General features: G+C 68.4%; 103 protein-coding genes, 3 tRNA genes and 1 pseudogene. 25 read left to right on the forward strand and 82 right to left on the reverse strand.

The window, feature by feature from the left end; all coding sequences use genetic code 11:
* Positions 1–51: 51 nt before the first annotated feature.
* The 3 genes from ASG72_RS16575 to ASG72_RS16585 form a co-directional block, all read right to left on the reverse strand.
* The gene (locus ASG72_RS16575; RefSeq protein WP_056714281.1) at positions 52–267 is read right to left on the reverse strand and encodes a hypothetical protein; all 216 of its coding nucleotides are present in this window, start codon (positions 265–267) and stop codon (positions 52–54) included.
* 87 nt (positions 268–354) lie between these two features.
* On the reverse strand, positions 355–1,386 hold the full coding sequence (ligD, locus tag ASG72_RS16580; RefSeq protein WP_056714283.1) for a non-homologous end-joining DNA ligase: 1,032 nt from the start codon (positions 1,384–1,386) through the stop codon (positions 355–357).
* A gap of 88 nt (positions 1,387–1,474) precedes the next feature.
* Positions 1,475–1,987, reverse strand: a complete 513-nt coding sequence (locus ASG72_RS16585; RefSeq protein ID WP_056714286.1) for a DUF1993 domain-containing protein — start codon at positions 1,985–1,987, stop codon at positions 1,475–1,477.
* Positions 1,988–2,108: 121 nt separating this feature from the next.
* On the opposite strand from ASG72_RS16585, the gene ASG72_RS16590 reads away from it, so the two are divergent.
* The 4 genes from ASG72_RS16590 (at position 2,109) to ASG72_RS16605 (ending at position 4,077) form a co-directional block, all read left to right on the forward strand.
* Positions 2,109–2,336, forward strand: a complete 228-nt coding sequence (locus ASG72_RS16590) for a hypothetical protein (protein ID WP_056714289.1) — start codon at positions 2,109–2,111, stop codon at positions 2,334–2,336.
* A 30-nt stretch (positions 2,337–2,366) separates the two neighbouring features.
* Positions 2,367–2,729: a hypothetical protein gene (locus tag ASG72_RS16595; protein ID WP_056714292.1), complete on the forward strand. Its 363-nt coding sequence runs from the start codon at positions 2,367–2,369 to the stop codon at positions 2,727–2,729.
* 23 nt (positions 2,730–2,752) lie between these two features.
* Complete coding sequence (locus ASG72_RS16600; protein ID WP_056714295.1) at positions 2,753–3,385, forward strand: hypothetical protein; 633 nt, start codon at positions 2,753–2,755, stop codon at positions 3,383–3,385.
* Positions 3,386–3,720: 335 nt separating this feature from the next.
* The gene (locus ASG72_RS16605; protein WP_056714297.1) at positions 3,721–4,077 is read left to right on the forward strand and encodes a response regulator; all 357 of its coding nucleotides are present in this window, start codon (positions 3,721–3,723) and stop codon (positions 4,075–4,077) included.
* On the opposite strand, the gene ASG72_RS16610 is transcribed toward ASG72_RS16605, so the two are convergent.
* The 6 genes from ASG72_RS16610 to ASG72_RS16630 all read right to left on the reverse strand — a co-directional run bounded on the left by ASG72_RS16610 (position 4,074) and on the right by ASG72_RS16630 (position 6,951).
* On the reverse strand, positions 4,074–5,069 hold the full coding sequence (locus ASG72_RS16610) for a sensor histidine kinase (RefSeq protein ID WP_056714300.1): 996 nt from the start codon (positions 5,067–5,069) through the stop codon (positions 4,074–4,076). The genes ASG72_RS16605 and ASG72_RS16610 overlap by 4 nt on opposite strands.
* A 239-nt stretch (positions 5,070–5,308) precedes the next feature.
* Entirely contained in the window at positions 5,309–5,572 is a 264-nt protein-coding gene (locus ASG72_RS20435) for a DksA/TraR family C4-type zinc finger protein (RefSeq protein WP_082540401.1), read from the reverse strand.
* A 261-nt stretch (positions 5,573–5,833) separates the two neighbouring features.
* A tRNA-Arg gene (locus ASG72_RS16615) sits at positions 5,834–5,910 on the reverse strand.
* 65 nt (positions 5,911–5,975) lie between these two features.
* Positions 5,976–6,281 carry an ETC complex I subunit gene (locus ASG72_RS16620; RefSeq protein ID WP_056714303.1) on the reverse strand — a complete coding sequence of 102 codons (306 nt, stop codon included), beginning with the start codon at positions 6,279–6,281 and terminating at the stop codon, positions 5,976–5,978.
* A gap of 59 nt (positions 6,282–6,340) precedes the next feature.
* Positions 6,341–6,417: transfer RNA gene (locus ASG72_RS16625), tRNA-Pro, on the reverse strand.
* 102 nt (positions 6,418–6,519) lie between these two features.
* Complete coding sequence (locus tag ASG72_RS16630; RefSeq protein WP_244488850.1) at positions 6,520–6,951, reverse strand: DUF192 domain-containing protein; 432 nt, start codon at positions 6,949–6,951, stop codon at positions 6,520–6,522.
* Positions 6,952–7,188: 237 nt separating this feature from the next.
* Here ASG72_RS16630 and ASG72_RS16635 point away from each other — a divergent pair, with 237 nt between their 5' ends.
* The 3 genes from ASG72_RS16635 (at position 7,189) to ASG72_RS16645 (ending at position 10,650) form a co-directional block, all read left to right on the forward strand.
* Positions 7,189–9,021, forward strand: a complete 1,833-nt coding sequence (locus ASG72_RS16635; protein ID WP_056714309.1) for a hypothetical protein — start codon at positions 7,189–7,191, stop codon at positions 9,019–9,021.
* Positions 9,011–9,742, forward strand: a complete 732-nt coding sequence (locus ASG72_RS16640; protein ID WP_082540402.1) for a CatB-related O-acetyltransferase — start codon at positions 9,011–9,013, stop codon at positions 9,740–9,742. Before ASG72_RS16635 ends, ASG72_RS16640 begins: the two co-directional genes overlap by 11 nt.
* A 77-nt stretch (positions 9,743–9,819) precedes the next feature.
* Entirely contained in the window at positions 9,820–10,650 is an 831-nt protein-coding gene (locus tag ASG72_RS16645) for a class I SAM-dependent methyltransferase (RefSeq protein WP_056714311.1), read from the forward strand.
* Between the two features lie 20 nt (positions 10,651–10,670).
* Here the strand turns inward: ASG72_RS16645 and ASG72_RS16650 are convergent, their stop codons facing one another.
* The 5 genes from ASG72_RS16650 to aspS form a co-directional block, all read right to left on the reverse strand.
* Positions 10,671–11,717: an acyltransferase gene (locus ASG72_RS16650; protein WP_244488851.1), complete on the reverse strand. Its 1,047-nt coding sequence runs from the start codon at positions 11,715–11,717 to the stop codon at positions 10,671–10,673.
* 5 nt (positions 11,718–11,722) lie between these two features.
* Positions 11,723–12,613 (reverse strand): glycosyltransferase family 2 protein, encoded by an 891-nt coding sequence (locus tag ASG72_RS16655; protein WP_056714316.1) that lies wholly within the window; start codon positions 12,611–12,613, stop codon positions 11,723–11,725.
* A gap of 76 nt (positions 12,614–12,689) precedes the next feature.
* On the reverse strand, positions 12,690–12,995 hold the full coding sequence (locus tag ASG72_RS16660; RefSeq protein ID WP_056714319.1) for a hypothetical protein: 306 nt from the start codon (positions 12,993–12,995) through the stop codon (positions 12,690–12,692).
* 13 nt (positions 12,996–13,008) lie between these two features.
* Positions 13,009–13,380, reverse strand: coding sequence for a hypothetical protein (locus tag ASG72_RS16665; protein WP_056714322.1), 372 nt, complete (start codon positions 13,378–13,380; stop codon positions 13,009–13,011).
* A gap of 4 nt (positions 13,381–13,384) precedes the next feature.
* Positions 13,385–15,160 (reverse strand): aspartate--tRNA ligase, encoded by a 1,776-nt coding sequence (gene aspS, locus ASG72_RS16670; protein ID WP_056714914.1) that lies wholly within the window; start codon positions 15,158–15,160, stop codon positions 13,385–13,387.
* Positions 15,161–15,351: 191 nt separating this feature from the next.
* On the opposite strand from aspS, the gene rnd reads away from it, so the two are divergent.
* Positions 15,352–16,491, forward strand: a complete 1,140-nt coding sequence (rnd, locus tag ASG72_RS16675) for a ribonuclease D (RefSeq protein ID WP_056714325.1) — start codon at positions 15,352–15,354, stop codon at positions 16,489–16,491.
* A gap of 70 nt (positions 16,492–16,561) precedes the next feature.
* On the opposite strand, the gene tatC is transcribed toward rnd, so the two are convergent.
* The 11 genes from tatC to ASG72_RS16730 all read right to left on the reverse strand — a co-directional run bounded on the left by tatC (position 16,562) and on the right by ASG72_RS16730 (position 28,513).
* Positions 16,562–17,374, reverse strand: a complete 813-nt coding sequence (tatC, locus tag ASG72_RS16680; RefSeq protein ID WP_056714328.1) for a twin-arginine translocase subunit TatC — start codon at positions 17,372–17,374, stop codon at positions 16,562–16,564.
* A complete protein-coding gene (gene tatB / locus ASG72_RS21150; RefSeq protein ID WP_056714330.1) occupies positions 17,371–17,898 on the reverse strand; it encodes a Sec-independent protein translocase protein TatB in 528 nt (175 codons plus the stop codon). Before tatB ends, tatC begins: the two co-directional genes overlap by 4 nt.
* A 46-nt stretch (positions 17,899–17,944) precedes the next feature.
* On the reverse strand, positions 17,945–18,184 hold the full coding sequence (locus ASG72_RS16690) for a twin-arginine translocase TatA/TatE family subunit (RefSeq protein ID WP_056714917.1): 240 nt from the start codon (positions 18,182–18,184) through the stop codon (positions 17,945–17,947).
* Positions 18,185–18,260: 76 nt separating this feature from the next.
* The gene (locus ASG72_RS16695; RefSeq protein ID WP_056714334.1) at positions 18,261–19,373 is read right to left on the reverse strand and encodes an ABC transporter ATP-binding protein; all 1,113 of its coding nucleotides are present in this window, start codon (positions 19,371–19,373) and stop codon (positions 18,261–18,263) included.
* A gap of 53 nt (positions 19,374–19,426) precedes the next feature.
* A complete protein-coding gene (gene scpB / locus ASG72_RS16700) occupies positions 19,427–20,137 on the reverse strand; it encodes an SMC-Scp complex subunit ScpB (protein ID WP_056714337.1) in 711 nt (236 codons plus the stop codon).
* Positions 20,137–20,949 (reverse strand): ScpA family protein, encoded by an 813-nt coding sequence (locus tag ASG72_RS16705; RefSeq protein ID WP_056714340.1) that lies wholly within the window; start codon positions 20,947–20,949, stop codon positions 20,137–20,139. Before ASG72_RS16705 ends, scpB begins: the two co-directional genes overlap by 1 nt.
* Before the next feature lie 121 nt (positions 20,950–21,070).
* Entirely contained in the window at positions 21,071–22,078 is a 1,008-nt protein-coding gene (nagZ, locus tag ASG72_RS16710; protein ID WP_056714343.1) for a beta-N-acetylhexosaminidase, read from the reverse strand.
* A gap of 93 nt (positions 22,079–22,171) precedes the next feature.
* The gene (locus ASG72_RS16715) at positions 22,172–23,281 is read right to left on the reverse strand and encodes a TRAP transporter substrate-binding protein (protein ID WP_056714346.1); all 1,110 of its coding nucleotides are present in this window, start codon (positions 23,279–23,281) and stop codon (positions 22,172–22,174) included.
* 230 nt (positions 23,282–23,511) lie between these two features.
* Positions 23,512–25,242 carry an SPOR domain-containing protein gene (locus ASG72_RS16720; RefSeq protein WP_156396008.1) on the reverse strand — a complete coding sequence of 577 codons (1,731 nt, stop codon included), beginning with the start codon at positions 25,240–25,242 and terminating at the stop codon, positions 23,512–23,514.
* A 98-nt stretch (positions 25,243–25,340) separates the two neighbouring features.
* Positions 25,341–27,104: an arginine--tRNA ligase gene (argS, locus tag ASG72_RS16725; protein WP_056714353.1), complete on the reverse strand. Its 1,764-nt coding sequence runs from the start codon at positions 27,102–27,104 to the stop codon at positions 25,341–25,343.
* 179 nt (positions 27,105–27,283) lie between these two features.
* A complete protein-coding gene (locus ASG72_RS16730) occupies positions 27,284–28,513 on the reverse strand; it encodes a deoxyguanosinetriphosphate triphosphohydrolase (protein WP_056714920.1) in 1,230 nt (409 codons plus the stop codon).
* 272 nt (positions 28,514–28,785) lie between these two features.
* On the opposite strand from ASG72_RS16730, the gene ASG72_RS16735 reads away from it, so the two are divergent.
* Entirely contained in the window at positions 28,786–29,136 is a 351-nt protein-coding gene (locus ASG72_RS16735) for an iron-sulfur cluster assembly accessory protein (RefSeq protein ID WP_056714356.1), read from the forward strand.
* A gap of 98 nt (positions 29,137–29,234) precedes the next feature.
* Here ASG72_RS16735 and ASG72_RS16740 read toward each other — a convergent pair whose 3' ends face one another.
* On the reverse strand, positions 29,235–29,783 hold the full coding sequence (locus ASG72_RS16740; RefSeq protein ID WP_056714923.1) for a cold-shock protein: 549 nt from the start codon (positions 29,781–29,783) through the stop codon (positions 29,235–29,237).
* A gap of 263 nt (positions 29,784–30,046) precedes the next feature.
* Here ASG72_RS16740 and ASG72_RS16745 point away from each other — a divergent pair, with 263 nt between their 5' ends.
* Together ASG72_RS16745 and ASG72_RS16750 are read left to right on the forward strand one after the other, a co-directional pair.
* Positions 30,047–30,679 (forward strand): LysE family translocator, encoded by a 633-nt coding sequence (locus ASG72_RS16745; RefSeq protein WP_056714360.1) that lies wholly within the window; start codon positions 30,047–30,049, stop codon positions 30,677–30,679.
* 4 nt (positions 30,680–30,683) lie between these two features.
* Positions 30,684–31,061 (forward strand): hypothetical protein, encoded by a 378-nt coding sequence (locus tag ASG72_RS16750; protein ID WP_056714362.1) that lies wholly within the window; start codon positions 30,684–30,686, stop codon positions 31,059–31,061.
* An 11-nt stretch (positions 31,062–31,072) separates the two neighbouring features.
* On the opposite strand, the gene ASG72_RS16755 is transcribed toward ASG72_RS16750, so the two are convergent.
* Positions 31,073–31,831 (reverse strand): Sir2 family NAD-dependent protein deacetylase, encoded by a 759-nt coding sequence (locus ASG72_RS16755; RefSeq protein WP_056714365.1) that lies wholly within the window; start codon positions 31,829–31,831, stop codon positions 31,073–31,075.
* A 113-nt stretch (positions 31,832–31,944) separates the two neighbouring features.
* On the opposite strand from ASG72_RS16755, the gene ASG72_RS16760 reads away from it, so the two are divergent.
* Entirely contained in the window at positions 31,945–33,102 is a 1,158-nt protein-coding gene (locus tag ASG72_RS16760; protein ID WP_348271596.1) for an aminotransferase, read from the forward strand.
* Positions 33,103–33,120: 18 nt separating this feature from the next.
* Here the strand turns inward: ASG72_RS16760 and ASG72_RS16765 are convergent, their stop codons facing one another.
* The 3 genes from ASG72_RS16765 to ASG72_RS16775 all read right to left on the reverse strand — a co-directional run bounded on the left by ASG72_RS16765 (position 33,121) and on the right by ASG72_RS16775 (position 35,754).
* Positions 33,121–33,513: a hypothetical protein gene (locus ASG72_RS16765; RefSeq protein ID WP_056714371.1), complete on the reverse strand. Its 393-nt coding sequence runs from the start codon at positions 33,511–33,513 to the stop codon at positions 33,121–33,123.
* 158 nt (positions 33,514–33,671) lie between these two features.
* Entirely contained in the window at positions 33,672–35,201 is a 1,530-nt protein-coding gene (locus tag ASG72_RS16770) for an altronate dehydratase family protein (protein WP_056714374.1), read from the reverse strand.
* 211 nt (positions 35,202–35,412) lie between these two features.
* Complete coding sequence (locus ASG72_RS16775) at positions 35,413–35,754, reverse strand: phasin family protein (protein ID WP_056714377.1); 342 nt, start codon at positions 35,752–35,754, stop codon at positions 35,413–35,415.
* Between the two features lie 293 nt (positions 35,755–36,047).
* Here ASG72_RS16775 and ASG72_RS16780 point away from each other — a divergent pair, with 293 nt between their 5' ends.
* A complete protein-coding gene (locus ASG72_RS16780) occupies positions 36,048–37,712 on the forward strand; it encodes an SPOR domain-containing protein (RefSeq protein ID WP_056714380.1) in 1,665 nt (554 codons plus the stop codon).
* A 64-nt stretch (positions 37,713–37,776) separates the two neighbouring features.
* Here ASG72_RS16780 and ASG72_RS16785 read toward each other — a convergent pair whose 3' ends face one another.
* Both ASG72_RS16785 and ASG72_RS16790 read right to left on the reverse strand, forming a co-directional pair.
* On the reverse strand, positions 37,777–38,487 hold the full coding sequence (locus ASG72_RS16785) for a hypothetical protein (protein ID WP_056714383.1): 711 nt from the start codon (positions 38,485–38,487) through the stop codon (positions 37,777–37,779).
* A complete protein-coding gene (locus tag ASG72_RS16790) occupies positions 38,484–39,233 on the reverse strand; it encodes a hypothetical protein (RefSeq protein WP_056714385.1) in 750 nt (249 codons plus the stop codon). Before ASG72_RS16790 ends, ASG72_RS16785 begins: the two co-directional genes overlap by 4 nt.
* An 85-nt stretch (positions 39,234–39,318) precedes the next feature.
* On the opposite strand from ASG72_RS16790, the gene panC reads away from it, so the two are divergent.
* On the forward strand, positions 39,319–40,167 hold the full coding sequence (gene panC, locus ASG72_RS16795; protein ID WP_056714389.1) for a pantoate--beta-alanine ligase: 849 nt from the start codon (positions 39,319–39,321) through the stop codon (positions 40,165–40,167).
* Positions 40,168–40,179: 12 nt separating this feature from the next.
* Here panC and ASG72_RS16800 read toward each other — a convergent pair whose 3' ends face one another.
* Positions 40,180–40,617: a DUF1489 family protein gene (locus ASG72_RS16800; protein WP_056714392.1), complete on the reverse strand. Its 438-nt coding sequence runs from the start codon at positions 40,615–40,617 to the stop codon at positions 40,180–40,182.
* A gap of 159 nt (positions 40,618–40,776) precedes the next feature.
* On the opposite strand from ASG72_RS16800, the gene ASG72_RS16805 reads away from it, so the two are divergent.
* Positions 40,777–41,559 (forward strand): SDR family oxidoreductase, encoded by a 783-nt coding sequence (locus tag ASG72_RS16805; protein ID WP_056714394.1) that lies wholly within the window; start codon positions 40,777–40,779, stop codon positions 41,557–41,559.
* 27 nt (positions 41,560–41,586) lie between these two features.
* Here the strand turns inward: ASG72_RS16805 and ASG72_RS16810 are convergent, their stop codons facing one another.
* The 6 genes from ASG72_RS16810 to lipB form a co-directional block, all read right to left on the reverse strand.
* Positions 41,587–43,572, reverse strand: coding sequence for an acetyl-CoA carboxylase biotin carboxylase subunit (locus tag ASG72_RS16810; protein ID WP_056714398.1), 1,986 nt, complete (start codon positions 43,570–43,572; stop codon positions 41,587–41,589).
* A 96-nt stretch (positions 43,573–43,668) separates the two neighbouring features.
* Positions 43,669–44,322: a cation transporter gene (locus tag ASG72_RS16815; protein WP_156396009.1), complete on the reverse strand. Its 654-nt coding sequence runs from the start codon at positions 44,320–44,322 to the stop codon at positions 43,669–43,671.
* Between the two features lie 89 nt (positions 44,323–44,411).
* Positions 44,412–45,173, reverse strand: a complete 762-nt coding sequence (locus tag ASG72_RS16820) for an SDR family oxidoreductase (RefSeq protein WP_056714408.1) — start codon at positions 45,171–45,173, stop codon at positions 44,412–44,414.
* A gap of 167 nt (positions 45,174–45,340) precedes the next feature.
* On the reverse strand, positions 45,341–45,778 hold the full coding sequence (locus ASG72_RS16825; RefSeq protein ID WP_056714411.1) for a pyridoxamine 5'-phosphate oxidase family protein: 438 nt from the start codon (positions 45,776–45,778) through the stop codon (positions 45,341–45,343).
* 90 nt (positions 45,779–45,868) lie between these two features.
* Entirely contained in the window at positions 45,869–47,476 is a 1,608-nt protein-coding gene (locus tag ASG72_RS16830; RefSeq protein ID WP_056714414.1) for a carboxyl transferase domain-containing protein, read from the reverse strand.
* A 69-nt stretch (positions 47,477–47,545) separates the two neighbouring features.
* Positions 47,546–48,220, reverse strand: a complete 675-nt coding sequence (gene lipB, locus ASG72_RS16835) for a lipoyl(octanoyl) transferase LipB (RefSeq protein ID WP_056714924.1) — start codon at positions 48,218–48,220, stop codon at positions 47,546–47,548.
* A gap of 140 nt (positions 48,221–48,360) precedes the next feature.
* Between lipB and ASG72_RS16840 the strand changes: the two genes are divergently transcribed.
* The 8 genes from ASG72_RS16840 to ASG72_RS16875 all read left to right on the forward strand — a co-directional run bounded on the left by ASG72_RS16840 (position 48,361) and on the right by ASG72_RS16875 (position 55,373).
* Complete coding sequence (locus ASG72_RS16840) at positions 48,361–48,669, forward strand: FliM/FliN family flagellar motor switch protein (protein WP_056714927.1); 309 nt, start codon at positions 48,361–48,363, stop codon at positions 48,667–48,669.
* Positions 48,670–48,801: 132 nt separating this feature from the next.
* Positions 48,802–48,886, forward strand: a tRNA-Leu gene (locus tag ASG72_RS16845).
* 154 nt (positions 48,887–49,040) lie between these two features.
* Entirely contained in the window at positions 49,041–50,447 is a 1,407-nt protein-coding gene (gene mgtE, locus ASG72_RS16850; RefSeq protein WP_056714416.1) for a magnesium transporter, read from the forward strand.
* Positions 50,448–50,522: 75 nt separating this feature from the next.
* A complete protein-coding gene (locus ASG72_RS16855; RefSeq protein WP_244488833.1) occupies positions 50,523–51,425 on the forward strand; it encodes a glycoside hydrolase family 25 protein in 903 nt (300 codons plus the stop codon).
* A 164-nt stretch (positions 51,426–51,589) separates the two neighbouring features.
* The gene (locus ASG72_RS16860) at positions 51,590–52,468 is read left to right on the forward strand and encodes a glycoside hydrolase family 25 protein (protein ID WP_244488854.1); all 879 of its coding nucleotides are present in this window, start codon (positions 51,590–51,592) and stop codon (positions 52,466–52,468) included.
* 120 nt (positions 52,469–52,588) lie between these two features.
* Positions 52,589–53,560, forward strand: coding sequence for a CorA family divalent cation transporter (locus ASG72_RS16865; protein WP_056714419.1), 972 nt, complete (start codon positions 52,589–52,591; stop codon positions 53,558–53,560).
* 122 nt (positions 53,561–53,682) lie between these two features.
* Positions 53,683–54,855, forward strand: coding sequence for an isovaleryl-CoA dehydrogenase (locus ASG72_RS16870; protein WP_056714422.1), 1,173 nt, complete (start codon positions 53,683–53,685; stop codon positions 54,853–54,855).
* Positions 54,855–55,373: a gamma-glutamylcyclotransferase family protein gene (locus ASG72_RS16875; RefSeq protein WP_082540407.1), complete on the forward strand. Its 519-nt coding sequence runs from the start codon at positions 54,855–54,857 to the stop codon at positions 55,371–55,373. Before ASG72_RS16870 ends, ASG72_RS16875 begins: the two co-directional genes overlap by 1 nt.
* A 10-nt stretch (positions 55,374–55,383) precedes the next feature.
* On the opposite strand, the gene ASG72_RS16880 is transcribed toward ASG72_RS16875, so the two are convergent.
* Both ASG72_RS16880 and ASG72_RS16885 read right to left on the reverse strand, forming a co-directional pair.
* Complete coding sequence (locus ASG72_RS16880) at positions 55,384–55,566, reverse strand: hypothetical protein (protein WP_056714424.1); 183 nt, start codon at positions 55,564–55,566, stop codon at positions 55,384–55,386.
* Entirely contained in the window at positions 55,563–55,991 is a 429-nt protein-coding gene (locus tag ASG72_RS16885; protein ID WP_056714427.1) for a rhodanese-like domain-containing protein, read from the reverse strand. Before ASG72_RS16885 ends, ASG72_RS16880 begins: the two co-directional genes overlap by 4 nt.
* 110 nt (positions 55,992–56,101) lie before the next feature.
* Between ASG72_RS16885 and ASG72_RS16890 the strand changes: the two genes are divergently transcribed.
* Together ASG72_RS16890 and ASG72_RS16895 are read left to right on the forward strand one after the other, a co-directional pair.
* Entirely contained in the window at positions 56,102–56,827 is a 726-nt protein-coding gene (locus tag ASG72_RS16890) for a DUF599 family protein (protein ID WP_056714430.1), read from the forward strand.
* A 59-nt stretch (positions 56,828–56,886) separates the two neighbouring features.
* Entirely contained in the window at positions 56,887–57,159 is a 273-nt protein-coding gene (locus ASG72_RS16895; protein WP_056714434.1) for a DUF3253 domain-containing protein, read from the forward strand.
* A 52-nt stretch (positions 57,160–57,211) separates the two neighbouring features.
* Here the strand turns inward: ASG72_RS16895 and ASG72_RS16900 are convergent, their stop codons facing one another.
* The 41 genes and pseudogenes from ASG72_RS16900 to ASG72_RS21480 all read right to left on the reverse strand — a co-directional run.
* Complete coding sequence (locus ASG72_RS16900) at positions 57,212–58,000, reverse strand: YdcF family protein (RefSeq protein WP_056714439.1); 789 nt, start codon at positions 57,998–58,000, stop codon at positions 57,212–57,214.
* Between the two features lie 85 nt (positions 58,001–58,085).
* The gene (locus ASG72_RS16905; protein ID WP_056714441.1) at positions 58,086–58,652 is read right to left on the reverse strand and encodes a lysozyme inhibitor LprI family protein; all 567 of its coding nucleotides are present in this window, start codon (positions 58,650–58,652) and stop codon (positions 58,086–58,088) included.
* 2 nt (positions 58,653–58,654) lie between these two features.
* Complete coding sequence (locus tag ASG72_RS16910) at positions 58,655–59,275, reverse strand: glutathione S-transferase family protein (RefSeq protein WP_056714443.1); 621 nt, start codon at positions 59,273–59,275, stop codon at positions 58,655–58,657.
* 154 nt (positions 59,276–59,429) lie between these two features.
* Complete coding sequence (locus tag ASG72_RS16915) at positions 59,430–61,430, reverse strand: acetyl/propionyl/methylcrotonyl-CoA carboxylase subunit alpha (RefSeq protein ID WP_056714446.1); 2,001 nt, start codon at positions 61,428–61,430, stop codon at positions 59,430–59,432.
* A gap of 185 nt (positions 61,431–61,615) precedes the next feature.
* A complete protein-coding gene (locus ASG72_RS16920; protein ID WP_056714447.1) occupies positions 61,616–62,053 on the reverse strand; it encodes a hypothetical protein in 438 nt (145 codons plus the stop codon).
* 308 nt (positions 62,054–62,361) lie between these two features.
* Complete coding sequence (locus ASG72_RS16925; RefSeq protein WP_056714451.1) at positions 62,362–63,036, reverse strand: HAD-IA family hydrolase; 675 nt, start codon at positions 63,034–63,036, stop codon at positions 62,362–62,364.
* Between the two features lie 96 nt (positions 63,037–63,132).
* The gene (locus tag ASG72_RS16930; protein ID WP_056714454.1) at positions 63,133–63,663 is read right to left on the reverse strand and encodes a hypothetical protein; all 531 of its coding nucleotides are present in this window, start codon (positions 63,661–63,663) and stop codon (positions 63,133–63,135) included.
* Between the two features lie 112 nt (positions 63,664–63,775).
* Entirely contained in the window at positions 63,776–65,128 is a 1,353-nt protein-coding gene (locus tag ASG72_RS16935) for an RluA family pseudouridine synthase (protein ID WP_056714457.1), read from the reverse strand.
* Positions 65,125–65,505 (reverse strand): fluoride efflux transporter CrcB, encoded by a 381-nt coding sequence (gene crcB / locus ASG72_RS16940; protein ID WP_056714930.1) that lies wholly within the window; start codon positions 65,503–65,505, stop codon positions 65,125–65,127. Before crcB ends, ASG72_RS16935 begins: the two co-directional genes overlap by 4 nt.
* Before the next feature lie 58 nt (positions 65,506–65,563).
* Positions 65,564–66,403, reverse strand: coding sequence for a hypothetical protein (locus tag ASG72_RS16945; RefSeq protein WP_056714460.1), 840 nt, complete (start codon positions 66,401–66,403; stop codon positions 65,564–65,566).
* Positions 66,403–67,710, reverse strand: a complete 1,308-nt coding sequence (locus ASG72_RS16950; RefSeq protein WP_056714463.1) for a replication-associated recombination protein A — start codon at positions 67,708–67,710, stop codon at positions 66,403–66,405. The genes ASG72_RS16945 and ASG72_RS16950 overlap by 1 nt, the downstream gene beginning before the upstream one ends.
* Positions 67,707–69,116, reverse strand: coding sequence for a Do family serine endopeptidase (locus ASG72_RS16955; protein ID WP_056714933.1), 1,410 nt, complete (start codon positions 69,114–69,116; stop codon positions 67,707–67,709). The genes ASG72_RS16950 and ASG72_RS16955 overlap by 4 nt, the downstream gene beginning before the upstream one ends.
* A gap of 113 nt (positions 69,117–69,229) precedes the next feature.
* Positions 69,230–70,201, reverse strand: a complete 972-nt coding sequence (locus ASG72_RS16960; RefSeq protein WP_056714935.1) for a tripartite tricarboxylate transporter substrate-binding protein — start codon at positions 70,199–70,201, stop codon at positions 69,230–69,232.
* A 157-nt stretch (positions 70,202–70,358) separates the two neighbouring features.
* Entirely contained in the window at positions 70,359–70,775 is a 417-nt protein-coding gene (gene rplQ / locus ASG72_RS16965; protein WP_056714466.1) for a 50S ribosomal protein L17, read from the reverse strand.
* Positions 70,776–70,898: 123 nt separating this feature from the next.
* Complete coding sequence (locus ASG72_RS16970) at positions 70,899–71,915, reverse strand: DNA-directed RNA polymerase subunit alpha (RefSeq protein ID WP_056714469.1); 1,017 nt, start codon at positions 71,913–71,915, stop codon at positions 70,899–70,901.
* A gap of 91 nt (positions 71,916–72,006) precedes the next feature.
* Entirely contained in the window at positions 72,007–72,396 is a 390-nt protein-coding gene (rpsK, locus tag ASG72_RS16975; protein WP_043237079.1) for a 30S ribosomal protein S11, read from the reverse strand.
* Positions 72,397–72,512: 116 nt separating this feature from the next.
* The gene (rpsM, locus tag ASG72_RS16980) at positions 72,513–72,881 is read right to left on the reverse strand and encodes a 30S ribosomal protein S13 (RefSeq protein WP_056714473.1); all 369 of its coding nucleotides are present in this window, start codon (positions 72,879–72,881) and stop codon (positions 72,513–72,515) included.
* A 414-nt stretch (positions 72,882–73,295) separates the two neighbouring features.
* Entirely contained in the window at positions 73,296–73,877 is a 582-nt protein-coding gene (locus ASG72_RS16985; RefSeq protein WP_056714475.1) for an adenylate kinase, read from the reverse strand.
* The gene (gene secY / locus ASG72_RS16990) at positions 73,877–75,214 is read right to left on the reverse strand and encodes a preprotein translocase subunit SecY (protein WP_056714478.1); all 1,338 of its coding nucleotides are present in this window, start codon (positions 75,212–75,214) and stop codon (positions 73,877–73,879) included. Before secY ends, ASG72_RS16985 begins: the two co-directional genes overlap by 1 nt.
* A 165-nt stretch (positions 75,215–75,379) precedes the next feature.
* Positions 75,380–75,856, reverse strand: coding sequence for a 50S ribosomal protein L15 (rplO, locus tag ASG72_RS16995; protein WP_056714481.1), 477 nt, complete (start codon positions 75,854–75,856; stop codon positions 75,380–75,382).
* A 13-nt stretch (positions 75,857–75,869) separates the two neighbouring features.
* Positions 75,870–76,064, reverse strand: a complete 195-nt coding sequence (rpmD, locus tag ASG72_RS17000) for a 50S ribosomal protein L30 (protein ID WP_056714939.1) — start codon at positions 76,062–76,064, stop codon at positions 75,870–75,872.
* A 10-nt stretch (positions 76,065–76,074) separates the two neighbouring features.
* Entirely contained in the window at positions 76,075–76,638 is a 564-nt protein-coding gene (gene rpsE, locus ASG72_RS17005; protein ID WP_056714485.1) for a 30S ribosomal protein S5, read from the reverse strand.
* A gap of 113 nt (positions 76,639–76,751) precedes the next feature.
* The gene (gene rplR, locus ASG72_RS17010; protein WP_056714489.1) at positions 76,752–77,114 is read right to left on the reverse strand and encodes a 50S ribosomal protein L18; all 363 of its coding nucleotides are present in this window, start codon (positions 77,112–77,114) and stop codon (positions 76,752–76,754) included.
* An 11-nt stretch (positions 77,115–77,125) separates the two neighbouring features.
* Positions 77,126–77,659, reverse strand: coding sequence for a 50S ribosomal protein L6 (rplF, locus tag ASG72_RS17015; RefSeq protein WP_056714492.1), 534 nt, complete (start codon positions 77,657–77,659; stop codon positions 77,126–77,128).
* A gap of 32 nt (positions 77,660–77,691) precedes the next feature.
* Positions 77,692–78,090, reverse strand: coding sequence for a 30S ribosomal protein S8 (gene rpsH, locus ASG72_RS17020; protein WP_056714496.1), 399 nt, complete (start codon positions 78,088–78,090; stop codon positions 77,692–77,694).
* Positions 78,091–78,102: 12 nt separating this feature from the next.
* A complete protein-coding gene (rpsN, locus tag ASG72_RS17025) occupies positions 78,103–78,408 on the reverse strand; it encodes a 30S ribosomal protein S14 (RefSeq protein ID WP_056714500.1) in 306 nt (101 codons plus the stop codon).
* A gap of 36 nt (positions 78,409–78,444) precedes the next feature.
* The gene (rplE, locus tag ASG72_RS17030; protein ID WP_056714504.1) at positions 78,445–79,011 is read right to left on the reverse strand and encodes a 50S ribosomal protein L5; all 567 of its coding nucleotides are present in this window, start codon (positions 79,009–79,011) and stop codon (positions 78,445–78,447) included.
* On the reverse strand, positions 79,004–79,321 hold the full coding sequence (gene rplX, locus ASG72_RS17035) for a 50S ribosomal protein L24 (protein ID WP_056714507.1): 318 nt from the start codon (positions 79,319–79,321) through the stop codon (positions 79,004–79,006). The genes rplE and rplX overlap by 8 nt, the downstream gene beginning before the upstream one ends.
* Positions 79,321–79,689, reverse strand: coding sequence for a 50S ribosomal protein L14 (rplN, locus tag ASG72_RS17040; protein WP_054144259.1), 369 nt, complete (start codon positions 79,687–79,689; stop codon positions 79,321–79,323). Before rplN ends, rplX begins: the two co-directional genes overlap by 1 nt.
* A gap of 104 nt (positions 79,690–79,793) precedes the next feature.
* A complete protein-coding gene (gene rpsQ / locus ASG72_RS17045; protein ID WP_056714512.1) occupies positions 79,794–80,036 on the reverse strand; it encodes a 30S ribosomal protein S17 in 243 nt (80 codons plus the stop codon).
* 12 nt (positions 80,037–80,048) lie between these two features.
* Positions 80,049–80,261, reverse strand: a complete 213-nt coding sequence (gene rpmC, locus ASG72_RS17050; RefSeq protein WP_056714515.1) for a 50S ribosomal protein L29 — start codon at positions 80,259–80,261, stop codon at positions 80,049–80,051.
* An 11-nt stretch (positions 80,262–80,272) separates the two neighbouring features.
* Entirely contained in the window at positions 80,273–80,686 is a 414-nt protein-coding gene (gene rplP, locus ASG72_RS17055; RefSeq protein ID WP_056714517.1) for a 50S ribosomal protein L16, read from the reverse strand.
* Positions 80,687–80,704: 18 nt separating this feature from the next.
* Positions 80,705–81,415 carry a 30S ribosomal protein S3 gene (rpsC, locus tag ASG72_RS17060; RefSeq protein WP_056714519.1) on the reverse strand — a complete coding sequence of 237 codons (711 nt, stop codon included), beginning with the start codon at positions 81,413–81,415 and terminating at the stop codon, positions 80,705–80,707.
* 10 nt (positions 81,416–81,425) lie between these two features.
* Positions 81,426–81,809, reverse strand: a complete 384-nt coding sequence (gene rplV / locus ASG72_RS17065; protein ID WP_056714524.1) for a 50S ribosomal protein L22 — start codon at positions 81,807–81,809, stop codon at positions 81,426–81,428.
* Between the two features lie 3 nt (positions 81,810–81,812).
* The gene (gene rpsS, locus ASG72_RS17070) at positions 81,813–82,091 is read right to left on the reverse strand and encodes a 30S ribosomal protein S19 (protein ID WP_056714527.1); all 279 of its coding nucleotides are present in this window, start codon (positions 82,089–82,091) and stop codon (positions 81,813–81,815) included.
* Between the two features lie 8 nt (positions 82,092–82,099).
* Complete coding sequence (gene rplB / locus ASG72_RS17075; RefSeq protein ID WP_056714528.1) at positions 82,100–82,942, reverse strand: 50S ribosomal protein L2; 843 nt, start codon at positions 82,940–82,942, stop codon at positions 82,100–82,102.
* Positions 82,943–82,957: 15 nt separating this feature from the next.
* A complete protein-coding gene (locus tag ASG72_RS17080) occupies positions 82,958–83,266 on the reverse strand; it encodes a 50S ribosomal protein L23 (protein ID WP_056714531.1) in 309 nt (102 codons plus the stop codon).
* A complete protein-coding gene (gene rplD / locus ASG72_RS17085; RefSeq protein ID WP_056714535.1) occupies positions 83,263–83,883 on the reverse strand; it encodes a 50S ribosomal protein L4 in 621 nt (206 codons plus the stop codon). Before rplD ends, ASG72_RS17080 begins: the two co-directional genes overlap by 4 nt.
* Positions 83,883–84,608 (reverse strand): 50S ribosomal protein L3, encoded by a 726-nt coding sequence (rplC, locus tag ASG72_RS17090; RefSeq protein WP_056714539.1) that lies wholly within the window; start codon positions 84,606–84,608, stop codon positions 83,883–83,885. Before rplC ends, rplD begins: the two co-directional genes overlap by 1 nt.
* Before the next feature lie 72 nt (positions 84,609–84,680).
* Complete coding sequence (gene rpsJ, locus ASG72_RS17095; protein WP_043237115.1) at positions 84,681–84,989, reverse strand: 30S ribosomal protein S10; 309 nt, start codon at positions 84,987–84,989, stop codon at positions 84,681–84,683.
* A 67-nt stretch (positions 84,990–85,056) separates the two neighbouring features.
* Positions 85,057–85,123, reverse strand: a pseudogene (locus tag ASG72_RS21480) (elongation factor Tu); the annotation flags it as partial.

Below are 85,123 nucleotides of genomic sequence, written 5' to 3' on the forward strand. Positions count from 1 at the left end.
GACGATCATCCCCACGCATTGAGTCAATTGCGTGAAGGTAGCCAGACACGTCTAGAGTGCGAAACCCGGCCGGGCCGCCTCGCCCGGACGCCGCGCGGCAGCCGCCGCATTCAGCCTGGGCGCGCTCTGGCCGCGATCATGACCGGTCACGCAGTCATATTGCAGCATCGCCTCGAGCAAAATGGCCCGGTCCGTCTCATTGGCGGTCTCGAGCAGTTTCAGGGCGCGATGATAATCGAGAGGCGAGCGGATCGTGATCGAGCCCATGATGCACCTGTGCGGCGGTGAGGTCCTCCCGCGCCAACGCATCGCGGGCGCTTTGGTTCCATGGAATTTTACGGGGGCCGTGCAGCCCTAGGGCAGGCGGAACAGCGCTGCTTCGTCGGCCGTCTCGCGGAGCCCCTTATAGGAGGCGTGGCGCAGCTTTCCGTCGCCCGTCCAGCCGCGGAAGGCGATCTCCGCCGCCAGCTTCGGCCGCACCCAGACCACGCCCTTGCGCGTCATCTTCGCAGCGGGCTTGTCGGCCCTGATCCGGTCGAGACGCTGCCGCAGCGCGGTGGCCGTGGCATGGGTGAAGCCCGTGCCGACGCTGCCGACATAGGCCAGCCCGTAATTGCCCTGCGCGGCGAGCAGCAGGCCGCCCATGCCGCCCAGCGCCGCCGGGGACGGCTCATAGCCGAGGATCAGGAAGGTCTCGGTCTGGATGCACTTGATCTTGAGCCAGTCGCCGCCCCGGCCCGGACGATAGGGCGCGTCGCGGCGCTTCGCGATGATGCCTTCCAGCCCCAGCCGGCAGGCCTGGGCGAGGAACGCCGCAGGGTCGCCCTCCACCTCCTCGCTCAGCCGGATGCCGGCGCCACCCGCTCCCGCATCGAGCTCGCCTTCTAGGATCCGCCGCCGGTCGTCCTGCGGCATGCGCTGCAGGTCGTGGCCGTTGAGGTAGAGCAGGTCGAAGGCGTAGAGCACCGCCGCCCCGGCCTCGCGCCTGCCGCCCCGGCCGCCGAGCGCCGCCTGCAGGGCGCCGAAATCGGAGGCGCCGCGCGCGTCCAGCACGACCGCCTCCCCGTCGAGGATGAAGCTCGCCGCCGGCATGGCGCGCGCCGCCGCCTCGATGGTCGGGAAGCGATGCGTCCAGTCATGGCCGCCGCGCGTGATGATCCGCACCGCGTCCAGCCGCTTATGCACAGCCAGGCGATAGCCGTCCCATTTCACCTCGAAGGCCCAGTCGGGTCCCGCGGGCGGCCTCGCGCTCAGCAGGGCAAGGCAGGGCTCGACCCGATCCGGCATCGGATCGGCGAAGAGATCGACCTCGCCGGCCGGCCGGGCTCGCCCGCTGCGGACGATCTCCACGGCCGGTCCGGCGCGCAACACGCGACGCGCACACATACGCAACTCCACAACGCAACGGAGTCGCGAACCGGCGGCTGAGCGAATCGTTCCGTCTGCGGCGCCGGAGGCCTCCGGGCCGCGGCGCTCAAGACGCGGCGGAAACCCGATGCCGGGCCATGTGCTGCAGGAAATCCATCTTGCCGAGATCCAGCCCGGCCCTGCGCAGCAAAGCGTAGGCCATGGTCACGTGGAAGAAGAAATTCGGCATGATCCAGTCGCGGATATCCTCTTCGGAGGACATCGCGAACCGCACGCCATTGGGCAAGGTGAGGTCGACGGGACGCTCGGCCGGAGCCCAATCCGTCGGGCCGGCCTGATCGAGATGGGACCGCACGGCGGCGATGCGCTCCCGGACCTCCGCGAGCGAACGATAGGTCGCCTCTTCGAGAGGCAGGGTCTTCCCGGCCACCTGGTTCAGCGCCAGGAGCACCTGGTTGAGAGCGACGCGCAGTTGCAGCTCCAGCGGGAACATGTCCTCGGCCAGCCTCTCGCCGAGCACGCCGTCGGCCATCCCGGCCCGCTGGGCCTTGCCGATGAGATGATCGAGCGTGCCGAGCATGTCGGCGAAGCTGGCATGCGCCGCGTGAGCATAGGACATGGCGCCTGTTCTGGCAGAACGCGGCCTCCGGCGCCACGAAAAGCCGCCCTCGCGAGGTCACAAAATGACCACGCCGAGCGGGTCCGCTCCGAAGGTGACTCGACAAGGGAAGGACCGTGCGATGGACAAAGAGCTGGCGAAGGTGATCGCGGACTCGAACAGCGAGGCCGTCGAGCGCGCCAGGCAGGCCGCAGCCGAACCCTCCACGCTCGACAGGATCGGCGACACCGCCACGCAGCTCGACACGCTGGACCAGATCGTCGAACTCGGCGGCGTCGTCATCAGCGGCCTGCGGGCCACCGGCGATTGTATCGCCGCCATCTGCGACGCGGTGCCGACCCTTGATTAGCGCAGGCCCCGCGCCCCGCGGAGTTTCGGCTTGAAGGCGCTTCTCGCCGGCCTCTGGGCGATGAAGGCGTCGCTGTTCGGCTTCTTCGCGGCCTTCGCAGCGAGTTTCCTGAGCTTCGGCTATGTCAGCCTCGTTCTCTACGCCCTGGTCTCGCCTGTGCTGACGCAGCTCTATCCGCCGCTGGAAAGCTGGCGTGGCCCCTGGGTCTGGCCGGTCCTGGTCGGCGTCGCGATCCTCTGGTCCTTCAGTTTTCCGATCGCCGGTGTCGTCGATTTGCGGCTCGCTGCGACCCAGGCGTCGAAGCGAACCCGATGGCTCAGCTACCTCGCCATTCTCTGGCTCGGCGCGCTCGCATCCTGGCTCGTGGTGCTCGGGCTCAACTGGCCGGGCTAGCCGGTCGCAACAGGAGTTTTCCGATGCAGATTCGACATCTCCGCGTCCTGATCGGCTCTCTGGCGCTCGTGCTCGCCTCGCCCGCGATCGCCGCACCGAAAATCGTCCTGGACTACCGCAAGCCGACCGACCAGCGACCGCCGGCCGTGACGGCCGAGATTCGCGCCATGCTCGCCGGCGCCCTGCCCGGCGAGGCGAAGGATGTCACGGTGCTGGACCATCTCCGCGGCAGTTTTTCGCAGCCGGGCTTCAGCGAGGACATCTATCTCGTCGCCGACAAGGCGCCCGTCGCCGCCCAACCCTTCGCGCAAGGGCCGGCCCAACGTCTGGTCACGATCAGGGAGGGCAGGACCACCGTCTGGAGGCTGCCCGAGGAGCTGCGCTACCAGCGCATCGCCGGCATGGTCGATGCCGACCGCGACGGCCGTAGCGAGCTTTTGCTGGAAGCCGGCTTCTACAATATGGGGCAATCGACCGTCTCGGTCGATCACCTCGCGCTCGCCGCGAATGGGAGCGTCGCCATCCGGCACAGTCTCAAGGACGTCGTCACCGATGGCTGCGACAACCCCGTCGGCAAGCGCGAGAAGCGCGCGAGCACGATCGCGCTGGGTGATGACGGACAACTCGTGGCGAAGCCGTACAGGCAGCGATGCTGATGGCTGCCCCCGGCCCCGCTCGTCGGCGTGACGCGCCGGCATCGGCGGCACCTAGATCCAGCCGGTGCGCCTGAAGCGGAGATAGAGCAGCGTGCAGACGATGGCGATCACGCCCAGCCCGATATGGTACTCATGAAGCCGGCAGGGCGTCGCCGCGAAAGCCGCTCGGGCTCTACGGCGACCGAACGGTATGGGCGGCCCGCAAAGTCGTTCCGATGCACGGCTGATCGCCGGCTTTCCATGTCGCGCCGAGGTGACGTCGACAATTCTTTCGGCCGAGCCGCAACAATCCACCATTGCGGCAGTTGTCTTATCGGCACAACCGGAAGTTAGTCATGGCAATTCTCGTCCTTGTCGTCGAAGACGAGCCCATCATCCGCATGAACGCCGTCGGCATCATCGAGGACGCCGGATATGACGTCGTCGAGGCGTCCAACGCCGACGAGGCCATAACTCTGCTTGAGACGCGCCCGGATATCGGCGCGGTCTTCTCGGATATCGAAATGCCCGCAGGCTCCATGGACGGGCTGAAGCTGATCCAGGCGATCCGCAGGCGCTGGCCGCCCGCGACTCTCATCCTCGCCTCCGGCCGCGTGTCGCCTTCGGTGGCGGACATGCCCCGCGACACCGTCTTCCTCAGGAAGCCCTATACCGAGGATGATCTGATCGCGGCTCTCCCCGCCGCCGCCTAATGGGCGAGCTTCGAGGCCCTGATCCGCAGCGTCACGATCAGCCCGCCCTCGGACCAATCATAATCGATCGAGCCGCCGAGCTGGCCGGACACACTGCGTTCGACGAGGCGGCTGCCATAGCCCTTCGGCCGCTCCCCCTCCCCCACGGCCGGGCCGCCACGCTCCGTCCAGACGATCCTGATATGGTCGCCGTCATTGCCGCCGGAGATGTCGAGCTGGCCGGTGTCAGCCGACAAGGCGCCGTATTTCAGCGAGTTGGTCGCCAGCTCGTGGAAGACCAGAGCCAGCGTCGTCGCCGTCGCCTCGCCTACGCCCATGCGCGGAACGGCAACGCGGATGCGCCCGCTGAAGGCGCTCGTCTCCTCATAGGGAGACAAAAGGACAGCCACCAGATCGCCGAGCAGTGCCGCCGTCCCCTGATGTCCGGGAAGCGGGCGGACCAGATCATGCGCACGACCGAGCGCCGCCAGGCGGGCAGTCAGGTCGCTGGCCATTTCCGTGGCCGTCGTGGTGGAGCGGGACGTCAGCTGCGTCAGCCCCATCGCGATCGCCAGCAGGTTCTTGACCCGATGGCTCATCTCGCCGGCGAGGAGCTCATGGCCCTCCTCGGCCTGCTTGCGGCCCGTCACATCGAGAAAGATTCCATAGGCCAGCCCCATATGGACGGCGGCGTCGTCGCCGATGCCGCGCGCCGAGATCCAGCGGATCTCCTCTCCGACCATGATGCGGAAATCGATCTCATAGGCGCCGACGATCGCCCGCGTGGCGACGAAGGCCGCGCGGACGCGCTCGCGGTCCAGCGGGTGAACATGCGCCGACAGGTCCTCGAACGTCACCGAGTCGCTCGGCGGCAGATTCCACAGAGCGAAGCCGTGCTCGTCCATGGCGAATTTGTCGGTCGTCACATTCCACGACCAGAGCGCGACACCCGCCGCGCTGATCGCCAGGCGCAGGCTGGTTGCGCTCCAGGCGCTCGGATTGGATTGGGGCAAGGGCTGGATGTTCCTGCGAAGCGTGAGAGTGCCGTCCGATGTATCGGAAATCGACGCCATTCCCTAAGACTTTGAGGTGGAGCGCATGAGGGCGACGTGCGCCGGCGAGGAACGCGCCGAAGGCGGCTGGTCCGGGCCTGGAGATTTGCCTGCCGACATTCCTCCCCCTGAATGCTCGGAACGGGATGACCACGCCCCGGCGCCCGCACTGCACGTCGGTGCGATACCGCGTCCTGTCTCTATCGCAACTGGCTGTCTTTGCTGCCGCGGCGGTTATAGGCCGATGCGAAGGCAGGACGATCCTGTCGCGACTGACAGTCGACGCACAGCACGGCGCCGGGCATCGCGACGCGCCGTGCCTCCGGAATTTCCTGGCCGCAATGCTGGCAATGCGTCTCGCCCGGGCCGGTCGGCAGTCGAGAGCGCGCGAGCCTGACGGCATCGGACACGGAATCGTCGATCTGGTCCTGAACCGCCCCGTCCGGAGCCCAACCGCTGGCCATGACAAGTCTCCCTGGCAAATCAACGGAAACCGCCGCGGTCTGTTCCCCTCTGACCGCCACACAGAGGCAGTTGCCGGTCCGCTGAAGAGTGGAGGCCAGTCCCGCGATAAGCCGCCGTCGCGGGAGCGGCGCAAACCCGACGCTCGCGAACCGCGCAGCCACCGCCTTATCGAAACGATGAATTGGTCGGTCTGTCGGAGTGGGCGGCAGCCGGCGGTGTCGCAGCGACCTCCCGCGACCGGCCAGTCCCTGGCAAAACAATGGCGAGCCCGGCTGGATTCGAACCAGCGACCAGCAGCTTAGAAGGCTGCTGCTCTATCCATCTGAGCTACGGGCCCTTCAAGCGCGTGAGCCGCGCCTGTCTCGCTATCATCCGCACCGCGAAAGCCGCGCGGCGCCGGCCTCAATGGGTCCACTGCCCCATGCGGCCATATTTGAAATTATCGGCATAGGCCATCGCGCGCCGCTTCGGCTCGTTGGGCCTCTCGACCCGGAAAGCGATGCCGTTGCGCGTGGCGTAGGCCACCGCCTCGGCCTCGCTGTCGAACCAGAGCTTGACCTGGCTGTTCATGTCGCCGGAGGCCGTCCAGCCCATCAGCGGCTCGATCTCGCGCGGCCGCTCCGGCTCGTATTCCAGCAGCCAGCGATCGGTCTTGGCGGTGCCAGATTGCATCGCCGTGCGGGCGGGTTTGTAGATCCGTGCGGTCATGATCCGGCTCTGTACCACCTGCGTTGCATTCGCCCGCCTGCGCGGGACGGCTGAGAGAATGGTCGGGGCACCAGGATTCGAACCTGGGACCCTCTGCTCCCAAAGCAGATGCGCTACCGGGCTGCGCTATACCCCGACGACCGTTCTCTCGGCGTTGCGGTTGGCTATCACGTCGCACCCTTGCGCCGCAAGGTGAAAGCCCCCGCGCCTCCCCGTCCCGCCGCCTCCGGCCCCGGGCCTAGCGCTTGAACAGCGCGTGCTCCACCCGGTCCCCCGGCTTGATGCCGAGCGTCTCCGAGACCCCGCCATTGATCTCCAGCACCGACAGCACCGGCTCGCCGGAGGGAATGGTGCGGGTCGAGAGCGGCTCGGTGCGCTCGGCGATGCGGGCGATCGTGCCGTCGGCGCGGATGAACAGCATGTCGAGGCTGATGAAAGTGTTCTGCATCCACATCGCCACCGGCTCGACGCGCTTGAAATCGAAGAGCATGCCGCGATCGGCCGGCATGTAGTTGCGGTGCATCAGCCCCCGCGCGCGCTGCTCCGGCGTGCGCATCACCTCGACCTGGAAGAGATGGCGCTTCTCGCCGCTGACGATCGCCAGGGTCTCGAGCCCGGCGGCCGGGGCGGCCTGCGCCAGCACGGCCGGCGCGGTGAACGCCAGCGCCATCAGCGCGAGACAGGCGGCAACACAGGTTCTGACGGCGCGCATCGCTTCACTCCAGGCATCACGGCTCTCTTTAGAGCCAGTCCCGGCCCCGCACCAGAGCAGGATGGCAGCGGCTTTCCGGCGGTTTCACGGCCAGGGCGCGGCCGGGCGCGGCGGCGGGATCGCCCGCGACGGGCCGTGCCTCTTTCCTTGACCGGCGGCTTGCGGCAGGGTCGCCGCCTCACAGGAGTGACTCGCATGCGTCCGACCCTTCGCAACCTGCTCCGCGGCGGGCTCTTGAGCTTCGCGGCGGCGGCCGGGCTCGTCCAGGCGGCTTCGGCCGCCGATTTCCAGCTCGACAATCTCCGCTTCGGCGTCGGCGGCGTCTCGGTGCTGGCTCCGCGGGTCGAGGTCAAGGGCGCGACGCTGGAGCGCGACGCCTTCCGCGCCGCTCTCGACGGTTCGAGCGGCGAGCCGGCCGTCGCGCGCATGACCAAGCTCGACGCCCGCGAAATCCTGGTCCCCGAGCTCGTCATCGAGCAGACTATCGGGCCGCAAAAGCAGGTGACGCGCTATTCCGGGCTGCGCCTGCAGGATATCGCGGGCGGCAAGGTCGCCCAGCTCGAGGCCGCCAGCGGCACCCTCGCCGCCACCGGCGCGCCGACCGGCACGATGACCGGCACTTTCCGCGCCACCCGGATCGAGGCGCTCGACCTCAGGCACGCCGCCCGCGTTCTGACGGAAAGTGCCGCCCCCGGTGCGCAGGAGCCGATGCTGCCGGTGTTCGGCCGCTTCGAGCAGGATGGCTACGCGCTGGACATGGGCGCCGCCGGCAAGATCTCGCTCGGCAAGACCAGCGGCCGCGGCCTCTCGGCCAAGGTCGGCGAGCAGCCGCTGCACACGCTGTTCACGCGGCTGATGGAGCTGGCGGCCGAGCAGGAGAAGGCCGGCGCCTCGGCCAGGCCCGATCCGGAGAAGGCGGCGGAAGGGCGAAGCCTCGCCCTCGCCATGCTCTCGCTCTACGAATCGATCTCCTATGGCAGCGGCGAAAGCCGCGACCTCGCCATCGCCGTCACCGCCCCGCCCAAGCCCGGCGCGGCACCGGAGCCGGTCGAGATGAAGGTCGCGCGGATCGCCTATGGCGAGGCTGCGCCCGATCGGTCCGGCTTCGGCATCGAGGGCCTGTCCTTCGCCGGCGGCGGCGCGAAGGGCTCGATCGCCGTGATCAGCCATTCCGGCTTCTCCTTCGGCAATGTCCTCACCGAGCTGAAGGCGCTGCTGTCCCGCCCGGAGGCCGATCTCGCCCTGGAGACGCTGGACTATCGCCGCTTCATCCCGACGCTCGGCACGATCCGCCTGGCGGGGCTCTCGGTCACGGCGCCGCAGGAGGCGCGCAAGGGCCGGCCCGCGCTGCCGCCCATCACCATCGGGCTGGACCGGTTCGAGCTGAAGGCCGCCGAGCAGTTCAACGGCGTCCCCACCAGCATCGCGCTCACGCTCGACGGGCTGAAGGCGCCGGTGGTCGAGGGGCCGAACAATCCCGCGGCGAAGGATCTGCTCGCCATGGGCTACCGCATGCTCGACCTCTCGGCGAAGCTCGACCTCGCCTGGGACCAGCCCAGGAGCGAAATCGCGATCCGCAGCCTGTCGCTGGGCGGCGCCGGCATGGCCCGCTTCGAGGCCAAGGGCACGCTCGGCAACATCACCAAGGACCTCTTCGCCAGCGACGTCGCCCTCGCCCAGGTCGCGGCTCTGGGTGCGACCGTGCGCTCGCTGGACGCGACGCTGCAGAATCAGGGCCTGTTCGAGAAGCTTCTGGAGAACGAGGCGCGCAAGGCCGGCCGCAAGCCCGAGGATCTGCGGCGCGAATATGCGATGATCGCCAGCCTCGGCCTCTCGGCGATGCTCGGTCCCTCCGAGGCCGCCAAGACGCTGACCGCCGCGGTCGCCCGTTTCGTGGCGCGGCCGGGGACGCTGAACGTGCAGGCGCGGCCGAAATCCGCCGGCGGTCTCGGGCTGGCCGATGTCATCGCCCTGACCGACCCGACCGAGATCCTCGAGAAGATCGATCTGCAGGCCAATGCCGAGTGAGGATGCCGGGGCGCTGCCGCCCGAGGACGCGGCCTGGCGCCCGCCCCGGCTCGCGGCCTGGTGGGCGGGGCTGCCCTCTCACGCTCGCAGCCTCTTGCGCAGGCGGCTCAACCCGGACAACCAGACGCGCCTGCACCTGGCGCATCTGCTCGCGCGCAGGCCCGGCCAGTTCCGCATCGGCGCCTATAGCTATGGCTGTCCGAAGGTGCGCTTTCCCGAAAGCGGCGCCAGGCTGACGATCGGCCGCTATGGCTCGATCGCCGACGGCGTCGAGATCCTGCTTGGCGGCAACCACCGGACGGATTGGGCGACGACCTATCCCTTCCCCGCTCTGCCGGGCCTGTGGCCCGAGGCGGCCGGCGTTCCCGGCAGCGAGACCGGCCGTGGCGACGTCGTCATCGGTCACGACGTCTGGTTGGGCTCGCAATGCATGGTGCTCTCGGGGGTCAGCATCGGCCATGGCGCCGTCGTGGCGGCGCGCGCCGTGGTGACGCGGGACGTGCCGCCCTATGCCATCGTCGGCGGCAATCCGGCGAGGCTGCTGCGGCTGCGCTTCGACGAGGCGCAGATCGCCGCGCTGCTGGCGAGCCGCTGGTGGCGGCTGCCGCGCGAGCGGCTGCTGCCTCTGCTGCCGCTGCTGATGTCGGACCGGATCGCCGAACTCGCCGCGCTGGCAGCGCCGGACGCGACGGGATCCTCCGAAATCGATGACGTAACGTAAAATTCGGTTGTATTGTCGAGTGCGATCGACCATGGGAGCTTGCGCCTCGCGAAGGCGTCTCACCATGGCGTCGCCTCATGCACCTCTCCGCCTATGACAAGGCCTGCGTCTTCCGGGCGGCCTATCTCGCCGCCCATGAGCAATCGGAGCTGACCGTACTCGATGTCGGCTCGGCCATGGTCGAGGGGCAGGATCTCGCCAATCGCATGGCCATGGACAATCCGGCCTGGCGGATCATCGGGCTCGATATCGAGCCGGGGCGCAATGTCGATGTGGTGGTCGCCGACCCCTATGATTGGCGGGAGGTCGCGAGCGCATCGGTCGACGTCGTCACCTGCTCGGAGGTGTTCGAGCATGCGGAGTATTTCTGGATCACCATCCTCGAGATCGCCCGGGTGCTGAAGCCCAATGGCCTCGCCTTCATCACCTCCCCGGGCGGCGGGCCGCGCCACCGTTTCCCGGTCGATTGCTGGCGATTCTATGACGACGCCTTCCCGGCGCTGGCCCGCTATGCCGGGCTGAACCTGCTCGAAGCGCAGATGCAATGGGTGCCGGCCTATCGCAAGGGGATCCAGTGGCGGGATTCCAGCGCCGTGATGCAGAAGCCGGAGCGGGACGCCGCGGGCACGCTGGAGGAGACGCTGCGCCAGAGCATCGGCAGGAGCCTGCGCGGCGCCAGGCCGGCGCTGGCGGAGCTGCAGGCGCTCCTGGCCTCACCGGCGCTGCCTGCAGCGGAGGGCGGCAGCAGCCCGCTTCGCCCGCAGGAGGGACAGAACGCCTTCGCCGCGCGCGAGGCGCAGCTGCTCGCCCAAGGCAGCTCGCTGCTGATCAAGACGCGGCTGGTGCTGCGGCAGCTCCGCGAGATCAGGCGCATCGTCGCGACGCCGCTGCGGGACCTGCATCTCTGACGGAAGGCGGCCAGGCCCGCTCAGGCGGCGGCGATCAGCCGTCGCTTGAGGCCGAGCGCGGGTTTTTCCACGAGATGCCAGGACAGCCAGGCGACCGCGACGGTGACGATCAGCGCCGGCCAGAACAGCATCAGCGCGCCGGCGGCGGGAAACAGGGCGTAGCTCGCCTGCTGGATCGGCCAGCCATAGAGATAGACGCCATAGGACAGATCGGCCGAGGGCTCGCTGCGCCAGCGCGTCAGCAGCGGATCGAGGGCGAGGACCAGGACGCCCCAGGCCGTGGCGAGGTAGAGGGCGGGCTTGTAGAGCGGCGTCGGCGACAGCAGGACGAGCGCCAGGAGGACCAGTGCGAGCCCCGGCAGGGAGAGCCGCACGCGCTCCCGGAACAGATAGATCAGCCCGCCGGCCAGGAAGATCAGCGGCAGGCGCAGCGCGGTCTCGACCCCCTTCGGCCCCTCCGGCGCCACGACCTCGCGTGCCACGGCCGCGACCAGCAGCAGCCCGCCCGCCGCGAGCGCCAGCCTGGGCCGAGCCATCAGCCCGATCAGCCCGCCGACCAGCACGCCGAGATAGCACAGCGTCTCGTATTTCAGCGTCCAGACCGTGCCCATCGGAAAGGGCAGCGGGTTCCTGTCGAAGACGCCGGGCAGCGCCGAGGCGCTCTTGAAGGTGGTCAGCGTGCCGGTGATGAAGCGTCGCAGCTGCGGATCGGCGAGATAGGCGCCGAGATCGAGGCGCGTCAGCGCCGCGCCGAGGCCGAGCGCCACGACCAGCGTCGCCGCGATCAGCCCGGGCGCGATCCGCAGCGTGCGGGCGACGAGATAGTCGCGCCAGCCGCGGCGGTCATAGCTCATCGTCACGAGAAAGCCGGAGATCGCGAAGAAGCCGTTGACCGCATGCTCGCCTAGCGTGAAGCCGGTGCTCTGCGCCCAGGGCTCGTCCTCGACGCGCCCGGTGGCGACGCTGAAGGCGTGGGAGACGACGACGGCGAGCGCCAGGACGAGCCGCAGCAGGCCGAAATGATTATGTGGCCCGGTGAGGGCCTGCGCCACGCTGGCGCCACGCAATCGCGTCACGGCAGACCCTCCAGCCCTTCGCGGGCGAGGGCCGAGCGGCCCCGCATCCAGGCCAGCGCCCCGGCCGCCGAGCCGGCATGGGCCGCCATCTTCTCGCGCTGCAGGAGCAGCCCGTAGCCGGCCGCCTTGGCGAGGTTGGCGAGGATCCGCGCCGGTGACGGATGCGGCAGCCCGTATTTGCGGGCGACATAGCCCTCCGACCAGGCGAGGTGCCAGCGCGCCTTGAAGCGCCGCGCCGGCGAGGGTGCGGAGGAGCGGCCCCGCATGTGCAGGGCCACCGCGTCATGGACATGCACCAGGCTATGGCCGGCATCGCGCAGGCGGCGGCAGAGATCGTCATCCTCGTAGAACAGGAAGATCCGCGGATCGAAGCCGCCGATCCGCAGGAAGGGCTCGCGCCGCACCAGCAGACAGGCGCCGGAGAGAAAGGGCAGGCAGGCATCGCCCTCGGGCATCGCGTCGCCGCGCCCGCGGTTGAGATGCTCCGGCGAGAGCAGCGAGCGCATCGGCAGGAACAGCCGCCCCGAGGGCTCGACGATGCGCGGCGCCAGCAGCGCGGCCTCGGGATAGCGCGCGGCGGCGTCCAGCAGCGCCGCGACCATCCCGGGCTGGACCTCGCAATCCGGGTTCAGGATCAGCACGAATTCCGTGTCGCAGGCCGCGACGCCCCGGTTGTTGGCCCGCCCATAGCCTTCATTGCAATCGTTGCGCAGCAGGGTCGCGCCATGCGCGGTCGCGATCGCGCAGCTCTCGTCCCGGCTGGCATTGTCGACGACGATGGCCGGCACGCTGTCGCGCGCCAGCGCATCCAGACAGGCGGGCAGCACGGCTGCACTGTCGTAGCTGACGATGACGGCTGAGACCCTGTCGGGCGGCGGCTGGAGCATCTGCGTTTTCTGTCCGTCCGTGCTCGCGGCAGCAAGCGGAATCCGTTCGGCCGCCGCGAAAACCCCTGCGGATGCGTCAGCGCCCCGCCAGCCTCGCCAGCTCCTGCTGCACCCTCGCCCGCTCGCCGGCCCCGCAGGCTCTGGGCGCGCGATAGGCGCTCACGGCGTAGCTGCGCGAGGCCGCTTGGAACCTCGCCCGCTCGCCGCGCTCCATCTGCGCGACGATGCCGCCGCGATCGACCCGCAGGCCGCAGTCATAGCCGCGCGAGGCCTGGGCGGCCGCGAATTCCGGCGTCCCGGGCGGAGGCATCGGTGCCGACACGCAGCCCGGCAGGACGAGCAGCGACAGAGCCGCCGCACCGAGCCCCGCAAGCCGCCGCATCGCCGCCACAGGCTCAGAGCCCGTCGAAACGTCCGGCGCGCACGGCCGACATCTTCTCGCCGATCGCGACGCGCTCCTCGGACGTGCAGCGCTCCGGCCTTATCCCCTGGTTGATCGTCTGCGCCTCGGAGACGGTGACATAGGTCGAGCGCGCGCTGGCGATCTGCTCGGCCGTCGCGCCCCGCGCCTCCTCCGCCTGGAGGAAGCGGGTCAGCGTGTCACGCTTCGGCGCCCCGGCCTTGCAGGCGATGGAGCGGGAGACAAGCGTCGCCAGCTCCGTCGCACGCTGCGCGCTCGGATTGGCGGCACCGACGCAGGCCGAGAGCGGCAGGGCCAGCAGGCAGGCGAGCGCGATCGGGCGCGCCGTGATGCGGTGACGGATCATGCGCTCAGTTCTTCTCGGGCAGGTTGAGGCGGATATGCAGGTCGCGCAGCTGCCGCGGCCCGACCTCGGACGGCGCGCCCATCAGCAGATCGACAGCCTGCTGGTTCATCGGGAACAGGGCGACCTCGCGCAGATTGGTGGCGCCGGCGAGCAGCATGATGATGCGGTCGACGCCGGCGGCCATGCCGCCATGGGGCGGCGCGCCATATTGGAAGGCGCGGTACATGCCGCCGAAGCGCTCGATCACCGTCTCCTCGCCATAGCCGGCGATCTCGAAGGCCTTGACCATCGCCTCCGGCCGGTGATTGCGGATGCCGCCCGAGGCCAGCTCATAGCCATTGCAGGCGATGTCGTACTGGAAGGCCTTGATCGCCAGCGGCTCCTGCGTCTGCAACGCTTCGAGCCCGCCCTGCGGCATGGAGAAGGGGTTATGCGAGAAATCGACCCGCTTCTCCTCCTCATTATACTCGTACATCGGGAAATCGACGATCCAGGCGAAGGCGAAGGCGTTTTCGTCGATCAGCCCGAGCTCCGAGCCGACCTTGTTGCGGGCGGCCCCGGCGAATTTGTAGAATTTATCGGGATTGCCGGCGGCGAAGAAGCAGGCATCGCCGCCCTTCAGCCCCATCTGGGCGATGATCGCGGCGACGCGCTCGGGCCCGATATTATTGGCGATCGGCCCCTGCCCCTCCCCATCCTCCTTGACCATGAGATAGCCCAGCCCGGGCTGGCCCTCGCCCTGCGCCCAGGAGTTCATCCGGTCGCAGAAGGCGCGGGAGCCGCCCGCCGGCGCGGGGATCGCCCAGACGCGGTTCTTCTCGTCCTCGAGGATGCGGGCGAAGACCTTGAAGCCGGAGCCGCGGAAATGCTCCGAAACGTCCTGCATCTCGAGCGGGTTGCGCAGGTCGGGCTTGTCGGAACCGTATTTGCGGATCGCCTCGGCATAGGGAATGCGCGGCCAGTTCCGGGTAACGCTCTTGCCGTTGCCGAATTCCTCGAACACGCCGGCGATCACCGGCTCCATCGTCCGGAACACATCCTCCTGCTCGACGAAGCTCATCTCGACGTCGAGCTGGTAGAACTCGCCCGGCAGCCGGTCGGCGCGCGGATCCTCGTCGCGGAAACAGGGCGCGATCTGGAAATAGCGGTCGAAGCCGGCCATCATCAGCAACTGCTTGTACTGCTGCGGCGCCTGGGGCAGCGCGTAGAACTTGCCGGGATGCAGCCGGCTCGGCACCAGGAAGTCGCGCGCGCCCTCCGGCGAGGAGGCGGTCAGGATCGGCGTCTGGAACTCGGAAAAGCCGGAATTCTTCATGCGGTTGCGCAGGGAATCGATCACCTTGCCGCGCAGCATGATGTTGTTGTGCAGCTTCTCGCGGCGCAGATCGAGGAAGCGGTATTTCAGCCGCGTATCCTCGGGATAGTCGAGATCCCCGAAGACGGGCAGCGGCAGCTCGCCCGCAGCGCCCAGCACCTCGATCGCCGTCGCGAAGACCTCGACCGCGCCGGTCGGGAGATTGGCGTTCTCCGTGCCGGCGAGCCGCGCCTTCACCTTGCCGTCGATCCGCACGACCCATTCCGAGCGCAGGGTCTCGGCTTCCGAAAAGGCCGGCGAATCCGGATCGATCACCACCTGGGTCATGCCGTAATGATCGCGCAGGTCGATGAACAGCACGCCGCCATGGTCGCGGATGCGGTGGCACCAGCCGGAGAGCCGGACGGTGGCGCCGATGTCGCTTTCGCGCAGCGCGCCGCAGGTGTGGGATCGATAGCGATGCAGGGTCACGGGAACCGTCTCTTTTTCGAAAAACGCCGAGCGGCCGGCTTGCGGCCGGCCTCTCCGAGCGTCCGTTAGCACACTCAGCCGGGCGGCTTGTCAAGGATGGAGAGCATCATGGGCAACGCTGCGCGCAAACCAGACCTGCCATGGCGGACTCGACGCGCGGCCCCCTCCTCCGTTAAGCCCGTTTCATGAGCCTCATCACCACCACCCAGGATCTCGCCGACGCGTGCGCGCGCCTCGCGACCCATCCCTTCGTCACCGTGGACACCGAGTTCCTGCGGGAGACGACCTATTACCCCAAGCTATGCCTGATCCAGCTCGCCTCCCCCGACGAGGCCGTGCTGGTGGACCCGCTCTCGCCCGATCTCGAACTGTCGCCCTTCATGGCGCTGATGGCCGATCCCGCGGTGGTGAAAGTCTTCCACGCCGCGCGCCAGGATCTCGAGATCATCTGGATCATCGGCAGGATCATCCCGACGCCGCTCTTCGACACGCAGGTCGCCGCCATGGTCTGCGGCTATGGCGATTCGGTCGGCTACGAGCAGCTCGCCAATGATCTCGCCAAGGCGCGGATCGACAAATCCTCGCGCTTCACCGATTGGGCGCGCCGCCCGCTGACCGATGCGCAGCTGGTCTATGCCGAGTCGGACGTCACCCATCTCCGCGACATCTACCTCGCCCTCGCCGCCGATCTCGCCCAGACCGGGCGGGCGAGCTGGGTCGCCGAAGAGATGGCCGTGCTCAATTCGCCCGCCACCTACGAGGTCAAGCCGGAGAATGCCTGGCTCAGGCTGAAGGGCCGGGTCCGCAAGCAGAAGGAGCTGGCGCTGCTGATGGAGCTGGCGGCCTGGCGCGAGCGCGAGGCGCAGAGCCGCGACGTGCCGCGCCAGCGCGTGCTCAAGGACGATGCGCTGATGGATATCGTGCAGCGCGGGCCGCGCTCGGCCGAGGCGCTGGGCGAGCTGCGCTCGGTCCCCAACGGCTTCGAGCGCTCGCGGGCGGGCGGCGAGGTGCTGGCGGCGATCGAGCGTGGGTTCGCGCTGGATCCCAAGAGCCTGCCGGCGCTGGAGCGCGACCGCGGGCGCGGCGGCAATGGCGCGGTGCTCGACCTTCTGAAGGTGCTGCTCAAGGCCGTGGCCGATGCCGAGCGCGTGGCGCCGAAGATCATCGCCTCGACCGACGATCTCGAAGCGATCGCCGCCGATGACGACGCCGACGTGCCGGCGCTGCAGGGCTGGCGCCGCGGCGTCTTCGGCGAAAAGGCGCTCGCTCTGAAGAACGGCCAGCTCGGCCTGCGCATCGTCCGCGGCCGCGTCACCGTCGGCTGAGCGCCCTCCCGCCGCATTGGCGACCGGGAAGGCCGGCGGGGCTGCGCGAGCCCTCGCCCCGCGGGAACGGCTAGGTCGCCGCCTCTTCCGCCGCGCGCTTGGCCTCGCGCTTCTTCTCGACATAGCGCACGGAATGCACCGAGAGCTCGTAGAGCATCAGCATCGGCACCGCGAGCATCAGCTGCGAGATCACGTCCGGCGGGGTCAGCACCGCCGCGACCACGAAGACGAAGACGATCGCATAGCGCCGCTTGTCCTTCAGGAAGGCGGAATCGATGATGCCCGCCTGGCCGAGCAGCGTCAGGATCACCGGGAGCTGGAAGGAGACGCCGAAGGCGAAGATCAGCGTCATGATCAGCGAGAGATATTCGCTGACCTTCGGTAGCAGCGCGATGCCGGCCTGGCCCTCGGTCGCTGCCTGCTGCATGCCGATCGAGAATTTCATCAGCACCGGCATGGCGAAGAAGAACACCATCGCGGCGCCGGCGACGAAGAAGATCGGCGTCGCGGCGAGATAGGGCGCGAAGGCCTGGCGCTCGTTCTTGTAGAGCCCCGGCGCCACGAATTTGTAGATCTGCGTGGCGATTACGGGAAAGGCGAAGAAGCCGGCGCCGAAGGCCGCGATCTTGATCTGCGTGAACAGATATTCGAGCGGCGCGGTATAGATCAGCTGCACGTTGGCGCCCGGCCCCGCCGCCCAGACATAGGGCAGGACCAGCAGATTGTAGATCTGCGTCGCGAAGGCGAAGCAGACGAAGAACATCACGAGAAAGGCGATCAGCGAGCGGATCAGCCTCGAGCGCAGCTCGATCAGATGGTCGATCAGCGGGGCACGGGACGCCTCGATCTCGTCCTCGCCCTCCCGCGTATTGACGACGCTCATGCCGTGCTCCCGTCTTCGCCGGCGGCCTGTTTCGGCTTGCGGGCACGCTTGGCCCTGGGGGCCGCTTCCGGCTGGGGCTCGGGCTCCGGCGCGGCGATCGGCGCCGGCTCGATCACGATCTCCGGCAGCGGCTCGGGCCCCGGCAGCTTCGCCAGCAGCGCCTCCGCCTCCTTCAGCGCGACATCGTCGGCGCCGGTCGGCAGCGGGTCCGCCAGCGCGTCGGAGGGCCGGAAATCATCCATCGGCTTGAAGCCTTGCGGCGGCGCCGGGTTGATCGCGGTGGAGTCCGGGTTGATCGCGGTGGAGACCGAGCCGCCGACCTCCTCGACCTGCTTCTTCAGATCATGGAGCTCCGCCTCGCGCATCGCCTCGTTGAACTGGCCCTGGAACTCGCCCGCCATGCGGCGCAGCTTCCCGACCGTCTGGCCCACGGCGCGCATGGCTTTCGGCAGGTCTTTGGGGCCGATCACGACGAGCGCGACGGCCCCGATCAGCATGAACTCGCTCCAGGCGATGTCGAACATCGACGGTTCGTCCTCTCAGCCTCCCGCCATGGCGGGCAGGACGGCCTCAGGCCTTGGTCTCGGCCTTGGCCGTCGCGGCTGCGTTGCTGGCCGCGGTATGGTCGATCACCTTGGGATCGACCGGAGTCGTCGCCGTCGGCGGCGTCTCGTCCTCGGCCATGCCCTTCTTGAAGGACTTGATGCCCTTCGCCACGTCGCCCATCAGCTCGGACACCTTGCCGCGCCCGAACAGCAGCATCACGACGACGCCGACGACGATCCAGTGCCAAATGCTCACGCCACCCATGGCGACCTCCTCCAAATTCTCTGCGGCAGCCAAGGGCTTGAAAAGCCCCGGGTCAGGTCCGACGATTTCGCGGAACCTATGTGTCCCCCGCCGGGAACACAAGGACTTCGTCGGTCAGGATATCGACACCGACATCATCCCCCTCGCGCAGCGGCCCCGCCAGCGACAGCCGCGCGGTCAGCGGCCGGTCGAAACCCGGCACGACGAGCTGGACATGGTCGACCTCGCCGAGGAAGCGCCGCGTCACGATGCGCCCGGGCAGGCAGAACCCCGCCGCCTTGAGCCGGATGGCGTGCGGGCGGATGCAGACCACGGCCCGCGCGCCTTCCGCCAGCCCGCGCGCCGGGAACCGGCCGACGGGCGTATCCACCGCCCCGCGCAGCACCTGCCCCTCGATCTCGGTGAAGTCACAGAAGAATCGGGCGGCGAACAGGCTGTTGGGCTGGCGATAGAGCGTCTCGGCGGTGCCGATCTGCACGATGCGGCCATGGCGCATCAGCACGATCCGGTCGGCGATGCGCATGGCATCCTCCGGATCATGCGTCACGATGATCGAGGTCGCCCCGGTCTCGTGCAGCAGCGCCGCCGTCTCGTCGCGCACCACGTCGCGCAGCCGCCGGTCGAGATTGGAGAAGGGCTCGTCCATCAGCAGCACGCCGGGCCGCGGCGCGACCGCCCGCGCCAGGGCGACGCGCTGCTGCTCGCCGCCCGACAGCATATGCGGATAGGCGTCGACGAGCTCGCCGAGCCCGACGCGCGAGATCGCCCGCATCATCGAGGCCTCGGCCGAGCGCTCGTCCAGCCCGCGCAGGCCGAAGCGGACATTCTCGCGCACGGTCAGATGCGGAAACAGCGCGTAATCCTGGAAGACCAGCCCGACGCCGCGATTCTCCGGCTCGATGAAATGCTCTGCCGAGGAGACGTCGCGGCCCTCCAGCAGCACCCGCCCCTCGCTCGGCCGCTCCACCCCGGCCGCCAGGCGCAGCAGCGTCGTCTTGCCGCAGCCGGATTGGCCGAGCAGCGCCACGATTTCCCCCGGCTCGATCGAGAGCGTGACGTCGTTGAGCGCGGTGACCTCGCCGAAGCGCTGCGTCACCCGCTCGAAGCCGAGCGCCATCGGGATCGAGGCGCCGGCCGTGCCGCGCCGCCCCCAACTCAACCACCGCGCCACGCTCTCGCTACGAACCACCCGCTCGGCTCCGCTCTCGTCTCGCAGCCATCAGGGTGATGGGCGAGCCTCCGCTACTCCTCCGCCCTGTGCGGTGCGGCGTCGCCATCGTCAAGCGGCGTGAACAGATCGCCGAGCGGATCCTCGTCCGCCCGCAGCCCCGGATCATCGTCGGGGACCGGCACCGTCATGTCGCGCGTCAGCCGGCCCTCGATGATGCCGGCGCCCTTCAACTCCTCGAGCCCGGGCAGATCGTCGATGCGCTCGAGCCCGAAATGCTCGAGGAAACCCGGCGTCGTGCCGAAGGTGACCGGCCGCCCGGGCGAGCGTCTCCGCCCCCTGAGCCGCACCCATCCCGCCTCGAGCAGGATGTCGAGCGTGCCGCGCGCGGTGGCGACGCCGCGGATCTCCTCGATCTCCGCCCTGGTGACCGGCTGGTGATAGGCGATGATCGACAGGATTTCGAGCGCCGCCCGCGACAATTTCCGCGGCGGCTCGGCCTCCGCGGCCAGGAGATAGCCGAGATCCGGCGCGGTCCGGAAGGCATAGCCCCCCGCCACCGCCTGGAGATTGACGCCGCGCGGCGCATAGAGCGCCGTGAGCCGCGCCAGCAGGCGCTTTATGTCGAGCCCGGCCGGGACGGAGCGCGCCAGCTCCTCGGCGCCGAGCGGCCGCGCGGAGGCGAACAGCAGCGCCTCGACGATCCGCAGCCCCTGGGCGAAGGCGTCCTCCTCCTCGCCGGGCTGCCCGTCCCCCGCTACCTCGGCCACATCCGCCTCGCGCATCACAGCGGCAGGCTCGGCGGGCGGGCGGAGCGGCGGCGCAGATAGAGCGGCGCGAAGGCCGTGTCCTGGCGCAGATCCAGGACGCCTTCCCGCACCATCTCCAGCATCGCCGAAAGCGCCGAGGCCTTGACCGTCGCGCTCATCGCCTGGAGCGGCAGCCCATGCGCCGCCATGTAGCGGGTGAGATAGGGGTCGATCTCGGTCCAGTCCCCGGCCTCGCCGACCAGCCGCTGCAGCGCCTCGCGGGCCTCGACCAGCGACCAGACCAGCCGGTGACCGACCGAGATATGGCCCTTCACCTGCTTCTGCCGCTGCTGGGCATAGGCCGCCAGCAGATCGTAGAGCTCCGCCTCCCAGACCGGCCGCGCGCCAGCGATGACCGCTTCCGGCGCGCCGCGGGCGAAGACGTCGAGGCCGAGCCGCTGGCGCGAGGCGAGCTTGCGGGCGGCGGCGCGGATCGCCTCCAGCCGGCGCAGGCGCAGCGCCAGGGAGGTGGCGAGATCGGCGGCGCTCGGCTCCTCCCCGCGCGGCGGTTCCGGCAGAAGCAGGCGCGATTTGAGATAGGCGAGCCAGGCCGCCATCACGAGATAATCGGCGGCGAGTTCGAGCCGCAAGGCGCGCGCCTCCTCGACGAAGACGAGATATTGCTCGGCCAGCGCCAGGATCGAAATGCGGTGGAGATCGACCTTCTGCCGGCGCGCCAGGTCGAGCAGCAGGTCGAGCGGCCCCTCATAGCCGTCGACATCGACCATCAGCGCCGCCTCGCCCTCGCGGCGCGGCCCGTCCTCCTCGAACGGCAGCTCAGCGTTCATGCCGCCCGCCCCCCTGTCCAAGCGCACGCTCCCGGCCCCGTTCCCGCGCCGCCGGGTTCGGCCCGGCCGGCGGGAACCGGGAGATCGCGCGATGCCGCAGCCCCGCGCCAAACTCCGATGTTCAGCCCGCCAAGGCAAGCGCCGCGGCGATCCGCGCCCGGGCGTCCTCCCTGTCCAAAGGCTCCGGCACGTGCCGGATCCGCGCCAGCGCCATCGTCGCCCGCCGCGCCCGCGCCCCGGTCATGGCCGGCACCGCGCCGGCGACGGCGACCATTTCCTCCATGATGCCGTGGCAATGCAGCACCAGATCGACCCCCGCCCGAATCGCCGCGCGCGACTTCTGCGCGAAGCTGCCGGACAGCGCCTTCATCGAGATGTCGTCGGTCATGATCAGCCCGTCGAAACCGAGCTCGCCGCGCATGATCTCCTGCACCACCTTGCGCGAGATCGTCGCCGGCCGCTCGTCCAGCGCCGTGAACACGACATGCGCCGTCATCGCCAGCGGCATGTCGGCCAGATGGCGGAAGGGCCGGAAATCCTGCGCCCGCAGCTCGGCGAGGGAGGCATCGACCACCGGCAGATCATGATGGCTGTCCGCCCGCGCCCGGCCATGCCCCGGCATGTGCTTGATCACCGGGAGGACGCCGCCGGCCAGGAGGCCCTCGGCCGCGGCCCGGCCCAGCCGCGCCACCTCGTCGGGATCATGCGCATAGGCGCGGTCGCCGATCACGTCATGACTGCCCGCCACGGGGACGTCGAGCACCGGCACGCAGTCGACATCGATGCCGACCGCCTTCAGATCATGCGCCATCAGCCGGGCCGAGAGCCTGACCAGCTCGCGCCGCTCGACCGGGTCGTTGACCGCGAGAAAGCGCCGCGCCGCGGGATAGGCCGGCCAATGCGGCGGCCCCATGCGCTGCACCCGCCCGCCCTCCTGGTCGATCAGGATCGGCGCGTGCCAGCCGACACAGTCGCGCATCTGCGCCGTCAGCGCCGCCACCTGCTCGGGATCGCTGGTGTTGCGCTTGAACAGGATGAAGCCCCAGGGGCGGGCATCCCTGAAGAAGGCCCGTTCGTCGGGGGTGAGGCTCGTGCCGAGGCAACCGGCGATGAAGGCGCGCGAGGTCATGCGGCAGGCCTAAAGCAACCGGGCCGAAAGGGAAATCCGCTTCTCGACGATCCGGCGCGCCAGGGCCGGTCGGCCCGTGGCGCGCCAAGCGGATCAGCGCATCTGCTGCGACATGTTCGCGTTGAAGGCGTCGAAGGGCAGCTCGGCGATGCGGAACCAGAGCTGCTCCTTCTTCCAATAGGGCAGCCAGGAATCATAGAAGGTCTTGAAGGCAGGGTTGCTGGCGGCGAGCTCCGCATAGAGCGCCATCGCCTCCTTGAACGCCGCCTGCATCACCTCCTGCGGGAAAGGCCGCAGCTCCGCGCCGGACGAGACCAGCCGCAGCAGCGCATCGGGATTGCCATGGTCGTATTTCGCGACGCAGAGCGCATTCGCCTCGGCACAGGCCGATTCGAGCACCGCCTTGTAGCTCGGCGGCAGCGCGTTCCATTTCTCCAGATTGACCAGGAAGCTGACATTGGCGCAGCCCTCCCAGAAGCCGGGATAATAATAATATTTGGCGACGCGCTGGAAGCCGAGCTTCTCGTCGTCGAGCGGCCCCGAGAACTCGGCCGCGTCGATCGTGCCGCGCTCGAGGGCGGGATAGATGTCGCCGCCGCCGATCTGCTGCGGCACCACGCCGAGCTTGCTGAGGATGCGGCCGCCGAGCCCGGCGATGCGGAACTTCAGCCCCTTGAGATCCTCGACGGTCTTGATCTCCTTTCGGAACCAGCCGCCCATCTGCGCGCCGGTATTGCCGGAGGGGATGGTGAACAGGTTGTGCGTCTTCATGAAGGCGCGGCACAACTCCAGCCCGCCGCCCTGGTAGAGCCAGGCCGCGTTCTGCCGGGTGTTCAGCCCGAAAGGCAGCGAGGTCTCGAAGGCGAAGGCCGGGTCCTTGCCGATATAGAAGCTCGACAGCGTGTGGCTGCATTCCACAGTGCCGTTCTGGACGGCATCGAGCGCCTGCAGCGCCGGGACGATCTCGCCGGCCGCGAAGACCTGGATCTGGAACTGCCCATCCGTGGCCTCGGCGACGCGCTTGGCGACATGGGTCGAGATGCCGAACAGCGTGTCGAGGCTCTTGGGATAGCTCGAGGTCAGCCGCCAGCTGATCTTGGGCTGCGACTGCGCCAGCGCCGGGCTCACGATGGCGGGCGTGGCGATGGCTGTGCCCGCGGCGGCCGCGCCTGCGGCTGCCGTGACGAAATGGCGACGATCCATGGTGCTTCCTCGTTTGTCTCGGACGCCGGCTCGCCTCGGAGCGGGAGCGTCGGCGCGACAGGAGGCTACTCCCGCCGCGCGAGCGGTTGAAGCGCCTGCACGCAGCCGGCGCATGCGTCGCCGGCATTGCGGGCGCCCGGCGCTGGCCCGCCACGCACAAAAACGCCCCGCGCGGAGGCGCGGGGCGTCGGGTCTCTGTCGGTTCGCCTACGCGGCGGGGGTGAAAAACCTCAGTTCTTCGAGATGAAGCACTGGCCGCCGGCGGCCTGCAGCTGCGTGCACATGGTCGCGGCGTTCTCGCGGCTATAGGGGCCGATGCGCAGCCGGTAGACGGTCTTGCCGCCGGCGAGATCGGTCTTGCGGATGATCGGCGCCTGGCTGCCCAGCACATCGGGATATTTGCGCTGCAGGGCCGCGAAGGTCGCACGGGCCTCGGCCTCGCTGCCCGGCGCGCCGAGCTGCACGGTGAAGTCCCCGGTGCCGCTGCGGATCGCCTGGGTGGCGGAGGGCGTCGCGGCGGCGGGCGCCGGCGTGGTGGCGGCCGGAGCGGCGTTCGCCGTACGCAGCGGCGGGGCGGGCGTCGTCGCCGCCGGCGCGGGGGTCGTGGCGCGATCCTGCACCTTGGGAGCGTCCGCGGCCACCGGAGGGCGCGGACGCGGCACGGGGGCGAGCTGCGTCGCGGCATTGCCCGGAGTGGCCGCGGCACCCGGAGACGGGGTCGAGCCGGTGACGATGCCCGCCGCGGCGGCGCCATTGGCCGGAGCCGCCGGCGTGCCGTCGGGCCGGATCGAGACGGTGCGGACCTTGCGCGGCTCGCCCAGCCCCGGAACCGGCGGGACCGGCGTCAGCGCGGGCTCGGAGGGGGTCGGCAGCCGGTCCGGCACGCCGGGGGCCGAGGCCAGCGGATTGCTCGCGGTCTCGCCTGCGCCGGTGCCCGGGCCGGGCAGGATCACGCGGGCCGGCATGCTGCGCGCCGCCTGCTGCACGTCGACGGGCTGCTCCTCCCGGCTCACCACTTTGGTCTCGGCCTGCGGCGCCTGTGCGGTCCGCTCGTAGATCTGCTTGTTCTGGTTCGGAATTTCCTTGCCGCCCGGATTGACCGGTTCGACCTTCATCGGCGCGGTCTCGGCGGCGATCACGGGCGGCTTGCCGTCGCTGCCGACGCTCGGCGCCCGAAAGGTCATGGCCGCCCCGACGCCGACGACGCCGACCGCGATCAGGCCGACGGCCGTCCACAGCCCCTTGCGCGACCGGCGCGGCTTGAGGACCGGCAGATCCTCCTCCGGACCCAGCCCCTGCTCGCCCTGCCCGCTCTCGCCATAGGCGTCGGCATAGGCGGGATCCGGCTCATAGCCGTTCGGCTGGGCATAGCCGCCATCCTGCGGATAGCCCTGATCCTGGCGATAGGCGCCGTCCTGGCCATGCGTCTGGCGCTGCGCATAGCCCTGCTCGTGCTTATGCGCGGCGAGCTGGTCGAGGTCGCGCGGGCCGGCTTCACCGACCGGCTGGCCCGGGCCGCGCCCATAGGTTTGCGGGCCCGGCTCGTCATCATAGGCCGGCTCCGCCGGCGGCACATAGACGGCGGCCTGGGGCTTGGCGGGGGTGCCGCCATCGTTGCGGCGCAGCAGCGCCTCGAACTCGTCGAGCGCGCCGCGCAGCTCGGCCGGAGGGGCAGCCTCCGGCGCAGCCGGGAAGGAGGGCTCGCGCCGGCTTTCCGTCCAGGCGGCGGGTGGCGCCACCGGCGGCGCGGCGGCCGCGGCCGGCGCCGTCGCAGGCGCGGCCGGACGGGAAGTTCGCGGCGCGAACAGATCCTTCAGCGGATCGTCCTGGCCGACGATCCGCGTCAGCTCCGCAAGCGGATCGCTCGCCTGGCCCGGCCGTGGCGCCTGGGCCGCGCCGCGCAGCTGCCGCTCGAGATCTTCGAGATCGAGGGCGAAACGGTTTCTTGCTGGCTCACTCATGGCATGATCCATTCCAGCACGGGCACACCCGACGAATGGAACGCCGAACGCCGCATGCGGTCAATCTGACCTCGTGCGCGCTGCCGGCCGAGCGACCTTCAGCGCATCTCTTCCGGCGCCGCGACACCCGCGACAGCCAGACCGGAAGCAAGGACGCTGCGCACCGCATGCACGAACGCCAATCTCGCTTCAGTCGACTTTCGATCAGTTTGATTAACGAACCGTAATTGCGGCGACTCTTTGCCCTTGTTCCACAGCGAATGGAAGGCGCTGGCCAGTTCGTGGATGAAGAACGCGATCCTGTGCGGTTCATGCGCCGCGGCCGCGCCCTCAATGACCCTGGGATAGGCGGCGATCAACTTGATGATCGCGATCTCCGCCTCGTCCGTCAGCAGGCCGAGATCGGCCGCGGCCAGAGCGGCCGGCGCCAGATCGAGATCCGGGAAGGCCTCGCGCGCCTGCCGGAAGATCGAGGCGCAGCGGGCATGGGCATATTGCACGTAGAAGACCGGATTGTCCTTCGACTGCTCGACCACCTTGGCGAGGTCGAAATCGAGCGTCGCGTCGTTCTTGCGGAAGATCATCATGAAGCGCACGGCATCGCGGCCGACCTCGTCGATGACCTCGCGCAGCGTGACGAAATCGCCGGAGCGCTTCGACATCCGGACCTGCTCGCCGTTCCGCAGCAGCCGCACGAGCTGGCAGAGCTTGACGTCGAGCGCCCCCTCGCCGCCGGTGACGGCCTTCACCGCCGCCTGCATGCGCTTGACATAACCGCCGTGGTCGGCGCCCCAGACATCGATCATCTGGGTGAAGCCGCGCAGGAATTTGGAGCGGTGATAGGCGATGTCGTTGGCGAAATAGGTGTAGCTGCCGTCCGATTTCAGGAGCGGCCGGTCGACGTCGTCGCCGAAGCGGGTGGCGCGGAACAGCGTCTGCTCGCGATCCTCCCAATCCTCGTCCTTCTGCCCCTTGGGCGGCGGCAGGCGGCCCTCATAGACCAGCTCCCGCGCGCGCAGATCGGCGATGGTCGCGCCGACCTCGTCCGCCCCGCCATCGACCGCCTGCAGCGAGCGCTCCGAGAAGAACACCTCGTGGACGACGCCGAGCGCGGCCAGATCCTCGCGGATCATCGCCATCATCCCGCTGATCGCGGCAGCGCGCACCGGCGGCAACCATTCCGACTCGGGCTTGGCCAGAAGCGAGACGCCGTGCTGCGCGGCGAGCGAGCGGCCGACGGCGACGAGATAGTCGCCGGGATAGAGCCCCTCGGGGATGGTGATCGTCTCGCCCAGCGCCTCGCGATAGCGCAGGAAGGCCGAGCGGGCGAGCACATCGACCTGCGCCCCGGCATCGTTGATGTAGTATTCGCGCGTCACCGCATGGCCGGCGAAGGCGAGGATATTGGCGAGCGCGTCCCCGAAGACGGCGCCGCGGCCATGGCCGACATGCATCGGCCCGGTCGGGTTGGCGGAGACATATTCGACATTGATCTTCGGCAGCGGCTTCGCCTCGCCCCTGCCATAGTCCAGCCCGGCCTCGACGGCGTGCTTGAGGATGGCGGTGAAAACCGCGGGCTTCAGCGTCAGATTGATGAAGCCGGGGCCGGCGATCTCGGCCGAGGCCACCTCCGGCGCCTCGCGCAGGATCTCGACCTGCAACTTCGCGAGATCGGCCGGCCGCATCCCGGCCGCCTTGGCCATCACCATCGCCGTGTTGGTGGAGATGTCGCCATGGGCCGGATCGCGCGTCGGCTCGACCACGAATTTCGGCAGGTCCCCGCTGATCCCGATGGCGCCCGAAGCGACCAGCGCCGCATTCGCCGCCTGCACACGTTCAGCGATGATCTTGAAGATTTCCATGGTTCCGCCTTGGCCGATCGGTGGTCATCGCTTCGCAGCCCCCGGCCGGAGGCGCCGCGACAGCGGCGAGCGATGGTTCAGGAGGTTCGCCCGCAATCGGGAGCGACCTGCGCGACACCGCGTCGCGGCGCCTCCGGCCGGGCCGGGAGGGCCCGACCGCCGGAACTGCGCGCCCGCCCCTATCGCAGCGCGGGAGTGGCGTCAAACAGGCGCCGGTGCTCATCCAGCGCGTACCAGTCGGTCATCCCCGCGATATAGTCGGCGATGCGCCGCGCCCGCCGCGCCTCGTCCAGCCCCGCGCAGCTCGTCGCCCATTCCGGTGGCAGCGCGGCGGGATCGGCCATGAACCGCGCGAACAGGTCGCGGACGACCTGCGCCGCCTGGTCCCGGATCAGCTGGATGCGGCTATGCCGGTACATATTGGGGTAGAGGAAGGCCTTGATCTCGCGATCGGCCTCGGCGAACGCCGCGGAGAAGGCGATGACGGGCGCCCCGGCCCGGCGGATGGCGTCGGCATCCTGCGGCGCCAGCGCCATGATCCGCGCGCGCGATTGCGCCAGCACATCCTCAACGAAGCGCGTGATCACCCGCCGCACCAGCTCGTTCGTGGCCCTTGCCGGCTCCAGCACCGGATGCAGCAACGCGATCTCGTCGAGCAGCGCGGCCAGCAACGGCACGATGCGGAGATCCTCGAGCGCGAACAGCCCGGCCCGCAACCCGTCATCGATGTCATGGGCGTTATAGGCGATGTCATCGGCCAGAGCCGCCGCCTGCGCCTCGGCCGAGGCGTAGCTGTCGAGCCAGAGATCCTGCCGGGCCTGATATTCGACGATGGCCGCCGGGATGCCGCCGTCGCGGTAGCGCTCGGTCGGCCGGCCATCCGTTTCGAGCAGCGGCCCATTATGCTTCACCAGCCCCTCGAGCGTCTCCCAGGTCAGGTTGAGACCGTCGAAGCCGGCATAGCGCCGCTCGAGCCGCGTCACGATCCGCAAGGTCTGGGCGTTGTGGTCGAAGCCGCCGAAGCCGCTCATGCAGGCGTCGAGCGCATCCTCGCCGGTATGGCCGAAACAGGTATGGCCGAGGTCGTGCGCCAGAGCGAGCGCCTCGGCCAGATCCTCGTCCAGCCCGAGCGCCCGCGCCAGCGCCCTCGCGATCTGGCCGACCTCGATCGTATGCGTCAGCCTCGTCCGGAAATGATCGCCCTCATGCGAGACGAAAACCTGCGTCTTGTGCTTCAGCCGGCGGAAGGCGGTGGAGTGGATGATTCGGTCGCGGTCGCGCTGGAAGGCGCTGCGCGTCGGGGAAGCCGGCTCCGCCACCAGCCGGCCGCGGCTGCGGCTGGAGCGACAGGCATAGACCGCCCGCCAGCGATCGCCGGGCTCCAACTCGCGGCTCTCGAACTCCCGCATGGCGGTCCTGTCATCCCCGGCGCGCCGCATTGAGGTTAGCGACCCTCATCCAAGCCGGGCCCCGGACGATCGCGCGCCGCGGCACCCGTCAGGATACGAGGGTCGAGGCTCCCATGCGACGGCCTGTCCTGTCACTGAGGCGCCGCTTGTAGAGGCGCGCCTGCGCAATTACCTTTGGGAGCAAGTCAGGTGCAAGCCTCGTCCGGCGACAGAGCCTCGCGCTCGCCGCCTTTTCGACGCGGTCCCACCATCCCAGCGATCCGGGAGTTGTCATGTCGACCGATCTTCAGCTGAATCCGCGCGGCATCGCCGTGACCGACAAGGCCGCGAGCCGCATCCTCTCGGTGATGGCCAAGGAACCGGCCGGCTCGATGCTGCGGGTCAGCGTCGCCGGCGGCGGCTGTTCGGGCTTCCAGTACATCTTCGACATCGACCGGGAAAAGGCCCCGGGCGATCTGGTGATCGAGCGCGACGGTGCGACGGTGCTGATCGACGAGACCTCTCTCGATCTCCTGGAAGGCTGCACGATCGACTTCGTTGACGATCTCGTCGGCCAGTCCTTCAAGATCACCAATCCGAACGCGACCAGCTCCTGCGGCTGCGGCACGTCCTTCGCGCTCTGAGATACCGCGCCGTTCGGGCGCTCCGACTTCGCCGCTCGGCGCTCGGGCATTCAAGGCCGGTCGGCCGGGCCCGGTGCAAAGCGCCTTGACCGGCCCGCTCAGTGCGAGACCGGCGCCCCGCCCTGCTCCAGCCGGATTTCGGCGGCCATCAGCCCCTTGGGGCCCGGTCCATAGCGCACCAGCACGATTTGGCCCGGGATCAGCTCGACCAGCCCGTAGCGGCGCATCGTCTCCATATGCACGAAGACGTCGGGCGAGCCCTCGCCCTTGGAGACGAAACCGAAGCCGCGCAGCCGGTTGAACCATTTCACCACCATGCGCTCGAGCCCGCTGGTCGGCGTCACCGTGACATTGGTCCGCGGCATCGGCAGCTCGGCGGGATGGCGCGCCGCCGTCGTGTCGATCGACAGGACCCGCACCGCCTGGCGGCCCCGCGGCTTCTCGATCGCTTCGAGTACGATGTGAGCGCCTTCGGCTATGGCATTGAAACCGTCGCGCTTCAGGATGGTGACATGGACCAGGATGTCGGCGCCGCCATCCTCCGGCACGACGAAGCCGTAACCCTTGCTCACGTCGAACCATTTGACGTAGCCGGCCAGCTCGACGCCATTCTCCTGGCCGAGCCCCTCCGGCCCATCCAGTCGCATGACGCGGTTGAGCGACTGGATCGGACCCATGGGTGGACGCCCGTTATCGCCGAACTCGTCCGACATGTGCCGCTCACCCCCGCCCGAATGGCTTGATTCGTGCAGCGAAGATACCATCGCTGGGGAGTCGGGATACAGCCCGCCGGCGTTCATCCACATGCGGAATGACATTTTTGCCATAGTCGCTGACGCAAGGGAGGCTTATGCTTCGCACTAGGACATTATGCGAAGCTGATGCAGCGCAGGGAGTTGCCGAAATCGCCATGCCCGATGCAACGACGCTAGCCCTGTTCAGCCTCGCCAGCTTCGTCCTGACGGTGACGCCGGGCCCCGATATGCTGCTGATCGCGTCCCGTAGCCTGAGCCAGGGCCGGATGGCCGGGCTCGTGACCTATCTCGGCATCGCCTGCGGCAGTTACCTCCAGGCTTTCGCGGCGGCGCTCGGGCTGTCGCAGCTCTTCCTCCTGGTACCGGCGGCCTATGACGTCCTGCGCTGGATCGGCGCCGCCTATCTCGCCTGGCTCGCCTTCGTGACGTTGCGCGCCGCGACGCCGCTCGCCTCCGGGATCGGCGCCCAGCCGCGCATGCCGAACCGGCGGATCTTCCTGCAGGGCTTTCTGACCAATCTGCTCAACCCCAAAATGGCGCTGTTCATGCTGGCGCTGCTGCCGCAATTCCTGAAGCCGGAAGCCGGCTCGGTGCTCCTGCAGGTCATGGTCCTGGCGACGATCCTCAATCTCGCCGGGCTGCTGACCAACGGCATCGTCATCCTCGCCGCGGGCCGGCTCGGCCATGCCCTGGCCGCGCGCCCCGCTCTGGCCCGGCTGCCGCAGAGGCTGATGGGCGCGGTGTTCGGCGCGCTGGCGCTGCGCCTGGCCCTCGCCTCGCGAGATTGACGCGATGCACCCGACGGTCGGCAAGGTCGTCGAAGAAATCCCCCACGGGCTTCTCGAAAGCCCGTTCGTGCCGGTCGTGCTTTCGACGGTCGGAGTCTTCGACGCGCGCTATCTGCGGGCGAGCCCGGCCTTCCTCTCGCTGGTCGGCTGCAGCTGGGAGGAGATCGCCTCGGTCCCGCTGGTCGGACAGGGCGCGGCCCTGAGCAATCCGGCGCGTGACCGCCGGCTGATGCTGCTCGATCTCGAAGGCGGCTATCTCGCCGAGCGCGCCACACTGCGCCATGCCTCGGGCCGGCTGATCGAGACTGTGATCACCGCGCAGCGCCTGTGGATCGACGGCACGGCGCTGGATCTCGAGATCTTCCAGCCGCTGCCGCGCTGATCAGGCGGCGCTCAACCGGCCAGCGGGCCGAGCGCGGCCCCGATCTCGGCGCGCACCACCAGATCGGCGATCGCGTCGAGCTCGGTCGGCTCGCGGTTGACGATGACGAGCCTGGCGCCCTTGCGCTTGGCGATCACCGGGAAGGTCGCGGCCGGAAACACCACCAGCGACGACCCCACCACCAGGAACAGCTCCGCCTCCATGGTCAGCGCATGGGCCTGGCGCATCTGGGCCTGGGGCATCGCCTGGCCGAAGGAAATGGTCGCGGATTTCACCGGCCCGGCGCACATCATGCAGGCCGGTGGCTCGCCGCTCGCCTCGAAGGCCGGGCGAATCGCAGCGAGCTCGTGCCGCCAGCCGCAGGCCAGGCAGGTGGCATAGGTGCCGTTGCCATGGAGTTCGACGACGCGCTCCTCCGGCACGCCCGAGGCCTGGTGCAGCCCGTCGATGTTCTGCGTGATCAGCCCCGGCGAGCGCCCCTCCTCGACCAGCCGCGCCAGCGCGGCATGGCCGCGATTGGGCGCCGCGTCGCGATAATGATCGTCCATCGCGAATTTGCGCCGCCACGCCTCGATCCGCGCCTCGCGGCTCGCCAGGAAGGCCTCGAACGGGATCGGCTTGTTCGTCATCCAGGGCGAACCCGGCGTGCGGAAATCGGGCACTCCCGATTCGGTGGAGATCCCCGCGCCGGTGAAGGCGACCACCGAGCGCGCGCGGTCGAGCAGAGCATGGAGCTCGGTGATCGCGTCTGATGTCTCGTCCTGCATCATCCATCCTGGTTGGGGCGTGGTCCCCTCATGATATGGGGCGGGGCCGCCTTGCCTTCCAGGCGATTGACGCCGCCGCTGCGTCATCCCAAAGCTGGCCGATGCAGCACGCGCCGTTGAATCCCGACCTCCTCGACACCGCCACCCCGCCGATCCCGCAGGCCCAGGGCTGGGCCCGCGCCTATGACGGCAAGGCCGGCCCGCTGATCGACCTGTCGCAGGCGGTTCCCGGCGCGCCGCCCCCCCAGCCGCTCCTGGACCGGCTGGGCGAGGCCGCGGCCTCGCCGGATGCGACACGCTACGGGGCGATCACCGGCGACATGGCGCTGCGCGAGGCCTATGCGGCGGAGCTCTCGCGCATCTATGGAGGCGCGATCGCGGCGCCGGAGACGCTGATCACCTCCGGCTGCAACCAGGCCTATGTGGTGACGATGATGGCGCTGGCCCGGGCCGGCGACAATGTGCTGCTGCCGACGCCCTGGTACTTCAACCACGAGATGACGCTGACCATGCTCGGCATCGAGCCGCGCGCGCTGCCCTGCGACCCGGCTTCCGGTTTCGTGCCGGCCGTCGCCGATGCCGAGCGGCTGATCGACGAGCGCACCCGCGCCATCGTCCTGGTCACCCCCAACAACCCGACCGGCGCCGTCTACCCGCCGGAGACGATCGCCGCCTTCGCCGCGCTCTGCGCCCGCCGCGGCCTCTGGCTGGTGCTGGACGAAACCTATCGCGACTTTCTGCCTGCGGCGGTTGAGAGGCCGCATCAGCTGTTTTCCGCAAGCGGCTGGCAGGATTCCGTGATCGGGCTCTACAGCTTCTCGAAGGCCTATGCCGTTCCCGGCTGGCGGCTGGGCGCGATTACCGCCGGCGAGCGGGTGCTGGCGCAGATCGCCAAGGTGCAGGATTGCGTGCAGATCAGCCCGGTCCGCGCCGGGCAGGCCGCGATCCTCTGGGGGATCGACGGCGTCCGCAGCTGGCGCGAGGCCAACCGCGCGGAGATCAACGCCCGCGCCAGCCTGTTCCGCGAGACCATGGCACCGCTGGCGGGCTGGCGGGTGCTGGCGGCGGGGGCCTATTTCGCCTATGTCGCGCATCCCTGCCAGGCGCCCGCGGCCGATGTGGTGCGCGATCTCGTGCAGCAGCGCGGCGTGCTGGCGCTGCCCGGCCCCTATTTCGGTCCGGGACAGGAGCAGCATCTGCGCATCGCCATCGCCAATGTCGGCGCCGACCGGATCGCGAGCCTCGGCGAGCGCCTGAGCGGCTTCGGCACCTAGCCGCGAGAGGTGGCCGCCTCAGCGAAACATCCCGGCATAGCGGTCGCGATAGGCATAGGCGAGCAGGCCGCCGCAGAGGACGAGGATCAGCGCGACCGGGATGCCGACCGTGTTGATGGTCAGGTGAAACGCCACGATCACCGCCATCACCGGCGCGAGCAGCGCCAGCCCGAAAGCCGGGACGATGTTGAGCAGCAGGCTCAGCGCCCCGAGCAGGTTCACCGTCTTCAGCATCGGCCAGAAGAAGCCGGAATTCTGCAGCGCCGCCTCGAAGACCCGCCCCTGTTCGGTGACCGGCGGATGGATCAGATGCTGCCCGCTCGCCAGCCACCAGAACCCGTCGACGGCGCTGACGGAAAACAGCAGGCCGAGCACCAGGCGCGGCGCGGTCACGAGCAGAAAATGGCGCATGGTCGCCCCCCCGGTCGACAGTCTCGCCGAGACCTATCGCCGCAGGTAAAACCCTGTCAATCCATGACCTTACGGCATGTTGTTCGCGGATCGCGGCCATCCGGACCCGGGCTGCGAGCCGCGCCTGAACCGCGCGCGGCTCCCCGGCGCCCGATGGCTCACATGGTGGCGCCGATCTGCCAGGGCACGAACTCGACATCGCCATAGCCGAGCTGCTCGGACTTGCTGCGTTCGCCGGAGGCCACCCGCAGCAAGGTCTCGAAGATCTCGCGGCCCTTGGCTTCCAGCGTGACGCCGTCGAGAATATCGCCGCAGTTGATGTCCATGTCGTCGATCATCTTCTCGTAGATCGGCGTGTTGGTGGCGAGTTTCACCGAGGGGGTCGGCTTGCAGCCATAGGCCGAGCCGCGCCCGGTGGTGAAGGCCAGGATATTGGCGCCGCCCGCCACCTGCCCCGTGGCCGCGACCGGATCGTAGCCCGGCGTGTCCATGTAGACGAAGCCCTTGTCCTTCACCTGCTCGGCATAATGATAGACCGCCGCCAGCGTCTTGGTGCCGCCCTTGGCCGCGGCGCCGAGCGACTTCTCGAGGATCGTCGTCAGCCCGCCGGCCTTGTTGCCGGGCGACGGGTTGTTGTTCATGTCCATCCGGGCGCGGGCGGTATAATCCTCCCACCATTTGATGATCGAGACGAGCTTCTCGCCGGTCTCCCGGGTCGCGGCGCGCCGCGTCAGCAGATGTTCGGCGCCGTAGATCTCGGGCGTCTCCGACAGGATCGCCGTGCCGCCATGCTCGACCAGAATGTCGACGGCGGCCCCGAGAGCGGGGTTGGCGGTGATCCCGGAATAGCCGTCCGAACCGCCGCATTGCAGCGCCAGCATCAGCTCCGAGGCCGGCACGGTCTCGCGTACGGCGCGATTGGCGATCGGCAGCATGGTCTTGAGGGCATCGATGCCGGCGGCGACCGCCTTGCGCGTGCCGCCGGTCTCCTGGATCGTCAGCGTGCGGAAGACATCGCTCTCCTCGACGCCATAGGCGTCCTTCATCCGCTTGATCTGGAAGCCTTCGCAGCCCAGCCCGACGACGAGCACGGCCGCCATGTTGGGGTTGCAGGCATAGCCCCAGGTGGTGCGCTTCAGCACCTCGAAGCTCTCGCCATTATAGTCGATGCCGCAGCCGGTGCCGTGGGTCAGCGCGATCACCCCGTCGACATGGGGGTAATCAGCCAGAATGCCTGAACGCTTGACCTCCTCCGCCATGAAACGTGCGGCCGAGGCGGAGCAGTTCACGGAGGTGAGGATGCCGACATAATTGCGCGTGCCGGCCTTGCCGTCCTTGCGGCGGAAGCCTTCGAAGGTCGCCTGCTGCTCGATCGGCAGCACGAATTCCGGCTTGGCCTCGGCACAGAAGGCGTAGTCGCGCTCGAAGGCGTGGAAGCCGGTATTATGCTCGTGGACCCAGTCGCCCGGGGCGATCTCCTGCGTCGCGAAGCCGATGATCTGGCCGAATTTGCGAATCGGCTCGCCCGTCGCGATCTTCGCCAGCGCCATCTTGTGGCCGCGCGGGATCCGCTTCAGCGCCGTCACGCCCTGGGCGGTGACGCCGAGATCGACCGGATCGACCGCGACCGCGACATTATCCGCGGCGTTGAGCTTGAGCATGCGCGGGGGGATGGCTTTGTCGAGCATCGGCTTGCAACCATGGCTGGGAGCTGCGGAGCCCGCAGCGACAGACACAGACATGCGCCTCCCGCGCCTAGTTTTCAATCGGTTGAATGAAAGCCCACGGTTGACTGCAAGCACGCTGCGCCCCCCGGCGCCCTGACGCAAAAAGCCCGGCCTCGCGGCCGGGCTTCGATCATCTGGAGTGGTCCGGGCTGCCTGAGCAGCCGGCCTCAGCTCACTTGGTGGCCGGAACGGCCTTGGCGACGATGCCCTCGAACGGCTTGTAGGCGTCCTTGGCCAGGGCGGTGTAGAGCTCGCCCATCTTGGTCATCTGGGCGACGGCGCCCTCGAAGGCGGTCTTGACGTAGTCGGCCTGGATCTCGATGGCCTTGTCCAGGGTCTTCACGCCGGCCAGCTTCTCGAGCGTGGCGGTGGAGGCCTCGAAGGACTTCTTGGCATAGTCGGTCGCCTCGACGGCGATCGTCTGCACGCCCTTGGAGGTGACGCCGAAAGCCTTCAGGGCCGCATCGACGTTCTCTTTGGAGGCCTTCTGGATGGTGTCGAACTGCTGCATCATGTCTGTTCCCTCGGCACCGCGGTGCCGCCTCTTGCTGACGAGCCGAACGGCTCGGGTTCCTCGCCCCAAGGTCGGATGAGCCTGTCATCACCGGGACCGCCCTCATATTGTGCAGCGCACAATGAATGTCAAGGGCACATTGCGCTGCGGCATTCCGGAACCCGAGCGTTCAAATTTTACGGGCTTAACGGGTCCGTAACCGCGTCGGCCTAACCTCCCTCACTGTGTCCTCCGCGCCACGCCGTTGCGGGCCGAGGGACAGGGGACGTGAGTTCTGGGGTTGAGGCGAGTTCATGGTTTTTGGTTGCGTTGGTTCCCGGCGCGCGCGGCTTCGCGCGGTCGTCGGCCTGATCGGCATCGTGGCGGTGGCGCTGAGCGCGGCCTCTCCCGCGGAAGCGGCGCGCAAGAAGAAGCGCCCGGCCGCCGGTGGCTATTCCCCGCCCTACGCCGCCATGGTGGTGGATGCCCGCACGGGCCGCACCCTGCACGCGGTCAATGAGGATGCGCCGCGCATCCCGGCCTCGATCACAAAGGTGATGACGCTCTATCTGCTGTTCGAACAGCTCGAGCGCGGCCGCTTCTCGATGGATTCGGAATTCACCGTCTCGTCCTATGCGGCCCGCCAGGCCCCGTCCAAGATCGGCTTCAAGCCGGGCGAGACGATCGAGGTGCGCGACGCCATCATGGCGCTGATCACCAAATCGGCCAATGACGTCGCCGTCGCCATCGCCGAGAACGTCGCGGGCTCCGAGGACGAGTTCGCCAGGATGATGACGGCCCGCGCCCGCGCGCTGGGCATGAGCCGCACCGCCTTCTACAACCCCCATGGCCTGCCCCACAGCCCGCCGAACATCACCACGGCGCGCGATCTGACGATCCTGGCCCGCGCCATCCAGGAGCGTTTCCCGCGCTATTATCCGATGTTCTCGGCCCGCGCCTTCAACTTCGCCGGCGGCTCCTACCGCAACCACAACAAGCTGCTCGGCCGGGTCGAGGGCGTCGACGGGATCAAGACCGGCTACACCCGGCTGTCGGGCTTCAACCTGATGACCTCGGCCAAGTCCGAGGGCCGCCACATCGTCTCGATCGTGCTCGGCGGCCGCTCCGGCGCGCAGCGCGACCGGATCATGGCCGATCTCGTCGTCGCGACCTTGCCCAAGGCCGCGACCTCGGGCCGCGCCTCGACCCTGGTGGCGGAGGCGCCGGAGCCCGAGGCACCGCGCCGTGCCCCGGCGCCGGTCGCAGCGCCTGTGCAGCCCGCCGCGCAGGTCGCCGCTCTGCCCGAGCCGGCGCCCCGCCCCGTGCCGCGCCCGCAATTCGAGCAGGAGGCTCCGCTTCCGGCCGCGGCCCGCGCCTATGCGCCGACCACCACGCCTGTCGCTCCGCCGCGCCCGGTCGGCGTCAACGCGCCGCCGCTGCAGCTCTCCAACATGCGCCCCGTCGCCGCCACCACCACCACCCCCTCGGCGATGCGCTGGTCGATCGGCGCGCCCGCCGCCGATGGCAAGGTGCTGCGCCCGCCGGCGAATGTCGACGTCACCTCCTCGATCGCCAAGCTCCCCGAGCCTGCCGCCGAGACCCGCCCGGTCGCTGCCGTTCGCGCCGAGCCCGCCCCGGTGACCGCGATCGCCAAAGCCGCTCCCGAGAAGCAGGCCGCCGAAAAGCCCCAGGCCGAGAAGGCGGAGTCGCGGTCCGCCGCTCTGGTCGCCGCCGGCAAATGGGTGATCCAGCTCGGCGCCACCGATGACGAAGCGAAAGCCAAGGAGATCCTGGCGCGGGCCCGTGCCAAGGCCGCCGGTCCGCTGGCCGATGCCTCGGGCTTCACCGAGAAGGTCGAGAAGGGCGGCTCCACCCTTTTCCGCGCCCGTTTCGCCGGCTTCGACGACTCCAAGGACGCGAATAACGCCTGCGCCCGGTTGAAGCGCGACGGCTTCGCCTGCTTCGCCACCCGCAGCTGATCGTCAGGGATAGGAGAACTCGATCATGTCGTCCCATTCCCACACCCTGAACCAGCCGCTCTCCTCACTGAAGAAGGACGTCCTTGGCCTGGTTGACGCGGGCGGCAAGCCAGCCACTGCCCCCGGCATCCGGGTGGATGCGCTTCATCAGGGTCCGGTGGGCCTCGCGGACCGCCTGCTCGCCCGCCCCCGGCTGAAGCCCCAGGATCTCGTAGGCCTCCTGCTGCGACATCGCGCCAGGGCCCGGCGCGCCGCCCTGCCCCGCGTCGCGGTGACGATCTGCGTCTTCACGCCAGCCGGGCGTCCGGCGGTCGAGATAAGCCTCTAGCAGCCGCGCCCCGTCCTGGTCCTGCGCCAGCAGCTCGCGCAGCAGGACCTTGATCTCGGTCATCGTCAGGCTGTCCAATTCCCGCCCGGCGAAGGCGCCCTGCCGGACCGCGCCGGTCATGCCGCCGCTGTCATGGTCCAGCTCCATGGCCAGCCAATCCGAATTGACCTTCGAGCGCGCGCCGGGGGTCGCCGCCGCGCCGTCCCAGGGCCAGCGCAGGCCGCCGGGACCGACGGCGCTCCAGCCGAGCAGCCAGGTTCCGAGCCCGCCCATCAGCATCGCCATGTCGAGCCGGCCGCGCAGCATCAGCAACGCCGCCACGCCCAGGGACAGGACCCCGCCCCCGGTCTTCACCGCCTTGGCCAGCATTTTGGGATTGGCGCTCGCGAACAGCTTCGACAGCCACCAGATCAGGATCAGGACCGCCACCCCGTACAGCAGGCTCACCGCTTGCCCCCATCCATCGCCGTGAGCAGGCCCCTCGCCCCGGGGCTGGCATCGGCCAGCCGCTGCAGCGCCTCGCGCCCGCCGCTGGCATAGGCCGCCGCGCCGCGCAGCAGCTCCAGCAGCGAGGCCGGGGCGTGCACGTCGAAGCGCGCATGCGCCCCGCCCGTCAGGCGCGCCATCATGGCGAAGGCCGCGCTCGCCGCGGGATCATGGCCCTCCTGGAACAGGAAGCCGCGAATCCCGCGCAGGCCCAGCTCCCCCGCCAGGGCCGCCAGCGCGTCGACATTCTCCTCCATCGCATCCCCGACCAGCACGAAGGCGCGGATCGGCACCGTCGCCGCCTCGTCGCGGATATGCTTCAGCACGCGGTGGATCTGCGTCTGTCCGCCCTCGCAGGCGATCCGGCTCATCAGCCCGGTGAGGCGTTGCGGCTCGCCGACCCAGCCGGAGGCGCGGCATTCCATCATCCCGCGGAAATAGACGAGTTGCACCGCCAGGCCGCCGCTCCCGGCGGCGACCTCGAACATCCGCGCCTGGAGCGAGCAGGCGAGGTCCCAGGTCGGCTGGCGGCTCATCGTCGCGTCGAGCGCGAAAACCAGCCGCCCGGCCTGGCCGGTGGCCAGCGGCGCCAATTGCTTCGCCGCGCCGAGAAAGCGCTCGATCTCGCCGGGCGCGGACTTCCCCGCGGGGACGCTGGCCTGCGTCGCCCTCACCCTGTCCACGGCACGGTCGGATCTGTCGCTCATCGCCTCGAATGCACCTTCGTCATCGCTCTGATATTGGCCATCGCCCCGGCATTTGCTACCCCGCCACCGTAGAGGAGGCCGCATCATGCCGGGCGTCGCAATCGTTGAAACCGTCGCCGCCCTCAGGCAGGCCGTCGCGGGCTGGCACGGAGTGGGCGAAAGGGTGGCGCTGGTGCCGACGATGGGGGCGCTGCACGAGGGCCATATCGCGCTGGTGCGCGAGGCGCAGCGCCATGCGCGCCGCGTCGTCGTCTCGATCTTCGTCAATCCCACGCAATTCGCGCCGCATGAGGATTTCAAGAAATATCCCCGTACCTTCGAGAGCGATTGCGCGATGCTCTCCGAGGCGAATGCCGATGCGGTGTTCTTCCCGTCGGTGGAGGAAATGTATCCGCAGGGCTTCGCGACGCGCATCCTGCTGCTCGGCCCGGCCGCCGTCGGCCTCGACGACCGTTTCCGCCCCACCCATTTCGAAGGCGTCGCGACGATCTGCTGCAAGCTGTTCACCCAGAGCCGCGCCGATTGCGCCGTCTTCGGCGAGAAGGATTATCAGCAGCTCAAGGTCGTCACCCGCATGGCGCGGGATCTCGATCTCGGCATCACCATCATCCCGCTGGCGACGGTGCGCGAGGCGGACGGGCTCGCTCTCTCGTCGCGCAACCGCTATCTCTCGGCGCAGGACAGGGCGCTGGCGCCCCTGCTGCATCAGGTGATGCAACGGCTGGCGGCACGGCTGCGCAATGGCGAGCCGCTGTTCCAGGCGGTCGGCGAGGCGCAGGGCGAGATCATCGGCGCGGGGTTCGAGCTCGATTATCTCGAGGCGCGCCATGCCGAGACGCTGGCGCCGGTCACCGGGCTGGCGGACGGGCCGGTGCGGCTGCTGGTCGCGGCGCGGCTGGGCGCGACACGGCTGATCGACAATATCCCGGTCTGAACGGCGCGGGAGCTAGAGCAGGCCGAGCTCGGCGAGTTCCCGGCGCAACGCTTCCGGCATCAGGCCGAAGCCCTCGCCGCTCTGGGCGATGTCGCGGGGCCGCTCGGCCTCGGCGAGATAGCGCCAGCCCTGGAACGGACGGCAGGGGCGCGGTTCCACCGGCACCACAATGGGCTCCAGCACGAGATGACAGCGCCCGATGCCGTCGCCATCGGTGAAGGGGCGCACGGCGAGCAGGCGCTGCCGCGCCGAGACCTGGCCCTTGATCACCCAGAACAGCGAGCCGTCCGCGACGAGCTCGTCCACCCGCTTCGGCACCATCCGCGTGGTATGGGTCTGCTCCTGCGGCCGTCCGAGCCGGCGGCGCTGCAGCATCTGCTCCTCGATCCACTCTTCCAGGTCGCGAATCGATTCGGCACCGACACAGAGCTTGAGCAGATGGAGAGGCATGGCGCCGAACCTAGCCCGGAACAGGCAACCCGGCCAGCACCTGCGGCGTTTCTCCACAATCGCGAGGGTGCGCAGGCGGCGATGGGTCCGCCCGGGCGGCGCCTGCTATGTGTCGGTCCCGGGCCGGGAATCGGGCGGACCGGAGCAAGGGAGGATTTCATGCGCGGATTGGCAGGCAAGGCCATCCTGGTCACCGGCTCGACGGCCGGCATCGGCTACGCCATCGCCGAGCGGCTGGGGGCGGACGGCGCCCGGGTGCTGATCCATGGGCGTGACCAAGGCGAGGTCGACGCCGCCTGCCGGACGCTCGGCGCGGCTTCGGCGGGCGCGACCGGGGACCTGATGGAGCCTGCGACCGCGCAGGCCCTGGTCGATGCGACGGTGGCGGCCTTCGGCCGGATCGACGGCCTGGTCGCCAATGCCGGGATCTATCCGCGCGGCGTGCTCGGCGAGACCACCGCGGAGTTCTTCGACAAGGTCTTCGCGGTGAACACGCGGGCGCCGCTGCTCGGTGCCGAGGCGGCGATCCGCGCCTTCCGCCTGCAAGGATCGCCGGGCGCGATCGTGGTGATCGGTTCGATCAACGCCCTCTGCGGCCAGGCCGATCTCACGGTCTATTCCATGTCGAAGGGGGCGCTGACCACGATGACGCGCAACCTCGCCGATGCGCTCGCGCCCGAACGGATCCGCGTGAACTGCCTCAATGTCGGCTGGACCTTCACCGCCAATGAGGATGCGACGCAGCAGAAGGAAGGGCGCAAGCCCGGCTGGCAGCACGAGGTCTCGCCGCTCTTCGCCCCCAGCGGCCAGATCATGCAGCCGGCCGAGATCGCCGCTCACACCGCCTTCTGGCTGTCGGAGGAGAGCGCGCCCGTCTCCGGCCAGATCTACGAGGTCGAGCAATATCCGCTGATCGGGCGCAACCGGATGGCCGAGAGCTGAACGCGCGGGGCTCGCGAAGTGCTCCGCCTATTCCCCCAGCACCACCACCCGGGCGCCTTCCGCGACCTGCCCGCCCGGCACGCCCGCGACCTCGCTCACCGTCCCGTCGCGCGGCGCGGTCAGGACATGCTCCATCTTCATCGCCTCGACGATGGCGAGGCGCTGGCCCTTCACCACGGCATCGCCCGGCGCGACGAACAGCGCGATCAGCTTGCCGTGCATCGGCGCCTTGACGACGCCGCCGCCGCCCGCCGCGGCATCGAGATCCACGGCGAAGGGATCGAACAGCGCCACTGCCGTCTGCCGGCCGCGATGCAGCGCGAGATAGGTGCCGCGCTCGGCCCGGGCCAGCGCGATCTCATGCTCGCCCTCCGCGATCTCGTGCCCCGGCAGCGTCACCCGCGCACCGTCCTCGCTCCATTCGATCCGCGCGTCGAACCGCTCGCCATCGATCAGCAGCGGCAATCCGAGCGCCGGCTGCGGCATCAGCGCGAAGCCGTCGGCGACGGCCCAGGGCGAGCGCGCCTCGGCCGATCCGCGCGAGAACGCTTCCGCCGACCCGGCCGCCTGCCGCTCCTCCTCGAGCTGCAGGGCGGCGGCTGCGACCGCCGCCGCGTCGAGCGGCTGCGGCTCTGCGCCGAGCGCTGTGATGTTGCGGTCGATGAAGCCGGTATCGAAGGGCCCGCTGCGGAAGCCCTCCGCCTCCGCCAGCTTCTTCAGAAAGGCGAGATTGGTGCGCGGACCGGCCACCACGGTCTGCGAAAGCGCCTGCGCCAGCCGGTCGAGCGCCTCGTCGCGCGTCGGCGCGTGGCAGATCACCTTGGCGATCATCGGATCGTAGAACGGCGTCACCACATCCCCGGCCTCGACGCCGGTATCGATGCGGATGCCCTCGCCTTCCGGAAACTGCAGCGCCCAGAGCTTGCCCGTCGAGGGCAGGAAGCCCTTCTCCGGATCCTCCGCATAGAGGCGGGCCTCCACCGCATGGCCGGTCGCGGTGACGTCCGCCTGTTCGAAGCCGAGCGGCTCCCCCGCCGCCACACGCAGCTGCAGCTCCACCAGATCGAGCCCGGTGATCGCCTCCGTGACGGGATGCTCGACCTGCAGCCGCGTGTTCATCTCCATGAAGTAGAAGCGGTCCGGCCGCAGCCCGTCGCGCCCATCGGCGATGAACTCCACCGTCCCGGCCCCGACATAGCCGACGGCCCGCGCCGCCTCGGTCGCGGCCCTGCCCATCGCTTCCCGCACCTCCGGCGTCATGCCCGGCGCCGGCGCTTCCTCGATGACCTTCTGGTGACGGCGCTGCAGCGAGCAGTCGCGCTCGAACAGATGCACGACATTGCCATGGCTGTCCCCGAACACCTGGATTTCGACATGGCGCGGGCTCAGCACGTATTTCTCGACCAGCACGCGGGCATCGCCGAAGGCGCTCTGGCCTTCGCGCTGGGCGCTGGCCAGCGCCTCGGCGAAATCCTCCGGCCGATCGACCTTCTTCATGCCCTTGCCGCCGCCGCCGGCGACCGCCTTGATCAGCACGGGATAGCCGATGCGCGCCGCCGCCTCCGACAGGAATTCGACGCCCTGCTCGGCGCCGTGATAGCCCGGCACCACCGGCACAGCGGCCGTCTCGACCAGCGCCTTGGCGGCGTCCTTCAGGCCCATGGCGCGGATCGCCGAGGCCGGCGGGCCGACGAAGACGATGCCGGCCTGCGCACAGGCCTCGGCGAAATCGGCATTCTCGGAGAGGAAGCCATAGCCGGGATGGATGCAGGACGCGCCCGATTCCCGCGCGACGGCGAGGATGGTCTCGGCGTCGAGATAGCTCTCCCGCGCCGGAGCGGGCCCGATGCGCCAGGCCTCATCCGCCATCTGGACGAACAGCGCTTCGCTGTCGGCGTCGGAATGCACGGCGATGGTGCGCATCCCCAACCGCCGCGCGGTCCTGATTACGCGGCAGGCGATCTCGCCGCGATTGGCGATGAGGATGGAAGGGAGTTTGGCGACGAGCGACATGGCGGCGATCCTGACCCGATCCTCGTCCTTATAGCGGGACGGCGCGGGCTGTCGCGGCCTTCTTGCGCAAACCGGATTGCGCGGCTCTCCCGAGGGTCAGGCCGGCTCGGGCAGGACGGGCCCGGCGCGCCGGTCGCGGCGCACGGAGCGCCAGATCGCCCAGCTCGCCTGGAAGCAGAGCCCCGCCACCAGCAGATCGAAGACATATTCGGGCCAGCGCACGGGGGCGACCCGCGCGACCAGCCCCAGCAGCGCGAAGCCCGTGGTCGAGATCACGTCGTTGCGGCTGGAGAGCCAGGTCGCGCGGATCACCGGATTTTCCTCGCCCCGGAAGCGCCAGAGCAGGCCGACGATCAGCAGGGCGATGGCGACGGCGCTGGCGGCGGAAAAGCCCAGCGCCCAGATCTCGATCGGGCGCGGATTGAGGATCTTGGCCCAGAGGTCGTAGAGCGTATGCAGCCCCGCCAGCGCCATCACCGAGCCGATGGCGAGCGCCGCCAGCTTCTCGGCCCGCGCGTCCCGCCCGAAGACCAGCGCGGCGATGCCGTAGAGGATGACGTCGTAGACCCAGTCGACGCCATCCTTGAACAGTTGCTGATTGCCCAGCGACAGCGCCACCAGCACGACGCCGATGGCGAAGACCAGGATGCCGAGCGCGATGCCCCAGATCGTCACGACATAGGCGCGCGCCATCGCCGGTGACGGCGTCGTCTCGGCGGCATCCGCCCGGTCCTGTTCGCCTGCCGACACGGCCATCCTTCCTGCACGGGGAGATCGGCAAAGAGCCGCCACTGATGCACCCCGCCGGGAATCGCCCGGCGGGAGCGCCGCGGGAGCCTTCAGCCGCGGCCGACGAACGGCATTTTCGAGGCCATCACCGTCATGAACTGCACATTGGCTTCGATCGGCAGGCTGGCCATGTGCAGCACCGAGGTGGCGACATGGTTCACATCCATCACCGCCTCGACCTTGATCGAGCCATCGGCCTGCTGCACGCCCTGCGTCATGCGCTGCGCCATCTCGGTCAGCGCGTTGCCGATATCGATCTGGCCGACCGCGATGTCGTATTTGCGCCCGTCCAGCGAGGAGGTCTTGGTCAGGCCGGTGATGGCGTGCTTGGTCGCGGTATAGGCGACGGAGTTCGGACGCGGCGCATAGGCCGAGATCGAGCCGTTGTTGATGATGCGGCCGCCGCGCGGCTCCTGCGCCTTCATGATCTTGAACGCCTCCTGCGTACACAGGAAGGGCCCGGTGAGGTTGGTGTTCACCACCGCCTGCCACTGCGCGAGCGAGAGATCCTCCAGCATGATCGAGCCTGGCGCGTTGACGCCGGCATTGTTGAACAGCACGTCGAGCCGGCCGAAGGCCTCCTTGGTCCGCGCGAACAGCGCCTGCACCGATCCCTGGTCGGTCACGTCGGTCGGCACCGCCAGCGCCTGGCCCGCCGCCGCGCCGGACAGGCCGATCGTTTCCTCCAGCGCCTCGGCCCGGCGCCCGGCCAGCACGGTGCGATAGCCGTCCTTCAGGAAGTGCAGCGCCACCGCGCGGCCGACGCCCGATCCCGCGCCGGTGATGATAGCGACCTTGTTGTGCCCAGCCATGCGTTGTCCTCGTTGGTGATCGGCTTTTGCCTAAACCGTTTGAAATAACGGGACGACCATAGCAGCGCCCGCCGCAGGCTGAACAGCCGCCAGCGCAGTGCGGCCTTGCTCGCCGCAGGACATCATGCGCGCGCCGGCGCGGGCGGGCTGCGCCGACGCTGCCCTAATCACCGCAGCGGGACTTCGCCGCTCTCCTCGCCGTCCCAGTAATGGATGCGCTCGGCGCTGACCTTCAGCATCACCATGCCGGGCGTCTCGATCCCCTGCGGGAACCAACGCTCGAGATCCTCCACCCAATGCTCGGCGAAGGCGGCCTTGTCGCGGATTACCTGTGCGCGCCCGGCGATGTGGATGAAGATGCCGGGCTTGCCCAGCAGGCTCTTGGCGCCGGAGAATCCGAGGCCGACATGCGGATCCCGGCCGATCTCGGCGATGAACCGCGCCGATTCATAGGCGAAGAACCAGGAATCGCCGTCGTAATCGACGTCGCGATTATTGCTCATCGGGCGGCCGGCGAGCCCGCCGGTCTCGCTCTTCGTCGACAGCATGCAGAAATCGATGTCGCGCATCTCCTCGGAGATGTCGCTGAGGCTCATATCGGCCATGGCTGGTCCTGGGGCTGGAGGCGACGCTCGCCGTCGCGCGTCCCAACCGAATGCCGCAGGCGGCTTTCGGTTCCGCAGGCCGGCGCCGCCTCACATGCGGAAGACGCCGAAGCGCGTCGCCGGGATCTCGGCGTTGAGGCAGGCGGAAAAGGCGAGCGCCAGCACGCGCCGGGTCTCGGATGGCAGGATGATGCCATCGTCCCAGAGCCGGGCGGTGGCATGGTAGGGCGAGCCCTCCTCCTCGTATTTCGAGCGGATCGGCGCCTTGAACGCCTCCTCCTCCTCGGCCGACCAGCTCTGGCCGTCGCCCTCAATATTGTCGCGGCGCACCGTGGCGAGCACGCTCGCCGCCTGCTCGCCGCCCATCACCGAAATCCGCGAATTCGGCCAGGTGAACAGGAAGCGCGGCGAATAGGCCCGGCCGCACATCCCGTAATTGCCGGCGCCGAAGGAGCCGCCGACCAGCAGCGTGATCTTCGGCACCCGGGCCGAGGCGACCGCGGTGACCAGCTTGGCCCCGTCCTTGGCGATGCCGCGCGTCTCGAAATCACGGCCGACCATGAAGCCGGTGATGTTCTGCAGGAAGAGCAGCGGGATCCGCCGCTGGCAGCAGAGCTCGATGAAATGCGCGCCCTTGAGCGCGCTCTCCGAGAAGAGAATGCCGTTATTGGCGATGATGCCGATCGGCATGCCGTGCAGCCGGGCGAAGCCGGTGATCAGCGTCGTGCCGTAGAGCTTCTTGAACTCGTCGAATTCCGAGCCGTCGACCAGCCGGGCGATCACTTCCCGGATGTCGTATTGCTTCTTGAGATCGGTCGGGACGACCGCCTCCAGCTCCTCCACCGGATAGAGCGGTTCGACCGGCTCGGCGATGTCGAGCTCCGGCTGCTTGACGCTGTTGAGATTGGCGGCGATCCGCCGGGCGATCGCCAGCGCATGGGTGTCGTCGCCGGCATAATGGTCGGCGACGCCGGAGAGCCTGGCATGGACGTCGGCCCCGCCCAGATCCTCGGCGCTGACCACCTCGCCCGTCGCCGCCTTCACCAGAGGCGGGCCGCCGAGGAAGATCGTGCCCTGCCGGCGCACGATGACGGTCTCGTCCGACATCGCCGGCACATAGGCTCCGCCGGCGGTGCAGGAGCCCATCACCACCGCGATTTGCGGGATGCCCTCGGCCGAGAGCGTCGCCTGATTGTAGAAGATCCGGCCGAAATGCTCGCGATCGGGAAACACCTCGGTCTGGTGCGGCAGGTTGGCCCCGCCGGAATCGACGAGATAGATGCAGGGCAGCCGGTTCTCGCGGGCGATTTCCTGCGCCCGCAGATGCTTCTTCACCGTCATTGGGTAATAGGTGCCGCCCTTGATCGTCGCATCGTTGCAGACGATCATGCATTCGCGCCCGGCGACGCGGCCGATGCCGGCGATCATGCCGGCACCATGGACATCCCCCTCATAGAGGCCGAAGGCGGCGAGCGCGCCGATCTCGAGGAAGGCCGAGCCCGGATCGAGAAGGCGCAGCACCCGCTCGCGCGGCAGCAGCTTGCCCCGCGCGGTGTGGCGCTCGCGCGATCTGGCGTTCCCGCCGCGCGCGGCGACGGCACGGCGCTCCTCCAGCTCGGCCCGCAGCCCGGCCCAGGCCGCCGCATTCGCCTGGATGTCGGCCGATGTCAGATCGACCTTGCTCTCGATGACCGGCATGTCGCGCCCTTTGCTGCAACCCGTTTGCGCAGGGTTATGGACCGCCGCCCCGGCGCTGCCAACAGGGGCTCATGCCAAGACGGTGGGCCCAAAGATGCGCTCGAACTGCGCCCGCAGCACCGCATCCACCTCCGGCATGGTGATCGGCAGGCCGAGATCGACCAGCGAGGTCATGCCCTGGTCGCTGACCCCGCAGGGGACGATGCCGTCGAAATGCCCGAGATCGGGCTCGACATTCAGCGAGATGCCGTGGAACGAGACCCAGCGCCGGACGCGAATGCCGATCGCGGCGATCTTGTCCTCAGCGCCCTCGCCCTTGTCGGGCCGCCGCACCCAGACGCCGACCCGGTCCTCGCGCCGCTCGCCGCGGATGTTCATCGCCGCCAGCGTGCCGATCAGCCAGGCTTCCAGGGCCGCGACGAAGCGCCGGAGATCCGGATCGCGCCGCTTCAGATCGAGCATGACATAGGCCACGCGCTGCCCCGGCCCGTGATAGGTGAACTGCCCGCCCCGGCCGCTGCGATGCACGGGGAAACGCTCCGGCGCGACCAGATCCTCGTCCCGCGCCGAGGTCCCCGCCGTATAGAGCGGCGGATGCTCGACCAACCAGACGCGTTCCGCGGCCAGGCCGTCTGCGATCAGCGCCGCCCGGCGCTCCATCTCGGCCACGGCCGCCTCATAGCCCGTGAGGCCCGGCTCCACGACCCATTCGACCGGCTCGGAGCCGGGCTGCGGCCAGAACATTTCGGCCAGCGTCTCGCGCGTCTTCACCTTGCCTTAACCCTGTTTCGCCAAGCATCGAGCACCGGCCCCATCCCCTGATGAGCCGGCTGCGGTTCCTGCGCCGAAAGGCGCGGCCGGGCAAGCGGCAAGGCCGGGACGGCATGACGGCGCAGGATGCGCAGGACGACGCTGGAGAGTTGATTGTGAAGGCCGATCTCGATCTCGTTCCCGTCGAATTGACCGTCGTGCTGGGCCAGGCCCGGATGCCGATCTACAAATTGCTGCGCATGGGCCGCGGCGCCATCATCGAGCTCAACGCCACCGAGACCGACGAGGTCCAGATCCTCGCCAACAACCACCCCTTCGCCAAGGGCAATGTCGTCGTCGCCGGCTCGCGCATCTCCGTGGAGATCACCGAGATGCTGAAGCGCCCGAACGTCTACACCCTGCAGACCGTCGCGGCGGCCTGAGCGCGACGCGGCGGAGCCTTTGCGACAATCCCGTCGCAAACTTCATCTCCGGACTTGTGGCGGCGAAAGCGATTTGCTAGACCCGCGCCGCTCCAGAGATCACCGCGACAGCGCGGACCTGCTGTAGCCGCTGCGGTCATGGCGGAATTGGTAGACGCACTACCTTGAGGTGGTAGCGGGGAGACCCGTGGAGGTTCGAGTCCTCTTGACCGCACCAGTTTTGGGTGCAGACCCGCAGACGGCGGCCCTCACGGGTCGCCGTTTTGCTTTGTGGCCGGGCGCTGCCGTCTCCGTCTCGTCATGCTGCGTTGCAAGAAGCCGGCTTGGCTGACACAAGACCTTGCGCCCCCTCGAATCGCGGAGCCGGACCGATGAGCGACATCGAACACGTGCCCGACGAACGGCTCGGGCGCCCGATCCGCGACGAGACCGGGGCCTTCGATACCGCCCTGGTCGAGCAGGTCTCGCAGGCGCTCGCCCTCTCCGATCTGACGACGCTGCGGGCGGTCGTCGCCGACATGCACGAGGCCGATCTCGGCGCGCTGCTCGAGGCGCTCGACCCCGAGGAGCGGCCGCGGCTGATCTCGGTGCTCGGCTCGGATTTCGACTTCACCGCGCTGACCGAGGTCGATGATTCCGTCCGCGAGGAGATTCTGGAGGAGCTCTCGGCCGAGACGGTGGCCGAGGGCGTGCGCGATCTCGACACCGACGACGCGGTCTACATCCTCGAGGATCTCGACGAGGCCGACAAGCAGGAGGTGCTGGACCGGCTGACGCCGACCGAGCGAATCGCGCTGCAGAAGGGCCTCGACTATCCCGAGGGCAGCGCCGGCCGCCGCATGCAGAGCGAGGTGGTGGCGGTGCCGGCCTTCTGGACCGTCGGCCAGACCATCGACTATCTCCGCGACACCCGCGACGTGCCCGATCGCTTCTTCGAGATCTTCGTCGCCGACCCCTCGCATCATTTCGTCGGCACCGTCCGGCTCGACCGCCTGCTGCGCACCAAGCGCCCGGTGATGGTGTCGGAGCTGGTCGAGGAGGACAACCGCGCGGTCAAGGCGACGGAGGAGATCGAGGACGTGGCGCGCATGTTCCAGCGCTACAACCTGATCGCCGCCCCGGTGCTCGACGATGACGGTCGGCTGGTCGGCGTCCTCACCATCGACGACATCGTCGACGTGATCGAGGAGGCCGCCGATGACGACGTCAAGCAGCTCGGCGGCGTCGACGCCGATGAGGAGCTGTCGGACACAGTCGCGCGGATTTCGCGCAGCCGTTTCCGCTGGCTGTTCGTGAACCTCGTCACCGCCTTCCTCGCCGCCTCTGTGATGAGCCTGTTCGAGGCGCAGCTCTCGCAGCTGGTCGCCCTGGCGATCCTGGCGCCGATCGTCGCCAGCCAGGGCGGCAATGCCGCGACGCAGACGATGACCGTCACCGTGCGCGCTCTGGCGACCCAGGAACTCGGCGCCTGGAACATCCGCCGCTTCTTCACCCGCGAGCTGATCGTCGCGCTGATGAACGGCTTCGCCTTCGCACTGATCACCGGCGTGGTCGCGATGCTGTGGTTCGGCAATACCGGGCTCGGTCTGGTCATCGGCCTGGCCATGGTGATCAACCTGGTCGCGGGCGCGGTCGCCGGCGTGACGATCCCCGTGCTGCTCGACCGTTCCGGCATCGACCCCGCGGTCTCGTCGGGGACCTTCGTCACCACGGTGACCGATGTCGTCGGCTTCTTCGCCTTCCTCGGCACGGCGACCGTGCTTCTGAACCTGCATTGAGCGCGACGAAAATCGGTAACGTAAACCGGCCGTCAAGTTTTCTCCGCAATCTTCACGGATATGCGTTCAGGTCTCATGGTCACATCCCTTTTCAAACTCGCGATCACCGCTGCCGTCGTCGCGAGTTTCGGCGGCTGCGTGGCGCTGGACAATTACCCGCAGAAGGGTGACGCACGCCCGCATCCCGGCGTCGCGGCGGCCCATCGCTACCCCGTTCACGGCATCGACATCTCGCGCTGGCAGGGCGAGATCGACTGGGCTTCGGTCAAGGCCGCCGGCACGCGCTTCGTCTTCATGAAGGCGACCGAGGGCGGCGACCACATCGACCCCTCCTTCCTGCGCAATTGGGAAGGCGCGCGCCGCGCCGGCATCCCCCGCGGCGCCTATCACTTCGTGTTCTGGTGCCGTCCGGCGCATGAGCAGGCGGTCTGGTTCAAGCAGCACATCCCCAATGATCCCGATGCGCTGCCGCCGGTGCTCGACGTGGAGTGGAACGGCCATTCCCGCACCTGCCCGCAGAAGATCGACCGGGCGCTGGCGCTGGAGAAGATCCAGCTGATGCTGACCGAGCTCGAGCAGCTCACCGGCAAGAAGCCGGTGATCTACACCGACATCACCTTCCACAAGGACGTGCTGGAGGGGCAGTTCAACGACTACCCCTATTGGATCCGCTCGACGGCCGCCCTGCCGGAGACGCGCTACAACAACCGGCCCTGGGCCTTCTGGCAGTTCACCACCACCGGCCGCATCCCCGGCATCCGCGGCGATGTCGACCGCAACGCCTTCTTCGGCAGCGAGGAGCAGTTCCAGGGCTGGATGCGCGGCGATTTCGATGCCGGCACCCGCAGCTGGCGCCGCCGCGCCCCGCAGCCCGCACCGGCGCCGGCCGCGCCGCCGCCCGTCGCGCTCATTCCCGGCAGCGCCGCCCCCGTCCCCGCCTCGCTGCAGGCCAGCGGAGCCCAGCCGGAGGAAGGTTAAACCCGGGCGGCCTTTGCCGCCTCTGGGTTAACCAAGGCTGAATCCGACATCCTCAATCCTGGCGATGCTAAGGGGGCCTTAACTCTCAGGCCCCAATCAGGATGGTGAAGGAGGGGCGCATGCCGGAACTCACCACCATCCTCTCGCGTCTGGCCGGCCGCATCATGGCCGGCGGGCTGCTGATCGCCCTGACGACGCCCGCTTTCGCGCTCTATCCGAAGAAGAGCGACGCCGACCCGCATCACGGCGTGCGCGACGCCAGGCGCAAGGCGATCCAGGGCATCGACGTCTCGCGCTGGCAGGGCGAGATCGACTGGGCCAAGGTCAAGGACGCCGGCACCCGCTTCGCCTTCATCAAGGCGACGGAAGGCGGCGACCATCTCGACCCCAATTTCCGGCGCAACTGGGCCGAGGCCCGCAAGGCCGGCGTGCCCCGAGGCGCCTATCATTTCGTCTGGTGGTGCCGCCCGGCCAAGGACCAGGTCCGCTGGATCAAGAAGCACATCCCGCGCGACGCCGATGCCCTGCCGCCGGTGCTCGATGTCGAATGGCAGAATAATTCGCAATGTGACCGCAAGATCTCGAAGGAGCTGGCGCTGGCCAAGATCCGCGAGATGCTGAAGGGGCTGCACGAGCATACCGGCAAGAAGCCGATCATCTACACCGACATCAACTTCCACGAGGATGTGCTGGAGGGCGAGTTCAACGACTACCCCTATTGGCTGCGCTCGACCGCGGCGCCGCTGCGCCATCGCTACCAGCGCGCGAAATGGGAGTTCTGGCAGTTCACCACCACCGGCCGCGTGCCCGGCATCACCGGGGATGTCGACCGCAACGCGTTCTTCGGCTCCGAAAGCGAATTCACCGCCTGGCGCGAAGGCCGTTTCGAGATCGGCAGCCGGACCTGGCGCGGCGGCAGCAAGGTCGCCGGCAGCAAGGCCCCCGCCACCTCGGCCGGCTCGCGCGCGCCGAAAGCGGCCGGTGGCGTCGCCCTGCGCCCCCCGCCACGGCCGGAGAAGCAGCGCACGGCACATAACGACTGACGCGCCGCGGCGGCGGCCGTCATCGGAACGTCATGTGCCGGGCGCAGGGCTCCGGCACCTGCCATCCCGCATAGCGCCGCCATGCTCGCCTCGCACCAAGTCCCAGACGTGCAATCCGCGATGGGTATCGTCTGGGCCTACCGGTTCGACGCCGAGGGCACGCCCGGCCTGATCGACCGCGCCGCCATTCCCGATCTCGATCCGCGGAGCGGCTTCGTCTGGCTTCATCTCGATCTCGTCCACAGCCGCGCCAAGGCCTGGGTCGGCGACCAGCTCTGGCTTCCGGCAGCGGCCGAGGAGGCCTTCCTCGCCACCGACACCCATCAGCGGCTCGACCATTCCGCCAATCTGGCCTGGGGGGTCACCCATGATCTGGTCCGCGATGTCGCCGCCAATTCCGACAAGGTCGGGGCGCTGCACTGGATCATCGGCGAACGCTTCCTGCTGACCGGGCGGCGCGAGGCGCTGCAATCGATCCGCCTGATCGCCGACGCGCTGAATCGCGGCGAGGAGGCGCAGAGCCCGACGGATCTGTTCGAGCAGATCCTCGAATACATCATCGACGACATCACCCATGCGATCGTTCGGCTGATGGAACAGACCGACGCGATCGAGGACCAGCTGCTCGACGAGCGTCTCGGCGAGGTGCCGCAGCGGGTCGGCAGCGTGCGCCGCACCGCGGTGCGCATCCACCGCCAGCTCAACGGGCTGCATGTGCTGTTCCGCCGCCTCGCCGACACCCATGCCAACCGCAAGGCGCCCGACGAGATGAAGGCCTTCGCCGCGCGGCTGATCCAGCGCATCGACGGGCTGCACCATGATGTCAGCGCCGTGCAGGACCGCTCGCGCCTGCTTCAGGACGAGATGAGCGCCCGTTCCGCCAGCCAGACGAACCGCCAGCTCTACACGCTGTCGATCCTGACCGCGCTGTTCCTCCCCGCCACCTTCATCACCGGCCTGTTCGGCATCAACGTCAAGGGCTTGCCCTGGGTCGAGGCCGATCTCGGCGCGCTCTTCGTCGCGCTCGCCTGCATCGGCGCCGCCCTGCTGACGCTCGTGCTGCTGCGCTGGCGCGGCGTGGTCGGCGGCTGAGGCCGCCGCTCGCCCGCTTTCGCAAAGCCCGCCTGCGCGGTCCTGCGCGCTGACAAGCTGTCAGGGCGCGCTATAAGGGCTGAAACCGGCGCGCCCGCCGCGCCGCCAGCCGGGAGGATCTCATGCTCGCCAACGCACCCCGCCCCTTCAATTTCGATCTCGGCGAAACCGCCGACGCCATCCGCGACACCGTCCACGGCTTCGCCCAGGAAAAGATCGCCCCGCGCGCCGAGGAGATCGACCGCACCAACATGTTCCCGCGCGATCTCTGGCCGCAGATGGGCGCACTCGGCCTGCATGGCATCACGGTCAAGGAGGAGGATGGCGGCTCCGGCCTCGGCTATCTCGAACATTGCGTCGCGATCGAGGAGGTCAGCCGCGCCTCGGCCTCGGTCGGGCTGAGCTACGGCGCCCATTCCAACCTCTGCATCAACCAGATCGCCCGCCACGGCACTGCGGCGCAGAAGGCGAAGTACCTGCCCAAGCTGATTTCCGGAGAGCATGTCGGCGCGCTCGCCATGTCCGAGCCCGGCGCGGGCTCCGATGTCGTCTCGATGAAGACCAGAGCGGTGAAGCAGGGCGACCGCTATGTCCTGACCGGCAACAAGATGTGGATCACCAACGGCCCCGTGGCCGAGACGCTGGTGGTCTATGCCAAGACCGATCCGGAGGCCGGCGCCCGCGGCATCACCGCCTTCCTGATCGAGAAGGGCATGAAGGGCTTCTCCACGGCGCAGAAGCTCGACAAGCTCGGCATGCGCGGCTCCGACACCTGCGAGCTGGTCTTCGACGGCTGCGAAGTCCCCGAGGAGAATGTGCTCGGCCAGGTCGGCCGCGGCGTCAACGTGCTGATGTCGGGGCTGGATTACGAGCGCGTGGTGCTCGCAGCCGGCCCGCTCGGCATCATGCAGGCGGCGCTCGACGTGGTCATGCCCTATATCCACGAGCGCAAGCAGTTCGGCCAGGCGATCGGCGAGTTCCAGCTCGTCCAGGGCAAGGTCGCCGACATGTATGTGATGATGAACGCCTGCAAGGCCTATGTGTACAGCGTCGCCAAGGCCTGCGACCGCGGCGAGACCACGCGCGAGGATGCGGCCGGGGCCATCCTGATCGCCGCCGAGAAGGCGACGCAGATCGCGCTCGACGCCATCCAGCTGCTCGGCGGCAATGGCTACATCAACGACTACCCGACCGGGCGCCTGCTGCGCGACGCCAAGCTCTACGAGATCGGCGCCGGCACCAGCGAGATCCGGCGCATGCTGATCGGCCGCGAGCTGTTTCAGAAGACGAAGTAATGCCGCTCTATTTCGCCTATGGGCTAAACATGGACGCAGCCGGCATGGCGCAGCGCTGCCCGCGCGCGACCAGGCTCGGCCTCGCCAGGCTCGAGCGCCATCGCTTCATGATCACCGGCGATGGCTACGCCTCCGTGGTGCGTGATCCCCGGGAGACGGTGCATGGCGTGCTCTGGGATTGCGCTTTGGGCGATATCCGCACCCTCGACAAATTCGAGGACATCGCCAGCGGGCTCTACGTCAAGATCAGCCAGCCCGTGATCGTGCCCGGCGGCGCCAAGCGGGCGCTGGTCTATATCGGCCGCAGCGCGACGCCGGGCCGCCCCCGGAACGGCTATCTCGAACAGGTCATCGCCGCGGCCCGGGAGCAAGCGCTGCCAGAGGCTTACATCCAGGCGATGAATCGTTTTCTCAGCAAGCCGTCTTTGGATCTGAAGCCGGTGTCTCAGCCCGAGCCGGCGGATCTGCCGCCCGGCCCGGTGCCCGGCGTGCGCCCCCGCGCCTTCGCGCCGAAGTGACGCGCAGGGCCTATTTCCACAGCATCGCCGCCAGCCTGACGGCGAAGACGAGCCCGAAGGCCAGGATGATCGTGCCGACCACGCGGTGACGCTTGGCCCTGTCCGGGAACTGGCGGGCGACGATCTTGCCCAACGGTTTCCGGAACAGGAAGGCGATCACCAGCAGGATGACGAGGATATTGACCGGGCTCACGCCGTGGCCTTCGGCGCCTGGTCACGCGGCTCGGCCGCCTCGAACGGGGCTCCGGCCTTCTTCCAGGCGCCGAAGCCCCCGGCGAGATGCGCGACGGGCGCCAGCCCCATCTCCTGCGCCGCCTTCGCCGCGAGCGCCGAGCGCCAGCCGCCGGCGCAGAAGAACACGAATTGCTTGTCCTCCTGGAAGACCGGCTTGGCATAGGGGCTCTCCGGGTCGATCCAGAATTCCAGCATGCCGCGCGGGCAATGCACGGCGTTCGGCATGCGCCCCTCCCGCTCCAGCTCGCGCGGATCCCGCAGATCGACGAAGACCACGTCGCTGCGCCCCAGCAGCGCCTGCGCCTCCTCCACCGACAGCGTCGTCACGCTCGCTTCCGCCTCGGCCAGAAGCGCCTTGTAGCCCTTGGTGATGGTTTGCGGCATGGCGGCCTCCTCTCCGGAACGGCGGCACCGTGGCCGCTGCCGCCGGCTGCGTCAATCGCGCTTGCCGCCTCGGCCTCGGCACCCCACTGTGCCGCGGGGGGAGGCAGCTCATGGCCGGATTCGCGACGCTCGATCTCATCGCCTTCATCGTCTTCCTCTTCTCCTGGATCGGCTATCACGTCGCCGTCGAGGGCGGGCCCCATGCCGCCCACAGCCTGAACGCCCGGATGAGCCTGCGCCGCGCCCGCTGGATCGAGGAGGCGGTGCAGCGCGACAACCGCATCATCGACACGCAGGTGATGAACGGGCTGCAGAACGGCACCGCCTTCTTCGCCTCGACCTCGCTTCTGGCGATCGGCGGCGCCCTCAGCCTGCTGCAATCCACCGACCGGGTCGTGCAGGTCTTCGAGGACCTGCCTTTCGCGACCCCGACCACCCGCGCCGCCTGGGAGATGAAGGTGATCGGGCTCGCGGTGATCTTCGCCTATGCCTTCTTCAAATTCGCATGGTCCTACCGCCTGTTCAATTATTGCGCGATCCTGCTCGGCGCGATCCCCAATGCCAGGCTGAAGGAGGAGACGGCGACGCGCGAGGCCGTGCGCGAGACCATCGCCATGAACATCGCCGCCGGGCGCCATTTCAACCGGGGCCAGAGGGCCTTCTTCTTCGCCCTCGCCTATCTCGGCTGGTTCCTCGGCGCCTGGGCCTTCCTGGCCGCGACGCTGGCGGTGCTGACCGTGATGTGGCGCCGGCAATTCGCCTCCGATTCCTCCCGCATCTTCACCGATGATCCTGCGCCGGGAGACAGGGCCGCCACGCCGCCGAACGGTCCCTGAAGGCCGCATGCGTCGCTGCATGGTCTTGACGAAAGCGCCGGCGGGCCGCTGATGGCGCCATGACCATCGATCCCGAAACGCTCGAGACCACCCTCCTCGCTCTGGCGGCCGAACGCGGCCCCGGCAAGACCTTCTGCCCATCCGAGGCCGCCCGCGCCCTCGGCGGGCCGCATCCCGATGGCTGGGGGCCGCTGATGCAGCCGATCCGCCGTGTCGCGATCCGGCTGATGAAGGAAGGCCGCATCACCATCACCCGCAAGGGACGCCCCGTCGATCCCGACGATTTCAAGGGCGTCTACCGGCTGACGGTCGCGGAGGCCGATCGCGAATAGTCGGCGAAGGGCGAATGGCGAGTGGTGAGTGGCGAGGGGGCCGGCCCTGTCGTCACGGCGCCGGGAACAGCGCGTTCGTATAGCCCGCCAGCCTGTAGACCAGCAGCCCCAGCCATTCCTTCAGCCCGTCATCGGCGACGCTCAGGCCCCGCGGCGCGCGCAGATAGGGCCTGACGTAATCGCCCGGCTTGTTCTCGGTGAGCCAATCCACCGGGAACGCCTCGACCGGGAATCCGGCCTGGCGGAACACGCCCATGGCGCGCGGCATATGCCAGGCCGAGGTCACCAGCAGCCAGCGTTCACCGGGCTTGGGCTCGACGAGGCGGCGGGTGAAGACGGCGTTCTCGACCGTGTTGCGCGAGCGATCCTCCATCACCAGCCGCTCTTCCTTTAGGCCGAGGCTGAGGAACAGCGCCCTCGCCCCATCCGCCTCGGTCATCGTGACCTGCGTGACGAGATGCGCCGCGCCGCCCGCAAACACGATCTTCGCCTCCGGATGCAGCCGCGCCAGCTCCACGGCCTTGGTCATCCGCGCCGCGGCGTAGTTCAGCACGACATCGCCGCGCCCGATGCCGACGGCGCCGCCGAGCACGATGATGCCCGTCACCGGCCCCTTCGCCGCATCCTGCTGCGGAAAGCGGTTTTCGAGCGGCAGCACCAGCAGTCGCGGCAGCGGGCTGAAGGATAGCAGCAGCAGGATGGCGAGGCTCACCAGCCCGAGCCAGCGGCCGATTCGTGCGAAGCGCGTGAACGCGAGCAGCGCGGCCAGCGCCCCGAGCAGGATCACCAGATTGACCGGCGACAGCACGAACCAGGCGATCTTGGACAGGACGAAGAACATGCAAAAGCGCTCCCGCACGCCGCCACAGGCTTAACCGCCGGAATGCCGGCGGGCCGCTAACGCCGCCTGAAAACGGCCGCGCGCCTCAGCGGAAGATTTCCGGCCGTGCCTGCGGCCTGCGCGGCGCCGGGCCGGGCCGCGCCGCGGGTTCGAGCTCGATGGCGCGGCGCGCGACCTCGCGCAATTCGCAGCCCGCCTGCCGGCCCGGCTGCAAAGCGGGCGCCTGCTGGCCCGCATAGAACAGGCATTTCTGCGCGACATAGCCTTCCCACGCCAGTTGCAGCGTCACGAAACGCGCGCGCTGGCCGGCGTCCAGGCTGCGCCCCAGCACCTGCCCTGCCAGCGTCAGCCGCTCGCGCCAGACCGCCTCCTCGCGCTTCGCGCAGCTTTGCTCGGCCCGGCTGCGGTCACCGCGCCCGTCGCGCACGCAGGCGATGGCGATGCTGCCGATGCAGCCCTGCGGAGCCCCCTGCGACTGGCGCAGGCAGGCCAGCAGCTGGGCCCGGTCCGCGGCCAGAGACGGGCTCGATGGCGGCGACGGGCCGGCCGGCGGCCCCTGCGCCAGCACCGGCGCCGAAAACCCGCTCGCCGAAATCGCCGCCAGCAGCACGAAGGCTGCGGCGGGCGCTGCACGGAGCTTGCGGCGGCGCATCGCTAGACCACCGGCAGCAGCAGCGCCGGCGCGGCGGCCGGCCGCGCGGACACCGTCTCGTACCAGCGGCGCAAATTCGGCCGGGGCCGTTGCGGCACCGGCATGTTCAGCCAGCGATGCACCCCGCAGCCGATCACGATATCGGCCATGCCGAAGCGCTCGCCGCCCATGAAGCCATGGCTCGCGAGATGGGCTTCCAGAATGTCCAGCCGCGCTTCCGTCCTGGTGATCGACTCGGCGACGGCCTCGGCCGGCGCGCGCTGGGCATCCTTGCGCACCAGCCCCCAGAAGGCCGGCGTCAGAGCGGGCTGCAATTCCGTGACCATCCAATCCAGCCAGCGATCGGCATCGGCGCGCAGCGCCGGATCCTCTTCCCAGATCCAGCCCGCGCCGTAACGGGCGGCGAGATAGCGCACGATGCTGTTGGATTCCCAGATGACGACGTCGCCATCCTCCAGCACCGGGATCAACCCGTTGGGATTGCGCGCGAGATAGGATGGCTCGCGATTGCCGCCGAAGGCGCCGCCGACATCGATGCGCTCGAAGGTCTGGCCCACCTCCCCCGCCGCCCAGACGACCTTCTGGACGTTGATGGAGCTGATGCGCCCCCAGATCGTCAGCATGCAAACCTCCGCAAATCCGTGATCCCCGCTATCCCGCGAGCATCCACGGCTGAACACGCCTCAGGCCGGGGCATGGCGCAGCTGCCCCTGACGGCTTGCCGCGATGAAGCATGAGTTTCAGCCCGGCGACAACCCCGGCCCGGGCGGCCGGCGCTCAGGCGAATTCCATGATCACCGCATCGACGGCGAGGGAATCCCCTTCCTTGGCGAGGATCTTGGCGATGGTCACGTCCTTCTCGGCACGCAGCACATTCTCCATCTTCATCGCCTCGACCATGCACAGCGCCTCGCCCGCCTTGACCTCCTGGCCCACGGACACCGACACCGCCTTGACCAGGCCGGGCATCGGGCAGAGCAGGAACTTGCCGGTATCCGCGGCGAGCTTCTCCGGCATCAGCGCCGCGAGCTCCGCCTCGCGCGCGGTATAGACCCGGGCATCGGCATAGGCGCCGGCATGGCCGAGCGCGAGGCCGTTGAGGATCGGCCGCAGCTGCGCCGCGCAGAGCACCCCGTCGAGCGTGCCGCGCCAGACCGGCTCGCCCGGCCGCCAGTCGCTGACCACGCTGAGGCTGCGCTGGCCGAAGCCGATGACCACCGCCTCGCCCTGCTCCGAGACCTCGCCCTCGAAGCGCGTGCCGCCGAGCAGGACGATGCGGGCACGGTCGAAGGAGACTTTTCGCCAGCCCTCCATCTGCGCGGAGACCCGGCGCTTGCGTTGGTTCATCCGGTGATCGCAGGCGATGGCGATGGCCGCCATGCGCAACGCCACCTCGCCCTCGGGCGCCGGCAGGGCGAAGCCCTCCGGAAACTCTTCGGCGATGAAACCGGTCGAGAGCTGGCCCTCGATCCAGCGCGGATGCTGCATCAGCGCCGAGACGAAGGGGATGTTGTGGCGGATGCCGTCGATCGCGAAGGCATCGAGCGCGCGCGCCTGCGCCTCGATCGCCGCGCGCCGCGTCGGCGCATGCGTCACCAGCTTGGCGATCATCGGGTCGTAATAGATCGAGATCTCGCCGCCCTCGAAGACGCCGGTATCGTTGCGCACCATCGCGTCGTGATCGGGCCCCTCGGCCGGCGGCCGATAGGTCACCAGCCGCCCGGTCGAGGGCAGGAAGTTGCGCGTCGGATCCTCGGCATAGATCCGCGATTCCACCGCCCAGCCGTCGAGCTTCACATCGGCCTGGGTCAGCCTGAGCGTCTCGCCATAGGCCACCCGGATCATCTCCTCGACCAGATCGACGCCGGTCACCATCTCGGTGACGGGATGCTCGACCTGGAGCCGCGTGTTCATCTCCAGGAAGAAGAAGGAGCGGTCCTGCCCGGCGACGAACTCGACCGTGCCGGCGCTGTCGTAATTCACCGCCTTGGCCAGCGCGACGGCCTGCTCGCCCATCTTGCGCCGCGTCGCCTCGTCGAGCAGCGGCGACGGCGCCTCCTCGACGACCTTCTGGTTGCGGCGCTGGATCGAGCATTCGCGCTCGCCGAGATAGATCACATTGCCATGCTTGTCGCCGAGCACCTGGATCTCGATGTGGCGGGGATCGACGATAAATTTCTCGACGAAGACCCGGTCGTCGCCGAAGGACGAGGCCGCTTCCGACTTGGCCCGCGCGAAGCCCTCGGCCACCTCGTCGGCGGAATAGGCGATGCGCATGCCCTTGCCGCCGCCGCCGGCCGAAGCCTTGATCATCACGGGATAGCCGATCTCGTCGGCGATCTTCACGGCATGGGCGGGATCCTCGATGATCCCGAGATAACCCGGCACGGTCGAGACATTGGCGGCGGCGGCCGCCTTCTTGGATTCGATCTTGTCGCCCATCGCCGCGATCGCGCCCGGATTGGGGCCGATGAAGACGATCCCGGCCTCCTTCAGCGCCTGGGCGAAGGCCTCGCGCTCGGAGAGGAAGCCATAGCCGGGATGCACGGCCTCGGCGCCGGTCTGCTTGCAGGCGGCGATGATCTTCTCGATCACCAGATAGGATTGGGCGGCAGGGGCCGCGCCGATATGCACCGCCTCATCCGCCATCTCGACATGCAGCGCGTCCCGATCGGCATCCGAATAGACGGCGACGGTGCGAATGCCCATCCGGCGCGCCGTCTTGATGACGCGGCAGGCGATTTCGCCACGGTTCGCGATCAGGATTTTCGAGAACATGCGTGGCGTCTCCCGGCGGTCTGACAAGACTATGCGTGCCGGGGTTTATTGGACGCCGGCTCCGGCGTCCACTCATGCGAAAGTTTGGGCTGCGGCGCCAGACCTTTGCCAAGCCGGCCGCCAGCCTCGGGAGGCGCGGCTTCGCTCGGGAGCGGCGGCTGCCCTTTCGGGAGGGCAGTCTCGCCTCAGCTCGCCAGAAGAGCGCGGTGCTGGACCGCATGCGCCGAGGGCGCGACGCATTTCTGCATGGCGAAGCCGATCAGCGCCTCGTCGCAGCGCTCCGCCTCGCGCACGATCTCGAAGGCGATGCGCCGCGCCGTCGCCGTCGGGCCTTCGCCGGCACCGAGCGACGTCATCAGCCAATGCGCCTTGTCGCGATCGATCACCCCGGTCGGCCGGCTCTCCCAGACCGCGAAATCGACGATTGTCGCGACGAGATAATCGGCGAAGGCCGGGCAGGCCTTCGGCACGGCGCGCTCCAGCGCGACCAGTACATCCACGGCATCGCGCGTCATCACCTCATCGGCGAAGACGTCGTTTTGAAGTATTGCGACATCCGCGGCGTCGATCTCATGATGATCCATCACGCGGTCGACGAATTCACGAAGCTTATGTCCGATCATGGCTCAACCCCTGCCCGGCTTGTTTTTGTGCCGGTGTGTCCCTGTTGTAGGAACACTATGATCCGACACTCGCCAGCAGGTGGTTAACGCCGAAATCTGAACGCGCGTTCAGGTTAAACAGGCCTGATCGGATGTGGTTGCGAGGATGTTACTGCGGGTCTTCCGCTGTCGGCCGGGAGGCCATGGCGCAAGGACAGGCGCAGCCGCTGCCGCCGGGCCGGGCGGGTCCGACCGAAGATCCGTCACCACGCCTCGACGGTATCGCCGCGCGTCGCGGAGGGGGCCGGGGGCAGCGGCGCGGGCAAGGCTCAGGCCGGCGCGCTGGCCTCGTCGATGACGGCCTGCAGATCGGCGCAATCCGTCAGCACATGGCGGGCCCCCAGTGCGACCAGCCGCTCCACCGGCTGGAAGCCCCAGGCCACGGCGACGGGCAGCACCCCGGCCGCCAGCGCCATCTCGATGTCGAAGGAGGAATCGCCGACCATCGCCGTTCGCGACGGGGCCGCGCCCGTTTCGGCCATGGCCTGCAGGATCATCGCCGGATGCGGCTTGGAGGGCGCGTCATCGGCCGATTGCAGGGTGGAAAACAGCGAGCCCCAGCCATGGCGGGCGACGATATAGTCGAGCCCGCGGCGCGATTTGCCGGTGGCGATCCCCAGCCGCAGCCCCGGCCTCGCGGCGAGGCGCTCCAGCATCTCCGCCACGCCGGGATAGAGCGGCTCGGCCAGGGCCGGATCGCTCTCCGCCTCCACCCGCATCGCGTTGAAGACCTGCTTGTAGGTCTCGGTCAGCACCGGGTCGGGCCGGTCGAGCCCGGCGAGCTGCATCAGCGCGATGTCGAGCGTCAGCCCGACGACGCCGAGCCCGGCCGCCCGGCCCGGATGCGGCAGGCCGCAACGCGCGAAAGCCTCGATCTGGGCGCCGAGGATGATCGCCTCGGAATCGATGAGCGTGCCGTCGAGGTCGAAGATGATGAGATCCATGGCGGGGCTGTTAGCGCGATTCAGCCGCTGCCGCCACGGCGCTGGAGCAGGGCCGCCTTGCCCAGGGCGGCGGCCGGGCCGCATCGGTGCGGCGGCTCAGGAGCGGCCCTCCCGGCCGCAGGCCTCCAGCGCCTGGCGCAGCAGCTCGCCCGTGAGCCCCTGCTGGCGCACATCCTTCCGGCATTCCGCGCGCTGCGCGATGTCGGGACGCTTGCCGCCGAAACAGGCGACCAGCGCCTGGCGGCGCTCCGCCCCGACGAGGCCGCTTCTGTCCGCCTCCTCCTTGCAGGCCGCGCGCGCCGCCGCCATGGTCGGCCGGCCGTCGCGGGTGACGCCGTCCCTTGCATAGAGCCGGACATGCGGGAATTTCGCCTGCAGACAGTCCCGCATCGCCTGGCGCAGATCCTCCCCGGTCAGCGCGATATTATCCGACAGGCAATCCTGCCGCGCCCGCGCCCGCTCGGCACGCGGGATGCTCTCGACCCTTCCCTCGGTCGAGGCGGACACGGCCATGGTCGAGGCGGCGGACACATCGGCGGCAGCGGGCGGCGCCGTCTGGGCCCCGGCGGGACCGGTCAGGAGAAGCGAAAACAGGCAGAGAGAGGCCGGGGCGAGCACGCGAAACATCGGGGCACCTGCATCCAGGGTTGCGAGAACACAACTAGAACACGGCCCCACCGGTTCTGCAAGCGTTCTTTACGTAACGTCAGAACAAAACCGGCTGACGCTCCCTCGCGTCTCACTCGTCCGGCGCATCGACGATCGGATCGTAGCGCTCATCCTCGAAGCCGAGCAGGTTCCAGGATTGGCGCATATGCGGCGGCAGCGGCGCGCTGACATCGATCGTGCCCTTGCCGCGCGGATGCGGCAGCACGATGCGGCGGGCCAGGAGATGCAGCTTGTTCTGGATGCCGCCGGGCAGTTCCCAGTTCTGGATGTTGAAATATTTGGGATCGCCGACGATGGGATGGCCGATATGGGCGGCATGGGCGCGCAGCTGATGGGTGCGCCCGGTCACCGGCTTCAGCGACAGCCAGCCGAGCTTCTGCGCCGCCGTCTCGACCACGGCGTAATAGGTCACGGCATGCATCGCGCCATCGTCGCCATGCTTGGCGACGGCCATGCGCTGATCGCCGTCATAGGCTTCCTCCCGCGCGAGATAGGTGGAGATCCGGCCCTGGCGGACGCGCGGCACGCCGGCGACCAGCGCCCAATAGACCTTGCGGGCCGAACGCGAGCGGAAGGTCTTGGCGAGCGTCGCCGCGGCGAAGCGCGATTTCGCGATCACCAGGCAGCCGGCCGTGTCCTTGTCCAGGCGGTGGACCAGACGCGGCTTCTGTCCGCTCTTGTCGGTCAGCGCGTCGAGCATCTGGTCGACATGGCGCGTCGTGCCCGAACCGCCCTGCACGGCGAGGCCGGCCGGCTTGTTGAGGACCATGACGTCGTCATCCTCGTAGAGCGTGATCGAGCGCAGGAAGCCGAGCGTATCCGCATCATGCTTCAGCGAGCGCGGCCGCTCCTCCTTCTGCTCCAGCTTGAGCGGCGGGATGCGGACGGTCTGCCCGGCTTCCAGCCTGTCCTTGCTGTCGGCGCGCTTGCCATTGACCCGCAATTCGCCCTTCCGGACGATGCGCTGGATATGGCTGAAGGAGAGCTGGGGGAAGCGCGCCTCCAGAAAGCGGTCGATGCGCATCTCGTTCTCGTCAGGCGTGACGACGAGCTGCTGCACGCCCGTCGCCAGCACCTGCGCGGTCTCGGCCTTGACCTCGGCGCGCGTCGGCGCCTCGCTCACCGGCGGCTTGCGCGGCGCGGCCGGCTTGCGCGGGCCGGCCGGGCGCGGCACGGGATGATGCGGGGCGGGGTTGCGCGTCGGCTCGGTGCGGATCTCGGCCTCCCCCAGTGCGGGCCGCGACCTGGCCGCAGCCTGCGCCGAACGCCGCGCATCATGGCTCGGCCGCTTGCCTTTCGGCGCGCCGGCCGGCGGCCTGCCGCCGCGCGAAATGCCGCCCAGGGTCTTGCCACCCGGTCCCTTTCCGCCCGGTCCCTTGCCGCCCGGCCCCTTGCCGCCGGGGCTTTTGCCGCCCGTCCTCATGACAATCCTCGCATCAGCGCGAGCCCAGCCATGAGCGCCGCCAGAGACAGGCCGACCGAAGCCAGCACGTAAAACGCCGCCGCGGCGGCGTCGCCGCGCTCCCAGAGCAGGATGGCGTCGAGCGAAAAGGCGGAAAAGGTGGTGAAACCGCCGAGCACCCCGGTCGTCAGGAACAGGCGGACGGGCTGCGACAGCCCCTCGCCCCGCGCCGCGAACCAGCCGACGAGCACGCCCATCAGCCCGGAGCCGATGATGTTGATCGCCAGCGTGCCATAGGGAAACCCCAGGCCGAGCCCCTTCAGCGACAGCTGGTTGACGCCGTGGCGCAAGGCGCCGCCGATGCCCGCGCCGAGAAAGACAAGGAATGTGGAGGTCATCGGCCTGGAATAGAGCGCCTGCCCGCCATTCACAAACGAAATCGCCCGGCGCGGCCGTTCATCCCGCCGCGCCGATGGGAACGCCGAAGATCCAGCCTTCGCCGGGCGGCATATCGGCAGGGGTGTCGAAGCTACCCGCCCGTCCCGCCAGAGCGCGCAGGGCGGCGGCGGCGATCAGCGCATCGCCCTCGTCTTCCGAGCGTGGAGCCCGCGCCACCGGCTCGCTGCCATAGGCGGCCAAAGCCGCATTGAGATTGGCCTCCTCCCGCATCGCCGGCTTCAGCCCGTGCAGCAGCGGGAACAGCCGCGGGAAGATCTCGACCACGACGCTCCGCTGCGGACTCGCGGGGTCGAAGGGCCAGATGGCGATCCGCTCCGCGAGCGGGCCGGCCCTGAGCGCCCGCAGCATGCGCATGCCGGCGATCGAGGCCGGGCCGACCTGCGCCGCACCCACCGCGTTGAACACGCTCTGCGGGGTCGCGTGCTTGATCGCGGCGGCGCGCAGCTCGGTCTGCCTGAGGGCGCGCGCGCTGTAGCGGGAGCCCCTGTGCCGGGCGCCGTTGACGAGATCGGCATGCTCGGCCCGCGGCTGCGCGAAGAACCGGCCGCCATAGAAATTCTCGTCCTCGGCGCAGCAGGCCTCGGCGTAATCCCAGTCGAAGGCGCCGAGGCCATGGGGAAAGCCGAAGGAGAAATCCAGCCCGATCAGGCAGCGCTCCTGCGCGCAGCTGCGCTCGATCAGGGCCAGCACCCCGCGTCGCGACCAGCGGCCGCCGGGCCCGTCGCCCGCCAGCAGGGCCGGTGCCGCAGGACCCGGCCGCGCCTCTGCGACCTGGATCCCGGGGGCGAAGCGGCGGCGGTCGCCGGACCAGTCGATGCCGATGAAGCGCGCGAACATCAGCCGCCGCGCTCCTCCCTGAGCTTCGCCCAATATTCCAGCCGCTTGCGGATCTCGCGCTCGAAGCCGCGCTCCGGCGGGTCGTAGAACGACTGGCGCCCGAGCGCGTCCGGCCAGTAATTCTGTCCGGAGAAGGCGTCCGGCGCGTCATGATCATAGGCGTAGTCCGCGCCATAGCCCTCCTGCTTCATCAGCCTGGTCGGCGCGTTCAGGATGGTCTTGGGCGGCATCAGCGAGCCACCCTCCTTGGCCGCCCGGACAGCCGCCTTATAGGCGCTGTAGGCCGCGTTGGATTTGGGCGCGGTGGCGAGATAGATCACGGTATTCGCCAGAGCGAGTTCGCCTTCCGGCGAGCCGAGCTGCTCATAGGTCTCGGCCGCGGCACGGGCATGGACCAGCGCCTGCGGATCGGCGAGGCCGATATCCTCCACCGCCATCCGCACCAGCCGCCGGGCCAAGAAGCGCGGATCCTCGCCGGCATCGAGCATGCGGGCGAAGTAATAGAGCGCCGCGTCGGGGTCCGATCCCCTGATCGTCTTGTGGAGCGCCGAGATCAGGTTGTAGTGCCCGTCCTGCGCCTTGTCGTAGATCGGCGCGCGGCGCTGGATCACCTCGGCCAGCCCCGCCTCGTCGAAGATCTCCTCGGGGCCCGCCGCCCGCCAGATCTCCTCCGCCAGCGTCAGCACCGCCCGGCCATCGCCATCGGCGAAGCGCGCCAGCGCCAGCCGCGCCTCCGGGGTCAGCGGCAGGCTCCTGTTCTCGAGGAGTTCGGCGCGCCCGAGCAGAAAGAGCAGCGAGCCCTCGTCGAGCGCCTTGAAGGTCAGCACCCGGGCCCGCGACAGCAGCGCCGCATTGAGCGCGAAGGACGGATTTTCGGTGGTGGCGCCGACCAGAGTGATGGTGCCGTCCTCCATCACCGGCAGGAAGGCGTCGAGCTGGGCGCGGTTGAAGCGGTGGATCTCGTCGACGAAGAGCAAGGTGCCCTTGCCGCCGAGCCTGCGCCCCCGCGCGCCCTCGAACACCTTCTTCAGATCGGCGATGCCGGAGAAGATCGCGCTGATCTGCTCGAAGCCGAGATCCGTCGCCCCGGCCAGCAGCCGCGCCACCGTGGTCTTGCCGGTGCCGGGCGGCCCCCAGAAAATCAGGCTGCCGAGCGTGCCCGAGCGCACCAGCCGGGTCAGCGCCCCGTCCGGCCCCGTCAGATGCTCCTGCCCCGCCACCTCCTGCAGCGTCGTCGGCCGCAGCCGGTCGGCCAGCGGGCGCGGGCCGGATTTGTCGAGGCCGGAGGCGGAGAAGAGATCGCTCACCCCGGGAAGACCGAGGTGATCGTCTGGCCGCCGCGCGAGATGGTGATTTCCCAGGCGCGCTTGCGCTCGCTGACCGCAGCCTGCACATCCCTGGAGGTCGCCATGCGCTCGCCGTTCAGCGCGACGATGATGTCGCCCTTCTTGAAGCCGACCCGCGCCGCGGCGCTGCCCTCCTCGAGATCGCCGACCACGACGCCTTCCGTGCCGGCGTCGATCGAGAGCTCCTCGGCCAGCGCCGGCGACAGGTTCATGACGGTCGCCCCCGCCAAAGGCGAGCGCGCGCTGATCACCATGGGCTCGCGCGGCCGCGTTTCCGGCGCCGGGATCAGTTTGACCGGCAGGACCAGCCGGCGCCCGCTGCGCAAGATGGTCAGCGAGGCCGTGCCGCCGATCGGGCGTGTCGCGAAGCGGTAGCCAAAGGCCTCGGGATCGTCGACGCCGATCCCGTCGACGGACAGGATCACGTCGGAGCGCCGCAGCCCCGCCTCCGCCGCCGGGCCCTTCTCGACGACGCTCGCCACGACGGAGCCGGCCGGCCGGTCGAGGCCGAGCCCATCCGCCACCTCGGTCGTCAGAGCCTGCAGCCTGGCACCGAACCAGGGCCGGCGCACCGTAGTGGCGCCGGCCTTGGCGCTCTCGACCACGACCCGCACCATGGCGGCGGGAATGGCGAAGCCGATGCCATGGCTGCCGCCCGAGCGCGAGAAGATCGCGGTGTTGATGCCGATCAGCCGGCCCTGCATGTCGACCAGCGCGCCACCGGAATTGCCCGGGTTGATGGCGGCATCGGTCTGGATGAAGGATTGCGCGTCGCCGACGCCGACCTGCGTCCGCGCCAGGGCCGAGACGATGCCCTGCGTCACGGTCTGGCCGACGCCGAAGGGGTTGCCGATCGCGAGCACGAGGTCGCCGACTTCGAGTCGATCGGAATCCCCGAGCTCCAGCGCCTTGAGATCCCTGGTGTTGCTGAGCTTGAGCACCGCGAGATCGGTACGCGGATCGCGCAGCAGGATCGTCGCCTCGACCTCGCGCTTGTCGGCGAAGGCGATGCGGACCTCGCTCATGCCCTCGATGACGTGGTTGTTGGTGACGACCAGCCCCGAGACATCGACCACCACCCCGGAGCCGAGCGAGCGCTGCACCCGTTCCTGCGGCACGCCGAAACCGCCATCGCCGAAGAAGCGGCGGAAGAACGGATCGTCCATGAAAGGGTTCTGCGGCCGCCGCTCGACCCGCGCCCCATAGACGTTGACGACGCTGCCGGCGCTCTGGCGCACGATCGGCGCGAAGGACAGAGCCATCTGCTCGCGCGATTGCGGGACGGCGGGGATCGGCTGCGCGATGACGGGCGCCGACGCCGCGGCCAGGGCCAGCATGGCCCCGGCGAGCCATGGCGCGCGGCTCATGATCGTCTTCCGCTGCATCCTGGCGTCTCCTCTGCGACCGGCTCGATTCGAGGCGAGAGATAAGCCGCTGCCCGAGCGATTGCCAGCGCCGCGCGGGACAGCCGGCGCGCGCTCTATTTGTCCTGCAGCAGCAGGCGGTATTTCTCGATCTCGGCCGGCACCATCCGCGCCACGAAAGCCGGCGTCATCTCCTCCTGGGACGGCACCACCGAGGACAGGGCCTTGAACCGGTCCTGCAGGGTCGGGCTCGCCAGGGCCGTACGCAAGGCGGCGTTGAGCCTGGCGATGACCGGCTCCGGCGTGTTCTTCGGCACGAAGATCGCGTTCCAGCCCTGGGCCTGGAAGGCGGGCAGCCCGGCCTCGGCCGCGGTCGGGACATTGGGCAGGCTCTCCAGCCGCGTCGGCGTCGCAACCGCCAGCGCCCTCACCTTCTCCGCCTGCACGGCACCCGAAAGCGATGTCGCGGCGTCGCAGACCCCGTCGATCTGCCCGCCCATCAGATCGTTCAGCGCCGGCCCGGCGCCGCGATAGCTGACCAGGGCGACATCGACCCCGGCGGCCTTGATGAAGTTCCGGCAGATCAGATAATTCGACGATCCCACGCCGGCATGGCCGAGGCTGATCTTGCCCGGATTGGCCTTGGCGTAGCTGACGAACTCCGCCAGCGTCTTGGCCGGGAAATCGAGCTTCAGCGCGATCATCGGCGAGGTCTTGGCGACGAGGCCCACCGGCGCGAAATCGGCCTGGGTATATTTCAGATCGGGATAGATCGTGTAGGAGGCGGCATTGGTCCCGCTATTGCCGATGACGATGGTGTAGCCGTCCGGCTCGGCCCGCGCCGCCCGCGACAGGGCCGTCGCCCCGCCGGCCCCGCCCATGTTCTCCATGACGATGCGCTGACCCAGCGCGCGCCCCATTTCCTCGCCGACCAGCCGCGCGATGACGTCGGATGAGCCGCCGGCCGCGAAGGGCACGATCATGGTGATGGTCTTGGCCGGATACTCCTGCGCGACGGCGGGACCTGCGGCCGCGAGCGCCAGGCTCGTCGCCAGGACCAGTCCCAATCTCCTGATGTTCCCGATCATCGGCAGCGCCCCCAATGGATGGATGCGAAGCCTAGTCGCGATGCCTTGCGCTGCAAAGGCATCCTGCGCGCCGTCCCGCGCGAAATCGCGACCTGCCGAAACGAGAAAGGGCGGCCCGAGAGCCGCCCTTTTTGCAAACACTGATTTGCGAGGGGGCTCAGGCCGCCTCGTCTTCCGCGGTGAAGACCGGGCCGGAATCCTTGCCCTTGGCGTCGACATCGCGATCGACGAACTCGATCACGGCGAGCGGGGCGTTGTCGCCGAAGCGGAAGCCGGCCTTCATGATGCGGAGATAGCCGCCATTGCGCTCCTTATAGCGCGGGCCGAGCACGGCGAAGAGCTTGCCGACCAGAGCCACGTCCTTGATCTGCGCGATCGCCTGGCGGCGGGCATGCAGGTCGCCGCGCTTGGCGAGGGTGATCAGCTTCTCGACGACCGGACGCAGGTCCTTGGCCTTCGGCAGCGTGGTGGTGATCTGCTCATGCTTGATCAGCGCCTGAGACATGTTGGCGAACATCGCCTTGCGATGCTCGACCGAGCGGTTGAAACGACGACCGCGGAAACCGTGACGCATTTTGGCTCTCCATTGATTCTACGGCCGCCGTGCCACGGAACGGCCGTCCATTGTGATTGGGCGCTCAGCGAGCGGCGCGCGGCGAAGGAGAGAGATCCCATTCGCCACTCGCCACTCGCCGTCTCAGTAATGCTCCTCGAAGCGCTTCGCGAGCTCTTCGATGTTCTCCGGCGGCCAGCCGGTGACGTCCATGCCGAGATGCAGGCCCATGGTGGCGAGCACTTCCTTGATCTCGTTCAGCGACTTGCGGCCGAAATTGGGGGTGCGCAGCATCTCGCCCTCCGACTTCTGGATGAGGTCGCCGATATAGACGATGTTGTCGTTCTTCAGGCAATTCGCCGAACGCACCGACAGCTCGAGTTCGTCGACCTTCTTGAGCAGCGCCGGGTTGAAGGGCAGCTGCGGCGCGGTCGAGACGGCCTCTTCCTTGCGCGGCTCCTCGAAGGTGATGAAGACGGCGAGCTGGTCCTGCAGGATGCGGGCGGCGAGCGCCAGCGCGTCCTCGGGGGAGACCGAGCCATTGGTCTCGATCTGCATGGTCAGCATGTCGCGATCGAGGTTCTGGCCCTCGCGCGTGTTCTCGACGCGGTAGGAGACCTTCTTGACCGGCGAGTACAGGCTGTCCACCGGGATCAGGCCGATCGGCGCGTCTTCCGGACGGTTCTGCTCGGAGGGCACATAGCCCTTGCCGGTGTTGACGGTGAATTCCATCCGGATCTCGGCGCCCTCGTCCAGCGTGCAGAGCACGAGGTCGGGGTTCAGGATCGAGACGTCGCCGATGGTGTTGATGTCGCCGGCGGTGACGACGCCGGGGCCGGTCTTGCGCAGGGTCATGCGCTTGGGACCCTCGCCCTGCATCTTCACGGCGATCGCCTTGATGTTCAGAACGATGTCGGTGACATCCTCGCGAACACCCGGGATCGAGGAGAATTCATGCAGCACGCCGTCGATCTGGACGGCGGTGACGGCGGCGCCCTGCAACGAGGAGAGCAGAACGCGGCGCAGCGCGTTGCCGAGCGTCATGCCGAAGCCGCGCTCCAGCGGGCGCGCCACGACGGTGGCCAGACGCTTCGGGTCGTCGCCGACCTTGACCTCGAGCTTGTTGGGCTTGGACAAATCCTGCCAATTCTTGCTGATCACGACCGCACTCCTGGTGCTTGAATTCAATGGCGGCGGCGGGCCGCCCCGGACAGGCGCCCACCGGTGCGGGCGCCTCGAGAGGGATCAGGCGTCAGACGCGACGGCGCTTGCGCGGCCGGCAGCCATTATGCGGGATCGGCGTCACGTCGCGGATCGAGGTCACGGTGAAGCCGGCGGCCTGCAGGGCGCGGAGAGCCGATTCACGGCCCGAACCCGGACCCGTCACCTCGACCTCGAGCGTGCGCATGCCGTGCTCGGCGGCCTTGCGAGCGGCGTCCTCGGCGGCGACCTGCGCGGCATAGGGGGTCGATTTGCGCGAGCCCTTGAAGCCCATCGTGCCGGCCGACGACCAGGAGATGGTGTTGCCCTGCGCGTCGGTGATGGTGATCATGGTGTTGTTGAACGAGGCGTTCACATGGGCGACGCCGGAGACGATGTTCTTGCGTTCGCGACGACGGACGCGTTGGGCTTCCTTGGCCATGGTCTTTCAATCCTTCAGGCGCGCCCGTGATGCCAGGCGCTGGGGAGAATGAGGCGATCGGCGATCGGCAGCCGGCAGTCGAAGCGACTGCCCACTGCCCCCGCCTGTTGCCGTTCTTACTTCTTCTTGCCGGCGATCGGCTTGGACTTGCCCTTGCGGGTGCGCGCATTGGTGTGCGTGCGCTGGCCGCGGACCGGCAGCGAGCGGCGATGGCGCAGGCCGCGATAGCAGCCGAGATCCATCAGGCGCTTGATGTTCATCGAGACTTCGCGACGCAGATCGCCCTCGACCAGATAGTCGCGGTCGATCGTCTCGCGGATCTGCAGGACTTCGGCGTCGGTCAGCTGGTTGACCCGGCGCTCATCGGCGATGCCGACCTTCTCGCAGATTTCCTTGGCCTTCTGGGCGCCGATGCCGTGGATGTACTGCAAGCCGATGACGACGCGCTTGCCGGTGGGAATATTGACGCCTGCGATACGAGCCATACTCTCGTCTCCATGTCGGCCGCTGCGCCAGGGGCACGAACGGCGGTGAAAATTGCTCCGCGCCGGTGGAGGCCGGCCCTTGCGGAACGTCGGGTCGCTTCCATACGGGAATGCGACGCCGTGCCTTCTCGCGAAGGTATCGGCATCGCTGCATGAAACCGGATGCGCGGTCGTTAGTGGGTTTGCCGAGGCCTGTCAACCGAGTCGCGGTTGCTAAATGCGGCAGTTCGAGGATTCGATATCAGGGACTTAGCCCGAGGCGCTCGATCTTCGGTTGCACGGCCGGGACGAGAGACCGCCTCCAGATGGACCTAGCGAAGCTGGCCCCGCCCCTTCGGCGGCGCCTCGCCTTCCATGTCGCCTGATCGCCCGGAGGGGCACGCCCGGTCGCAGCCGGCCGCGTAAGCGCTGGCCTCAGCCCGCCAGCGCCTTCTCGATCGCCGCCGTCACCGCATCGACAGGCTGCATCCCGTCGATCGCGATCAGCTGGCCGCGCTTCTCGTAATAGGGCGCGACCACCGCCGTATCGCGGTTATAGGCCTCGAGCCGGACCTTGAAGACCTCCGGATCATCGTCCTTGCGGACAGGCTGCCCCGCCGCCCTCGCCTCGTCGGCGCGCTTGACGATGCGCTCGACCAGCCTGCTCTGGTCGACCTTCAGCTCGAGCACGGTGTCGAGCTTCAGCCCCTTGCTTTCGAGCATCTCGTCCAGCGCCTGGGCCTGCGCCAGCGTCCGCGGGAAGCCGTCGAGGATGAAGCCCTTGCGGGCATCCGCCTCCTCGATCCGGTCGGCGACGATGCCGATGACGATCTCGTCCGAGACCAGCCCGCCCGCATCCATCACGGCCTTCGCCTTGACCCCGACCGGAGTGCCGGCCGCGACGGCCGCGCGCAGCATGTCGCCGGTCGAGAGCTGCGGGATGCCGTGCTTCTCGACGATGCGAGCAGCCTGAGTGCCCTTGCCCGCCCCCGGCGGGCCCAGGAATATCAATCGCATCAGCGTTTCGCCCCTCGCAGCTTGGCCTTCTTCACCAGCCCCTCATATTGATGGGCCAGCAAATGTCCGTGGACTTGCGCCACGGTGTCCATGGTGGTCGTCACCACGATCAGCAGCGACGTTCCGCCCAGAAGAATGATCGGGATCTGGGCATAGGTGATCATGAACTCCGGGATAAGGCAGACGATAGTCAAATAGCCCGCGCCCAGCACGGTGATCCGCGTCAGCACCCGGTCGATATGCTCGGCGGTGCGCTCGCCGGGGCGGATGCCGGGCATGAACCCGCCATGCTTCTTGAGGTTGTCGGCCGTCTCCGTCGGGTTGAAGACGATCGCCGTGTAGAAGAAGCAGAAGAAGATGATCAGCGCCGCGTAGAGGATCATGAAGAGCGGCCGGCCATGGGCGAGATAGGTCGCGACGGTCGACAGGAAGCCGGTGCCTCCCGAAGCCTGCGAAAAGCTCGCGATCGTCGTCGGCAGCAGCAGCAGCGAGGAGGCGAAGATCGGCGGGATCACGCCGGAGGTGTTGAGCTTCAGCGGCAGGAACGAGGTCTGCCCCTCATACATCCGGTTGCCGACCTGGCGCTTGGGATAGTTGATCAGCAGCCGGCGCTGGGCGCGCTCCATGAACACGCAGAAGGCGATGACGCAGATCGCCATTACCAGGATCAGCAGCAGCAGCCCGGTCGAGATCGCGCCTTGGCGGCCGAGTTCGAGCGTCTGCGCCAGCTGCGACGGGAACTCCGCGATGATGCCCGCGAAGATGATCATCGAGGTGCCGTTGCCGATGCCGCGGCTGGTGATCTGCTCGCCCAGCCAGAGCAGGAACATCGTGCCGCCGACCAAAGTGATGGTCGTCGAGAGCAGGAAGAACGGTCCCGGCTCCAGCACCAGATTGCCCGAGCCCTGCAGGCCGACGCCGATGCCATAGGCCTGGAAGATCGCCAGGAACAGGGTGAGGTAGCGGGTATATTGGTTGAGCACCTTGCGGCCCTGCTCGCCCTCCTTCTTCAGCGCCTCGAAGGTCGGCACGACGCTCGAGAGCAGCTGGATGATGATCGAGGCCGAGATATACGGCATGATCGCCAGGGCGAAGATCGCGAGGCGGCCGACGGCGCCGCCGGAAAACATGTTGAACAGGCCGAGCACGCCGGATTGCGTCTGCTTGAACAGATCGGCGACCGCCTCGGGGTTCATGCCCGGCAGCGGGATATAGGTCCCGATCCGGTAGATGATCAGCGCACCCAGAGTGAACCAGATCCGCTTCTTCAGCTCGTCTGCCTTGGCGAAAGCGCCGAAGTTCAGATTTGCCGCAAGCTGTTCAGCCGCCGATGCCATGCGTCCGGTCCTTGGATCCTGAATACGTTCTCGAGCAGGGCGCAATCCGGCGCCACGCTGCGCGGATGCCGGCACCCTGCCCTGAAAAAGAGCAGTTCAACAGTCGAACGGCGGCCAGGGCTTCTGGCCCGGCCGCCGTTCGCAGACTCTATCTAGGCGTCCGTGTCACGCCTGTGAAGCGGCAGCCAGAATCTTGACCGAGCCGCCGGCCTTCTCGATCGCGGCCACGGCGGATTTCGACGCGCCGGCCACCTCGAAGGCGAGCTTGGCGGTCAATTCGCCGACGCCCAGGATCTTGACGCCGTCCTTGGCCTGGCGCGTGATCACCCCCGCGGCGACCAGCGCCTCGATGGTGACGGCGCCGTTGGCATCGAGCTTGCCGGCCTCGACCGCCTGCTGGATGCGCCCGAGATTGACCTCGTTCAGATCCTTGGCGAAGAGGTTGTTGAAGCCGCGCTTCGGCAGGCGACGATACAGCGGCATCTGGCCGCCTTCGAAGCCCTTCACCGCGACGCCGGCACGGGCCTTCTGACCCTTGACGCCACGGCCGCCGGTCTTGCCCTTGCCGGAGCCGATACCGCGGCCGACCCGGATGCGCGACTTGTGCGCGCCTTCATTGTCACGAATATCCGTGAGTTTCATCGATCTGATCCCCTCACTTCGCGTCGACGACGCGCACGAGGTGCCTGACCTTGTCGATCATGCCCCGCACGGCCGGCGTGTCGACCAGGGTCGACTGGCGGCGAATCTTGTTCAGGCCGAGACCGATCAGGGTCTGGCGCTGGGATGCCTCGCGGCGGATCGGCGAACCGATCTGCTCGATGACGACGGTCTTTTCGGATTGTGCCATGATGCCACCCTCACGCTTCGGCCGCGGCATCGGCACCCGCATCGCGACGGCGCGTCTGCAGGGCGGAGACCTTCAGGGACCGGCGCGCGGCGACGCCGCGCGGGCTGTCCTCGTTCTTCAGCGCGTCGAAGGTCGCGCGGACGAGGTTGTAGGGGTTCGACGAGCCGAGCGACTTCGACACGACGTCCTGCATGCCGACCGCCTCGAAGACGGCGCGCATCGGGCCGCCGGCGATGATGCCGGTACCGGCCGGGGCGGCGCGCAGCACGACCTTGCCGGCGCCGTGGCGGCCCTGCACGTCGTGATGGAGGGTCCGGCCCTCGCGCAGCGGGATGCGCACCAGGCCGCGCTTGGCGGCTTCCGTCGCCTTGCGGATCGCCTCGGGCACTTCCCGGGCCTTGCCGTGGCCGAAGCCGACGCGGCCCTTCTGGTCGCCGACGACGACGAGCGCCGCGAAGCCGAAGCGACGCCCGCCCTTCACCACCTTGGCGACACGGTTGATGTGGACCAGCCGGTCCACGAATTCGGAATCGCGCTCTTCGCGATCCTGGCGGTCACGAGGTTCTCTCGCCATGGTCAATCCTCTTACTTGCGCGGCAAACGGCCGCTCGCTCGAGCTGGAATGGGCGAATGGCGAATGGCGAATAGAGACTATTCGCTACTCGCCATTCGCCACTCGTCGGTGGATCAGAAGTTCAAACCGCCCTCGCGGGCAGCCTCGGCCAGCGCCTTGACGCGGCCGTGATACATGTAGGAGCCGCGGTCGAAGACCACGTCCTTGACGCCGGCCTTGACGGCGCGCTCGGCGATCAGCTTGCCGATCGTGCTGGCGGCCTCGACATTCGCGCCCGACTTCAGGTCGCCGCGGATGTCCTTGTCCAGCGACGAGGCGGAGGCGAGGGTCACGCCCTTCACATCGTCGATGACCTGGGCGTAGATCTGCTTGCCGGTGCGATGCACCGACAGGCGGGCGCGGCCATTGGCGACCGCCTTGATGGCGCGGCGGACACGAGCCCGGCGGCGCGCAGTGTTGTCTGTCTGCTTGCTCATGGCTGGCGTCCTTACTTCTTCTTCCCTTCCTTGCGGAAGATGAACTCGCCGGCATATTTGACGCCCTTGCCCTTATAGGGCTCGGGACCGCGATAGTCGCGGATCTCGGCGGCGGTCTGGCCGACCACCTGCTTGTCGATGCCGGAGATGACGATTTCGGTCGGCTTCGGCGTGACGATCGCGATCCCTTCCGGGATGGCGTAGTCGATGTCGTGGCTGTAGCCGAGCGACAGCTTGAGCACCTTGCCGGTGACGGCGGCCTTGTAGCCGACGCCGTTGATTTCGAGCTTCTTCTCGAAGCCGGCGGTGGTGCCGGTCACGAGATTGGCGATGCGGGCGCGCGAGGTGCCCCAGAGCGAGCGCGCACGCTTGCTCTGCGAGCGCGGCTGCACGGCGATGGCGCCGTCCTCCATGGCGACCGACACGTCGTCGGGAACCGTGAAGGACATCTCGCCCTTCGCACCCTTGATCTTGACCAGCTGGCCGGCGACGTTGGCGGTGACGCCAGCGGGAACCGGGACTGGCTTCTTTCCGATACGAGACATTGGATCTCTCCTGAAATGAGCGGCGCGGAAGGTCAGAAGACCTTGCAGAGCACTTCGCCGCCCACGTTCTGCTCGCGGGCAAGATGATCGGGCATCACACCCTTCGGCGTCGAGATGATCGTCACGCCCAGGCCATCGGCCACGCGGGGCATCGTCTCGACGGAAGAGTAGACGCGGCGGCCGGGCTTGGACACACGCGAGATCGACCGGATGACCGGCTGTCCCTCGTGATACTTCAGCTCGATGTCGAACTCGGTCCGGCCATTGCCGAACTCGGTCTGGGTGTAGCCGCGGATGTAGCCCTCGGACTGGAGCACGTCGAGCACGCGGGCCCGCAGCTTCGAACCGGGCGTCGAAACGCGCGACTTGCGCCGCATCTGCGCATTGCGGATGCGGGTCAGCATATCTCCAAGCGGATCAATGATCGCCATGATGCGTCCTCCTCACCAGCTCGACTTGACGAGGCCGGGAACCAGCCCCTTGTTGCCGAGCTCGCGCAGAGCAACGCGCGACATCTTCAGCTTGCGATAGAAGGCGCGCGGGCGCCCCGTGACTTCGCAGCGGTTGCGCACCCGGTTCGGCGCCGAGTTGCGCGGCAGTTCGGCCAGCTTGAGGCGAGCGAGGAAGCGCTCGTCCATGGACTGGCTTTCGTCATTGGCGATCGCGAGAAGGCGGGCGCGCTTGCCGGCGAATTGCTTCACCAGCTTCCTGCGGCGCTCATTGTTCTCGACGGAGCTTTTCTTAGCCATCGATATCTCCTGGTTTCCGCGTATGAGCGGTAAGGCTCACTGCCGGAACGGGAAGTTGAAGTGCTTGAGCAAGGCGCGCGCCTCGTCGTCCGACTTCGCAGTCGTGCAGACGATCACGTCCATGCCCCACACGGAGTCGACCTTGTCGTAGTTGATCTCGGGGAACACGATGTGCTCCTTGATCCCGAGCGCGAAATTGCCGCGCCCGTCGAACGACTTCGGGTTGAGACCACGGAAGTCGCGCACGCGCGGCAAGGCGATGGTGACGAGCCGGTCGACGAACTCGAACATCTTGGTCTTGCGCAGCGTGACCTTGCAGCCCACCGCCATGTTCTCGCGCAGCTTGAAGCCGGCGATGGCGAGGCGGGACTTGGTGATGACCGGCTTCTGACCGGCGATCAGGGCGAGATCGCCGGCGGCGCTGTCGACCTTCTTGCGGTCGGCCGTGGCCTCGCCGACGCCCATGTTGATCACGATCTTCTCGATCGTCGGGACTTCCATGGCGTTCTTGTAGCCGAACTCGGCGATCATCGCGGGACGGACGACGTCCTCGTAATGCTTCTTCATGCGCGGCGTGAGCGCCGCCTGCTGGTTCTCAGCCATCGATCAGATCCCCCGAACGCTTGGCGAAACGGACCTTGCGACCGTCGTCGAGCACCTTGAAGCCGACGCGGGTGGGCTTGCCGTCCTTGGGATCGGCAACCGCAAGGTTCGACAGGTCGATGGTGGCCTCCTTGGAGATGATGCCGCCTTCGGACTGCTGCGAAGCCTTGGTGTGACGCTTCACCAGGTTCACGCCGCGAACCACCGCACGGGCGTCCTTCGGCATCACCTGGAGCACTTCGCCGGCCTTGCCCTTGTCGCGGCCGGCCAGCACGACGACCTTGTCGCCCTTCTTGATCTTCGCAGCCATCACAGCACCTCTGGCGCAAGCGAGATGATCTTCATGTGGTTCTTGGCGCGGAGCTCGCGCGGAACCGGTCCGAAGATGCGGGTGCCGACGGGCTCCTTCTGGTTGTTGATCAACACGGCCGCATTGCGGTCGAAGCGGATCACCGAACCATCGGCGCGCTTGACGTCCTTGGCGGTGCGAACGACGACCGCCTTCATGACGTCGCCCTTCTTCACGCGGCCGCGGGGAATGGCTTCCTTGATCGAAACGACGATGATGTCGCCAATGCGGGCATAGCGCCGCTTCGACCCGCCCAGAACCTTGATGCACATCACGCGACGGGCGCCGGAATTGTCCGCGACCTCGAGATTCGTCTGCACCTGGATCATGGCCTTGATCCTTCCATGTGTATCAGCGCGGTTTCCCGGCAGGCATCAGCGCCGCCGGGACTACGACTGACGGGGGTCGATCGCCCCCTGGCCTCAACGATGACTTACGCCTTGGGAGCGTTTTCGAGCACAACCCAGCTTTTCAGCTTGGAAATGGGCTTCGATTCCTCGATCCAGACCTGATCGCCGACCTTGGACACCATCGCCTCGTCATGGGCGTGGTAGTTCTTCGAGCGGCGAACCGTCTTCTTCAGGAGGGGGTGCGTATAGCGCCGCTCGACCTTGACCACAACTGTTTTATTCTGCTTGTCGCTGACGACGACGCCCTGCAGCACGCGCTTCGGCATGGTTGAAACTCCTCAGGCGCTCGCCGCGACGGTCTTGGACCGCTGCAGCGTCTTGATGCGGGCGATATCCTTGCGAACCTCGGTGACGCGCGAGGTGTTCTCGAGCTGGCCGGTGGCGCGCTGGAAACGCAGGTTGAACTGCTCCTTCTTCAGCTTCAGGAGTTCGTCCTGCAGCTGGTCGACGCTCATGACCTTCAGGTCGGACAGGCGTTGTGCGCTCTTCATGTCGTCCTCCCTTACTCGGCGATGCGCTGGATGAAGCGGGTCTTGATCGGCAGCTTGGCCGCACCGAGGCGCAGGGCCTCGCGCGCGATATCCTCGGGCACGCCGTCGAGCTCGAACATGATCCGGCCCGGCTTGACCTTGGCTGCCCAGAATTCAGGCGCGCCCTTGCCCTTGCCCATGCGGACTTCGGTCGGCTTCTTCGACACCGGCACGTCCGGGAAGATCCGGATCCAGACGCGGCCGGCGCGCTTCATGGCACGCGTGATCGCGCGGCGGGCCGCCTCGATCTGGCGGGCGGTGACGCGCTCCGGCATCAGCGCCTTCAGGCCGAACTGGCCGAAATTGAGGTCCGTGCCGCCCTTGGCGACGCCGGAGATGCGTCCCTTGAACTGCTTGCGGAACTTGGTTCGCTTTGGTTGCAACATGGCTCTTCTCGATCAGCCTTACGCGGCATGGTCGCGACGATGGCCACCGCCGGAGCGGCCGCCTTCATCCGACATGCGCTTGTCCTGGGCCATCGGGTCGTGCTCAAGGATTTCGCCCTTGAAGATCCAGACCTTGATGCCGCAGGTTCCATAGGTGGTGAATGCGGTGCCGACACCGTAATCCACATCGGCGCGCAGCGTGTGCAGCGGCACCCGCCCCTCGCGATACCATTCCAGGCGCGCGATTTCGGCGCCGCCGAGACGGCCCGAGCAGTTGATGCGGATGCCCTCGGCGCCCAGACGCATGGCCGATTGCACGGCCCGCTTCATGGCGCGGCGGAAGGCGACACGGCGCTCGAGCTGCTGCGCGATCGAATCGGCGACCAGCGTGGCGTCGATCTCGGGCTTGCGCACCTCGACGATGTTGATCGTCACATCGGCCTTGGTGAGCTTCATCACCGACTTGCGCAGCTTCTCGATATCGGCGCCCTTCTTGCCGATCACCACGCCCGGACGCGCCGAGTGGATGGTGACGCGGCACTTCTTGTGCGGGCGCTCGATGATGATCTTCGAGATCGCGGCCTGCTTCAGCATCTTCATGAGCGAGGCGCGGATCGCCATATCCTCATGCAGGAGCTTGCCGTACTCGCCCTTCTGGGCGAACCAGCGGGAGTCCCAGGTGCGGTTGATGCCGAGGCGAAGCCCGATCGGATTGATTTTCTGACCCATCGTTCTCTCCTCAGGCCTTGGCCGCGGCGACTTCGCGCACCACGATCGTGATGTTCGCGAACGGCTTCAGGATGCGGGCGCCACGGCCGCGGGCGCGGGCATGGAAACGCTTCATCACCAGGGCCTTGCCGACGAAGGCCTGGGCCACGACCAGATCGTCGACGTCGAGATCGTGATTGTTCTCGGCGTTGGCGATGGCGCTCTGCAGGCACTTGCGCACATCCAGCGAGATCCGCTTGCGCGAGAACTCGAGGTCGGCAAGAGCGGTCGAAACCTTCTTGCCGCGGATGAGCTGGGCGACCAGGTTCAGCTTCTGCGGGCTGACACGAAGGTTGCGGGCGACCGCGACGGCTTCGTTGTCAGGCAGCGCACGGGGGGCGGATGCTTTTCCCATGGCTTACTTCCTCTTCGCCTTCTTGTCGGCGGCGTGGCCGTGGAAGGTGCGGGTCGGCGAGAATTCGCCGAACTTGTGACCCACCATCTCCTCGGACACGGACACCGGCACATGCTTGTGGCCGTTGTAGACGCCGAACGTCAGACCGACGAACTGCGGAAGGATCGTGGAGCGACGGCTCCAGATCTTGATGACCTCGGACCGGCTCGCCGAACGGGCGACCTCGGCCTTTTTCAGAAGGTATCCGTCGACGAACGGACCTTTCCAAAGCGAACGCGCCATGACGGACCTCAGTTCTTCTTCTTGCGGGCGTGACGGCTCGACACGATGAACGTATCGGTCCGCTTGTTCGAGCGGGTCTTCTTGCCCTTGGTCGGCAGACCCCAGGGCGTGACCGGATGACGGCCGCCCGACGTGCGGCCTTCGCCGCCGCCATGCGGATGGTCGACCGGGTTCATCGAGACGCCGCGGTTATGCGGACGACGACCGAGCCAGCGCGAACGGCCAGCCTTGCCGTCGTTGCGGTTCATGTGGTCGGGGTTCGAGACCGCGCCCACGGTGGCGTAGCACAGGCCGCTGATCAGGCGCTGCTCGCCCGAGTTCAGGCGGACGATGACGTAACCCTGGTCGCGACCCACGATCTGGGCGTAGTTGCCGGCGGAGCGGGCGAGCGCGCCGCCCTTGCCGATCTTGAGCTCGACATTGTGGACGATCGTGCCGATCGGCATCGCGCTCATCGGCGAGGCGTTGCCGGGCTTGATGTCGACCTGCGGGCCCGAGATCACGCTGTCGCCGACGGCGAGGCGCTGCGGGGCCAGGATATAGGCCTGCTCGCCGTCGCTGTACTTGATCAGCGCGATGAAGGCGGAGCGGTTCGGATCATATTCGATCCGCTCGACCGTCGCCGGGATGCCGTCCTTGCCGCGGCGCTTGAAATCGATCAGGCGCAGCGTCCGCTTATGTCCACCGCCGCGGAAGCGGACGGTGATGCGGCCGAGATTGTTGCGGCCGCCCGAGGACGACTTGCCCTCGGTCAGCGCCTTGACCGGCTTGCCCTTGTAGAGCTCGCTGCGGTCTACGATCACGAGCTGGCGAAGGCTCGGCGTGATCGGCTTGAAACTTTTCAAAGCCATGATGACGATCCTTCCTTACAGGCCCGTGGTCACGTCGATGGAGTGACCTTCTTCGAGGGTCACGACCGCCTTCTTGACGTCGGCGCGCTGGCCGAGCCGCCCGCGGAAGACCTTCATCTTGCCCTCGGTCACCAGCGTGTTGACGCTCTTCACCTTGACGTCGAAGAGCTTCTCGATCGCGGCCTTGATCTGCGGCTTGGTCGCGGTCTTGGCGACCTTGAAGACGACCTTGTTGTGCTCGGAGAGCATCGTCGCCTTCTCGGTGATCACCGGTCCGCGGATCACGTCGTAGTGGCGCGGGTCCATGGTCTTGGCCTGGCTCATGAGAAGCGCGCCTCCAGCGCATCGACAGCCGCGCGCGTCAGGACGAGCTTGTCGCGGCGCAGGATGTCATAGACGTTGATGCCCTGGATCGGCAGGACGTCGACATTCGGGATCGAACGCGCGGCCAGGCCGAAATTCACATCGATCTCCGCGCCGCCGATCACCAGCGCGCTGGACAGCTCCAGCTTGCTGAAATGGCCGAGCAGCAGCTTGGTCTTCGGCTCGTTCAGCTTGGCATCGTCGATGACGATGATGCCGCCGTCCTTGGCCTTGGCCGAGAGCGCGTGGCGCAGGGCGAGCGCCCGGACCTTCTTGGGCAGATCGTGGGCATGGTCGCGCACGATCGGACCGAAGGCCTTGCCGCCGCCGCGGAACTGCGGAGCGGAAGCCGCGCCGTGGCGAGCGCCGCCGGTGCCCTTCTGCTTGTAGATCTTCTTGCGCGTCCGGTCGACCTCGGAACGGCCCTTCGACTTATGCGTGCCGGCACGGCGCTTGGCGAGCTGGTAGCGCACCATGCGGGCCAGGATGTCGGCGCGCGGCTCGAGGCCGAAGATCGCGTCGGAAAGCTCGACCGAACCGGCCGAGCCACCGTCGAGAGTGGTGATATCGAGCTTCATCACGCGTTCTCCTCAACCGTCTCGGCTGCGGGAGCCGGCGTTTCGCCGCCATTGACACGGAACTTGCCGGGGAGCGGGGCATCCTTCGGCAGGGCCCGCTTCACCGCGTCCCGCACATGGATCCAGCCGCCGGCATGGCCGGGGACGGCGCCTTCGACCAGGATCAGGCCGCGCTCGACATCCGTCTGGACGACGCGCAGGTTCTGCGTGGTGACGCGCTCGGTCCCGAGATGGCCGGGCATCTTCTTGTTCTTGAAGGTCTTGCCCGGGTCCTGGCGGCCACCGGTCGAACCGATCGAGCGGTGCGAGACCGAGACGCCGTGGGTGGCGCGCAGACCGCCGAAGTTCCAGCGCTTCATGCCGCCGGCGAAGCCCTTGCCGAGCGTCGTGCCGCTGACGTCGACGAACTGGCCGACGACGAAATGATCGGCCGTCAGCTCGGCGCCGACCGGGATCAGCGCGTCGTCGCTGACGCGGAATTCCACGACCTTGCGCTTCGGCTCGACCTTGGCGACGGCGAAATGGCCGCGCTCGGCCTTCGACACGTTCTTGACCTTGGCCAAGCCCGATCCGAGCTGCACGGCGACATAGCCGTTCTTCTCGATCGTGCGATGGGCGACGACCTGACAATTATCGAGCTTCAGCACGGTGACCGGGATATGTTCGCCGGCATCCGTGAAGATGCGGGTCATCCCGACTTTCTGTGCAATCACACCGGAACGCATCGGTGCACACCTTCCCTTGGGGTCATGTTCATCCCGCAGCGATGCGGGGACAGAGGACCCGGCTAAAAACGATTAGAGCTTGATTTCGACGTCGACGCCGGCGGCGAGATCGAGCTTCATGAGGGCGTCGACCGTCTGCGGGGTCGGGTCGACGATGTCGAGGACCCGCTTATGGGTCCGCATTTCGAACTGCTCGCGCGACTTCTTGTCGATGTGCGGCGAGCGGTTGACCGTGAACTTCTCGATGAGCGTGGGCAGCGGGATGGGACCGCGGACCTGGGCGCCAGTCCTCTTGGCCGTCGACACGATCTCGCGCGTCGAAGCGTCGAGAATGCGGTGGTCGAACGCCTTGAGGCGGATCCGGATGTTCTGACCGTTCATGGTCTTGTGTTCTCCGTGACGTGAGAAGGCAGGGGGCCGGAAGGACCCCTGCCCTCACGAAAACGCGTTACGCGATGATCGAGGCGACGACGCCGGCGCCGACGGTGCGGCCGCCTTCGCGGATGGCGAAGCGC

Source organism: Allobosea sp. Leaf344, from assembly GCF_001426225.1.
Taxonomy (GTDB): Bacteria; Pseudomonadota; Alphaproteobacteria; order Rhizobiales; family Beijerinckiaceae; genus Allobosea.

What these genes read in the sequence shown, in the direction of transcription:
- ASG72_RS16575 (WP_056714281.1), bottom strand. Translation starts at nt 267, where the DNA reads ATGGGCTCGATCACGATCCGCTCGCCTCTCGATTATCATCGCGCCCTG.
- ligD (WP_056714283.1), bottom strand. Translation starts at nt 1,386, where the DNA reads ATGTGTGCGCGTCGCGTGTTGCGCGCCGGACCGGCCGTGGAGATCGTC.
- ASG72_RS16585 (WP_056714286.1), bottom strand. Translation starts at nt 1,987, where the DNA reads ATGTCCTATGCTCACGCGGCGCATGCCAGCTTCGCCGACATGCTCGGC.
- ASG72_RS16590 (WP_056714289.1), top strand. Translation starts at nt 2,109, where the DNA reads ATGGACAAAGAGCTGGCGAAGGTGATCGCGGACTCGAACAGCGAGGCC.
- ASG72_RS16600 (WP_056714295.1), top strand. Translation starts at nt 2,753, where the DNA reads ATGCAGATTCGACATCTCCGCGTCCTGATCGGCTCTCTGGCGCTCGTG.
- ASG72_RS16605 (WP_056714297.1), top strand. Translation starts at nt 3,721, where the DNA reads ATGGCAATTCTCGTCCTTGTCGTCGAAGACGAGCCCATCATCCGCATG.
- ASG72_RS20435 (WP_082540401.1), bottom strand. Translation starts at nt 5,572, where the DNA reads ATGGCCAGCGGTTGGGCTCCGGACGGGGCGGTTCAGGACCAGATCGAC.
- ASG72_RS16620 (WP_056714303.1), bottom strand. Translation starts at nt 6,281, where the DNA reads ATGACCGCACGGATCTACAAACCCGCCCGCACGGCGATGCAATCTGGC.
- ASG72_RS16630 (WP_244488850.1), bottom strand. Translation starts at nt 6,951, where the DNA reads ATGGCGCTGGCGTTCACCGCGCCGGCCGTGCTGGCGCAGGCCGCCCCG.
- ASG72_RS16635 (WP_056714309.1), top strand. Translation starts at nt 7,189, where the DNA reads ATGCGTCCGACCCTTCGCAACCTGCTCCGCGGCGGGCTCTTGAGCTTC.
- ASG72_RS16640 (WP_082540402.1), top strand. Translation starts at nt 9,011, where the DNA reads ATGCCGAGTGAGGATGCCGGGGCGCTGCCGCCCGAGGACGCGGCCTGG.
- ASG72_RS16645 (WP_056714311.1), top strand. Translation starts at nt 9,820, where the DNA reads ATGCACCTCTCCGCCTATGACAAGGCCTGCGTCTTCCGGGCGGCCTAT.
- ASG72_RS16655 (WP_056714316.1), bottom strand. Translation starts at nt 12,613, where the DNA reads ATGCTCCAGCCGCCGCCCGACAGGGTCTCAGCCGTCATCGTCAGCTAC.
- ASG72_RS16660 (WP_056714319.1), bottom strand. Translation starts at nt 12,995, where the DNA reads ATGCGGCGGCTTGCGGGGCTCGGTGCGGCGGCTCTGTCGCTGCTCGTC.
- ASG72_RS16665 (WP_056714322.1), bottom strand. Translation starts at nt 13,380, where the DNA reads ATGATCCGTCACCGCATCACGGCGCGCCCGATCGCGCTCGCCTGCCTG.
- rnd (WP_056714325.1), top strand. Translation starts at nt 15,352, where the DNA reads ATGAGCCTCATCACCACCACCCAGGATCTCGCCGACGCGTGCGCGCGC.
- tatC (WP_056714328.1), bottom strand. Translation starts at nt 17,374, where the DNA reads ATGAGCGTCGTCAATACGCGGGAGGGCGAGGACGAGATCGAGGCGTCC.
- tatB (WP_056714330.1), bottom strand. Translation starts at nt 17,898, where the DNA reads ATGTTCGACATCGCCTGGAGCGAGTTCATGCTGATCGGGGCCGTCGCG.
- ASG72_RS16690 (WP_056714917.1), bottom strand. Translation starts at nt 18,184, where the DNA reads ATGGGTGGCGTGAGCATTTGGCACTGGATCGTCGTCGGCGTCGTCGTG.
- scpB (WP_056714337.1), bottom strand. Translation starts at nt 20,137, where the DNA reads ATGCGCGAGGCGGATGTGGCCGAGGTAGCGGGGGACGGGCAGCCCGGC.
- ASG72_RS16705 (WP_056714340.1), bottom strand. Translation starts at nt 20,949, where the DNA reads ATGAACGCTGAGCTGCCGTTCGAGGAGGACGGGCCGCGCCGCGAGGGC.
- nagZ (WP_056714343.1), bottom strand. Translation starts at nt 22,078, where the DNA reads ATGACCTCGCGCGCCTTCATCGCCGGTTGCCTCGGCACGAGCCTCACC.
- ASG72_RS16715 (WP_056714346.1), bottom strand. Translation starts at nt 23,281, where the DNA reads ATGGATCGTCGCCATTTCGTCACGGCAGCCGCAGGCGCGGCCGCCGCG.
- ASG72_RS16720 (WP_156396008.1), bottom strand. Translation starts at nt 25,242, where the DNA reads ATGAGTGAGCCAGCAAGAAACCGTTTCGCCCTCGATCTCGAAGATCTC.
- argS (WP_056714353.1), bottom strand. Translation starts at nt 27,104, where the DNA reads ATGGAAATCTTCAAGATCATCGCTGAACGTGTGCAGGCGGCGAATGCG.
- ASG72_RS16730 (WP_056714920.1), bottom strand. Translation starts at nt 28,513, where the DNA reads ATGCGGGAGTTCGAGAGCCGCGAGTTGGAGCCCGGCGATCGCTGGCGG.
- ASG72_RS16735 (WP_056714356.1), top strand. Translation starts at nt 28,786, where the DNA reads ATGTCGACCGATCTTCAGCTGAATCCGCGCGGCATCGCCGTGACCGAC.
- ASG72_RS16740 (WP_056714923.1), bottom strand. Translation starts at nt 29,783, where the DNA reads ATGCGACTGGATGGGCCGGAGGGGCTCGGCCAGGAGAATGGCGTCGAG.
- ASG72_RS16745 (WP_056714360.1), top strand. Translation starts at nt 30,047, where the DNA reads ATGCCCGATGCAACGACGCTAGCCCTGTTCAGCCTCGCCAGCTTCGTC.
- ASG72_RS16750 (WP_056714362.1), top strand. Translation starts at nt 30,684, where the DNA reads ATGCACCCGACGGTCGGCAAGGTCGTCGAAGAAATCCCCCACGGGCTT.
- ASG72_RS16755 (WP_056714365.1), bottom strand. Translation starts at nt 31,831, where the DNA reads ATGATGCAGGACGAGACATCAGACGCGATCACCGAGCTCCATGCTCTG.
- ASG72_RS16765 (WP_056714371.1), bottom strand. Translation starts at nt 33,513, where the DNA reads ATGCGCCATTTTCTGCTCGTGACCGCGCCGCGCCTGGTGCTCGGCCTG.
- ASG72_RS16770 (WP_056714374.1), bottom strand. Translation starts at nt 35,201, where the DNA reads ATGCTCGACAAAGCCATCCCCCCGCGCATGCTCAAGCTCAACGCCGCG.
- ASG72_RS16775 (WP_056714377.1), bottom strand. Translation starts at nt 35,754, where the DNA reads ATGATGCAGCAGTTCGACACCATCCAGAAGGCCTCCAAAGAGAACGTC.
- ASG72_RS16780 (WP_056714380.1), top strand. Translation starts at nt 36,048, where the DNA reads ATGGTTTTTGGTTGCGTTGGTTCCCGGCGCGCGCGGCTTCGCGCGGTC.
- ASG72_RS16790 (WP_056714385.1), bottom strand. Translation starts at nt 39,233, where the DNA reads ATGAGCGACAGATCCGACCGTGCCGTGGACAGGGTGAGGGCGACGCAG.
- panC (WP_056714389.1), top strand. Translation starts at nt 39,319, where the DNA reads ATGCCGGGCGTCGCAATCGTTGAAACCGTCGCCGCCCTCAGGCAGGCC.
- ASG72_RS16800 (WP_056714392.1), bottom strand. Translation starts at nt 40,617, where the DNA reads ATGCCTCTCCATCTGCTCAAGCTCTGTGTCGGTGCCGAATCGATTCGC.
- ASG72_RS16805 (WP_056714394.1), top strand. Translation starts at nt 40,777, where the DNA reads ATGCGCGGATTGGCAGGCAAGGCCATCCTGGTCACCGGCTCGACGGCC.
- ASG72_RS16810 (WP_056714398.1), bottom strand. Translation starts at nt 43,572, where the DNA reads ATGTCGCTCGTCGCCAAACTCCCTTCCATCCTCATCGCCAATCGCGGC.
- ASG72_RS16820 (WP_056714408.1), bottom strand. Translation starts at nt 45,173, where the DNA reads ATGGCTGGGCACAACAAGGTCGCTATCATCACCGGCGCGGGATCGGGC.
- ASG72_RS16825 (WP_056714411.1), bottom strand. Translation starts at nt 45,778, where the DNA reads ATGGCCGATATGAGCCTCAGCGACATCTCCGAGGAGATGCGCGACATC.
- ASG72_RS16830 (WP_056714414.1), bottom strand. Translation starts at nt 47,476, where the DNA reads ATGCCGGTCATCGAGAGCAAGGTCGATCTGACATCGGCCGACATCCAG.
- lipB (WP_056714924.1), bottom strand. Translation starts at nt 48,220, where the DNA reads ATGTTCTGGCCGCAGCCCGGCTCCGAGCCGGTCGAATGGGTCGTGGAG.
- ASG72_RS16840 (WP_056714927.1), top strand. Translation starts at nt 48,361, where the DNA reads ATGACGGCGCAGGATGCGCAGGACGACGCTGGAGAGTTGATTGTGAAG.
- mgtE (WP_056714416.1), top strand. Translation starts at nt 49,041, where the DNA reads ATGAGCGACATCGAACACGTGCCCGACGAACGGCTCGGGCGCCCGATC.
- ASG72_RS16855 (WP_244488833.1), top strand. Translation starts at nt 50,523, where the DNA reads ATGGTCACATCCCTTTTCAAACTCGCGATCACCGCTGCCGTCGTCGCG.
- ASG72_RS16860 (WP_244488854.1), top strand. Translation starts at nt 51,590, where the DNA reads ATGGCCGGCGGGCTGCTGATCGCCCTGACGACGCCCGCTTTCGCGCTC.
- ASG72_RS16865 (WP_056714419.1), top strand. Translation starts at nt 52,589, where the DNA reads ATGGGTATCGTCTGGGCCTACCGGTTCGACGCCGAGGGCACGCCCGGC.
- ASG72_RS16870 (WP_056714422.1), top strand. Translation starts at nt 53,683, where the DNA reads ATGCTCGCCAACGCACCCCGCCCCTTCAATTTCGATCTCGGCGAAACC.
- ASG72_RS16875 (WP_082540407.1), top strand. Translation starts at nt 54,855, where the DNA reads ATGCCGCTCTATTTCGCCTATGGGCTAAACATGGACGCAGCCGGCATG.
- ASG72_RS16885 (WP_056714427.1), bottom strand. Translation starts at nt 55,991, where the DNA reads ATGCCGCAAACCATCACCAAGGGCTACAAGGCGCTTCTGGCCGAGGCG.
- ASG72_RS16890 (WP_056714430.1), top strand. Translation starts at nt 56,102, where the DNA reads ATGGCCGGATTCGCGACGCTCGATCTCATCGCCTTCATCGTCTTCCTC.
- ASG72_RS16895 (WP_056714434.1), top strand. Translation starts at nt 56,887, where the DNA reads ATGACCATCGATCCCGAAACGCTCGAGACCACCCTCCTCGCTCTGGCG.
- ASG72_RS16900 (WP_056714439.1), bottom strand. Translation starts at nt 58,000, where the DNA reads ATGTTCTTCGTCCTGTCCAAGATCGCCTGGTTCGTGCTGTCGCCGGTC.
- ASG72_RS16905 (WP_056714441.1), bottom strand. Translation starts at nt 58,652, where the DNA reads ATGCGCCGCCGCAAGCTCCGTGCAGCGCCCGCCGCAGCCTTCGTGCTG.
- ASG72_RS16910 (WP_056714443.1), bottom strand. Translation starts at nt 59,275, where the DNA reads ATGCTGACGATCTGGGGGCGCATCAGCTCCATCAACGTCCAGAAGGTC.
- ASG72_RS16915 (WP_056714446.1), bottom strand. Translation starts at nt 61,430, where the DNA reads ATGTTCTCGAAAATCCTGATCGCGAACCGTGGCGAAATCGCCTGCCGC.
- ASG72_RS16920 (WP_056714447.1), bottom strand. Translation starts at nt 62,053, where the DNA reads ATGATCGGACATAAGCTTCGTGAATTCGTCGACCGCGTGATGGATCAT.
- ASG72_RS16925 (WP_056714451.1), bottom strand. Translation starts at nt 63,036, where the DNA reads ATGGATCTCATCATCTTCGACCTCGACGGCACGCTCATCGATTCCGAG.
- ASG72_RS16930 (WP_056714454.1), bottom strand. Translation starts at nt 63,663, where the DNA reads ATGTTTCGCGTGCTCGCCCCGGCCTCTCTCTGCCTGTTTTCGCTTCTC.
- ASG72_RS16935 (WP_056714457.1), bottom strand. Translation starts at nt 65,128, where the DNA reads ATGAGGACGGGCGGCAAAAGCCCCGGCGGCAAGGGGCCGGGCGGCAAG.
- crcB (WP_056714930.1), bottom strand. Translation starts at nt 65,505, where the DNA reads ATGACCTCCACATTCCTTGTCTTTCTCGGCGCGGGCATCGGCGGCGCC.
- ASG72_RS16945 (WP_056714460.1), bottom strand. Translation starts at nt 66,403, where the DNA reads ATGTTCGCGCGCTTCATCGGCATCGACTGGTCCGGCGACCGCCGCCGC.
- ASG72_RS16955 (WP_056714933.1), bottom strand. Translation starts at nt 69,116, where the DNA reads ATGAGCCGCGCGCCATGGCTCGCCGGGGCCATGCTGGCCCTGGCCGCG.
- ASG72_RS16960 (WP_056714935.1), bottom strand. Translation starts at nt 70,201, where the DNA reads ATGATCGGGAACATCAGGAGATTGGGACTGGTCCTGGCGACGAGCCTG.
- rplQ (WP_056714466.1), bottom strand. Translation starts at nt 70,775, where the DNA reads ATGCGTCACGGTTTCCGCGGTCGTCGTTTCAACCGCTCGGTCGAGCAT.
- rpsK (WP_043237079.1), bottom strand. Translation starts at nt 72,396, where the DNA reads ATGGCCAAGGAAGCCCAACGCGTCCGTCGTCGCGAACGCAAGAACATC.
- rpsM (WP_056714473.1), bottom strand. Translation starts at nt 72,881, where the DNA reads ATGGCTCGTATCGCAGGCGTCAATATTCCCACCGGCAAGCGCGTCGTC.
- ASG72_RS16985 (WP_056714475.1), bottom strand. Translation starts at nt 73,877, where the DNA reads ATGCGATTGATATTCCTGGGCCCGCCGGGGGCGGGCAAGGGCACTCAG.
- secY (WP_056714478.1), bottom strand. Translation starts at nt 75,214, where the DNA reads ATGGCATCGGCGGCTGAACAGCTTGCGGCAAATCTGAACTTCGGCGCT.
- rplO (WP_056714481.1), bottom strand. Translation starts at nt 75,856, where the DNA reads ATGAAACTCACGGATATTCGTGACAATGAAGGCGCGCACAAGTCGCGC.
- rpmD (WP_056714939.1), bottom strand. Translation starts at nt 76,064, where the DNA reads ATGGCACAATCCGAAAAGACCGTCGTCATCGAGCAGATCGGTTCGCCG.
- rpsE (WP_056714485.1), bottom strand. Translation starts at nt 76,638, where the DNA reads ATGGCGAGAGAACCTCGTGACCGCCAGGATCGCGAAGAGCGCGATTCC.
- rplR (WP_056714489.1), bottom strand. Translation starts at nt 77,114, where the DNA reads ATGAGCAAGCAGACAGACAACACTGCGCGCCGCCGGGCTCGTGTCCGC.
- rplF (WP_056714492.1), bottom strand. Translation starts at nt 77,659, where the DNA reads ATGTCTCGTATCGGAAAGAAGCCAGTCCCGGTTCCCGCTGGCGTCACC.
- rpsH (WP_056714496.1), bottom strand. Translation starts at nt 78,090, where the DNA reads ATGGCGATCATTGATCCGCTTGGAGATATGCTGACCCGCATCCGCAAT.
- rpsN (WP_056714500.1), bottom strand. Translation starts at nt 78,408, where the DNA reads ATGGCTAAGAAAAGCTCCGTCGAGAACAATGAGCGCCGCAGGAAGCTG.
- rplE (WP_056714504.1), bottom strand. Translation starts at nt 79,011, where the DNA reads ATGGCTGAGAACCAGCAGGCGGCGCTCACGCCGCGCATGAAGAAGCAT.
- rplX (WP_056714507.1), bottom strand. Translation starts at nt 79,321, where the DNA reads ATGGCTGCGAAGATCAAGAAGGGCGACAAGGTCGTCGTGCTGGCCGGC.
- rplN (WP_054144259.1), bottom strand. Translation starts at nt 79,689, where the DNA reads ATGATCCAGGTGCAGACGAATCTCGAGGTCGCGGACAATTCCGGCGCC.
- rpsQ (WP_056714512.1), bottom strand. Translation starts at nt 80,036, where the DNA reads ATGCCGAAGCGCGTGCTGCAGGGCGTCGTCGTCAGCGACAAGCAGAAT.
- rpmC (WP_056714515.1), bottom strand. Translation starts at nt 80,261, where the DNA reads ATGAAGAGCGCACAACGCCTGTCCGACCTGAAGGTCATGAGCGTCGAC.
- rplP (WP_056714517.1), bottom strand. Translation starts at nt 80,686, where the DNA reads ATGTTGCAACCAAAGCGAACCAAGTTCCGCAAGCAGTTCAAGGGACGC.
- rpsC (WP_056714519.1), bottom strand. Translation starts at nt 81,415, where the DNA reads ATGGGTCAGAAAATCAATCCGATCGGGCTTCGCCTCGGCATCAACCGC.
- rplV (WP_056714524.1), bottom strand. Translation starts at nt 81,809, where the DNA reads ATGGGAAAAGCATCCGCCCCCCGTGCGCTGCCTGACAACGAAGCCGTC.
- rpsS (WP_056714527.1), bottom strand. Translation starts at nt 82,091, where the DNA reads ATGGCGCGTTCGCTTTGGAAAGGTCCGTTCGTCGACGGATACCTTCTG.
- rplB (WP_056714528.1), bottom strand. Translation starts at nt 82,942, where the DNA reads ATGGCTTTGAAAAGTTTCAAGCCGATCACGCCGAGCCTTCGCCAGCTC.
- ASG72_RS17080 (WP_056714531.1), bottom strand. Translation starts at nt 83,266, where the DNA reads ATGAGCCAGGCCAAGACCATGGACCCGCGCCACTACGACGTGATCCGC.
- rplD (WP_056714535.1), bottom strand. Translation starts at nt 83,883, where the DNA reads ATGAAGCTCGATATCACCACTCTCGACGGTGGCTCGGCCGGTTCGGTC.
- rplC (WP_056714539.1), bottom strand. Translation starts at nt 84,608, where the DNA reads ATGCGTTCCGGTGTGATTGCACAGAAAGTCGGGATGACCCGCATCTTC.
- rpsJ (WP_043237115.1), bottom strand. Translation starts at nt 84,989, where the DNA reads ATGAACGGTCAGAACATCCGGATCCGCCTCAAGGCGTTCGACCACCGC.